General features: G+C 53.1%; 94 protein-coding genes and 1 pseudogene (2 of these 95 running past the window's edge). 52 read left to right on the top strand and 43 right to left on the bottom strand.

The window, feature by feature from the left end; translation table 11 throughout:
* The 5 genes from BJJ97_RS03370 to glpD form a co-directional block, all read right to left on the bottom strand.
* Positions 1 to 36, bottom strand: the beginning of a protein-coding gene (locus BJJ97_RS03370) for a type VI secretion system PAAR protein (protein ID WP_095993065.1). The gene continues 231 nt to the left of window position 1, outside the view; the window shows 36 of its 267 coding nt (coding positions 1-36); its start codon is at positions 34 to 36; its stop codon lies off the left edge, out of view.
* A gap of 89 nt (positions 37 to 125) precedes the next feature.
* Positions 126 to 1016, bottom strand: coding sequence for a hypothetical protein (locus BJJ97_RS03365; RefSeq protein WP_095993064.1), 891 nt, complete (start codon positions 1014 to 1016; stop codon positions 126 to 128).
* A gap of 701 nt (positions 1017 to 1717) precedes the next feature.
* Positions 1718 to 2584, bottom strand: coding sequence for a DUF4123 domain-containing protein (locus tag BJJ97_RS03355; protein WP_095993062.1), 867 nt, complete (start codon positions 2582 to 2584; stop codon positions 1718 to 1720).
* Positions 2577 to 4547, bottom strand: a complete 1971-nt coding sequence (gene tssI / locus BJJ97_RS03350) for a type VI secretion system Vgr family protein (RefSeq protein WP_095993061.1) — start codon at positions 4545 to 4547, stop codon at positions 2577 to 2579. Before tssI ends, BJJ97_RS03355 begins: the two co-directional genes overlap by 8 nt.
* 593 nt (positions 4548 to 5140) lie before the next feature.
* The gene (gene glpD, locus BJJ97_RS03345; protein WP_010277863.1) at positions 5141 to 6640 is read right to left on the bottom strand and encodes a glycerol-3-phosphate dehydrogenase; all 1500 of its coding nucleotides are present in this window, start codon (positions 6638 to 6640) and stop codon (positions 5141 to 5143) included.
* A 338-nt stretch (positions 6641 to 6978) separates the two neighbouring features.
* Between glpD and glpE the strand changes: the two genes are divergently transcribed.
* Entirely contained in the window at positions 6979 to 7302 is a 324-nt protein-coding gene (gene glpE / locus BJJ97_RS03340; RefSeq protein WP_095993060.1) for a thiosulfate sulfurtransferase GlpE, read from the top strand.
* 84 nt (positions 7303 to 7386) lie between these two features.
* Here the strand turns inward: glpE and agp are convergent, their stop codons facing one another.
* Positions 7387 to 8640 (bottom strand): bifunctional glucose-1-phosphatase/inositol phosphatase, encoded by a 1254-nt coding sequence (gene agp, locus BJJ97_RS03335; RefSeq protein WP_095993059.1) that lies wholly within the window; start codon positions 8638 to 8640, stop codon positions 7387 to 7389.
* 221 nt (positions 8641 to 8861) lie between these two features.
* Here agp and glpG point away from each other — a divergent pair, with 221 nt between their 5' ends.
* From glpG to malQ, 4 genes are read left to right on the top strand one after another with little or no spacing between them, the layout of a single operon-like run.
* Positions 8862 to 9695 carry a rhomboid family intramembrane serine protease GlpG gene (gene glpG, locus BJJ97_RS03330; protein ID WP_039484738.1) on the top strand — a complete coding sequence of 278 codons (834 nt, stop codon included), beginning with the start codon at positions 8862 to 8864 and terminating at the stop codon, positions 9693 to 9695.
* A gap of 24 nt (positions 9696 to 9719) precedes the next feature.
* Positions 9720 to 10478: a DeoR/GlpR family transcriptional regulator gene (locus tag BJJ97_RS03325; RefSeq protein ID WP_010299419.1), complete on the top strand. Its 759-nt coding sequence runs from the start codon at positions 9720 to 9722 to the stop codon at positions 10476 to 10478.
* 42 nt (positions 10479 to 10520) lie between these two features.
* On the top strand, positions 10521 to 13049 hold the full coding sequence (gene malP, locus BJJ97_RS03320; RefSeq protein ID WP_095993058.1) for a maltodextrin phosphorylase: 2529 nt from the start codon (positions 10521 to 10523) through the stop codon (positions 13047 to 13049).
* 12 nt (positions 13050 to 13061) lie between these two features.
* Positions 13062 to 15146 (top strand): 4-alpha-glucanotransferase, encoded by a 2085-nt coding sequence (gene malQ, locus BJJ97_RS03315; protein WP_095993057.1) that lies wholly within the window; start codon positions 13062 to 13064, stop codon positions 15144 to 15146.
* A 71-nt stretch (positions 15147 to 15217) separates the two neighbouring features.
* Here the strand turns inward: malQ and nfuA are convergent, their stop codons facing one another.
* Both nfuA and gntX read right to left on the bottom strand, forming a co-directional pair.
* Positions 15218 to 15793 (bottom strand): Fe-S biogenesis protein NfuA, encoded by a 576-nt coding sequence (gene nfuA / locus BJJ97_RS03310; RefSeq protein ID WP_039484731.1) that lies wholly within the window; start codon positions 15791 to 15793, stop codon positions 15218 to 15220.
* A 59-nt stretch (positions 15794 to 15852) separates the two neighbouring features.
* The gene (gene gntX / locus BJJ97_RS03305) at positions 15853 to 16554 is read right to left on the bottom strand and encodes a DNA utilization protein GntX (RefSeq protein WP_095993056.1); all 702 of its coding nucleotides are present in this window, start codon (positions 16552 to 16554) and stop codon (positions 15853 to 15855) included.
* Positions 16555 to 16654: 100 nt separating this feature from the next.
* On the opposite strand from gntX, the gene bioH reads away from it, so the two are divergent.
* The 6 genes from bioH (at position 16655) to BJJ97_RS03275 (ending at position 25167) form a co-directional block, all read left to right on the top strand.
* Positions 16655 to 17422: a pimeloyl-ACP methyl ester esterase BioH gene (gene bioH / locus BJJ97_RS03300; RefSeq protein ID WP_095993055.1), complete on the top strand. Its 768-nt coding sequence runs from the start codon at positions 16655 to 16657 to the stop codon at positions 17420 to 17422.
* A 183-nt stretch (positions 17423 to 17605) separates the two neighbouring features.
* Positions 17606 to 20728 carry a multidrug efflux RND transporter permease AcrD gene (gene acrD / locus BJJ97_RS03295; RefSeq protein WP_095700816.1) on the top strand — a complete coding sequence of 1041 codons (3123 nt, stop codon included), beginning with the start codon at positions 17606 to 17608 and terminating at the stop codon, positions 20726 to 20728.
* A 94-nt stretch (positions 20729 to 20822) separates the two neighbouring features.
* Complete coding sequence (locus tag BJJ97_RS03290) at positions 20823 to 22568, top strand: alkaline phosphatase (protein ID WP_095993054.1); 1746 nt, start codon at positions 20823 to 20825, stop codon at positions 22566 to 22568.
* A gap of 12 nt (positions 22569 to 22580) precedes the next feature.
* Positions 22581 to 23060: a hypothetical protein gene (locus BJJ97_RS03285; protein ID WP_095993053.1), complete on the top strand. Its 480-nt coding sequence runs from the start codon at positions 22581 to 22583 to the stop codon at positions 23058 to 23060.
* 8 nt (positions 23061 to 23068) lie between these two features.
* Positions 23069 to 23761 (top strand): ABC transporter ATP-binding protein, encoded by a 693-nt coding sequence (locus tag BJJ97_RS03280; protein ID WP_095993052.1) that lies wholly within the window; start codon positions 23069 to 23071, stop codon positions 23759 to 23761.
* On the top strand, positions 23758 to 25167 hold the full coding sequence (locus BJJ97_RS03275; RefSeq protein ID WP_095993051.1) for an FtsX-like permease family protein: 1410 nt from the start codon (positions 23758 to 23760) through the stop codon (positions 25165 to 25167). Before BJJ97_RS03280 ends, BJJ97_RS03275 begins: the two co-directional genes overlap by 4 nt.
* A gap of 174 nt (positions 25168 to 25341) precedes the next feature.
* Here BJJ97_RS03275 and kduI read toward each other — a convergent pair whose 3' ends face one another.
* The 4 genes from kduI to BJJ97_RS03255 form a co-directional block, all read right to left on the bottom strand.
* Positions 25342 to 26178: a 5-dehydro-4-deoxy-D-glucuronate isomerase gene (gene kduI / locus BJJ97_RS03270; protein WP_095993050.1), complete on the bottom strand. Its 837-nt coding sequence runs from the start codon at positions 26176 to 26178 to the stop codon at positions 25342 to 25344.
* Between the two features lie 12 nt (positions 26179 to 26190).
* Positions 26191 to 27147, bottom strand: a complete 957-nt coding sequence (gene kdgT, locus BJJ97_RS03265) for a 2-keto-3-deoxygluconate transporter (RefSeq protein ID WP_039484683.1) — start codon at positions 27145 to 27147, stop codon at positions 26191 to 26193.
* 351 nt (positions 27148 to 27498) lie between these two features.
* Entirely contained in the window at positions 27499 to 28287 is a 789-nt protein-coding gene (locus tag BJJ97_RS03260) for an IclR family transcriptional regulator (protein WP_039484681.1), read from the bottom strand.
* A gap of 225 nt (positions 28288 to 28512) precedes the next feature.
* On the bottom strand, positions 28513 to 30846 hold the full coding sequence (locus tag BJJ97_RS03255) for a Tex family protein (RefSeq protein WP_095993049.1): 2334 nt from the start codon (positions 30844 to 30846) through the stop codon (positions 28513 to 28515).
* Between the two features lie 343 nt (positions 30847 to 31189).
* Here BJJ97_RS03255 and BJJ97_RS03250 point away from each other — a divergent pair, with 343 nt between their 5' ends.
* Complete coding sequence (locus BJJ97_RS03250) at positions 31190 to 32476, top strand: citrate synthase (RefSeq protein WP_095993048.1); 1287 nt, start codon at positions 31190 to 31192, stop codon at positions 32474 to 32476.
* 65 nt (positions 32477 to 32541) lie between these two features.
* Here the strand turns inward: BJJ97_RS03250 and BJJ97_RS03245 are convergent, their stop codons facing one another.
* Together BJJ97_RS03245 and BJJ97_RS03240 are read right to left on the bottom strand one after the other, a co-directional pair.
* A complete protein-coding gene (locus tag BJJ97_RS03245) occupies positions 32542 to 34209 on the bottom strand; it encodes a methyl-accepting chemotaxis protein (RefSeq protein ID WP_095993047.1) in 1668 nt (555 codons plus the stop codon).
* 335 nt (positions 34210 to 34544) lie between these two features.
* Entirely contained in the window at positions 34545 to 36260 is a 1716-nt protein-coding gene (locus tag BJJ97_RS03240) for a lysophospholipid acyltransferase family protein (protein WP_095993046.1), read from the bottom strand.
* A gap of 173 nt (positions 36261 to 36433) precedes the next feature.
* On the opposite strand from BJJ97_RS03240, the gene greB reads away from it, so the two are divergent.
* From greB to envZ, 10 genes are all read left to right on the top strand, one after another.
* The gene (gene greB, locus BJJ97_RS03235) at positions 36434 to 36910 is read left to right on the top strand and encodes a transcription elongation factor GreB (protein WP_095993045.1); all 477 of its coding nucleotides are present in this window, start codon (positions 36434 to 36436) and stop codon (positions 36908 to 36910) included.
* A gap of 869 nt (positions 36911 to 37779) precedes the next feature.
* Positions 37780 to 39681: an IucA/IucC family protein gene (locus BJJ97_RS03225; protein WP_095993044.1), complete on the top strand. Its 1902-nt coding sequence runs from the start codon at positions 37780 to 37782 to the stop codon at positions 39679 to 39681.
* An 81-nt stretch (positions 39682 to 39762) separates the two neighbouring features.
* Positions 39763 to 41958: a TonB-dependent receptor gene (locus tag BJJ97_RS03220; RefSeq protein WP_095993043.1), complete on the top strand. Its 2196-nt coding sequence runs from the start codon at positions 39763 to 39765 to the stop codon at positions 41956 to 41958.
* 41 nt (positions 41959 to 41999) lie between these two features.
* Complete coding sequence (locus BJJ97_RS03215; protein ID WP_095993042.1) at positions 42000 to 43403, top strand: Y4yA family PLP-dependent enzyme; 1404 nt, start codon at positions 42000 to 42002, stop codon at positions 43401 to 43403.
* Positions 43404 to 43416: 13 nt separating this feature from the next.
* The gene (locus BJJ97_RS03210) at positions 43417 to 44433 is read left to right on the top strand and encodes a PLP-dependent cysteine synthase family protein (protein WP_095700802.1); all 1017 of its coding nucleotides are present in this window, start codon (positions 43417 to 43419) and stop codon (positions 44431 to 44433) included.
* 10 nt (positions 44434 to 44443) lie between these two features.
* Entirely contained in the window at positions 44444 to 45613 is a 1170-nt protein-coding gene (locus BJJ97_RS03205; protein WP_095993041.1) for an NAD/NADP octopine/nopaline dehydrogenase family protein, read from the top strand.
* A gap of 60 nt (positions 45614 to 45673) precedes the next feature.
* A complete protein-coding gene (locus BJJ97_RS03200; protein WP_095993040.1) occupies positions 45674 to 46924 on the top strand; it encodes an MFS transporter in 1251 nt (416 codons plus the stop codon).
* Entirely contained in the window at positions 46917 to 48077 is a 1161-nt protein-coding gene (locus BJJ97_RS03195) for an ABC transporter substrate-binding protein (protein ID WP_095993039.1), read from the top strand. The genes BJJ97_RS03200 and BJJ97_RS03195 overlap by 8 nt, the downstream gene beginning before the upstream one ends.
* Before the next feature lie 446 nt (positions 48078 to 48523).
* The gene (ompR, locus tag BJJ97_RS03190) at positions 48524 to 49243 is read left to right on the top strand and encodes an osmolarity response regulator transcription factor OmpR (protein WP_005969424.1); all 720 of its coding nucleotides are present in this window, start codon (positions 48524 to 48526) and stop codon (positions 49241 to 49243) included.
* The gene (gene envZ / locus BJJ97_RS03185) at positions 49240 to 50601 is read left to right on the top strand and encodes a two-component system sensor histidine kinase EnvZ (RefSeq protein ID WP_095993038.1); all 1362 of its coding nucleotides are present in this window, start codon (positions 49240 to 49242) and stop codon (positions 50599 to 50601) included. Before ompR ends, envZ begins: the two co-directional genes overlap by 4 nt.
* Before the next feature lie 75 nt (positions 50602 to 50676).
* Here the strand turns inward: envZ and pckA are convergent, their stop codons facing one another.
* From pckA to BJJ97_RS03160, 5 genes are all read right to left on the bottom strand, one after another.
* Positions 50677 to 52296, bottom strand: a complete 1620-nt coding sequence (gene pckA, locus BJJ97_RS03180; RefSeq protein WP_095700797.1) for a phosphoenolpyruvate carboxykinase (ATP) — start codon at positions 52294 to 52296, stop codon at positions 50677 to 50679.
* Between the two features lie 197 nt (positions 52297 to 52493).
* Positions 52494 to 53363, bottom strand: a complete 870-nt coding sequence (hslO, locus tag BJJ97_RS03175) for an Hsp33 family molecular chaperone HslO (RefSeq protein ID WP_095993037.1) — start codon at positions 53361 to 53363, stop codon at positions 52494 to 52496.
* Positions 53364 to 53478: 115 nt separating this feature from the next.
* The gene (gene hslR / locus BJJ97_RS03170) at positions 53479 to 53889 is read right to left on the bottom strand and encodes a ribosome-associated heat shock protein Hsp15 (protein WP_095993036.1); all 411 of its coding nucleotides are present in this window, start codon (positions 53887 to 53889) and stop codon (positions 53479 to 53481) included.
* Positions 53890 to 53901: 12 nt separating this feature from the next.
* The gene (yrfG, locus tag BJJ97_RS03165; protein ID WP_095993035.1) at positions 53902 to 54588 is read right to left on the bottom strand and encodes a GMP/IMP nucleotidase; all 687 of its coding nucleotides are present in this window, start codon (positions 54586 to 54588) and stop codon (positions 53902 to 53904) included.
* A gap of 127 nt (positions 54589 to 54715) precedes the next feature.
* Positions 54716 to 56863 carry an intracellular growth attenuator family protein gene (locus BJJ97_RS03160; RefSeq protein ID WP_095993034.1) on the bottom strand — a complete coding sequence of 716 codons (2148 nt, stop codon included), beginning with the start codon at positions 56861 to 56863 and terminating at the stop codon, positions 54716 to 54718.
* Positions 56864 to 57300: 437 nt separating this feature from the next.
* Here BJJ97_RS03160 and nudE point away from each other — a divergent pair, with 437 nt between their 5' ends.
* On the top strand, positions 57301 to 57858 hold the full coding sequence (nudE, locus tag BJJ97_RS03150; protein WP_014916864.1) for an ADP compounds hydrolase NudE: 558 nt from the start codon (positions 57301 to 57303) through the stop codon (positions 57856 to 57858).
* A 100-nt stretch (positions 57859 to 57958) separates the two neighbouring features.
* Here nudE and mrcA read toward each other — a convergent pair whose 3' ends face one another.
* The gene (mrcA, locus tag BJJ97_RS03145; protein WP_095700791.1) at positions 57959 to 60514 is read right to left on the bottom strand and encodes a peptidoglycan glycosyltransferase/peptidoglycan DD-transpeptidase MrcA; all 2556 of its coding nucleotides are present in this window, start codon (positions 60512 to 60514) and stop codon (positions 57959 to 57961) included.
* 115 nt (positions 60515 to 60629) lie between these two features.
* Between mrcA and pilM the strand changes: the two genes are divergently transcribed.
* From pilM to trpS, 12 genes are all read left to right on the top strand, one after another.
* The gene (pilM, locus tag BJJ97_RS03140; RefSeq protein WP_095993033.1) at positions 60630 to 61481 is read left to right on the top strand and encodes a type IV pilus biogenesis protein PilM; all 852 of its coding nucleotides are present in this window, start codon (positions 60630 to 60632) and stop codon (positions 61479 to 61481) included.
* Positions 61482 to 61483: 2 nt separating this feature from the next.
* On the top strand, positions 61484 to 62053 hold the full coding sequence (locus tag BJJ97_RS03135) for a PilN domain-containing protein (RefSeq protein ID WP_095993032.1): 570 nt from the start codon (positions 61484 to 61486) through the stop codon (positions 62051 to 62053).
* On the top strand, positions 62046 to 62633 hold the full coding sequence (locus BJJ97_RS03130; protein WP_095993031.1) for a hypothetical protein: 588 nt from the start codon (positions 62046 to 62048) through the stop codon (positions 62631 to 62633). Before BJJ97_RS03135 ends, BJJ97_RS03130 begins: the two co-directional genes overlap by 8 nt.
* Positions 62630 to 63007, top strand: coding sequence for a HofP DNA utilization family protein (locus BJJ97_RS03125; RefSeq protein ID WP_095993030.1), 378 nt, complete (start codon positions 62630 to 62632; stop codon positions 63005 to 63007). The genes BJJ97_RS03130 and BJJ97_RS03125 overlap by 4 nt, the downstream gene beginning before the upstream one ends.
* 100 nt (positions 63008 to 63107) lie before the next feature.
* Positions 63108 to 64382 (top strand): DNA uptake porin HofQ, encoded by a 1275-nt coding sequence (hofQ, locus tag BJJ97_RS03120; protein WP_095993029.1) that lies wholly within the window; start codon positions 63108 to 63110, stop codon positions 64380 to 64382.
* A 351-nt stretch (positions 64383 to 64733) separates the two neighbouring features.
* Positions 64734 to 65255, top strand: coding sequence for a shikimate kinase AroK (gene aroK, locus BJJ97_RS03115; protein WP_005969451.1), 522 nt, complete (start codon positions 64734 to 64736; stop codon positions 65253 to 65255).
* Positions 65256 to 65307: 52 nt separating this feature from the next.
* Positions 65308 to 66393 (top strand): 3-dehydroquinate synthase, encoded by a 1086-nt coding sequence (aroB, locus tag BJJ97_RS03110; protein ID WP_095993028.1) that lies wholly within the window; start codon positions 65308 to 65310, stop codon positions 66391 to 66393.
* A gap of 183 nt (positions 66394 to 66576) precedes the next feature.
* Positions 66577 to 67593 carry an SPOR domain-containing protein gene (locus tag BJJ97_RS03105; protein WP_095993027.1) on the top strand — a complete coding sequence of 339 codons (1017 nt, stop codon included), beginning with the start codon at positions 66577 to 66579 and terminating at the stop codon, positions 67591 to 67593.
* Positions 67594 to 67672: 79 nt separating this feature from the next.
* Positions 67673 to 68485: an adenine-specific DNA-methyltransferase gene (dam, locus tag BJJ97_RS03100; protein ID WP_039484628.1), complete on the top strand. Its 813-nt coding sequence runs from the start codon at positions 67673 to 67675 to the stop codon at positions 68483 to 68485.
* A 112-nt stretch (positions 68486 to 68597) separates the two neighbouring features.
* Positions 68598 to 69275, top strand: a complete 678-nt coding sequence (gene rpe / locus BJJ97_RS03095; RefSeq protein ID WP_039484625.1) for a ribulose-phosphate 3-epimerase — start codon at positions 68598 to 68600, stop codon at positions 69273 to 69275.
* Positions 69268 to 69972 (top strand): phosphoglycolate phosphatase, encoded by a 705-nt coding sequence (locus tag BJJ97_RS03090; RefSeq protein WP_095993026.1) that lies wholly within the window; start codon positions 69268 to 69270, stop codon positions 69970 to 69972. The genes rpe and BJJ97_RS03090 overlap by 8 nt, the downstream gene beginning before the upstream one ends.
* Positions 69969 to 70973 carry a tryptophan--tRNA ligase gene (gene trpS / locus BJJ97_RS03085; RefSeq protein WP_095993025.1) on the top strand — a complete coding sequence of 335 codons (1005 nt, stop codon included), beginning with the start codon at positions 69969 to 69971 and terminating at the stop codon, positions 70971 to 70973. Before BJJ97_RS03090 ends, trpS begins: the two co-directional genes overlap by 4 nt.
* 75 nt (positions 70974 to 71048) lie before the next feature.
* Here trpS and BJJ97_RS03080 read toward each other — a convergent pair whose 3' ends face one another.
* From BJJ97_RS03080 to nirB, 8 genes are all read right to left on the bottom strand, one after another.
* Complete coding sequence (locus BJJ97_RS03080; RefSeq protein WP_095993024.1) at positions 71049 to 72506, bottom strand: M20 family metallopeptidase; 1458 nt, start codon at positions 72504 to 72506, stop codon at positions 71049 to 71051.
* A gap of 94 nt (positions 72507 to 72600) precedes the next feature.
* Positions 72601 to 73470, bottom strand: coding sequence for a transporter substrate-binding domain-containing protein (locus tag BJJ97_RS03075; RefSeq protein WP_014701663.1), 870 nt, complete (start codon positions 73468 to 73470; stop codon positions 72601 to 72603).
* A 76-nt stretch (positions 73471 to 73546) separates the two neighbouring features.
* Positions 73547 to 74311 (bottom strand): ABC transporter ATP-binding protein, encoded by a 765-nt coding sequence (locus tag BJJ97_RS03070; protein WP_095993023.1) that lies wholly within the window; start codon positions 74309 to 74311, stop codon positions 73547 to 73549.
* The gene (locus BJJ97_RS03065) at positions 74308 to 75042 is read right to left on the bottom strand and encodes an ABC transporter permease (RefSeq protein WP_010277633.1); all 735 of its coding nucleotides are present in this window, start codon (positions 75040 to 75042) and stop codon (positions 74308 to 74310) included. Before BJJ97_RS03065 ends, BJJ97_RS03070 begins: the two co-directional genes overlap by 4 nt.
* A complete protein-coding gene (locus BJJ97_RS03060) occupies positions 75042 to 75758 on the bottom strand; it encodes an ABC transporter permease (protein ID WP_039484611.1) in 717 nt (238 codons plus the stop codon). Before BJJ97_RS03060 ends, BJJ97_RS03065 begins: the two co-directional genes overlap by 1 nt.
* A 533-nt stretch (positions 75759 to 76291) precedes the next feature.
* Positions 76292 to 77671 (bottom strand): siroheme synthase CysG, encoded by a 1380-nt coding sequence (gene cysG / locus BJJ97_RS03055; RefSeq protein ID WP_095993022.1) that lies wholly within the window; start codon positions 77669 to 77671, stop codon positions 76292 to 76294.
* Positions 77672 to 77697: 26 nt separating this feature from the next.
* Positions 77698 to 78066: a nitrite reductase small subunit NirD gene (gene nirD / locus BJJ97_RS03050; RefSeq protein WP_039484605.1), complete on the bottom strand. Its 369-nt coding sequence runs from the start codon at positions 78064 to 78066 to the stop codon at positions 77698 to 77700.
* On the bottom strand, positions 78063 to 80615 hold the full coding sequence (gene nirB, locus BJJ97_RS03045) for a nitrite reductase large subunit NirB (RefSeq protein ID WP_095993021.1): 2553 nt from the start codon (positions 80613 to 80615) through the stop codon (positions 78063 to 78065). The genes nirD and nirB overlap by 4 nt, the downstream gene beginning before the upstream one ends.
* 636 nt (positions 80616 to 81251) lie before the next feature.
* Between nirB and BJJ97_RS03040 the strand changes: the two genes are divergently transcribed.
* The 7 genes and pseudogenes from BJJ97_RS03040 to ppiA all read left to right on the top strand — a co-directional run bounded on the left by BJJ97_RS03040 (position 81252) and on the right by ppiA (position 88715).
* Positions 81252 to 82406: a mandelate racemase family protein gene (locus BJJ97_RS03040; RefSeq protein WP_095701978.1), complete on the top strand. Its 1155-nt coding sequence runs from the start codon at positions 81252 to 81254 to the stop codon at positions 82404 to 82406.
* Positions 82407 to 82505: 99 nt separating this feature from the next.
* Complete coding sequence (locus tag BJJ97_RS03035) at positions 82506 to 84116, top strand: ABC transporter substrate-binding protein (protein ID WP_039484600.1); 1611 nt, start codon at positions 82506 to 82508, stop codon at positions 84114 to 84116.
* A gap of 132 nt (positions 84117 to 84248) precedes the next feature.
* Positions 84249 to 85289, top strand: coding sequence for an ABC transporter permease (locus BJJ97_RS03030; RefSeq protein ID WP_039484597.1), 1041 nt, complete (start codon positions 84249 to 84251; stop codon positions 85287 to 85289).
* A gap of 38 nt (positions 85290 to 85327) precedes the next feature.
* Complete coding sequence (locus BJJ97_RS03025; protein WP_095701977.1) at positions 85328 to 86209, top strand: ABC transporter permease; 882 nt, start codon at positions 85328 to 85330, stop codon at positions 86207 to 86209.
* A complete protein-coding gene (locus tag BJJ97_RS03020; RefSeq protein WP_080728066.1) occupies positions 86181 to 87068 on the top strand; it encodes an ABC transporter ATP-binding protein in 888 nt (295 codons plus the stop codon). Before BJJ97_RS03025 ends, BJJ97_RS03020 begins: the two co-directional genes overlap by 29 nt.
* Before the next feature lie 44 nt (positions 87069 to 87112).
* Positions 87113 to 87888 (top strand): annotated as a pseudogene (locus BJJ97_RS03015) (ABC transporter ATP-binding protein).
* Between the two features lie 254 nt (positions 87889 to 88142).
* Positions 88143 to 88715, top strand: a complete 573-nt coding sequence (ppiA, locus tag BJJ97_RS03010; protein ID WP_039484588.1) for a peptidylprolyl isomerase A — start codon at positions 88143 to 88145, stop codon at positions 88713 to 88715.
* A gap of 86 nt (positions 88716 to 88801) precedes the next feature.
* Here the strand turns inward: ppiA and pelZ are convergent, their stop codons facing one another.
* From pelZ to pelA, 4 genes are all read right to left on the bottom strand, one after another.
* Positions 88802 to 90079 carry a pectate lyase PelZ gene (pelZ, locus tag BJJ97_RS03005; protein ID WP_095993020.1) on the bottom strand — a complete coding sequence of 426 codons (1278 nt, stop codon included), beginning with the start codon at positions 90077 to 90079 and terminating at the stop codon, positions 88802 to 88804.
* A 169-nt stretch (positions 90080 to 90248) separates the two neighbouring features.
* Positions 90249 to 91373 (bottom strand): pectate lyase PelC, encoded by a 1125-nt coding sequence (pelC, locus tag BJJ97_RS03000; RefSeq protein ID WP_095993019.1) that lies wholly within the window; start codon positions 91371 to 91373, stop codon positions 90249 to 90251.
* 710 nt (positions 91374 to 92083) lie between these two features.
* Positions 92084 to 93211 (bottom strand): pectate lyase PelB, encoded by a 1128-nt coding sequence (gene pelB / locus BJJ97_RS02995; protein WP_095993018.1) that lies wholly within the window; start codon positions 93209 to 93211, stop codon positions 92084 to 92086.
* A gap of 668 nt (positions 93212 to 93879) precedes the next feature.
* On the bottom strand, positions 93880 to 95004 hold the full coding sequence (gene pelA, locus BJJ97_RS02990; RefSeq protein WP_039484581.1) for a pectate lyase PelA: 1125 nt from the start codon (positions 95002 to 95004) through the stop codon (positions 93880 to 93882).
* Positions 95005 to 95686: 682 nt separating this feature from the next.
* Here pelA and BJJ97_RS02985 point away from each other — a divergent pair.
* Entirely contained in the window at positions 95687 to 96262 is a 576-nt protein-coding gene (locus BJJ97_RS02985; RefSeq protein WP_095995312.1) for an aminodeoxychorismate synthase component II, read from the top strand.
* 119 nt (positions 96263 to 96381) lie between these two features.
* A complete protein-coding gene (gene argD, locus BJJ97_RS02980) occupies positions 96382 to 97608 on the top strand; it encodes a bifunctional acetylornithine/succinyldiaminopimelate transaminase (protein WP_095993017.1) in 1227 nt (408 codons plus the stop codon).
* A gap of 156 nt (positions 97609 to 97764) precedes the next feature.
* On the opposite strand, the gene crp is transcribed toward argD, so the two are convergent.
* A complete protein-coding gene (crp, locus tag BJJ97_RS02975) occupies positions 97765 to 98397 on the bottom strand; it encodes a cAMP-activated global transcriptional regulator CRP (protein WP_004090925.1) in 633 nt (210 codons plus the stop codon).
* A gap of 375 nt (positions 98398 to 98772) precedes the next feature.
* Between crp and BJJ97_RS02970 the strand changes: the two genes are divergently transcribed.
* The gene (locus BJJ97_RS02970; RefSeq protein WP_005969525.1) at positions 98773 to 99180 is read left to right on the top strand and encodes an OsmC family protein; all 408 of its coding nucleotides are present in this window, start codon (positions 98773 to 98775) and stop codon (positions 99178 to 99180) included.
* A 113-nt stretch (positions 99181 to 99293) separates the two neighbouring features.
* On the opposite strand, the gene BJJ97_RS02965 is transcribed toward BJJ97_RS02970, so the two are convergent.
* The 3 genes from BJJ97_RS02965 to BJJ97_RS02955 all read right to left on the bottom strand — a co-directional run bounded on the left by BJJ97_RS02965 (position 99294) and on the right by BJJ97_RS02955 (position 101561).
* The gene (locus BJJ97_RS02965; protein WP_010297039.1) at positions 99294 to 100163 is read right to left on the bottom strand and encodes a phosphoribulokinase; all 870 of its coding nucleotides are present in this window, start codon (positions 100161 to 100163) and stop codon (positions 99294 to 99296) included.
* A 124-nt stretch (positions 100164 to 100287) separates the two neighbouring features.
* A complete protein-coding gene (locus tag BJJ97_RS02960) occupies positions 100288 to 100524 on the bottom strand; it encodes a YheU family protein (protein WP_010277524.1) in 237 nt (78 codons plus the stop codon).
* Positions 100521 to 101561, bottom strand: a complete 1041-nt coding sequence (locus BJJ97_RS02955; protein WP_095993016.1) for a hydrolase — start codon at positions 101559 to 101561, stop codon at positions 100521 to 100523. Before BJJ97_RS02955 ends, BJJ97_RS02960 begins: the two co-directional genes overlap by 4 nt.
* Before the next feature lie 106 nt (positions 101562 to 101667).
* On the opposite strand from BJJ97_RS02955, the gene BJJ97_RS02950 reads away from it, so the two are divergent.
* Positions 101668 to 102270: a LysE family translocator gene (locus BJJ97_RS02950; RefSeq protein ID WP_095993015.1), complete on the top strand. Its 603-nt coding sequence runs from the start codon at positions 101668 to 101670 to the stop codon at positions 102268 to 102270.
* 79 nt (positions 102271 to 102349) lie between these two features.
* On the opposite strand, the gene BJJ97_RS02945 is transcribed toward BJJ97_RS02950, so the two are convergent.
* From BJJ97_RS02945 to BJJ97_RS02935, 3 genes are all read right to left on the bottom strand, one after another.
* Positions 102350 to 103363 carry a 5-bromo-4-chloroindolyl phosphate hydrolysis family protein gene (locus BJJ97_RS02945; RefSeq protein ID WP_095993014.1) on the bottom strand — a complete coding sequence of 338 codons (1014 nt, stop codon included), beginning with the start codon at positions 103361 to 103363 and terminating at the stop codon, positions 102350 to 102352.
* A gap of 34 nt (positions 103364 to 103397) precedes the next feature.
* Positions 103398 to 104582, bottom strand: coding sequence for a toxic anion resistance protein (locus BJJ97_RS02940; RefSeq protein WP_095993013.1), 1185 nt, complete (start codon positions 104580 to 104582; stop codon positions 103398 to 103400).
* A gap of 226 nt (positions 104583 to 104808) precedes the next feature.
* Positions 104809 to 106716: an ABC transporter ATP-binding protein gene (locus BJJ97_RS02935; protein WP_095993012.1), complete on the bottom strand. Its 1908-nt coding sequence runs from the start codon at positions 106714 to 106716 to the stop codon at positions 104809 to 104811.
* Between the two features lie 125 nt (positions 106717 to 106841).
* On the opposite strand from BJJ97_RS02935, the gene kefG reads away from it, so the two are divergent.
* From kefG to slyD, 4 genes are all read left to right on the top strand, one after another.
* Positions 106842 to 107393, top strand: a complete 552-nt coding sequence (gene kefG / locus BJJ97_RS02930; protein ID WP_161973267.1) for a glutathione-regulated potassium-efflux system ancillary protein KefG — start codon at positions 106842 to 106844, stop codon at positions 107391 to 107393.
* 1 nt (position 107394) lies between these two features.
* Positions 107395 to 109206, top strand: coding sequence for a glutathione-regulated potassium-efflux system protein KefB (gene kefB / locus BJJ97_RS02925; RefSeq protein WP_095993011.1), 1812 nt, complete (start codon positions 107395 to 107397; stop codon positions 109204 to 109206).
* A gap of 62 nt (positions 109207 to 109268) precedes the next feature.
* On the top strand, positions 109269 to 109463 hold the full coding sequence (locus BJJ97_RS02920; protein ID WP_167385187.1) for a YheV family putative zinc ribbon protein: 195 nt from the start codon (positions 109269 to 109271) through the stop codon (positions 109461 to 109463).
* 120 nt (positions 109464 to 109583) lie between these two features.
* On the top strand, positions 109584 to 110168 hold the full coding sequence (gene slyD, locus BJJ97_RS02915; RefSeq protein ID WP_095700759.1) for a peptidylprolyl isomerase: 585 nt from the start codon (positions 109584 to 109586) through the stop codon (positions 110166 to 110168).
* Positions 110169 to 110288: 120 nt separating this feature from the next.
* Here the strand turns inward: slyD and BJJ97_RS02910 are convergent, their stop codons facing one another.
* Entirely contained in the window at positions 110289 to 110507 is a 219-nt protein-coding gene (locus BJJ97_RS02910; RefSeq protein ID WP_095993009.1) for a protein SlyX, read from the bottom strand.
* Between the two features lie 282 nt (positions 110508 to 110789).
* Between BJJ97_RS02910 and fkpA the strand changes: the two genes are divergently transcribed.
* Positions 110790 to 111608, top strand: coding sequence for an FKBP-type peptidyl-prolyl cis-trans isomerase (fkpA, locus tag BJJ97_RS02905; protein WP_039484793.1), 819 nt, complete (start codon positions 110790 to 110792; stop codon positions 111606 to 111608).
* 139 nt (positions 111609 to 111747) lie between these two features.
* On the opposite strand, the gene pdxR is transcribed toward fkpA, so the two are convergent.
* A complete protein-coding gene (gene pdxR, locus BJJ97_RS02900) occupies positions 111748 to 113241 on the bottom strand; it encodes a MocR-like pyridoxine biosynthesis transcription factor PdxR (RefSeq protein ID WP_095993008.1) in 1494 nt (497 codons plus the stop codon).
* Positions 113242 to 113344: 103 nt separating this feature from the next.
* On the opposite strand from pdxR, the gene BJJ97_RS02895 reads away from it, so the two are divergent.
* Complete coding sequence (locus tag BJJ97_RS02895) at positions 113345 to 114148, top strand: YggS family pyridoxal phosphate-dependent enzyme (RefSeq protein ID WP_095993007.1); 804 nt, start codon at positions 113345 to 113347, stop codon at positions 114146 to 114148.
* 74 nt (positions 114149 to 114222) lie between these two features.
* Here the strand turns inward: BJJ97_RS02895 and pmrB are convergent, their stop codons facing one another.
* Both pmrB and pmrA read right to left on the bottom strand, forming a co-directional pair.
* Positions 114223 to 115317, bottom strand: a complete 1095-nt coding sequence (pmrB, locus tag BJJ97_RS02890) for a two-component system sensor histidine kinase PmrB (RefSeq protein WP_095993006.1) — start codon at positions 115315 to 115317, stop codon at positions 114223 to 114225.
* On the bottom strand, positions 115314 to 115343 hold the final stretch of the coding sequence (gene pmrA, locus BJJ97_RS02885; protein WP_095993005.1) for a two-component system response regulator PmrA. It continues 639 nt past the right edge of the window; the window shows 30 of its 669 coding nt (coding positions 640-669); its start codon lies off the right edge, out of view; the stop codon is at positions 115314 to 115316. Before pmrA ends, pmrB begins: the two co-directional genes overlap by 4 nt.

Here is a 115343-nt window from a genome sequence, read left to right as displayed (position 1 = left end):
CGTGTCGCTATCGCCGAATTTTACTGCGTTACCCACATTGCGTTCCTTTTCGTAGGGTACTTTCCGTTGCAAATACGATTTGCCCATTCAGACTCAGCGTTGTTTTTTCAGCTTATCTATAGCTGTCAAACATGGTTGATTGCGCAGTCATTTTGCCTGCTTGCTATTCCTATATTTTCACTGTTTTTAACGTCATCATTTTGAGACAAAATCCATTGCAGCATTGTTCTATCTGGTTTTTTGTTATATTTCTCCGAGTTTAATTCACTATCAGGAAATGGTGTTGGAATAGATTTTATATGTGGAATGTTATTAATGACCTTAAGATCGCCGTCAAATTTTCCTGCTTTTTTCTTCTCCTTATTATAACGACTAAAATCATTCCATGTACTTTCTGGAATTAACCCTGCGTGGCGTAATGCTTGCCATGTGAAATCGATACAACTATTTGTTGCTCCGTTATAATAAAGATCGAAATATTTTTCAGATTTATTGCTTGCGGTGTCTCCAAATTCTTTTAATTTATTGTATTGGTCTTTTTTTATTTCTATTTTTCTTCTGTAATAAGGGTTTTCATAATGATGAGTATCTTTGTTTGTGACTGAACCATCACCTGTAACTCCTGATTTTTTTGGTGCAAAGCCATAAGATTTTGAAGTGTTAATATTATTTTTTTGAAGTTTAGAGATCTCTAGCCACATATGACCAGCTTCAGATACGACTCTTTTTCCCTCTTTAAACTCTGGTTTTCCATCGTTATCATTTAACGGCGTTCCTGGATAAGCGGTATAAATAGTGACAGCATATCTAGATTCTAAAGAGTTAATAAGCTCATCTACAAACTCTTTTCTGGCATGGGATGGCGGGCATGTGGCGCAAGCTTGACCAGCATTATAATTCGAAGTTTTATCAGGGTGTGAAAACTTTTCAATTTCTTGTTTTTTTTGTTCTACAGTTAGAGAATCTTTTTTTGAAATATACTCGAGTAATTCTTCAGTTTTATTTTCAGGCTGCATATTAAAATTCCTTTTTATTTCAACTTGTCTAACATGAAATTATCCTGGTAAAATAGCTATAAGTAATAACATTTTTTAACGACGCTATATCTAAAAATAACAAATGAGAACTATAATTAGTTGAGTTCGATGTAAAATACTTACTTTAAGATTTTCTAATGAACGGCATTAATGTTCATTGTCCTCATCGCTAGTCTACTTATAATGAACCTGTTTATTACGCAGATACCGTAAGGTCAATGAACCAAAGAGTGGAATGCTTAACATAATAATGAAAAATAAAGACGAATATATGTAATCAAAATCTGTTACTGTAATAGAAAATATAAAAATAATGATTATCATCGTAACGATATAATACTTTTTCATTATTAAGAAAAAAAAGATAGAAACAACACTGCAAATTATTGTGTAGCTTGCGAAAATAATCCATGCGACAAAATCCCAGCTATTAAAAAAATATGTATCCACATCCCTATCACCGCAAAAAAAAACATATGCCAATGCTATCGATAACCAAATAAATGTGGGTATTAAAAAGATGCCAATAGTAGATGATTTATTCATTACATATCCCTATATGATAGAATGAGAGAAAAAAGTCCTTTCGCTAAATTTAGCACGCCCACTCAACCGTGGGTAAGTACGATGCTCCAGTCATGCCTATCCCTCTCAGGCAGAATATTCACCTAGAACATCTTTTAATAAATCACTAACGCGATAGTAACCCGGTAGTTCTTCACGGAGCAAAGAATTTCTCCAAAACTCAGGGCTTGTTCTAATGAATAGTAATCTTTTTCTATTAATAAATGAATTAACTCACGAATTGAGTGGTCATCATTGATGTTATGCTCTTTACAAAAATAATAACACTCACTGACAATATGTTTTACTGAGAAAGTTGTCGAGTTTTCCTGAGAGTCTTTGTAGAAATAAAAGTCCTGTTCAGGATCAATTTGGTTACTATTGTGAGAAATGTGATGTATTTTTTCTTTATATTTAACAAGTGTTTTAGAAAAAATATCATCAATATATCTAGCTTCTGAATGGTTGTTTAGAATGTCAAGTTGTGATTGATTGAATTTTAGAAGTTTCATCCTGCTCTTGGCCGTGAGAGGATACTGAGCACGAACTGAATTAAAAGTCTCTTCTCGTACTGCTCCATCATAAATGGTCATGATTTTTTCCATTGGCCCCATGAAGCAGAACAGTTCCCACTCTGTCATCACATCGCAAAAAGACCAAATATTTCGCGGATCATAAAAACGGAAAAATACAGGTTTTGCTTCATTGGGGATCTGTACATGTAGATATTTACGCAAGTGTTGCCGCAATACTTTCATTTCAGACGTTGTTTCCAACAAGATACCCCAAGGTGTTTTCCTTTGATTCAGCCAGTGAAAGACCCTGTCATCTACCTGCACCAGGTGCGGTGCCAATCGCCCAATATCTTCCGGTACCGGCTCCGCGTATAAACTGGCATGGGGTGGGTCTAATTGTTCCAGCATCGAAAATAATTCGGGTTCTACCGCTGCATCCACTATTGCCCAGCGTGTTATCTCACTCACTGTTTTCTTTCTCCTTTGCTGGACAGTGCGCCACAAACATCGTCCCTGCGGCGGCGGCCGCTTTCAATATCGCCGGATCGGCGGGGAGTGCCACATCACCCGGGCTGCCGCCTGAATTCAGATTGATAGCCGGCCCTTTGATGTCCACCCCACCGGCGTGGATAACGACAAAGCTGCTTCCGACCCTGAGTGTTAATTTGCTGCCGCTTTGCAATGTCAGATCGCCGTTGCTGTCCACGCTGAATACGCCGCTGATTTTCTGCGTCAGATCGCCCTTAACCTGTATGCCCCGATCGCCTTCGGTCAACGACAAATGATTGCCTGTGGTTTTGTGATCCTGATTACCTTCCACCGTGACTTTACGATCGTTGGCGACCACCAGTTCTTCATCATTCCCGATGCTCGTTGTGCGGTTATAGTCCACGCGCTCATCTTTAGAATTGAGCACCCGCACTGCCATATTTTTCTGGGCATGGAGGAAGATCTCTTCGTTATCGGTCGCATCCTCAAAACTGAGTTCGTTAAATCCTTTGCCTTTATGGGTTTTGGAACGAAGCGTGGTACGCGTTTTGTTGACAGGCAGCGGGTAGGGCGATGGATTAGTGACGTGGAAGGTTCGCCCGGTCACAATCGGCTGATCCGGATCGCCTTCGAGAAAACTGACGATCACTTCATGGCCGATACGCGGGATGGCGATCATGCCGTACTGGCCGCCTGCCCAGCCCTGACTGACACGCACCCAGCAGGAACTCTGGTCATTGCTCGCACCGTAGCGATCCCACGGGAATTGCAGTTTTACCCGACCATACTGGTCGCAGTAAATTTCTTCCCCCGTCGGGCCGACGACGGTAGCGATTTGCGGGCCGTCCACCATCGGTTTGTATGGCATGGCAGCACGCCATGTCGTCGTGCCTTTCACCACGGCAAAGCTGTTGCTCATGGTCGTCGGGTCGCCGCCACTTTCCTCTTCCAGCGCTTGCGGCTGTTGCCCGACGTGCGTCACGCTCACCGTCTGCCACACTGCATTCAGCGTCGTATTCGGGTGCTCCGTCAAGGTGAAGGTGTTGCCCGGCATCAGCCCCGCGCAGTTGGATTCCCCTTCGCTCGTCACCGCCCCTGAGCGCAGCGCATCCAGCCGGTAGCCGCTGAACGCCTTGCCGCTCGGGTCTTGTTTATAGCGACCCGGATAGTCGTAATGCTGATAGCTTTCGCGCTGGTGCTCCAGCTCGCCGCTCATTTTCTTGTGCAACAGCCCGTAAGCCGGCGTTTTGAAGCTGTAGTCCTTCAACTCGACTTCGGCCGTACTCACCCGCTCCGCGTAGTGGAAGCGTCGGACATATTCGCCCTCACTCAGCCCCTGCGTCGCCAGATTGAAGAACAGCTCAGGGCCTTTGGTCAGCGCACCGGCATCGTCGGCAAATACCACCCGGTGTTTGCCCTCTTCGTATTCGTGGAAGAAATACATTCCCTCCTCAGCGGCCAGCCGGGTGATAAAGGCTAAATCGCTTTCCCTGTACTGCACGCAATATTCGCGCACTGCGTGCTCGTGGCGCAGCGCAAAGGCGTAGTCGGTGATACCGGCTTCTTCCAGCAGTGCACCGATAATCGCTTCCGGCTTCTGCGCCTGAAAGATACGGGCGTTGGTGCGTAATCCCAGTCGCCACAGGGCTGGACGGACTTCCACCTGATAGCGCGTGCGGCGGAATCCGGTGTCGCCCTGCGTGAAGCCACTGACAATCCCGCTGACCCGACGTTTCAGTTCGCCTTCATACCAAATCATCAGCTCGCACGGCTGGTCCAGCACCGCGCCGAAGTCAACATCCGGCAACGCGCTCGCCAGACTCAGCGACAGGCTAAAAGGCCGGTTCAGCCCTTCATCCAGCCTGAAATCCACCACCGCGAAAGTGCCTGCCTCCAAGGCACCGACCTTTACGGTGAACTGTAATCCTGTACCGTTTGCCACCCGTCCTCTCCTTCTTCCTTCGCCGTTGCCATGGCTACCGCACGCCTCGGGTTCCCCCGGAGCGGCACGTCGCTATCCTGATTAAAATAAAAACCTGAGCTGTGGTCTGAGTCTGCTCACGCCACAGTTCATGTTGATAAAGCATCACGTTGAGAAAATAAGACGTTATAAAAACGCTATATTGGTTGAAAACGCAGCATGGGTGAAAAGCGCAGAAAGTTTACGTTGAGCAGAGATGCTGTGTGTTCACGTCGTGGGAGACAAGAAGGTCGCAGGGTTGAAACGGTGTGAAGAGTAATGAAAACGTTCCATGTGGCATCTTTGACGCTATTCCTTTTAAGAAAGTACGCGTAAAGGATAACAAGATTTTTTCAGAGTCAATAGCACAAAAAAAGGACTAAAACTAAGCAAGCCCATTGATTAATATTGAAATAATATCACTGAGAATAAATTAGAGGGCGAATCAAAAAAGCTCAATCATCATCGGAGAACCGAGTACGATAAGAGTATGTTGCGGATGTTAGACGTCTGCTATTTATAGTAGGAAGGCTTCTCGATCAGGAGGCCTGATCGAGAAGTAGAGGCTGGAGCAATTAGCCCGCTTTTGCTATCTGCTGGTAATGGTTTGCCAGCCAGTCGCTGATGCGTTGTTTCTGTGCGTCATCGAAGCGCATGCCCAGTTTGGTGCGGCGCCAGATGACATCATCAAGCATAACGGCCCATTCTTTTTCGACCAGATAGCGCAGTTCCGCTTCATACAGGTCATGACCGAAATCTTCACCCAGGTCGCTAAGGCCTTTCACGTTTGCCAGAATCAGTTCGCTGTTTGAACCGTAGGTGCGGCTGTAACGGCGCGTCAGTGATTCAGGCAGATTGAAGCGGCGACGCAGCGCGGCGGCGTAGTCATCACGTGTGCCCGCGATATCACCACCCGGCAGTACTGCACCTTTCGTCCAGGCTTTACCCGCTTGCGGGTAGTATTTGTGCAGCTTGTCCAGCGCGTGCTCTGCCAGCTTACGGTATGTCGTCAGCTTGCCACCAAACACAGAAAGCAGCGGGGCCTGACCGTTATCATCATCGACTGACAGCGTGTAGTCACGGGTAATCGCCTGAGGAGAATCGGACTCGTCATCACACAGCGGACGCACACCAGAGTAAGTCCAGACGATATCGTCACGCGTAAGCTGCTGTTTGAAATGGTCGTTATACACGTCCAGCAGGTAGGCGACTTCGTTGTCATCAATCTTCACATCGTGCGGATTGCCTTTGTACTCCACGTCGGTCGTGCCGATGATTGAGTAGTCATCCTGCCACGGGATCACGAACACAATACGGTGATCTTTGTTTTGCAGAATATACGCCTGTGGCTGGTTATGGACTTTTGGCACCACAATGTGGCTGCCTTTGATCAAACGGATGCCGTAAGGCGATTTGAGTTGCAGGCCGTCATCAAAGAATTCTTTCACCCACGGGCCAGTGGCGTTCACCAGACCTTTGGCGCGCCAGGTGAAGGTTTCTCCGGTCAGTGAATCAACGGCATCCACAATCCACACGCCTTGCTCACGGCGGGCGCGGGTCACTTTGGTGCGGGTACGGACTTCTCCGCCGCGTTTTGTCACTTCCTGCGCGTTTAACACCACCAGACGCGCATCGTCCACCCAGCAGTCAGAATATTCAAAGCCCTGCTTCAATTCAGGCTTAAGCACAGAATCTGCGCCGAATTTCAATCCCTTACTGGCTGGCAGGCTGACGCGTTTGCCGATATTGTCGTACATGAACAGGCCGATACGAATCATCCAGGCCGGACGCAGGTGCGGCTGATGGGGCAAACGAAAGCGCATGGGGAAAATAATGTGCGGGGCCATTTTTAGCAGCGTTTCGCGCTCAGACAGCGCTTCGCTGACCAAACGAAACTCATAGTGCTCAAGGTAACGCAGGCCACCGTGAATCAGCTTGGAACTGGCGGAGGACGTGGCACAGGCAAGATCCTGCGCTTCCAACAACAGGACTGATAACCCTCGCCCAGCCGCATCTGCGGCGATGCCTGCACCGTTAATTCCGCCGCCGATAACGATTAGATCTTTGGTTTCCACGTTTCTTCCTCCACCCTCGAATAAATCAAAATGTTCGTTTTCGAGCATTATGATAATCGAAAACAAACAAATCAGCCAACGGTTAACCAAATAAAAACATTTATGCGTGACGAACCTAACAATATGATGATAATTGTCACATTAAAAACAGGGATATTGGGCTGGAATTGTGCTGTTTTATCGTCACTCTCCACATTAGTGAAGCACTGTTTTTATAAATAACCTTATAATCATATGGGTTTTATGCCGTTGAAGGCGGGTTACAATGACGCCTCGGGTTGCCATGACGTCAGTGGTTACTAACATCCTGTCCATTATTAACAAGGTTGTCACTTTCGATGGAACAATTTGAAGCTATCAGTATTGAGCAAGCCCATTCCCGCTGGCAGGAAGGGGGCGTTGTTGTTGATATTCGCGACCCACAGAGCTTTGCTGCAGCCCATGTTCCCAGCGCGACGCACCTGACGAACGAGACGCTGTCTGACTTTGTGCGCGGCGCTGACCTCGAAGCGCCGGTCATGGTGATTTGCTACCACGGCATTAGCAGCCGCAATGCTGCGCAGTACCTGATTAGCCTGGGATTTGATTCGGTGTACAGTATCGATGGTGGCTTTGAGGCCTGGCAACACCGTTACCCGCAAGATGTGCTGTCAGCGGTATGAGAGGTGAGGGCTTCGTAAACACGAAACCCTCACAGCAATAACTTAAGCGCTATCAGAAAGATCGCAAAGATTCTCTGTTTATGGCTATGGCATCAACGCCTTCGTTATCTTTTCAAAGTCCTCAAATGAGCAGAATCCTTCCTCGTCAGCAGGACAAGCATTGAGCGCCAGCGTGACGCGTTGCGGCGGATTGGTGCGGTTAAGCGGTGCCAGCGAAGCGAGCTGCTCGGTAGACTGGTACACATACTCTACTTTCAGCAGCTCCTTGTTATGAAGGCTGTCGCGCCAGCGCTGGAACACCACTTTGCCGCCTATCGGTGTGGTTTCCAATTGATGTGGCAGATGGTATGGCTTCACGCCCAACGCAGAGAACAGCGATGCGACGTTTGAGTCATGGCCGACCAAAAAAGTGAATTTGGGTTGCTGTGTGCCAAACGATCCCGCTAGTGCGCCGACCAGATTGGCAGAGACAGCTTTGGCCACAACCGGCGCGCTAAACACGACGCTGTTGTAGTACTCTTTGATCGACACCAAATCGGCAAGCTGCTTCTCATTTTTAATGCGCCCCCAGCCGATCTTGTTAATCGGTGTACCCTCGTAGTACTGCAAAATAAAGGCATCAGCAATGGCGGTACCCGTTCTCAGTGGGCCAACCACGCTCGGCTCTTTTCCTGCCTCAATCTGTACGTTTGTTTCCTGTGCCATCAGGTCGCACTGTTTATCCTGTTTGCAGTTAGCTGAATCCGTATAGCGGATAATCTCAGCCATCTGCTGATACACGGGTTTCAATCGCTCATTGAGCCCTTTTACCCCGCCATCGCCTGCTTTTTGGTTGATCGAATCGATGGCCTGCTGCTTAAACGTCACGCTGTTGTCACGGATGATAGGGTTAAAGGTGGCATCCATTGTGCCCAGCTTCTCTTTGTGTAATACCGGCACCAGGCATCCGGGAAACGCGCCCGCTGAGAAATATTGTGCGGTAGCGATAGTGCGTTGCAGGCTGTTGGCATAGAACGAGACGTCTTTCTCTGTGGGGCAGGTATCGGCAGCCAGCAGGTGGTTATCCACCAACCATTCGCTAAAATAGTGACCGAAGTAGGCCTCCAACACGCCGCCGCGTGTGGTCAGGTAGCTGCTGGGAGTATCCCACTGCGGCCAGGTATCGGGTGTGACCTTGCCGAGTGCGCTGCTTGGGCTGGCTAAGGGCGCGCGCAACCCGTGGCGGCTAAACACCACAACTTGTTCGAGCGTATAGCCCTCTTTGGCAACGGCCTGGAAAGAGAGGGTGGCTGGCAAGAGTAAAGGGAGGCAAAACAGCGCTTTTCGTTGTAAAGACATGGTCATGCTCCTGGTCAGTGAGTGGCACGTATAGCGAATGCGTAGAAGTACAAGATTTCACATCATGCTTCTTTTTTGTGAACCGAAAAATGTTTTGTGACGGAAATGTGACGATTGACTGACTCCACCGAGATAGCACTGCCTATTCAATAGTCCTGCCTATTCAGTAGAATCTTTATTATCATGCTCCTAACTCAACTTACTCACCGGCGCTTCCCGCTATGATGATTCGTGTTATTGCTCTCTCCAACCCGCGTCTGGCTCAGGCATTTGTTGATTACATGCGTACACAGCAGGTCCATCTGGAAATGCGGCCTCAGGGGCATGAAGCTGAACTGTGGCTGGAGGATGAAACCCAACTGAGCAAGGTTCAGGGAGAGCTCGAGGTTTTTCTGCGCGACCCGACAAACCCGCGCTATCTGGCGGCCAGTTGGCAAACGGGATCGATGGATACCGGCATTCAATACCAACGCTACTCTTACCTGCAAACGCTGAAGCAAAAGGCAGGCCCGCTGACGCTATCCCTGATGGTCGTGACGATCGCGGTGTTCATCCTGATGCAAATTTCGGGTTATGAGAGCGTGATGGTGTGGCTGGCGTTCCCGGCTGAGGGGCAACAGATAGAGGTGTGGCGCTGGTTCAGTCATGTTTTGTTGCACTTTTCCCTGCTGCACATTTTGTTCAATCTCATGTGGTGGTGGTATCTGGGCGGCCCGGTTGAGAAAGTGCTGGGAACCGGAAAATTGCTGGTCATCACGCTGGTTTCCGCGCTGGTGAGTGGCTGGGCGCAGTCCTGGTTTAGCGGCACCCACTTTGGTGGCCTGTCTGGCGTGGTTTATGCCCTGATGGGCTATGTCTGGCTGCGAGGGGAACGAGAGCCTGACGGTTATTTATCTATGCCGCGCAGTTTGATGGCCTTTGCTTTACTGTGGCTGGTCGCCGGATATTTCGATATTTTAGGCATGTCGATCGCGAATGCGGCGCATGTGGCTGGTCTGGTTGTCGGGCTATTGATGGCCTTTTGGGACACGTATAATAAAACAAACCCTCGGTAAATCGGGGCGTCTTAGGGGATAAATGTGAAGCAGACACAACGGCATGACGCCATTATTGAGCTGGTGCGCCAGCAGGGCTATGTCAGTACTGAAGAGCTAGTGGAGCATTTTGCGGTGAGCCCGCAGACCATTCGTCGCGATCTGAACGAGTTGGCCGAGCAGAATAAAATCCATCGCCACCACGGCGGCGCGGCACTGCCGTCCAGCTCGGTTAACACGGCCTATCATGACCGTAAAATGATGTGGTCGGATGAAAAAGCGCGCATTGCCCGTCGGGTGGCGAGCCAGATTCCAGATGGCGCCACGTTGTTTATCGATATCGGCACCACGCCTGAAGCGGTGGCCTATGCGCTGATGCAGCATAAGGATCTGCGCGTGGTCACCAATAACCTGAATGTGGCAACGCTGCTGACGGCAAAAGAGGATTTTCGCCTGATCTTGGCCGGTGGCGAAGTGCGTACCCGCGACGGCGGTATCATGGGTGAGGCGACGCTGGATTTTATCTCTCAGTTCCGTCTGGATTTCGGCATTTTGGGCATCAGTGGTATTGACATGGATGGGTCATTACTGGAGTTTGATTACCATGAAGTGCGCACAAAACGGGCGATTATTGAAAATTCTCGCTGCGTCATGCTGGTGACGGACCATTCCAAGTTTGGCCGCAATGCAATGGTGAATTTGGGCAACATGGATTTGATCGACTATCTTTTTACCGATCAGTCACCACCACCCAGCGTACTGAAAATCATTGAACAACATAAGGTACAGTTGGAGTTGTGTTGAACCCGATGTGCCTTTTCCATGATGGACAAAGGAGGAGGCACGATGTCAGATTCTTCAAGAAAGTCGGATTCTGCAAAAGTATCAGGATCGTCAAAACGTTCAGCGGCTGCAAAAAAGCCAGAAGCTTTAACGCAGCCCGTTTCCTCCGCTCATCCCTCCATCGCCTTTGATGCATCAGAATTTACCGCCGCGCTGTGCCGCCAACAGCGGCTCTGTGGCGTCGCGTCCCTGAAAGCGATGACGCCAGTGCAGTGCTGGCGTGCCGTCAGCCTTGCGCTGTCTGAACAACTGCTGATGCACTCCGCTTCGCCAATGTCTCCTGTTGCCCATACCAATACGCCTCAGCGCCATGTGAACTACCTGTCGATGGAGTTTCTGCCCGGTCGTCTGACGGGCAACAACCTGCTGAATCTGGGCTGGTATGATGCGGTAGCCGCCGTGCTGGCCGAGCAAGGCCTGAACCTGAGCGATATTCTGGAGCAGGAAACCGATCCGGGGTTAGGAAATGGCGGATTAGGTCGGCTGGCGTCCTGCTTTCTGGATTCGATGGCAACGGTGGGGCAGCCTGCAACGGGTTACGGCCTCAACTACCAATACGGTCTTTTCCGTCAGCATTTTGCGCAGGAAAAGCAGCAGGAAACGGCCGATGACTGGCAGCGCGATACCTATCCGTGGTTTTTACCGCGCGCGGAGCTGGCGGTGGAGGTCGGGTTTGGCGGGCGTCTACAACCCCAAACTGACGGAACCTTGCGCTGGTTGCCGGATACCGTTTTCAGAGGTGAAGCCTGTGACCTGCCGGTGATTGGCTATCACAACGGTGCGGCGCAGCCGCTGCGTTTGTGGCGTGCGACGCATCGCGATCCGTTTGATCTGACGCTATTCAACGAAGGGCACTATCTGCGTGCGGCACAGGCGGGGATTTCCGCCGCCAGCCTGACTAGCGTGCTGTATCCGAATGACAATCACGCGGCAGGCAAACGCTTGCGCCTGATGCAGCAGTATTTCCACTGCGCCTGTTCGGTAGCCGACATTCTGCGTCGCCATCTTAAGGCGGGGCGCGCGTTGTCCACATTGCCAGATTACGAAGTCATCCAGCTTAATGATACTCACCCGACGCTGGCGATCCCCGAACTGATGCACCTGCTGATGGATGAGCATCAGATACCGTGGGATGAAGCCTGGTCGATAACCGGACGCACTTTTGCCTATACCAACCACACGCTGATGCCGGAAGCGCTTGAGCGCTGGGACGAACGGCTGTTGGGCCGCCTGCTTCCGCGCCACCTGTCTATCATCCGGCAAATTGATGCGCAGTTTAAGGTGCAGGTCGAACAGCAATGGCCCGGCGATCGGCAGGTATGGGCGAAGCTCGCGATTCGCCACCAGCGCCAGATTCGCATGGCAAACCTGTGCGTCGTGAGCTGCTTTGCGGTCAACGGCGTGGCGGCGCTGCATTCGGAACTGGTGGTGAAAGATCTGTTCCCGGAATATCACCAGCTGTGGCCGACCAAATTCCATAATGTCACCAACGGCATTACGCCACGCCGCTGGCTAAAGCAGTGTAACCCGGCGTTGTCCGCGCTGATCGACGACACGCTGCACACGCCGTGGGTGAATGATTTGCCCGCGCTGCAAGGGCTGGAGCCTTATGCTGACGATGCTGGTTTTCGTGAGCGTTATCGACAAATCAAGGCTGATAATAAAACGCAGTTGGCGACCTATCTCCGCCAGCAGTACGACATCGTGATCGATCCGCACGCGCTGTTTGATGTGCAAATCAAGCGATTGCATGAATACAAACGTCAACACTTAAATTTGCTTCATATCCTCGCGCTATATCGTCAATTGCGTGACAATCCGCATCTGGATATAGTGCCGCACGTCTTTTTGTTCGGTGCCAAAGCGGCGCCGGGCTATGTATTAGCGAAAAACATCATTTATGCCATTAACCGGGTCGCTGCGGTTATTAATCAGGATCGCCGCGTTAACGATCGCCTGAAGGTTGTCTTCCCGCCGGATTATCGCGTCTCGCTGGCTGAACGGATGATTCCTGCCGCAGATGTGTCTGAACAGATTTCGACGGCAGGTAAAGAAGCATCCGGCACGGGCAATATGAAGCTGGCGCTGAACGGCGCGCTGACCGTCGGCACGCTGGACGGGGCGAATGTCGAAATGGCGCAGCAGGTCGGTGAAGACAATCTGTTCATTTTCGGTCACACCGTCGAACAGGTAAAAGCGCTACAGGCGCAAGGCTATGAGCCGTCTGACTATCTTGCTGTGACACCGCTGCTGCGTGAAGTGCTGAACGAGCTAGCGAGCGGTGCGTTCAGTCAGGGGGATAAAAATGCGTTTGCCCCGCTGTTGGATAGCCTGCTGAAGCTGGGCGATCCCTATATGTTAATGGCCGATTTTGCACCGTATTGTGAGGTGCAGCAGCGTGTTGATGCGCTTTACCGTGAGCCGGATGAATGGACGCGCCGCTGTGTGCTGAATACCGCCAGAATGGGGATGTTCAGTTCAGACCGGGCGATTCATGATTACCAGACGCGCATTTGGCAGGCGCATCGTTAGGAAAAGGAGAGGGTGTTCAAGGTGGATAAACTGGCAAGCCAGCAGACAGGCATCGCGGAAAGCTATACCGATGCGTATGGCAAAGAGCACATTGTTGCGGCCGCAATCAGAAACCAGATTCAGGCAATGATGGACGTTTCTGATAGCGATAATGCACCCTTGCCACCTGTTCGGGTCTTTTTGCAAGGCCGGGATGCGGTCATCGAGCTTGCTGGTCACGGTGAATACCTCTGGACGCTGATGTATGAAAATGGCGGTCAAATTCAAGGTCAGATAACGGGCGGCTCAACGCTGGCTCTGCCGGGCGTGCTACCGCTGGGTTATCACTACCTGACGCTGACGCAGGCCGATCAGCGCTGGAGCTGCCGGATTATTGTCGCGCCGCACCGCTGCTATGAACCCGAATCCTTACTACAGGGAAAACGCTGGTGGGGTGTGACCGTCCAGCTTTACACCTTGCGCTCGCAGAACAACTGGGGCGTCGGGGATTTTGGCGATCTTCGCCAGCTGATTGAGCAAATCGCCCGACGCGGCGGTGCCTTTGTGGGGCTGAACCCGCTGCATTCGCTGTATCCCGCGCTACCAGAGGCCGCCAGTCCTTACAGCCCTTCCTCCCGACACTGGCTGAACATTATTTATATCGATGTGAATCGGATCGATGATTTCCAGCAGAGCGGTGAAGCGCAGGAATGGTGGCACCGTGAGGATACGCAAAGTGCGGTTACTTCGCTGCGTGCAGGCCGCTGGGTCGATTATGAACCGGTGACGGCGCTTAAACTGACGGCCTTGCGGCTGGCTTTTCGCTACTTTACGACGCGCAGTGCGCTGGACCCGCGTATTAGCGCCTTTCGCCAGTTTGTCGTGAGCGGTGGGCAGAGTCTGCAACTTCAGGCGACGTTTGATGCATTGCAGGCTTACCTGAAAAAACAGGGTGAGAATTACGCGGACTGGCACCAATGGCCTGCCAGCTACCATGATGTACACAGCGAAACCGTGAAGTCATTCCGCCGTGAAAACAGCGATGAGATTACATTCTACAGCTGGCTGCAATGGGTGGCGCACGAGCAATTAGCGGAGTGCTACGCGCACAGTAAACAGCTTGGTCTGCCGCTCGGTCTGTATCGTGATTTAGCCGTTGGCGTTGCACAGGGCGGCGCGGAAACCTGGGATGAACGGCAGCTCTATTGCCTTGATGCCTCTATCGGTGCACCGCCGGATCCGCTCGGGCCGCAGGGACAAGACTGGCAGCTTGCACCGATGAACCCTACCATGCTTCAGCTTCGTGGCTATCAACCGTTTATCGACGTCCTGCGCAGCAACATGGCGCACTGTGGCGCGCTGCGTATCGATCACGTGATGGCGCTTTTGCGCCTGTGGTGGATACCTAAGGCGGAGTCGGCGGGCAACGGGGCTTACGTGCATTATCCGGTCGACGATCTGCTGGCGGTGCTGGCGCTGGAAAGCCAGCGCCATCGCTGCCTGATTATCGGTGAGGATTTAGGCACGGTGCCGCCGGAAATTGTCAGCAAGCTGCATGATTACGGTATCTATTCTTACAAGGTGCTGTTCTTTGAAAAGGACGAAGAAAACCACTTCCGCGCACCGGAAGACTATCCGCGTCAGGCCATGACAACTATCACGACGCACGATCTGCCAACGCTGCGCGGCTACTGGCAAACCGTGGATTTATCGCTGGGGCGGGAATTGGGGCTGTACCCGACGGAGGCGCTACTGCAAGAACAAATGCAACAGCGTGAGAAAGCGAAACAGGGGTTGCTCAACGCGTTGCATGAATTCGGACTCTTGCCGCAGCGGGTTGGCCGCAACTCGGCGCTGACGACGATGGGCGCACCGCTAAGCCGTGGCGTTCACCGCTATGTCGCCGATAGCGCAAGCGCACTGGTGGGATTCCAACTGGAAGACTGGCTAGACATGGCGACACCGGTCAATGTGCCGGGCACCAACCGCGAATACCCCAACTGGCGGCGCAAGCTCACACGTCCGCTGGAGTCGATCTTCGCTGATCGCTGCCTTGAACGACTGGTTCGGGATATGGATTTACGTCGGGGCGCGCCGACGAAAGCGCAGAAAGCCTAACAGCAGAACGAATACTCTTCCTCCCCTGAATCGGGGGAGGAAAAGCAAAGAAAAATCAGCAAGGGAGAGGATTAATAGTAGGAGTGCTCGCCGCGCTGGTGTTCGGTGAGATCTCTCACGCCTTTCAGCTCAGGGAATGTTTGCAGCAGCTCTTTCTCGATCCCTTCTTTCAGCGTGACGTCAACCATAGAACAACCGTTACAGCCGCCGCCAAATTGCAGAATCGCCAGACCGTCATCGGTAATTTCCATCAGCGTCACGCGGCCGCCGTGGCCCGCCAGCTGTGGGTTGATCTGCGATTGCAGTACATACTCGACGCGTTCCATCAGCGGGGCGTTGTCGTCCACTTTACGCATTTTGGCGTTCGGTGCTTTCAGCGTCAGCTGAGAACCTAACTGGTCGGTCACGAAGTCGATTTCAGCGTCTTCCAGATAAGGGGCGCTGAGTTCGTCCACGTAAGCGGAAATCTTTTCAAACTTCAGTACGGTATCGCTGGCTTCTACGGCATCCGGCGGGCAATACGAGACGCCGCACTCGGCGTTTGGCGTACCTGGATTGATAACAAATACGCGAATCTCTGTGCCTTCTTCCTGTTTTGCCAACAGTTTCAGGAAATGCTCCTGAGCAGCATCGGTAATACGAATCATAAGAGTAAGCTCGATAGTTGACTGCACTTATCGGTTATAATACGCCCATCCTCCCCCGACTACAAGGTTCGGCACAAACACCAGACCTGAACGCCCGCTGCACCTTGAGCCAGCAGCAGCCTGCTGATTTCAGCGGCGGTACTGCCCGTCGTGACCACATCATCCAGTAAAACCACCTGCTGCCCAGACAGCGAGACATCACAGGAAAATGCACCCCGCAGATTTCGCCGTCGCGCGCTGGCGCTGAGCGTTTGCTGTAGCGGCGTGCGTCGGGAGCGCTGCAATTCTCGTGGCTCGTAAGCACAGTTCAGCCAGCGGGCGAGAGGCCGAGCGAGCAGCTCGGTCTGGTTGAAGCCACGTCGCCACTGGCGGTTCCGGTGCAGGGGAACGGTGAACAGACGGTCAGGACGGAACAGGGGAACCCGCCCAGTGAGCTTTCGCTCGCGGTAGGCCATCTGCCAGCGCAGTAACAGCTGTCGGGCGAGCACCGCTGCCAGCTCGGTTTTATCGTGGAACTTAAAATGCTTCAGCAGCGTGTTGAACGGCGGCGCGTAGTCGCTGATGAAGGTCATCGATTGCCAGGGCGGCGGGTTTTGCAGGCAGCGTCCGCACGGATGCGTGGTGTCGCCGGAGGGCAAGCCACAACGTGGGCAGCAGAGGGGTAAACGCGGCAAATGGCGCTGGCAGTACGAGCAAATTCCCTGCTGGCTGTGATGAAGTGGCAATAAGCATAGCCAGCAGCGTGCGGAGATGGTTAACATTGTTTTCCTTAACGATCGTTTTCCCTAAATACGGGTTTTCCCTGAAATATATTGACCCCATGCAAGCGTGAAGGGGTTTCCTGAGGAAGGAAGATAACTGATGGCAGCGTTGTATTGGCAGACCGAAGGCGCAGGAAACACGGATCTTGTGTTGCTGCACGGGTGGGGATTGAATGCGCAGGTATGGCAAAGCATTATTGCGCGACTCACCCCGCATTTTCGTCTGCATTTAGTCGATCTGCCGGGCTATGGCAGAAGTCAGGGATTCGGGCCGATGTCGTTGAGTGACATGGCGGACTACGTGCTGGCGCAGGCACCGGAACGCGCCGTCTGGCTAGGGTGGTCGCTGGGTGGACTGGTTGCCAGCCAGATTGCGTTGAGCGCCCCTGCGCGGGTGGAAAAGCTGATTACCGTGGCGTCATCTCCCTGTTTCAGCGCACAGGACGGCTGGCCGGGAATTAAGCCAGATATCTTACTGGGGTTTCAACAGCAGCTTAGTGAGGATTTTCAGCGTACGGTCGAGCGCTTTCTGGCGCTGCAAACACTGGGAACGGAGAGCGCACGGCAGGATGCCCGGCTGTTAAAAAGCGTGGTGCTGGAACAGCCGATGCCATCAGTCGAGGTATTAAACGGCGGGCTGGCGATTTTGCGTGAAGCGGATTTACGCCAACCGTTAGCCGACTTGGCCGTGCCATTCCTGCGGCTTTATGGTGCGTTGGACGGGCTGGTACCGCGCAAGGTTGCCGGATTGCTGGATGACCCGTGGCCGAACTCAACCTCGGTGGTGATTCCAAAGGCTGCGCATGCACCATTTATCTCGCACCCTGATGCTTTTACCGAGCAGGTGATCGCGTTCGCTCAGGCCTAGCCGACGATAATTTACATTTTCTCCTCAATTTCTCCACGATTTAGCCGACGTCGACAGTTAAGGTAATTCGGCACTCTGTGCGCAGGGTTTTTCTCTGGGTTAAATGAATCCGATTTCGATCGAATATAAGTAGGCTGCTCGTGAAGCAGCCACGTCAAAATATGGCTGAGGAGTGTTGGAGAGATGGCGAACTTTTTTGTCGACCGTCCCATTTTTGCGTGGGTGCTGGCTATCCTTCTCAGCCTGTGCGGTATGTTGGCTATCAAGTCATTGCCGCTGGAACAGTATCCCGATCTGGCACCGCCCAGCGTGCGAATCACCGCGAGCTACCCCGGCGCGTCGGCGCAGACGCTGGAAAATACCGTTACACAGGTTATCGAGCAGAGCATGACCGGGCTGGATAACCTGATGTACATGTCCTCGGACAGCAGCAATACCGGGCAAGCCAGAGTCATGCTGACCTTCGAGGCAGGCACTGACCCCGATGAAGCCCGTCAGCAGGTGCAAAACCAGCTGCAATCCGCTATCCGCAAGCTGCCACAGGATGTCCAGCAGCAGGGCGTCACCGTGAGTAAAACGGGCGATACCAATATCCTGATGGTCGCGTTTGTCTCTACCGATGGCAGCATGGACAAGCAGGATATCGCTGATTATGTCGCGACGAATATTCAGGAACCGATCAGCCGCATCAGTGGCGTGGGCGAGGTTTCTGCCTATGGGTCGCAGTATGCGATGCGCATTTGGCTGGATCCGGCCAAACTGATGGATTATGCGCTGACCACCAGCGACGTGGTACGGGCCATCGAATCGCAGAACAGTCAGGTCTCGGTAGGACAGGTCGGCGGTGTACCGTCGGTGGATAATCAGGCGCTGAACGCGACGATCAACGCACAATCGTTGTTAGAGACGCCGCAGCAGTTTCGCGATATCACGCTGCGCGTCAATCAAGACGGCTCTGCCGTGACGCTCGGCAATGTCGCAGAAGTCGAGCTTGGTGCCGAACGCTACGATTTTCTCAGTCGTTTCAACGGCCAGTCCGCCTCCGGTCTGGGGGTGACGCTGGCGTCCGGTGCGAATGAGCTGGAAACGGATAAGCGCGTCAGAGAACGTATCGAAGAGCTGTCGCAATACTTCCCGCACGGGCTAGAAGCCAAAATCGCCTTCGAAACTTCCCCCTTTGTTAAAGCCTCGATCACCGATGTGGTGAAAACTCTGTTTGAAGCGGTGCTGCTGGTCTTTTTAGTTATGTACCTGTTCTTGCAAAATTTCCGCGCCACGCTGATTCCCACGATTGCGGTGCCGGTGGTGTTACTCGGTACGTTTGCCGTGCTGTATGCCTTCGGTTTTAGCCTGAATACGTTGACGATGTTCGCGATGGTGCTGGCGATTGGCCTGCTGGTCGACGATGCCATTGTGGTGGTGGAAAACGTAGAACGGGTGATGAGCGAGGAAGGGCTCTCGCCACGCGAGGCGACACGGAAATCGATGGGTCAGGTGCAAGGGGCGCTGGTCGGGATCGCGCTGGTGCTGTCCGCCGTGTTTGTACCAATGGCCTTCTTTGGTGGCACCACGGGCGCGATCTACCGTCAGTTCTCCATCACGATTGTGACCTCAATGATCTTGTCGGTGCTGGTGGCGATGACGCTGACGCCCGCGCTGTGTGCGACGCTGCTCAAGCCGCTCGCCAAGGGTCAACATCACGGCCGCAAAGGGTTCTTCGGCTGGTTTAACCGGAATTTTACCCGCACGTCGCTGAAGTATGAGCGCGGCGTCGGCAAGATACTAATCAGCAGCGGGCGCTGGCTGCTGCTGTATATGGGCATCATCGGGATTATGGCCTTCCTGTTTTTCCGGCTGCCGACCTCGTTTCTGCCGCAGGAAGATCGCGGTGTATTCACGACACAAGTGCAGCTCCCGCCAGGCTCGACGCAGCAGCAGACCTTGCAGGTGGTCAATAAGATTGAGCAGTACTATCTCACGCAGGAAAAAGACACCGTGACGTCCGTGTTTTCCACCATTGGCTCGGGGCCGGGCGGAAACGGGCAGAACGTAGCGCGGCTGTTCGTGCGCCTAAAAGACTGGGATGAACGCACTACGCCGGAGAGCAGTTCATTTGCCGTTATTGAACGCGCGACCAAAGCGTTTCGCAAGATTCAGGAAGCGCGCGTGTTCGCCAGCAGCCCGCCATCGATTAACGGGCTGGGGAGTGCTGCGGGTTTCGGTATGCAGCTACAGGATCGCGGTGGACTGGGTCACGATGCGCTGATGGCGGCGCGGGATCGGCTGTTAAACATGGCCGACAGCAATCCCGAACTGACGCGCGTGCGCCACAACGGTCTGGATGACAGCTCGCAGCTGCGGATTCATATCGATCAGCGCAAAGCGCAGGCGCTGGGCGTATCGGTGGACGATATTAACAGCACGCTGAAAACGGGCTGGGGCTCGACCTATGTGAATGACTTCCTTGACCGTGGCAGGGTGAAGAAAGTCTACGTTCAGGCGGCGGCGAAGTTCCGCATGCTGCCGGACGATGTCAGCAAATGGTATGTGCGCAACAACCGCGGCGGCATGGTGCCGTTCAGCGCGTTTGCGCAAACCGTCTGGGAAACCGGATCGCCGCGCCTTGAGCGTTACAACGGTTATTCCTCGCTGGAGATTGTCGGTGAAGCGACGCCAGGCGTCAGTACGGGTACGGCGATGAATATTATGGAATCGCTGGTGGCGCAACTGCCGGAAGGCTTTGGGGTGCAGTGGACGGGCATGTCGTTGCAGGAGCGATTGAGCGGGGCGCAGGCACCCGCGCTGTATGCCATTTCGCTGCTGGTGGTGTTCCTGTGTCTGGCCGCGCTGTATGAAAGTTGGACGGTGCCGTTCTCCGTCATGCTGGTGGTGCCGATGGGCGTGCTGGGGGCGCTGGTGGCAACCTGGGCGCGCGGTCTGGAAAACGATGTCTATTTTCAGGTTGGGCTACTGACGGTGGTCGGGCTATCGGCGAAGAACGCCATTCTGATAGTGGAATTCGCCAACGAAATGAACCAGAAAGGGAAGGACTTGGTTGAGGCCACGCTGGAAGCTTCCCGTCAGCGACTACGGCCGATCTTGATGACGTCGCTGGCGTTTATTTTCGGCGTCTTACCGATGGCGACCAGCAGCGGTGCGGGCTCAGCCAGTCAGCATGCGGTGGGAACAGGCGTGATCGGCGGCATGTTGGCCGCCACCTTCCTCGCCATCTTCTTCGTACCGCTGTTCTTTGTCGTCGTGCGCCGCCGTTTCCCGCTGAAGGAGAAGGCACCGCAACAGGATTAGATACAGATGCAATAATTTATGGGGAAATTCATCAAACTGTAAAAAAAGGTAACTACGTTATGTCCAGCTCAATGACGCAACCAAGGACATAACAATGAAAGCTCGCTGGTTACTGCCTTTACTGATTTCTGCTGCTCTGCCGGGAATGGTGCAGGCTCAGGCCATTTATCCCATTGACCGCGCCACCATGCTGGCAGGCGGAAAATTCGATTTTAAAGTCGAGTTTGATGAAGTACTTAAGCCGGAAGATATTCGCATTCTGATCAATGGCAAGGATTACCAGCAGGTGCTGGGCAAAACCGCCTCGTTTGTTGAGCGTGAAGACGGCGGTAACGCGTCCACGATCTGGCTGCGAGACGTGAACTTGCCGGAAGCCGGCAAGTATGTGGTAGAAGCGGAAGCCAAAGGCAAGAAGACGCTGGTGAACTGGGAAGTTTATTCAGCGGCTGGCACGCGTAAAGCCAAAAACGTGATTCTGTTCATCGGCGATGGCCTGTCCGTTGCGCACCGTACTGGCGCGCGCATCCTGTCTAAAGGGGTGACGGAAGGGAAAGCCGACGGTCGTCTGGCGATTGATGACCTGCAATACATGGCGTTTGCCGGTACGTCCAGTACCGACTCTATCGCAGCCGACAGCGCCAACACCATGAGCGCCTACATGACCGGTCACAAATCCGGTGTGAACGCGCTGGGTGTGTACGTCAGCCGTAGCAAAAGTTCACTGGATCACCCGAAGCAGGAAACGCTGGGTGAGCTGTTAACCCGTTCTACCAAGATGTCTGTCGGCGTCGTCAGCGATGCTGAACTTCAGGACGCGACGCCAGCGGCAGTCGTCTCTCACACGCGTCGTCGTGCGGATAAAGCTGAAATCGTTGAGATGTTCTACAACGTGCAGCCTACGGTCATGCTGGGCGGCGGTTCTGCCTACTTCCTGCCGAAAAGCACGCCGGGTTCTAAGCGTAAAGACGAAACCAACTACGTTGAGAAATTCCAGCAGGCGGGCTATTCACTGGTCACCGATGCAGATTCACTGAAGAAAAATGCTGCGCAGGCTACCAAACTGCTGGGGCTGTTCCACACTGGTAACATGGATGGCGTGATGGATCGTCGCTTCCTGAAAAATGACGTTGCCAAGAAATTCCCGAACCAGCCTGACCTGACCGACATGACGCAGGCGGCGCTGGATGTGCTGTCCAAAAACCAGGACGGCTTCTTCCTGATGGTGGAATCCGCGCTGATCGACAAAGCGTCTCACCCGCTGGATTGGGAACGCGCCTTCACTAACACCATCATGCTGGATCAGTCTGTCGCTATCGCCAAGAAATTTGCCGAGAAAAACCCAGACACGATGATCATCGTGACGGGCGACCATACACATGGCCTGTCTATCATCGGTACCATTGATGACAGCAAACCGGGTACCGAGATGCGTGAGAAAGTCGGCGTGTATGAAGATGCGGGCTATCCGAACTATAAGGATGCCAACAAAGACGGCTACCCGGATGACCTGAACGTCTCCAAACGTTTGGCCGTGTTCTTCAACAACTACCCAGACTATTACGAAACGTTCCGTCCGAAGCTGGATGGCCAGTTCGTTCCTGCTATCAAGAACGAAAAAGATGAATACGTTGCCAACAAAGCCTACGAGAAAGTGCCGGGTGCGGTATTCCGTGAAGGGATCCTGCCACGCTCTTCCGATACGGGTGTTCATGCCGTTGACGACATGGTGATTCAGGCGAGCGGCCCAGGTGCAGAGCGTATCCGTGGTTACATGGAAAACACCGATCTGTTCCGGGTGATTGTTGATGCACTGGCGGTGAAACCGCAGGACAAAAAGTAATCCTACGACGCTATGAATAATGCGAAATGCAGCAAAGCGGGGGCGACCCCGCTTTTATTCTCTTGGCTGCGCGCGGTGCTGGTGATCTTCCTCCTCGGAAGTATCGCCCCGGTGAAAGCCGCGCAGTCTGAACTCTCCTTCGACAAGCTGTACGCCTCTTACGGCGTGCTGGGTCTGGAATTCTCCAATGAAGTCAAAACGCTCTCCGGTAAACGGGTCAAGATGCGCGGCTTCATGGCACCGCCACTCAAGGCGGAGTCACAATTCTTTGTCTTAACCAAAATGCCAATGGCGCTGTGCCCTTTCTGTTCGTCTGATGCGGACTGGCCTGAAGATATCCTCGTCGTTTACCTCGCCAAACGTCAGACCTTCGTACAGAACAACACCATGATTGAGGTGGAAGGCGTGCTGGAACACGGATCGTGGACCGACCCTGAAACGGGTTTTGTCAGCCTGCTGCGACTGCGTGAAGCCACGTTCGATACCCTTTAGGAGCGCTGATGGCTGAGTTATTGATTCAACACCTGAGTGTGACTTTCCCCGATACGTCCGAGGCCGTGCTGGCTATTCCTGCGCTGTCTATTTGTTCTGGCGAACGGGTCGCGGTGATGGGGCCTTCCGGCTCCGGTAAGACCACGCTGGTGAATGCCATCACCGGCATGGATCACAGCGGAACGGGCTGTGTGCAGTGGGAAAAGCAGGACATCTGGCAGATGAACGAAGCGGAACGTGACCGCTGGCGGGCGCAGCATATCGGGTTGGTGATGCAGGATTTCCACCTGTTCCCCGGCCTGAGTGCGATAGAGAACGTCTTACTGCCTGCGCAGTTTCACCACTGGCGGATCCCCGCGTCGCTCAGAGAGCGGGCGGCGGATTTGCTGGCACAGGTAGGGCTGAATACCGCGAAACGTCCGATTGAAGTGCTATCACGCGGCGAGAAGCAGCGGGTGGCGGTCGCAAGAGCGTTGCTCAGCAAGCCTGACATCATCATCGCCGATGAGCCAACGGCCAGTTTGGATGCGCAGAGCGGCGAGCAGATCGCCGACCTGCTGGTGACGCTGGCGCGCGATAGTCGCGCGACGCTTATCGCGATTACGCACGATGCGCGTCTGGCTTCACAGATGTCGCGCTGTATTCAACTGGAAAAAGGACGCCTTGTGGCGGACACGCTGTATCAGGAGGATCGCGCATGATTCCTTGGCGTCTTATCTGGGTCGACTGGCGTCGGCTCTGGCCGGGTGTGCTGGTCGTGGTGTTGCTGATCGCCGTGGCGACAGCGTTAAGTATTTCGGTGAGTTTGCAGGAAAGAGCGCTGCGCATGGGCAGTGCCAAAGCGGCTGACCGTTTCGATCTGGTGATCGGCGCGCCGGGGAGCGAAACCCAACTGGTGCTGTCGTCCGTTTTCCTGCAACCGTCGGCACTGACGCTGATTCCTGCGCAGGTGCTGACCGATCTGGAGAAGAACCCGCTGGTTGCCTGGGCGGCACCGGTTGCGTTTGGTGATTTCTATCAGGGGATGCCGATTATCGGCACCACACCGCCGCTGGTCACGGATAACGGCAAGCGACAACTCACCGCCGGGCGCGTGTTCAACGACGGCTTTGAAGCCGTGGTAGGGGCGCAAACGGGGCTGACGGTGGGGAGTACATTTAGCCCGATTCACGGTCAGGTGGGGACGGAAGGGGCGCACGCGCACGATGACGTCATCTATACCGTTGTCGGTGTTTTGCCTGCTGACGGCAGCGCGTGGGATAAAGCGATTCTGGTTCCGGTGAACGCGGTGTGGCGAGTACATGGCATCCATCCACCGCATGCTGCGGACGATGCGCACCACGATGATCACGACCATGATGAACATGAGCACGAAGGTGAACATGACGGCCATTCGCATGATGAAACCACGCAGGCGGAAGGTGAGCCGCATGCCGATGAGCATCACAATGACGCGCATCCAGCGGAAGGCGCGGAAAGCGGTGACCATCATGCGGATGCCGCTCAGCCAGTAACGGCGTCACACGCTGATGAACACGGCGAAGCCGAAGCACACGGACACGCACATCAGGCTGGTTTGCCCGCTATTGTCGTTAAACCGAAAACGATCGCGGGTGCTTATCAACTGCGTTCGCTGTACCGCAGCAACACGACACTGGCAGTGTTCCCCGGCGAAGTGCTGGTGAAGCTCTACTCGATGCTGGGCGATATTCGTGAGCTGTTGACCTATATCTCGCTGGGCACGCAGGGATTAGTCGGCGTCGCGGTGGCGATGGTAGCGGTTATCCACCTGCGGCAGCGGCAGAAACAGATCGGCGCACTGCGTGCCTTTGGCGCACCGCGCTACGGTATTTTCACGCTGATTTGGAGCGGGCTGATGTCGCTGGTGAGCGTCGGCGTACTGCTGGGTGTCGGTCTGGGCTACCTTGCCGCACGTGCGATTGCGGTGGTCATGAGTGAGAAAAGCGGCTTTGTCCTGCCGGTGACGCTGGAATGGGAAGACATCCACTTCGTCTTGCTCCTGTTGCTGGTCGCCGCCGTAGTACTCACCATCCCCGCGATGTTGTCTTATCGCCAATCTCCCGCCACGGCGCTACGCGGCGACTAAGTGTGGTGAATGAGTGTGGTGAGTAAGCCGCTGAGCTAGGCTGTATTAGCATCGGGCGCGTGGTTTCTGTGCTTGGTGCTGTCCTTCGCTGTCTTACCGTCGTGACATAAAAAAGCAGGGTGAACGTGGTTCACCCTGCTGCATTTTACTCTCTTGGCGTAACGCCTGAGGGGATTAGCGTAAATCCAACATCGCGATATGGTCCATATCGTCAAACGTCAGGTTTTCGCCGATCATGCCCCAAATAAAGGCGTAGTTTTTGGTGCCGACGCCGGTGTGAATCGACCAGCTTGGGGAGATCACCGCCTGTTCGTTATGCATCACCAGATGGCGCGTTTCATGCGGTTCACCCATCATATGGAAAACAATGGTGTCTTCCGCCATGTCAAAATAGAAGTACACTTCCATTCTGCGCTCATGGGTATGCGTCGGCATTGAATTCCAGTTGCTGCCTTCCGCCAGACGCGTTAATCCCATGCTCAGCTGGCAAGTTTCCACCACTTCCGGCACCAGATATTTGCAAATCGTCCGCTTGTTACAGGTTTTGACATCACCTAGTGGTGCCTTGACCGCCTGATCCTGCGTAATAATGCGTGTCGGGAAAACGGCATGTGCAGGTGCGCTGTTATAATACAGTTTCGCTGGCTTGGTGCTATCCAAGCTGCTGAACGCTAAGGCTTTCGTGCCCTTTCCGACATAGAGCGCTTCCTCATTACCAACTTCGTAACTTGTGCCGTCGATAACGATTTTTGCCGGGCCGCCGATATTAATCAGCCCCAACTCGCGACGCTCAAGAAAATAGTTCACGCCAAATTGTTTGCCGATGCCGTCATCAAACGTTATCTCGCCATCCACCGGCATGATCCCGCCCACCACGATACGGTCGATGTGGCTGTAGGTCATGGTGTATTGGTTTGGCGTAAATATCTGCTCAATAAGAAATTTCTTTCTCAGCTCAGTGGTATCAAGCGTTTTCGCATGTTCACTGTGTACACTTTGTCGTACGTCCATTTTGCTACCTTCTTATGCGGTTTTAGGTGAAAAGCGTTTTGCCCATACTGCCGTAAGGATGGGTACCAGTACTGATGTCACGATCACACTGGTGGCGACTAACGCTGTTGCCTGTTGAGCGACCGGAGCGAATTCCGGAGCCATATTCGCGATCAACAGAGGAGTGGCGACGGCGGCACCCGCGCTGCTGGATGCGGCCACGCCTGCGGTTCCATTACCACCGCCGATAAATTTATCCGCCAGAATCAACGGGATACCTGTAACAACAATCACCAACAGGCCGAGGAAGATACCTGCGAAGCCCGTCTGGAGGATCACGGATAAATTAATGGTGTTACCTAACGCAAAGGCAAAGAAAGGAATCAGCGTTTGTACTGAATTACCGAACAGCTTTCTCAAGTCCGGGTCCAGGTTGCCCAATGCAAAACCAATCAGGAAAGGCAGGACGGCACCGACAAATAACTGAGGTTCAAAGGTCGCGATACCGCTGGCACCCAGAATGACCATGGTCATCAACGGGCCGGATTCCAGAGACATCAGTACGAACGCGCCCGCTTCTTCTTTCGAACCGTATTGGTTCATCAGGGCAGCGTACAAACCGCCGTTAGTCATGTCCATTGCCGCGACCAGCGCCAGCACGGAGATCCCAGCCAGCATCCCGTTTTGGATGCCGTCACCCGGTAAGAATGTGCCCGCGATCAGCGCCACAATCCAGGCGGTGGCGATTTTGGTAACCACCAGAACGCCTGATTTTCTCAGCATCGTTCCTGTTGCTTTAAATTCAATGGACGCGCCCATGCAGAAAAACCAGACTGCCAGAATAGGGATTGTGCCAGTAATCAGACCGTTACTGAAAGAACCTAAGAATTTCCCGGCTCCTGGCGTAAAGGTATTACATAACGCGCCCAAAAAGAGCGGCACCAGCATTAATCCCCCAGGGATTTTATCAATAGCTTGTTTGATTTTCATAAAAGACCTCATTAAAAGATAAAAGCATGTTCAGCCCGCTTTCAGTGAAAGCAGATGGAGTATTGGTATAAAGTAATAAATAGGGGGGAATAAAACCCAAGGGGTTATTACCCGATTTCATTAACTATTGAAGATGGTTGTCCCCATTATAAAATTGATAATTAATAATTTTCGTCATCTTAATGATGACTTCTTTAATGTTTTTTTAGTTATAGTTGGCCTTCCCGTAATGCTTAATTAGCGTTTACAGGTCATTATGTCGTGACATATCCGTCACGCTATTTACGCGACTATGATGAATTTCAATAAATCACAAAGTGAAATCCACTAGGATTATTTTCACTAAATATATTATCTAATATCAATATTCCGGCTGTTAATATGCGCGGTAATCGCTTTGCTGGTTTTAATCAGGCTTGCCAGATGCTTTTCTTTTTTTCCATTAGCATATTGCGACTGCATACCGTTAACGCCAATAGCGGCGATGACTTCACCATTTTGGTTAAAGATCGGCGCGGCCATGCAGCAAATCTCTTCTATATCTTCGCCGTCGTCTATTGCCCAGCCCTGTTCCTTGACGGTTTTCAGGTGCTGTAGAAAATCTTCTTTGTTGGTAATTGTCCGAGGGGTCAAATACTCAAAGGTGCAATCGGCAATCAGTGATTCAATTCTTTCCTGCGGCAGCCAGGCGACGAGCACTTTTCCCAGAGACATACGGTTAAATACAATTTTCTTACCTTCCCAGGATGTTTTTACGATGGCCTTGGGCGATTCAACTTTACTCAGGAAGAAACCATTATCGCCGTCCATAATACCAAGATGGCAGGTCAGCTCTGTCTCTTTGACTAATTCATGCATAAAGTTAATCGTGTCTTTACGCAGATCAATATTCTTTATTACCAGACCGCCAAGCTCAAACAGTCTCAACCCCAAAACGTAACGACCGTCAGCGCGCTGACGTAACAATTGCGTAACCACCAGCACTTCCAGTAGATGATGTACGCTGCTTTTGGGTATAGACAAATCAGTGCAAATCTCAGTGAAGCTGGCTTCGTCATGTTTGGCGATGTAGTCAATAATCATCACTAAACGGACGGCTGCTGGCGCTTTACTGTGTTCGAGCTGTTGGAATATATTCATGACTGTTCTATATATAAAACTATGGTTTCCTATATAGAACAATAATAACGCAACGGTAATTTATTTACCTAGATGCAGATCACAAAATAATCGTGAAGTGGTTGAATATTTCAATATAAATGAAACGTAGTTTTATTAGGGAAACAAAATGGCGGTATTTTGGCAGGAAAGATGCCTGACCTTATGAAAACGAGGTCAGGCATGATTTAAATGACAGAACGCCGGTTAGCGCTTTTTAAAGGCAGCGGCTAGGGCATCGCCCATCGCGCTGTTGCCGGCGACAGGGGCGCTAGCGGGACGAGGACGTGATTTACCGGCTGGCTGACGCGAGGAAGTATTGCTATCGCTACGCGCATTGCCACCGCCACGGCGTGATGCCGTCTCGCCCGGCTGTTCATCAAGGCGCATGGTCAGCGCAATACGCTTACGTTGCAGATCCACTTCCATCACTTTCACTTTGACGATATCGCCCGCTTTCACGACCTTGTGCGGATCGTCGACGAAATGGTCGGCCAGTGATGAGATGTGTACTAAACCGTCCTGATGGACGCCGATATCCACAAACGCACCAAAGTTGGTGACGTTGGTGACCGCGCCTTCCAGAATCATGCCCGGCAGGAGATCGTTTAAGGTTTCCACGCCGTCGGCGAAGCTGGCGGTTTTGAACTCAGGACGTGGATCGCGACCCGGTTTTTCCAGTTCTTTGATGATGTCGGTTACTGTCGGCACGCCGAAACGCTCATCGGTGAAATCTGAGGGCTTCAGGTTACGCAGCGCGTTGGGGTTCCCCATTAGCTCCTGCAACGCCTGTTCGGTCGCGGCCAGAATGCGCTCTACGATCGGATAGGCTTCTGGGTGAACGGTAGAAGCATCCAGCGGGTTGTTGCCGTGGTTGATGCGCAGGAAACCCGCACACTGCTCAAAGGCTTTTGGCCCCAAACGACTGACTTTCAGCAGCTGTTCGCGGTTATGGAAGCGGCCATTCTCATCACGCCAGGTCACAATATTTTGCGCCATCATGCGCGTCAGCCCGGCGACACGGGTTAACAGCGCCACGGACGCGGTATTCAGGTCAACGCCGACGGCGTTTACGCAGTCTTCGACCACCGCATCCAGTTTCTTCGCCAGCAGACTTTGGCTTACGTCATGCTGATATTGACCCACGCCGATGGATTTCGGGTCGATCTTCACCAGCTCCGCCAGCGGATCCTGCAAACGACGGGCGATAGAGACTGCGCCGCGCAGCGAGACATCCAGATCGGGGAATTCCAGCGCTGCCAGCTCGGAGGCGGAATACACCGACGCGCCTGCTTCGCTGACGATCACTTTCTGCGCGTTGATCGCCGGGAACTGTTTCTGCGTGTCGAGGAAGAAACGTTCGGTCTCACGTGAGGCAGTACCGTTGCCAATCGCTACCAGCTCAACCTGATATTTGAGGCATAGTGCGGCAACAATTGGAGCGGCTTTCGCTGCCTGACCGGTATGCGGATAAATCGTATCGGTCGCGACCAGCTTGCCGGTGGCATCCACCACCGCGACTTTTACGCCAGTACGCAAGCCGGGATCGAGACCCATTGTGGCACGCATGCCCGCAGGCGCGGCCATCAGCAGGTCGTGCATGTTGCGGGCGAAGACGTTGATCGCTTCGTCTTCCGCTTTCTCACGCACGCTGCCCATCAGCTCGGTTTCAAGGTGCAGCAGCACTTTAATGCGCCACGTCCAGCTAATGACGGCGCGCCGCCAGCTGTCTGCCGCAGCATTCCCCAAACGCAGGTTCAGGTGGTCGATAATAATCTGTTCGCAGTAGCTTTCACGCGGCGCTTCTTCGTGCTGTGGATCGGCGTTCAGTGCCAGTTGCAGTACGCCTTCGTTACGGCCACGGAACATCGCCAGTGCGCGGTGTGAAGGCACCTGAGCAATCGGTTCGTGATGATCGAAATAATCGCGGAACTTCGCGCCTTCTTCCTCTTTCCCTTCTACGACGCGGGAAACCAGATGGGCGTTTTTCCACAGGTAGTTACGCACTTTTGCCAGCAGCGTGGCGTCTTCGGCAAAGCGCTCCATCAGGATGTAACGTGCGCCGTCCAATGCGGCTTTCACGTCCGCTACGCCTTTCTCGGCATCGACATAAGCCTGTGCCGTCAGCTCCGGCTCCTGGCTTGGGTCTTGCCACAGGCCATCGGCCAGCGGTTCCAGACCCGCTTCAATCGCGATCTGCCCGCGCGTGCGGCGCTTAGGTTTGTACGGCAGGTAGAGATCTTCCAGCTCGGTTTTGCTCAGCGTGCCTTTTATGGCGGTGGCGAGCTGTGGGGTTAATTTCCCCTGATCGTCGATGGATTTCAGAATAGTCTGGCGTCGGTCTTCCAGTTCACGCAGGTAACCGAGGCGCGTTTCGAGCTGGCGCAGTTGGGTGTCATCCAGCCCGCCGGTCACTTCTTTACGGTAACGGGCGATAAAAGGGACGGTGTTTCCTTCGTCCAGCAGGCGGACTGCGGCGTCTACCTGCTCCGTACGCGCCTGCAATTCGCTGGCGATAAGTTGGCTTAATGAATCATTCATAGGTCTGATATCAGTCGTCGTCAAATTAGTGGAATAAAAGGTAGTGGAATTAAGTAGTGAGTGAAACCAGTGAGGACAGTTATACGGATTGAGCGTGCAAAATGCCAGCCGCTGCCGTCTGGAAAACGCGGATGATCTCGCGTCGTTCAGTGCAACAAAATTTACCTACATCAATATTCCTTCAGATTCTTGCAACCCACTCACGAATTTAGCGTATGACATACGTTGGCTTTGTGTTGCTTTAAATTGAGCGCTGTAAATTGAGTGCCGCACGGGATGTCCTATCCAGAAGCCCGTAAGAGCGGACGAGAACAACATCATTATTCGGGCAGGAGAAAGGTTCATGACAGTCAGAACGTCCACGTTGACGGCAGAAGGGCAGGCGGATATCACGCTGGATATGCGTTCCGGCGTACTGGGGAAAACGGCGGTGGATATTCGCCCACTCGCTGAGCACGGGCTGTGCAGCTATGACCCCGGTTTTGCCAATACGGCAGGGTGCGAGTCGGCGATTACCTATATTGATGCGGTGAATAGCGTGTTGCTGCATCGGGGCTTCCCTGTCGAACAGCTCGCCGAACAGTGTGACTTTACTGAGGTCTGTTACATCCTGCTGCATGGCGAAGCGCCTTCGGCGGAAGCGTATGCGAAATTTGCCGACAACATCACCCGCCATACGCTGGTTCATGAGCAAATTTCCCGCATGTTCAGTGGTTTTCGTCGCGATTCCCACCCGATGGCGCTGATGTGCGCGGTGGTCGGTGCGCTAGCCGCGTTCTATCACGATGTATTGGATATTCATAACGCGGAGCACCGCGAGCTGGCGGCCGTGCGGCTGTTGTCGAAAATGCCGACGCTGGCGGCGATGTGCTACAAATATTCCATCGAACAGCCGTCCGTGTATCCCCGTAATTCGCTCTCCTATACCGGTAACTTCCTGCACATGCTGTTTTCGATTCCGGCGGAGAAATATGAAGTGAATCCGGTGCTGGAACGAGCGATGAACCGCATCCTGATTCTGCATGCCGATCATGGTCAGTGCCCGTCTACGATGGCGGTCAGAGCATCAGGTTCCTCCGGCGCGAACCCGTTTGCCTGCATTGCTGCTGGGCTGGCATCGATGTGGGGGCCGCTGCACGGTGGGGCGAACGAAGCCTGTATGCGCATGCTGGAAGAGATTAAAACGGTCGATCGCGTCCCTGAATTTGTACGACGCGCGAAAGACCGCTGCGATTCATTCCGCCTGATGGGATTCGGTAACTCGGTCTACCAGCATTTCGACCCACGCGCGGCGATTCTTCGTAAAACCTGTTATGAAGTGCTCAATGAACTCGGCACGGAAGATAGTCTATTGCAGGTGGCGATGGAGCTGGAACACATCGCCATGACTGACGCCTATTTTCTGGAGAATAAACTCTACCCAAGCGTCGATTTCTATACATCGGTCATTCTCAAAGCGATGGGGCTGCCGCCGTCAATGTTTACGGTTATTTCCACCGTCGGCAGAACGATCGGCTGGATTGCGCATTGGGATGAGATGCATAAGCAGGATGAAATCAGCATCTACCGTCCGCGCCAGGTTTATACCGGACAGCCGCGTCGGGACTATGTTTCCGCGCTGAAAGACTGAGGCGATTGTCACCATGATGCCTATGTCTCGGCATAGGCATCATGGTGATCGTGGGCAGGACAAGCCTAGAATTTTTCCCAGTTATCCTGTGCGTTGCCGACCGGCGCAAGCGCCAAACGAGTTGGTTGGGCTTTTTTCGCCATCGGCGCTGGGCGGACGGTTGGCGTACCGCGCAGGTGGAAATGGTTCATGAGCGTAACCAGATGAGAGGACTGTTCGCGCAAGCTGGTTGCCGCATTGGCAGATTCTTCCACCAGCGTCGCGTTCTGCTGGGTGACCTGATCGAGCTGGTTCACGGCATCATGAATTTGCGAAATACCGGATTCCTGCTCCTGCGTTGTTGTCCCGATTTCACTGATTAAATCTGCCACGCTGCGCGCCTGACGCACCAGCTCATCAATGGTGCTGCCCGTGTCTTCAACCAGACGATTCCCCGCTTCCACTTTTTCGACGCTGGTGTTGATCAATACTGCGATTTCTTTCGCGGCGGAGGCGGAGCGCTGTGCCAGCGAGCGTACTTCCCCTGCCACCACGGCGAAACCGCGGCCTTGCTCGCCCGCGCGTGCGGCTTCGACCGCCGCATTCAGCGCCAGAATATTGGTCTGGAAGGCGATGCCATCAATAACGCTGATGATGTCGCGGATTTTGTGTGAACTGGTGGAGATCTCTTTCATCGTAATGACCATATCGCTGATGGCATCACCGCCCTTGGTCGCCGTTTCGCTGGCCTGGCTGGCAAGTTGAGTGGCGCTACGCACGGTATGCGCATTCTGACGAATCGCCTGGCTCATCTGCTCCATTGACGCAGCCGTTTGTTGCAGGCTGGCGGCCTGCTCTTCCGTACGCTGGCTCAGGTTTTCGCTGCCTGCGGCGATTTGGCTGGAGCCGGAAGCGATGGCTTCGCTGCTCTGCCGCACCTGCTCGACGATATCGCCCAGGTTATGGCTCATATGACGCATGGTGGCTAACAGGCTGCTGTGGTCGTTCGGCTTGATATCGATATCGACGGCCAGATCGCCATCGGCCACCTGCCGGGCAACGTGGGTGGCGTAGAGTGGTTCTCCTCCCAGCTGGTTTTTCAGCGTGCGGGTAATCAGCCAGGCCACGGCAGCGGCCATGACGGCGGCGGCAAGCGCGAGAATCAGCATGATAACGCTGCCGGACTGTGCATCCTGCTGTGCACCGCTGACAATCTCGTTGGTATCCTGCTGCTGCGAGGCCATCATCGCGTCCAGCACTTTGAACAGTGCGTTTTGTGCCGTCTGCATCTCATTGAGAATAATGGCGTTACCCTGCAGACGCTGCTGTGGATCGGTGGATTGCACCAGCTCCATCGCTTTCAAAAAGGCGGCAAGGTAGGGCGGACGGGTGTCCTGAAACTGTTTCAGCAGCGCGCTGGTGCCTTCGGTATCGAGCTGTTGCCCCAGCTTTTTCAGGTTGGCGGTATTGCGGGCAATTTGCTCGTCGACGAACTGCTTTTCCTGCTTGATTTGTGCAGGGTCGGTGCTGAGTGCCATGTTACGGATCAGGCGAGCATTGGCGTCAAAGCCGGCTTTAACTTCCTGAATCAATAACATATTCGCCAACGTGGTGCCGGAAAGCCGGTTGATGTCGTTACCCAGCCCAACCAGTTGGAGTCGTCCGAAGAATGCCACCATCAGGCTGATGATAATAACCAGAGAAAATCCCATACCCAGCATCTTGCCGAGTTTGATTCTGTTCAGCATATTCATAAACATCCTTAATTTTTTGACATGCTATGAAGGCACAGCGGAGGGGGCTTGCTATCGTAATCGATGCAAGTAATGACGAGGCATTATAGCTATGTTTCGCATTTTCGGGATACACCGGTAACTCCCGCGTTCAAAAACATATTGATAAGAATATCTGTAATATCGGCAAGAAAAGCGTTCAGTTGATCACGTAAATTACGGCGAATGGGATTTCGTATGAAATGTGTGATCTGAGAGACAAAATGCGTGCGGGTATGGCGTTGGCTAATGGGAATAATGAGAAAAACGTGGGAGAGTGGTGCGTTAACCCCTTTAGAAGTTAACGCACCGATCAATCAGGATGCTTTATCGCTGACAAAAGGGGCGATATAGCGCTGATAGCGTGATTCTTTCAGCTGTTTCAGGTCGACCAGCACCAGACCGTCGATGCAGTTATTGAAATCGGGATCGATACCGAAGTCGATAAACCGCACGCCTCCCGGCTCACACAACTCCGAATACTGCTTGTAGAGCGTGGGGATCGCACAACCCATGTTGCTGAGCATGCTTTTCAACCGCGTGAGATCTTGCTGGTAGTCCGTTCCTTCAAACTGTTTCAGCACGTCAGGCAGCGAGGCCGGATAAGGGCGACGCGACGTAGCCAGCGGCTGATCGGGCGTGAAGTGCAGGCGATAAAACGCAACCAGCAAATCACGAGCATGCGGCGGCAAGGTGCCGGAAAGCGACACCGGACCGAACAGGTAGCGGTGTTCTGGATAGCGCGCCAGATAGGCACCAATGCCCAGCCAGAGATAATCCAGTCCGCGTTTACCCCAGTATTTAGGCTGAATAAAACTGCGTCCCAGCTCAATGCCGGATGCCAGTATCGGATCCATTTCGTCGCCGTACTGGAACAGACTGTGGCTGTAGAGGCCGCTTTTTCCTTTTTCTGCGATCAAACTGGCCGTCGAGACAAAGCGATAGGCACCGACAATCTCCAGTTCTCGGTCATCCCACAGGATCAGGTGCAGATAGTCATCGTCATAGCTGTCCAGATCGCGGCGTTGGCCGGAGCCTTCGCCCACGGCCCGGAAGGCGATTTCGCGCAGGCGTCCGAGTTCGCGCAACAGCGGCACGTAATCTTCTTCACCGCGACGATACAGATAGACAATCTTGCCATCCGGCGTGGTACCCAGCGTTTCACACTCTGACAGCGCGCGCTTCAGCAGCACGCGATCTTCGGCCAGCGCAATGGGTTTTTCACCGGTAAAACAGCCGGGCTTTCCTTGCCCTAGTCGATAAACGTGACGCCGGAAACGAGCCGCCAGATCGTTGGCGTTCCATTCGCCCTGACTCCAGGACGCATAGGGAATTCTGGCACCGATACGCAGCTTGAGGGTTTGGTCGCGCTGACCAAACATTTCTCTCACCAGTAGGAGGGTGGAGAGTGGGCGATAAACCATGGAAGAGAGATAGAACAGCGCACTGTTGCGTCCGCCGATATGAATCGGAACCACGGGCGCGCGGGCTTTGCTCGCCATGCGGATAAAACCGTTGTGCCAGTGACCGTCGCGAATACCTTGCAGGCTGGCGCGTGAAACTTCACCCGCGGGGAAGACGATGATCGCGCCGTCGCCTTCCAGATGCTGCTGGATGGCGCTGATTTGCTGGCGTTTGGTGCGGTTATTGAAGTTATCGACGGAAAAAAACAGATTTTTGAGCGGGGCGACATAAGAGAGTAGCTGGCTGGCGACGATGCGGACGTCGGGCCTGACGCTGGCGACGGTGCGCAATAGCGCCAGACCGTCCAGTGAACCAATGGGGTGGTTGGCAACCAACACCACCGGTCCCTGACTGGGGATATTTTCTAAATCCCCTTCGACCATTTCACAATTAAAGTTGAAGTAGTCAAGAATCTGTTCGACCAGATCCAATCCCTTCAAATGCGGGTAACGCCGCGCAAATTGCTGCATTTCATTTTCAAATAGCAGAGAACGCAAAACCGTTTTCTGCCAGGGTGGCGTATGGCGATGCGGGACAAGATCTTGCAGAATGGCGTCTAAGCTAAACATAAATCGTTCTCCGTAGCTCTCCGTGGCTAAAAGTACGGGATAGAAATGACATATTTATGTCTGTTGATAGATTATTAGCCAAAACTGTAAATCTGTGTAATGAACGCGCGATTTTTTCGTGTGGGAATATCGAAGCATGTTGTATGCACTAAGAGCCTAACGGGGTTACTGACTTGAAAACCAATCTGATTACCCGCGAGGGGTATGACAAACTGCGTGCAGAGCATGAGCATCTCTGGAATGTAAAGCGCCCTGAAATTACGAAAATTGTCTCCTGGGCAGCTAGTCTGGGGGATCGCTCAGAAAATGCGGACTACACCTATAACAAGCGTTTATTGCGCCAGATCGATCGTCGTGTGCGCTACCTGAGAAAATGCCTGACGGAATTGAAAATCGTTGATTACTCGCCGCAGCAGGATGGCAGCGTATTTTTTGGCGCCTGGGTTGAGATCGAGAATGAACAAGGGGAGACGAAGCGTTTGCGGATTGTCGGCCCGGACGAGATCTACGGCGACAATAAAGACTATATTTCGATCGATTCCCCGATGGCGCGCGCCATGCTGAAAAAAGCGGTTGATGAGGAATTCACCGTGAATACGCCAGACGGCCCGCGTGAGTGGTTCGTCAATTCGATTGAGTACGTTAAGTAAAAAGCGGCCCGGTAGTGACATGTAGATGAAATTTGCATGTGTGCGACATACCGGGCAGGCGCACTTTTATTGAGGAATAATATCCCTCTTTTGCGAGCTATCGGCGCAACGGGCTTAGTCATTTCTATTTTGCTAAGGTCCGTCGCGAATGCCTGCTGCACAAATCTCTTCCGCATGATGCAACCCCGCGCGGTTTCAATAATCGCAATAATGTTCACGTTTTCTAATCTATTACGATTTATCATCTCCCGCGTGTCATTCAGCATTTCTTTGGATTCTATTTTAGGTAATACAATTCCCCATGTGACTATTTTATGTTTGTATTTTTCGCTATTTCTTAATTTATCTTTATTATTGAGTCTATTCAGAAACTCAATATCTTCACTGAATTCCATTTAACCAAGTTTGTTTAAATGTATATATCTTTTGCAATTTATTTCAGAGACGGGCGTGTCATTTTTATTCCACTGGATAATATTCTCTCTGGCCTGGTTTTTTCATCAGGATGAACAGCATCTTCTCAATCAACTATCACGGCATCGGAACCCCAGCAGACGGCTTGTTGAAAGCGGTGGGGCGCATTACCAGGCATAAAGAGATAGGTTTTAGCGTGTCCCATGCTGCTTTGTTTCTGTTAGTTAATTGATTAATTGAGATTTTATTAAAATGTAACTAATTGGTTGCGAATAGGAATGATATCTATTTACATTTCTATGGTTGATATGCTAGTTTTCCGTTCATTATTTTTAAATCCATCTATCACGACATTTTTATTAAGTCTCGGGACGTGTTAACCCGAGACCTAATGACGCCCTTTTATACGTTACTGCAATCGGTTTTTACTTGTTTTATCGGTATGAGGAGTGGTTATGAATATCAAGGCTGACGATGTTAAACACAGGGATATACATCAGGATGTAGATGATTTTCTCTCTGATTATTCAAATAAAAATGCGCTAAGGCGATTGGTTCGCTGCTTTTTCGCTGAAGGGATTTTGAATAAAAATGACCTGAGGTTTATTAAGGGTAATTCCAGAGAAGCAACGCTAATTTTGCAGGGTGGCAAAGGTATATTGAAATTTGATGATATTTCCCCCGCACCAGCAAACACCTATATTAATAATGGAAATATTTATCTCATTCATTCAGATGGGACGTCTTTTCCCGTCACCAGCCACGAGCGATTGATTGATTTACTTCGCGACAATTTCGATTTTCAGCCTGACGAGAGCGGCATCAGTGGCCTGAAAAAAGACGTCGGTAACAGCATTCGTAATGATACCAACGCCCGGCGCTATCGGTGCCAGTGGCGTGCTGAAGTGGCTGATGCCATGCAGCAAGATGGGCAGGACGCTTTCACGCCGTGGCTGCGTCGGCAGCTAAGCATTCGCGATGCCGCCATGTTTCTCGACCAGTGGGGATCGCTGGAAGGCCACCCTTATTATCCGACCTGGAAATCCCGCCCCGGCCTGAGTGACCAAGACGTCCAGCAGCTGTCACCCGAATTTAACGCCCGCGTGCCGCTGCGTATTACCGCACTGCGCCGCGACATGGCGTATGTAGAATCCATGCCGCACGTCGATGATTTTCATGCGTGGTTTGCTCAGGCATTCCCCGCGCTCTGGCAGGACTGGAAGCAGCGCCTGAATCAACAAGGGCTGGATGAGAAGCAGTGGCTCCCGCTGCCCATTCACAGCTGGCATCTGGAAAACTGGGTGAAATCCCACTACGCGGATGAAATTGCCGAAGGGATTCTGCTTACCGATGGCCCCGATCTCATCACGCTGCCGGGTATGTCGTTCCGTACCGTTTTGCCCGTTGAACCACCTTCTTCCCCTTTCATCAAACTGCCCGTCGCCATCTGGATGACCAGCGAAATGCGCAGCCTACAGGCGAAATCCATCCACATGGGGCCACGTATCAGCACCATTATCGCAGCGATTCTGGCGCAGGAAGGTGGGTTTGAGCAGCGGCTGGAGTTTTTCCGCGAAGAGACGGCGTTCCACTACAAGCACGCGATTCATCAGGATGACGCGCCGGGAAAACACCTCTCCGTCGTGTTCCGCGATGCTCGAATTTATGAACGCACCGACGGCGCGCTGCCCGTGACCGTCGCGACGCTGTTTACGGCGCTGCCTCACCGCAACCAGCCGCTGTTCTCCGAGCTGGTGACGCTGTCCGGGCTTGGCCCCGAAGCGTGGTTCCGTCAATACGTCCGCGCTGTAACCCGACCTGTTATCGCTATCTATCTGCTGTATGGCATCGGGCTGGAAGCGCATCAGCAGAACAGCCAGATCCTCTTTTCACTGGAAGGTGTCGCGCAGGGATTATTAATCCGTGATTTCGGCGACGGGCGCACCTATGCACCGCTGCTGCGTCAGCGTGGTCATCATCTGCAACCCTACGTCTGGCCCGGCATTCTGCCCACGGTATTTGAAGACGACATCGAGCCGGTGCGGATGTTTGTCGTCGATGCCTGCTTTGTCAGCCACCTGCACGAACTGGCGCTGGCGCTCAGCGCGGAATACGGCTTTGCCGATGCCCGGCTGTGGCAGGTGATGAAAGAAGAAACTGCCGCGGCGTTTGACGCGGTGAAGCCGCGCGTTGATGGCGAGCTGTGGCAGACCGAACGCGACATGTTTTTGACCCAGCCCTGGTATACGCGTTCGCTGCTGCGCATGCACATCCAGGAATATCGCGACTACCGGATTCAGCACGGTCTGAGCAATCCCTTCCTCACGGAAGGGGGAGAAACCCGCATCGGATCGTGATGTATGGCGATGCTCCCGCCTCACAGGCTGAAAACGGGAGCATCTTTTTCACTCCTCATTTTGAGATGGATAACTTTGTTGATGAACGCCAGGAAGAACTTCACTCCACCTACCGGGAAGACTCGTTTTCCTATTCCCTCCGTGTTGGCCGTCGCCGTCACGGCTGTGCTAAGCGGCATCGCGATACCCGCGCAGGCGGCAACGGGCGAGCGCGATGATTCCACGATCGTGGTGGAAGCTAAAGACGCGGAAGCCGTGCAGGGGCTGGTCGCGGGCGGCATGTCGGCGCGGTCGTCCAGCACCGGGCTGCTGGGCAAAAAAGACGTGATGGATACGCCGTTTAACGTCAGCAACATGACCTCATCGTTTATTGAAAATAAACAGGCCCAGACGCTGGGGCAGGTGGTTGCGCATGACGCATCGGTGCGGGTGAGCAGTTCTCAGGGCGGTCTGCTGGATTCCTACTACATTCGCGGTTTTCCACTCAATGAAGGAAACCTGAGCGACATCGCCATGAACGGCGTCTACGGTGTTGCGCCCAACTACCAGCTGATGACTGACTACATCGAGCGGGTGGAAGTGCTGAAAGGGCCGTCGGCTCTGCTGTATGGGCTGTCGCCTAACAGCAGCGTGGGGGGCGTGATTAACGCCGTCACCAAACGCCCGACCACCGTCGGCAATCTGACCCGCCTCACGACCAGCTGGCAGTCTGATTCTCAACTCACACAGCATGCGGATATTTCCCGCGTCTATGCACTGGACAATAACAATCTGCTCGGCGTGCGTTTTAACGGCAATTACGGCTACGGCGACACGGTGTGGGATGGCAGCGACAAACGTACACAGGTCGGTGCGCTCGGGCTGGATTTCTCGTCAGAACGCTTCCGTGCCACGCTGGATCTCATCACTCAGCACCTGAAAACGCGTGCGCCATCGCGGCCCTATTCGTTTGCGCCTGGTGTGACTGTGCCTGACGCACCGGATGGCAATAACAATATTTCCCAGCCGTGGGGATTCTGGCATTCCAAAGACCAGTCGGTGCTGCTGCATACCGAATACGATCTGGCGGATAACGTCACCTGGTTTACCGATTTGGGCGGTTCCAGCGCACACGTAAGCCGACTGTCGGAGCAGGTGCCGCAGGTCACGAATAACAATGGCGATGTGAGTTCCGCCGTGGGGAATTATCGCTTTACTACCAGCCGCTACACGCTGGCGACCGGTGTTCGCGCGGATGTGGAAACGGGTTCGGTGACGCACAAGCTGTCGGCACAGACCAGCTACTATCGCGATCGTCAGGCGACCGGTATCGGCAACGGAACAGCAATTAACTCAAATATTTACAATCCGGTTTCTTCACCTGCCCAGAATGTCGCTGCACCGCCAAGCGTGTATAAACGCTCTTCCACTGCGCTGTCAGGTATCGCATTGGCGGATACGCTCGGCTTCTGGAACGATGCGCTGCAAGTCACGGGCGGGCTACGTTATCAACAGATCAAGTCGGATAACTTTGTTCCCGGCAATAGTGCGCCATCATCGTCCTACGACAAAAATGCGATAACGCCGATGGTGGGTGTCGTAGTTAAGCCCTGGCAGCACGTCTCACTCTATGCCAACTACATTGAGGGGCTGAGCAAAGGCGATATTGCGCCTGCGAATGCGAGTAATCCGGGTCAGGTGCTTGCGCCGTATAAGAGCAAGCAGTACGAAGCTGGGGTGAAAGTGGACGCGCTGGGGACGATCTCCACGCTGAGCATTTTCCAAATTACCAAGCCGAGCGGCGCACTGGTTAACGGTACGGGTAGTGAGTTCGTTACCGCTAACGAGCAGCGCAATCGGGGTATCGAGCTGGATGTGGTCGGTTCACCGCTGGAGGATCTGCGCCTGACCGGCGGCGTGATGCTGCTGGATGCCGAGCTGACCAAAAGCGTGACGCCGGGGGCGCAGGGCAAGCGCGCGCCGGGCACGTCGCGTTTTCAGGCGAATGCCGGAGTGGAATATGATCTGCCGTTCCTGCGCGATCTGACGCTGAACGCCAACGTTACTCATAACGGGAAGCAGAACGTCAACACCATCAATACCCAGTCAATTCCTTCCTGGACCACCGTTGATTTCGGCGCGCGTTACAAGACACGAATCTATAACGCGCCCACCACGTTCCGTGCCGATGTACTCAACGCCTTTGACCGCAATTACTGGTCTGGCGTGACATCGTTCAGCACGGTATCGCAAGGAACGCCGCGGACGCTGATGCTGTCCGTCGCGGTTGATTTCTAAGGATATGTGTTTTTCAGGAACCGAACGTTAAGGAGATAGCGATGAGCAACCTGTTTAGCTTTGCCGCAGTGTCTTCCCTCCCTGTCGCGCAGGCCCACTGGCCTGAGAGACTGACGCCTTATCTGGATAGTGAGATTGAGCAGTTTGTTTTCAACTCGCCGCAAAGGTTGTCATGGTTGGTTGAGCAGTATGGGTCACCGCTGAATATTGTCTGGCCGCACACCGTGGCCAACAATATTGCGGCATTGCGGACAGTGTTGCAGCGTCACGACGTGGACTGCCGCCTGTACTACGGCGCGAAGGTGAACAAGTCGCCGGGTTTAGTTCAGGCGGCGGTTAACGCGGGCGTCGGCGTGGATGTTTCCAGCTTACAGGAGCTGAAAGATGCGCTGCGGGCAGGCTGTGACGGCGCGCGGCTGTGCGCCACAGGCCCGGCCAAAACGCGCGAGTTCCTGACGGCGCTGGTTCATCATCGCGCCCTTATCGTGCTGGATTCGCCGGAAGAGTTCGATGAGGTGCTCGCGCTGGCGGATTTGCTGCGCGTAACGGAGCCCGTGCGGGTTCTGCTGCGCTATCGCCCGTCGTTCGCTCAGGCCAGCCGGTTTGGCATGCTTGCTGATGAGGTCGCACGCTGTCTGGAAACGTTGAGTACCAGACAGGATGCACTTCATCTGGAAGGTTTCCATTTCCATCTAGGCGGCTATGAGCCCGATACCCGCGTGGCGGCATTCGCTGAGGTGCTGCCGTTGCTGGAGCGGGCAAGGTCAAAGGGATTAGAGCCCGCGATTATGGATATCGGCGGGGGATTGCCGATTCAATATCTTCCGGCTTCACGCTATCAGGATTATTTAGCGCAGCAGAATGGGGCGGATTACCGCCACGGTCAGGTACCGACCTCGTTTTACCCGTATGGCGGTGAGCGCTCGGCAGCTGACTATCTTGAGGCATTCCTGTCCGCCTCAATTGGACAGGATCGCGTAGCGGACGTGCTCAAGCAGTACGGCCTGATTCTGGCGATTGAGCCGGGACGCAGCCTCGCTGACCAAAGTGCGATTACCGTGTTTCGCGTCACGCGTACGCGCCGCCAGCCGGATGGCAACCACGTCGTGTTTGTGGAAGGCAGCAGCTTCAGTGCGTGCGAAACCTGGTTTAACTCTGAGTTTTTGATTGATCCTCTGCATGTTTTTTCCGTCAAAAAAGACACGCCTCTGGTGCCGGGCAAAGCCTGGATCGCCGGACACAGCTGTCTGGACGACGATGTCATTACGAACCGATTGATTCATTTTCGAACCGTGCCGCAGCCTGGCGACTTACTGATTTACGCGAATACGGCGGGATACCAGATGGACCTGCTGGAAAACGCGTTTCATCGGCATCCGCTGCCTGCGCGCCTGTGTGCGTTTAAAGGTAAGAAAGGTGAGCTGATTTTTTCCAGTGATAACTGAATGGAGCAGAACCATGATCCTGAATAAAGTAACTGATTTGATTGGTAATACGCCCGTTATACAAATCCCGGTTCCCTATGGGGATACGCGTTTATTTTTAAAAGTGGAGAAGAACAACCCCGGCGGCAGCATGAAGGATCGCATGGCGCGAAATATGATTGTCGCCGGGCTGAAGTCAGGCAAAATCCGCCCCGGCGGCACCATTGTCGAGTCGTCATCGGGGAATACCGGTATCGGGCTGGCGCTAGCGTCGATTGAATACGGCCTGCGCTTTATCGCCGTGGTCGATCACCACGCGGCACAGGACAAAATTGCCATCATGCGCGCGCTCGGCGCGGAAATTCGCTATGTCTCCGGCGACTACGGCGAAGATGAGGTGGCGGTGGTGGAACGCCAGCGTATGGCGGCACAGCTGGCGCAGGAAATACCCGGCGCGGTGTTTATGAACCAGTCGGACAACGCGGCGAATGCGGGCGGCTATGCCGATTTTGTCCGCGAGCTGTTCAGCCAGATTGGCAAGATCGACGCGTTTGTTGGCTGCGTGGGCACCGGCGGATCGATGACCGGTATTTCGCACGGTCTGAAAGTCCATAACCCAGATATCACGACCATTGCCGTTGAACCGGTGGGCTCTATCGTCTTTGGCCACCCCGGCAAGCCTTACTATCAGTCCGGCACGGGGACACCAGCGGGGGATACCGTAGGGCTGGTGCTGGATTACAGCTGCATCGACTGTGGCGAGCAGGTTTCGGATACGCAGGCATTTGAAACGGCACGCTATATCGCACGGCACTACGGTCTGCTGGTCGGCGGCTCGACGGGCGGGGTGATCTATAAGGCACTGGAGCTGATCTATCAGGATCGTATCGGCGGCAACGTTGTGCTGGCGATTGCCGACGGCGGGGAGAAATACCTGCACACGGTGTTTAACGAAGAGTGGCTGGCGGCGCGTAACCTGATAGATAGCGGCGTGTGGCACGATCTGGATCGCTGGCTGGGTAACGCGATCTCTCTGGAGCAGGCAAGCTAAGGAGTCAAGGATGATCGAAACGCTAAGCGGGCAGCCGCTTAACGTGGTGATTTGCGGGGCCGGTAAGACCGGCCATCTCACCACGGTGCTGTTTAAACAACGGCCGGACGTCAAGGTGACGCTGCTGGGCAGCCATCCTCGTCTGCCGGAAACCTATCAGCAGCACGGTAAACGGCTACACGCATTGCTGCCGGATGGCGAGACGCTGACGGCCACGCCGGACTGCGTGACCTGTGATCCGGCGGAAGCCTGCCGCGATGCGGATGTCGTTATCATCACCGTTCCCGCCAACTTCCGCGCCGACCTTCTGGCGCGGATCGTTCCCCATCTGCCTGCCGATAAACCGGTTTATGTCGGTGCAATTCCCGGTTTTTGCGGTTTTGACTGGTTGGCTGAACGTGAATTAGCCGCTCGCCCAAACGCGGTGATTTGGGGAATGAAGGACGTCGCGCACATTGCGTTTGATTTGCTACCGGGCCAGTCGATCAAAATGGGCGGCGAAAAGGCCATGCTGTATGTCGCCACGCACCGGCGTGAAACGGCTGCGAGCCAGCAGGCGCTGATGGCATTGCTGCAACGGCTCTATTCTGCGCCCGTGGTGCTATTGCCGGATTATCTGGAAATCACACTTACGCCGGGTAACCCGATTATGCACAGTGCGGTGATTTATGGCCTGATCGGTCCCTACGGGCAGTGGCATGCCCGACCACTCTCGCAGCCGCTATGCTGGTGGAATGATTGTCCGGAACTCGGTGCCTATTATCTGGAACGCATGGATGAAGAGAACCAGCAGCTGTGCGCGGCGCTGGAGACGCGGCTTGGCGTGCGGCTGGATTCCGTGCTGCCGCTCAAGCAGGAGATTATCGATGCCTATGGCGATCAGATTGCTGATGCGCACACGATGCTCTCCGTGCTGCGCACCAATCAGGCTTATCACGGCATCGGTTTGCCGTTGCAAAAGCATGACGCTGGCGGGTACGTGTTTGATACGCAGCATCGGGTGTTTCAGGAGGATATTGCCTACGGCCTGAGCCTGCTGGTGACGATTGCGGAGAATCTGGCCGTTAGCGTGCCGTACATTGAGGAAGTCTACCGGTGGTGCAGCGATTACATGGGAACCTCCACGCAGGATCGCCCCGACTACTTCCCGCCGTACTGGCTGACGGATGAGATGAATTGACGTGATGACCGTAGCGGGAATGAGGCCGGGTGACGCCGTGGAATCAGAAGGAGCTGACGCATGCGCTTGAGCGGACAGGTCGCGTTCATCATCCACTTTATGTTTGTCGTACAGCTGGTCGCGATGGGCGCGATGGAGATGAGCGGGCCGTTTTGGCCGCTGCATCTGGAAAGTATGTCATCTGGTGCGGAACTGAGTATCGCGGGGATTGCCGTGTACGTCGGGCCGATGCTGGGTATTATGCTGACCAGCGCCTTCTGGGGACGGATGGGCGATCGGCTGGGCAACAAAGCCATGATGATCCGCGCGCTGTTTGGGCTGGCGTTAACCCAGCTTGGGCTGGCGTGGGCAAACGACATCTGGACGATAGTCGTGCTGCGTTTTATTCAGGGTGCCTGTGCGGGCTATATTGCGCCCGCGCAGGCGTATGGCGTCGCGGTGGTCAGTCCGCTACAGCGCACACGGCTGTTCGCCTGGCTTCAGGTATCTACCAATGTGGGATCGCTGCTGGGAGCGATTGTCGGCGGGCTGATCCTAGATTACCTGAACTTCTTCTGGATCAACCTGAGTGCGGCGATCCTCTGCGCGCTGTGCGGCATTACCGTGGCGCTGTTTCTGCCGCATGTCGCCCCCGAGGTTCCCGTTGCTCCGCCTGCGGACGCGCAGGCGAAAGCAATTCCCCGCCGGCGGCTCTGGGCGCTGTCGCCGATTCCCGGTTTGCTGCTGATTTCTGGCCTGCTGCTGAGCAGCCGCATGATCCCGCAGACGCCGTTTTCCCTCTATCTGGACGGCGTCTTTCAGGTGGATAAGTGGGTTATCGGGCTGTGTTATGGCTTGCAGGCGACCGGCGTGATTGTCTCTGCGTCGCTGTGGGCGCGCTATTTTGAAAACCTCTCGTTGTCGCAAACGCTGAGCCGCCTGTGTGTGGTGATGCTGGCCTGCGCCATCGTGACATTGACGGCCGCCACAATCCTGAATATTGCGATTTTCATTCCGCTTTATTTCCTGTGGGGCGTGCTGCTGGGGGCGACAACGCCCGTTCTGATGGCGCTGATTTCCCGTGCGGCGGGGGCTGGGCAGCAGGGTTACATACTCGGCGTGGCGCAAAGCGTCAGCCAGTTTGCCTCTATTCTGGGCATTTCTTTGGGGGGATGGGTTCTCTACTCCCCTGGACTACGTTCGCTGTTCTTCTGCGTTGGTGCCGCGTATCTGGTGACCTTTCTGGTCTCGCTGATGCTGCTACGACGCCTGCGGATACAGGCGGAAAAACATGACTCTCTCTCGACGAAGGGAAATATTGAAAATGTGTAATCGTTGGACGCGGCAACATTGCCGTCGGTTATTGCTGAGTGCGCTGTTGATGGTCGGCCTGTCGCCGCTGGTGGGGCAGGCTGAGCAAACCGCGCAAACCTCCACTGTCATCAAGGACGTGTTGGGGCGCGAGGTGAGAGTCAACACGCCAGTGCAGCGCGTCATGTTGGGAGAGGGGCGTCAGCTGTATCTGGTTGCGATGCTCGATCGCGAAGATCCGGCGAAAAGGATTGTCGCCTGGAAGCGCGATCTGATTCAGTCGGATCCGGCAACGTGGCACCAGTATCGCGATCGTTTTCCTCAACTGACGAAAATCCCGACGTTTGACGGCACGGAAAAGGGCACGTTTGACGTGGAGCAGGCGGTGTCGCTGAAGCCGGACGTCATCATCATGAACATTGAGGCGCAGCGGTCGATTGTCGATGCGGGCTACGACCGGATACTGGACAGCGTCGGCATTCCGATTGTGTATGTCGATTTTCGCTATCACCCGCTGGAAAACACTGCGCCGACGATGCGTCTGTTCGGCAAGCTTTTTAATCAGGAAGCACGTGCCGAAGCGTTTCTCGCATTCCGTGAGGCGCAGCTAAAGCGCGTTTCCGATGTGCTGGCGGCAAAAAAAACGCGTTCACCACGTGTGTTCATTGAACGATTGGGTGGCTATACCGATGAATGCTGTCTGACGTTCGGCCCGGATAACTTCGGGAAATTTGTGCAACTGGCCGGTGGCGATAATGTCGCGGCGAAGAATGCGCCGAGCACTTTTATGCAGATGCACCCTGAACAGGTGATTGTGGAAAACCCAGAAATTGTGGTGATCACCAGCGGCAACTTTGAGGCCTTCGTGCCCGGCGGACGCTGGATTGGTCTGGGGCCGGGGCAGGATATGACGGAAGGGCGCAAGCGTCTCGAATGGTTTCTGGGGCGTCCGGCCTACACCAACAGCATCGCCAAGCAGCAGCGTGCATTTCATGCCATCTGGCATCAGTTTTACAACGGCCCGTATGACTTTATCGCCATTCAGCAACTGGCCGAGTGGTTCCACCCGGACTTATTCCGCGATCTCAACGCGGATGACACCTTCCGCCAGCTTCACCAGCAGTTCCTGCCGGTTGATTACCAGCCGGGTTATTTCGTCAGTCTTGCGCAGTAAGTCACTCACCGTCGGCTCCGGTACCTATGCCGGAGCGACACGAGACCGTTACGTCAGGAGTAGGAGGTAGAACGTGTTTGAAGTATGACCTACCAGATTGCTCTTACGCCCTTTCCTGCTTCCCTCTGAAAATGTCGATATGTCGAACGTGAAATGCCGGCGGCAACGTCTTCTCTGCTCGCTTTTCTCCCGCTTTTGCTGCCAGCGCGCCTTTTTATTGGCGGCGGCGTTACTATAATCTTCGTAAACGACAATTCTCGCTAACCGCAATCGCCATTAATCGCCGATCATTTCATGCCTGAGAGCACAGGAAATGATTGATTACACGAATTTTAATATGCTTTGTAACAATTTTGCCTAGAATGTATACCAGAAACGACTGTCAGTAATTCGTATGTTTCTGAACAATAGCATCGTCGGCGCTATTACGCCTTTGGAGAAAGAGAATGCAAGAAAACTATAAAATTCTGGTTGTAGATGACGACATGCGCTTACGTGCACTGTTAGAACGTTATCTGACTGAGCAGGGTTTTCAGGTACGTAGCGTAGCCAATGCTGAACAGATGGACCGTTTACTGACCCGTGAATCCTTTCACCTTATGGTGCTGGATCTGATGCTGCCCGGCGAAGATGGGCTGTCCATCTGCCGTCGCTTGCGCAGCCAGAGCAATCCGATGCCGATCATTATGGTGACGGCAAAAGGGGAAGAAGTTGATCGTATCGTCGGGCTGGAAATCGGCGCGGACGATTATATTCCTAAACCTTTCAACCCGCGTGAACTGCTGGCTCGCATCCGTGCGGTGCTGCGTCGTCAGGCGAATGAACTGCCGGGCGCGCCATCGCAGGAAGAAGCCATTATCGCGTTTGGCAAATTCAAGCTGAATCTGGGCACGCGCGAAATGTTCCGTGATGATGAACCGATGCCGTTAACCAGCGGCGAGTTTGCCGTACTTAAGGCGCTGGTGAGCCACCCGCGTGAACCGCTGTCCCGCGATAAGTTGATGAATCTGGCCCGTGGTCGTGAATACAGCGCGATGGAGCGTTCCATCGACGTACAAATTTCTCGTCTGCGCCGCATGGTGGAAGAGGATCCGGCGCACCCGCGCTATATCCAGACCGTGTGGGGTCTTGGCTACGTGTTTGTCCCGGACGGCAGTAAGGCATGATGCAATGGCGCTTTTCTCCGCGCAGCTCATTTGCACGGACGTTGCTACTGATTGTCACGTTGTTGTTTGTCAGTTTGGTCACCACCTATCTGGTGGTGCTCAACTTCGCTATTCTGCCGAGTTTGCAGCAGTTCAATAAAGTGCTGGCATACGAAGTAAGAATGCTGATGACGGACAGTCTGCAACTGGAAGATGGCTCCACGCTTGAGGTGCCGCCTGCGTTCCGACGTGAGATTTACCGCGAATTGGGTATATCGCTGTACACCAATGCAGCGGCGGAGGAAAGCGGCCTGCGTTGGGCCCAGCACTACAAGTTTTTGAGTGACCAGATGGCGCAACAGCTGGGCGGCCCGACGGATGTACGGGTTGAAGTCAGTAAAAACACGCCGGTGGTGTGGCTGAAAACCTGGCTGTCACCGGATATCTGGGTGCGCGTTCCTCTCACCGAAATCCATCAGGGCGATTTCTCGCCGCTCTTCCGTTATACGCTGGCGATTATGTTGCTGGTGATTGGCGGCGCGTGGCTATTTATTCGGGTGCAGAACCGACCCTTGGTTGAGCTGGAGCATGCGGCTTTGCAGGTCGGGAAGGGCATTATTCCGCCGCCGCTGCGTGAATACGGTGCTTCCGAAGTGCGTTCTGTGACGCGCGCCTTTAACCAGATGGCTTCCGGCGTGAAGCTGCTGGCCGATGACCGCACGCTGCTGATGGCGGGCGTCAGCCACGATCTGCGTACGCCGCTGACGCGAATTCGTCTGGCGACCGAAATGATGGGCAAGGAAGATGACTATCTGGCGGAGTCGATCAATAAGGACATTGAAGAGTGTAATGCGATTATTGAGCAGTTCCTCGACTACCTGCGTACCGGTCAGGAAATGCAGACGGAAGTGGCCGACCTGAACGCGATTATGGGCGAAGTCGTGGCATCGGAAAGCGGTTATGAACGCCAGATCGACAGCGATTTTGCTACCGGCGAACTGCTGGTGCGCATTAGCTCGCTTTCGATCAAACGTGCGGCGCTGAATCTGGTCGTGAATGCTGAGCGTTACGGTAACGGCTGGATAAAAGTCAGTACCGGGCGTGAGCTACAGCGCGTCTGGTTTCAGGTAGAAGATGACGGAGAAGGCATCGCGCCCGATCAGTTACAGCATCTGTTCCAGCCGTTTGTGCGTGGCGATAGCGCGCGAACCACGAGCGGTACAGGGCTGGGGCTGGCGATTGTGCAGCGTATTATCGATGCACACAATGGTGTGCTGGATGTCGGCAGCAGCGAACGCGGTGGGCTCTGCGTCCGCGCGTATCTGCCGCTGCTATCGGACATCGCGGTAGCGGATGCGGGCATCGCGAAAGAGTCATAAGCATTTTGGGCTGCACTGGCATGAATAAGAAAGGCGCGATTCCGCGCCTTTTTCGTGATAGTTTTTCTTCAGCGTTTACCGCTTCGGCCCTGCTTTCACCAGTGCTGCGCCTGCCGGAGCATCGGTATATTTATCGAAGTTGGTGATAAAGCGCTGTGCCAAATCGTCCGCTTTTTCCTGCCATTGTTCGACGCTCGCATAGGTATCACGTGGGTCGAGAATGTCAGGATTGACGCCAGGTAGCGAGGTCGGGATGGCCAAATCGAAGACAGGCAGCGTCTGCATTTCTGCATCATCAATACTGCCGTTCAGAATGGCGTCAATAATCCCGCGCGTATCCTTAATGGAAATACGTTTGCCGCTGCCGTTCCAGCCGGTGTTCACCAGATAGGCCTGTGCGCCAGCCGCCTTCATGCGTTTCACCAGCACTTCAGCGTACTGTGTCGGGTGCAGCATTAGGAACGCTGCGCCGAAGCAGGCGGAGAAGGTCGGCGTCGGTTCCGTCACGCCGCGCTCGGTTCCCGCCAGTTTGGCGGTAAAGCCGGACAGGAAGTGATACTGCGTCTGATCGGACGTCAGGCGAGAAACCGGTGGCAACACGCCGAACGCGTCCGCCGTCAGGAAGATCACTTTCGTTGCATGGCCCGCTTTAGAGACTGGCTTAACGATATTCTGAATGTGGTAGATCGGATAAGAGACGCGGGTGTTCTCGGTTTTGGAGCCGTCGTTGAAGTCCACGGTGCCGTCTGCCAGCACGGTGACGTTCTCCAGCAGGGCATCGCGTTTGATGGCGCCGTAGATATCCGGTTCTGCTTCCTTAGACAGCTTGATGGTTTTGGCATAGCAGCCGCCTTCAAAGTTGAAGACGCCGTCGTCGTCCCAGCCGTGCTCGTCATCGCCAATCAGCTGGCGTTTCGGATCGGTGGATAACGTGGTTTTGCCCGTACCGGACAGGCCAAAGAAGACCGCCACATCGCCTTTTTCACCGACGTTTGCCGAGCAGTGCATGGAAGCGATGCCTTTCAGCGGCAGCAGGTAGTTCATGATGGAGAACATGCCTTTCTTCATTTCGCCGCCGTACCAGGTGCCGCCAATCAGTTGGATGCGCTCCGTCAGGTTGAACGCGACAAAGTTCTCGGAGTTCAGCCCCTGTTCCTGCCAGTTTGGGTTGGTGCATTTTGCGCCGTTCATCACGATGAAATCTGGCTCAAAGCCTTCCAGTTCTTCATCGCTCGGGCGGATAAACATGTTTTTGACGAAATGCGCCTGCCAGGCCACTTCCGTCACGAAACGTACGCTGAGGCGGCTGTCTGGGTTAGCACCGCAGAAGGCATCAATGATGAACAACCGCTTGCCGGACAGCTGCGTGGTAACGAGCTGCTTCAGGTGCGTCCAGGTTTCCTGACTCAAGGGCTGGTTATCGTTCTTACCTTTACCTTGATCGGACCACCACACGGTGTCGCGGGTTACGTCATCGCGCACGATGTATTTATCTTTCGGGGAACGGCCAGTAAAAATGCCGGTATCGACGGCTACTGCACCCAGTTGGGTTTCGATGCCGCGTTCATAGCCTTGTAGGGTAGGGGAGCGTTCTTCTTCAAAAAGCAGTTCATAGCTGGGATTGTAGACAATATCGCGGACATCATGGATTCCATAAGCCGTCAGGGCTTGCGGGGTAATACCGTTGATCTGCATGTTGCTACTCCTCAAGTTATAGTCGTACTACTAAACATTGTAGGGAGTGAGCTTATTTTAACCGCGATAGCAATCATAAAATTAAATAAATTCATTAATAACTTTGCTTATTTAGGGTGTGTGAAAAATAATCACGGCGGTTTATAAGTGGGAAAATAAGCAAAAGAAAACGGGTACTGTCGTACCCGTTAGAAAGATTAATGCAACAGATTTCCTGATGAATCGTGCCGTATGGCGCGGATGTCCAGCGAATTAAACAGGTAGTGCGTGCCGCAATAATCACAGTGCATATCGATTTCACCGTCCTGCTCGATCATCTCATTCACTTCCTGATCGGACAGCGTCATTAATGCATCTGCGCAACGATCGCGCGAACAGTGACAGCGGAATTCGACATTCTGCGGCTCATACACGGTTACCTCTTCCTGATGGTAAAGGCGGTACAGCACCTCGGTGGCAGGCAGGGTAAACAGCTCGTCGGCTTTGACCGTCGTGGTGAGCTGTGCCAGATGATCAAAATCATTACGATCGGCGTCTTGTGCGGGCAATACCTGGAGCAGCATACCAGCGGCTGCCTGTTTCCCGTCGTGTTGACCCGTACGGATAAACAACCGCGTCGGCAACTGTTCGGACTGCTGGAAATAGCTCTCCAGACATTCGGCAACGGTTTCACCTTCTAAGCCGACGACGCCCTGATAACGCTCGCCGTCAGTCGGCGTAATGGTAATGACCAGATAGCCATTGCCGACCATCTCTTTCAGCGAACTCCCCGGTGCGATATCCCCTTGCAGACGGGCAACGCCGCGCATCTGCTGCTGGTGGTTACCGTTAATCACCGCCAGTTTCAGTGGGCCATCGCCCTGAAGCTGAACGGTAATATCGCCGCTGAATTTCAGCGTGGCCGTCAACAGGCTGGTGGCAACCAGCATTTCACCCAGCAGCGTTTGCACCGCAGCTGGGTAGTCGTGGTTGGTCAAAATACGTTGATACGTTTCGTTAACTGTCACCAACTCGCCACGAACGGCATAATTTTCAAACAGATAACGATGTAGTTGGTCGTGAGCCATAATATTTTCTCGTCGTTGTGCAGAGATGAGTTGTATTGCGATGAGTGGTGCGGCAATCGCTGAGCCTTCTCTCTATTGTCAGCAGTTTGATGACCAACAAATGAAGGGCGGAGCGTTATTCCTGATCGCTGTATTTAAATTTAATCAGATCGCGTCGCTCTTTTTTGTCAGGGCGGCGATCGGGGTGTGGCATCGTTAGCGCATTCATTTTCCGCGCCTGCGACAGCTTTTCTCGTTTCTCAATGCTTGCGGCCGTTTCCTGATACAGCGCCTGCGCCTCTGTTGCGCTTCTGCGCTGGCCGCTGACGGCCAAAATTATAACGGTGCGTTCATCATTGCCCTGACGCAGTTTGATCTCGGCATTCAGTTCGACCTGTTTGCTCGGTTTACCGCGTTGCCCGTTATAGTGCACTTTGCCGCCGTCGATCATCTCGCGAGCCATCGCCCGGGTTTTATAGAAACGGGCGGCCCAAAGCCATTTGTCCAGACGAACGGCATCGTCGGCCTGCTCGGTAGCTTTCACCATAAATCCCCCTGATTACCCTGCGTTAACGGAGTGACGCAGAGCCGGTAGCAGCGCAAGGTAGTCGTTCATTGACGGATGTTGCAGGAATGCCTTTTCCTGCTGGCTGGAATCGGGATTACGCACGCCCAGACAGTAATGGATACCGAATGTTTTCGCGGCATCCAGAATCGGTTCGCTGTCATCCACGAATAACGTTCTGGCGGGGTCGAAGCCAATCTGCTGCTGTACGGCCTGCCACAAGCGCTGATTCTCTTTCGGATACCCATAAGTATGGGTGGAAAGTAATAAATCAAGGTGCTGATCCAGCCCGGTGTGTTCGATTTTTACCGCCAGACTGTGTGGATGGGCGTTGGTCAGCAGAATCGTCTCTTTACCGCATTCGCGCAGCGCCGCTAAAAACGGCGTTGTGTCATCGCGCAATCGGGCTTGCGTGCCGATATCCGTCGTCATTTGATAGATATCCAGATCGAGACGTTCTGACCAGTAATCGAAACAGTACCAGTTTAGCGTGTGCTGAACGGCCTGGTACTCCTGTTCGATAAGCTGCTGCGCCTGTTCAAGGCTGATGCGACGTTTTTCACTGAGCGACTGCGGCACCAGTTGAAGCCAGAAATAGCTGTCAAACGCCAGATCGAGCAGCGTGCCATCCATATCCAGTATCACGGTGTCAATGTCGTGCCAGTTAACGTGGGGATTCATAACGACTCCAGATGTCGCGCCGTGCTATAGGGATGATGCAGCAGAAGGCGCGCAATGCAATTGTGACAGTAGTGACGGGAAACTGATGCCACTAGGTTAGCATAACCGCAGAGCGGGCACGATGCCGTTAGCGGGGGAGCTGTGGGCGATTGTCTGGGAACAAATTCGTCATCATATTGAACCGTGAGGCGTAATAGCGCTGAATATCGGTCACTCGCTTCTGGCTTTTACGCATCTTAATCCCAGTCAAAACCGCATTAACGATAAACGTTACGGAAAAGAGCAGCAGCAGCAGACAACTGCCGAGATAGCGCCAGACGGTAATGACGTCAGGCTCGCTGTGTAGGCTGATGTGCTGGGTTCCGTTGGCATCCGTATTGAGCTGTGTGATAACGCCCGTGGCGTTAAACGGTGTATGCAATAGCATCGCGGAAAGCCGTTGGAGTTCCTGCCACTGATCTGATGGACGATATTCACTCAGCGGCTTCGGAGGGAGCGGATGGTTAACGAACTGTCGGCCTTCGTCGCTGCGAATCAGGAATCCACCGGGCGGTGGGCTGTTCAACGAATCTGCCGCGTTATTGATTTCCTGATAGAAGAATTGATCGGTAGAACTGTTGACCAAGGATTCCAGCGTTTCTGCACTGACGGCAGGCAGCACCACATTCATGCCTTTCAGCGTGCCGGAATTGGCGTCTTTTACCAGCGTATTCCAGTTCTTGACGTCACTTAGATTCACCAGCGCATTTTTCAGGCGGGAGCAATCGTTTTCCTGCCGACACAAATCTTGTGTTCTCAGGACAACTTCAGCGAAGTTTTTCATCAGAATCAGCCCTGATTTCTGGATCGTAGACGCTAACTGAGAGTTAACCTGACCTTCTTTTTCCGCTTGCGGATGAAGTTGGCTGTTGACGGATTTCAGTAGGGCAGAAGCTTTTTCTATTGTCTCGGATTCCGGCAATGGCAGCGGCGCGGCTTTATTCCAGTAAATGGCGGAACAGTCAAAAGGGCTGAACGCATACGACGACGGTGCGGAGACGGGATGAATGCCTGCGGGCACGTAGCACATGCCGTTGCCACGGACAGCCAGCGAATCGCCAATACGGAGCTGAGCGGTTTCCAGATCGCTGACCTGCGTGACCTGAATGCGCTGCGCGCCCTGAAGCCAGGCCAGACTGAGTTTTAGCGGTAGTTCAAGCGGCACGTTAGTGACGAGCAAAATCAGGCTGAGTAGTGAACCAGCTGCCAGCAGTAGATTCCTGCCCCAGCGCTGTAGCGGGAAATATTTCACTTCATCATGCAGCGATAGGTGCTCTCCCTGACGGATCACCTGTCGGTTGAGATAGATATCGACATCCGTTTTTCGCCCGAGATCCTGCGTGATATAGGGCTGCCAGTGCGGTGGGTAAATCAGATCGATATTACCGAGCGAGATATTGCCGAGCGGCCCCTGATTGGATTCGCCAAACAGCCCCAGCCCTTGCGGCGTGCCGTGAAGGCAGTGTACATCCCGCAGTTCCTGAGCGGATGGTGAGCGGAAAAGCTGCCACAGACTCCAGCCTGCTAATAATGATGCAGTCCCGATCAGCCAGGGGAGCAGGGCGATAGGGCTATTCAGGCTGATGAACAAAAGCAGAAAAGACACGCAGAGCACGGCCGTTTCCTTCAAGCCTCCAGAGTGGTGCATGGCGTGCTCTTCACGTGTTTCCTTACGGATGGTGACGAGCTCGGCATGCTCACTGCCTTCCTGACGGATGGAGGCGTTCGGAACAGGGACTTCGCTCGGCAGTGGAGCGAGTGGACGATCGTCGAGACACTCGGTTAGCGAGTGTCCATTCAAGGAAATGACCAGCGGGATCGAGCGCGTCTTAATCAGTTCGACGGTGTTATTTTCGGTAATGAACGGTTCCCAACTGGGCGGCAAATGAACTTCTTGCGTATCGATATAGTAGCGCCACTTATTCTGAGCATCAGTGCTCAGGCCGTAGCGTGTAATCGTATGGGTGATGGGGTAAACCCGATTACTTTCCAGGGAACGCGGCAGTTTGGGCTGCTCATTGGGGGTATCAAGCGGCGTGGTTTGTTGACTGTTTTCCTGAGCCAGATAACGCTCAATGGCGATCCGTTCATCTTCAGTCAACCGTCGCGGAAGCGATTGCGAAACGGGTAACGGCGGAGCGGATAAGAAACGGTGACGCATACGGTAGGCAACAAGACCTCCGACAACGATCAGACAGGCAAGCAATATCGCCAATAGGGTAAATATTGTGCTCATGTCATCTCCATTCCAAAACTCGATGCTCCTTGTTCTCGTCGGAGTTTAACAAAATTATACAATCGATGATAACCCGTATGGCATTGTTTTCTTAGATTAATAACGTAATTGTGAATGGAATTAATCGCATAAGGTGATGATAGTAACAAGCAAAAAATGCCGCTTGAATGAGGATATTCCTATTTTTTTTAAGTTATTGACTTTTTCTGGTGGTTTCTCATACAGGATGTATCCTTCATGTTGCCCACACGTAAATTCATCGTCACGATAGTTGCAGCGGAGGCGGCTGTTAACGCACAATGTGAACAGAATCAAAAAAGAATATTTACGATCTCTTCTTATTCAACAGCATGCCATGTTCAGGTTGCGATAAACGCCGTCTTTCATGCACGTTGGGCTAAGGTGCCGTTCTGGTCGTAACTCTCTGGGGGGCATCAATGAGTCATAACCTGAAAAAACCTAAAATCCTCAAGGTAGAAACGGTAGCGCATTCGCGCCTGTTCAATGTGGAATCCGTCGATCTTGAATTTAGCAACGGGGTACGGCGGGTTTATGAACGGATGCGCCCAAGCGGCCGACAAGCGGTGATGATTGTCCCGATCATTGATGATGAACTGCTGTTGATCCGCGAATACGCTGTCGGTATCGAAGAATACGAGCTGGGCTTTCCCAAAGGGCTGATCGATCCCGGTGAAACGGTCTTTGAAGCCGCTAACCGCGAGCTGATGGAAGAAGTCGGTTTTGGGGCGGAAAAGCTGGAGTTGCTGGCGACGTTAACGATGGCGCCCTCCTATTTTTCCAGCCAGATGAATATCGTGGTGGCGCGTGGGCTGTATCCGCAGAGTTTGGAAGGCGATGAGCCGGAGCCGATGCCGCAAGTCCGCTGGCCGATAGATAACATGATGTCGCTGCTGCAAGAGCCTGATTTCCGCGAAGCGCGTAACGTCAGCGCGCTGTTTCTGGCCCACGACTGGCTGCGTCGTACACCCCGCTAATTTTTAATAAACCAACCTGTTTTTCATAAGCCAACATAGCAAAAAAGAAGGCGCAGTTTCCTGCGCCTTCTTTGCCTTGTCTGATGCTGTCGAACGCTGGCTAGAATAATTCTTCGCTTTGTCCGTTATCCATCAGCGTAGTGCCGACTTCATGCACTTCGTATTCTTTCGGCTGCGTTCCGTCAATGAAGTACTCAGAACGACTATTACCACCACCGTTGGACAGCTTGCCGCTGCTGCGGTCAATCACCACACTGACGATGCCTGCTGGCGGCGTCAGCGGTTGTTCCGGTACGCCATCCAGCGCGGCTTTCATGAAATCATCCCACGCAGGCTGCGCTGATTTCGCACCGCCTTCATAACCAGAGATCTGATCTTTGATAGCGCCAGATGCGCTGCTGGCACCCAGATCGCGACGGTGATCGTCGAAGCCGATCCAGACTGACGTCACCAAATTCGGGCCATAGCCGGAGAACCAGGCATCTTTGGAACTGTTCGTTGTACCGGTTTTACCGCCGATATCACGACGTTTCAAGTCACGACCTGCACGCCAGCCCGTACCCATCCAGCCCGGCTCACCGAAGACGTTGCTGTTCAGCGCGTCTTTAATCAGGAACGCCAACGGCGTGTTGATAACATGCGGTGCGTAAGGCTGAGCGGCGTTTTGCTGTGCGGCCTCTGGCGTAACAGGTTCCAGTTCTGGCTGTGGCAGGCCTACCGGCGGTGCTTCGTTTGACGTGGCAACATCTTCAACGTTAGTGGTCGCTAACACTGGAGAACGCGGCGTTTCACCGTAGACCAGCGGGAGATTACAGGTATCGCAGACCACTTTTGGCGTTGCGGTAAACACCGTACCGCCCGCCTCGCTCTCTATCTTGCTAATCAGATAAGGATCGACCAGATAGCCGCCGTTTGCCATGACGGCATAGCCACGTACGACCTGTAGCGGCGTAAACGAGGCGGCACCCAGCGCCAGCGATTCGGTATGGACGATATTCTGCGCCGGGAAACCGAAGCGTTGCAGGTAATCCGCCGCATAGTCCACGCCCATCGCACGCATGGCACGCACCATCACCACGTTTTTGGATTGACCCAGCCCCTGACGCAAACGGATTGGACCATCGTAGGTTGCCGGTGAGTTTTTCGGCCGCCAGTCAGATCCTGCACCAGCATCCCAACGGGTGATCGGTACGTCGTTCAGAATCGTTGCCAGCGTTAAACCTTTGTCCATTGCAGCGGTATACAGGAACGGTTTGATGTTGGAACCAATCTGACGCAGTGCCTGCGTCGCACGGTTGAATTTGCTTTGGTTAAAGTCAAAACCGCCAACCAGCGCTTCTATCGCACCGTTTTTCGGGTTAAGCGAGACGATGGCCGAGTTGACGTCCGGCACCTGTGCCAGCCACCAGTCATCGTTCACTTTACGCACCCAGACCTGCTGGCCTGCCTGTACCACGTCCGTGACGCGCTTCGGTGTTGGCCCTTGCTGCGTATCGGAACGGTATGCACGTGCCCAGCGCATGCCCGCCATTGGTAGAGCAATATTGCTGCCGTCAGACATGAGCGCAATCGCGTTGTCAGCCGTGGTGCTGGTAACGATGGCCGGAGAGAGCGGGCCGTAGACCGGCAACGCTTTCAGAGCGGCAATCATCTTCGCCTGATCCCAGACGCCTTCGCCGACTTTCCACAGCACTTTGCTCGGGCCGCGGTAACCGTGGCGCATGTCATAGGCGAGGATATTATTACGCAGCGCATCCTGTGCGGCGGTTTGCAATTTTTTGGTCACCGTCGTGTAGACCTTATAACCGTCGTTATAAGCATCTTCGCCGTAGCGTTTGAACATCTCCTGTCGCGCCATTTCTGCGACATACGGTGCGGAGAACGAAATATCCGGTGCGTGGTAATTCGCGACCAGCTTTTCGTTACGCGCTGCATCGTATTGCGACTGCGTGATGTAGTTTTCATCCTTCATACGTGCAAGGACGACGTTGCGACGGGCAACGGCACGGTCGTAGGAATAGAGCGGGTTGAACGTCGATGGTGCCTTCGGCAGACCGGCGATCATCGCCATTTCGCTCAGCGTCAACTGGTCAACAGGGCGGCCAAAGTAAACCTGTGCCGCCGCGCCAACGCCATAAGCGCGATAGCCGAGGTAAATCTTGTTCATATAGAGCTCAAGGATTTCATCCTTGGTCAGCAACTGCTCAATACGGATAGCCAAAAACACTTCCTTGATCTTACGAATCAGGGTGCGTTCCGGGCTCAGGAAGAAGTTCCTGGCGAGCTGTTGCGTAATGGTACTCGCCCCTTGAGAGGCGTGACCAGAGGTGAGCGCGATAGACGCGGCGCGGATGATCCCGACGGGATCGACACCGTGGTGATCATAGAAGCGGCTGTCTTCGGTCGCGATAAAAGCGTGTACCAACTCAGGGGGAACCTGGTCCAGCTTGACCGGGATACGGCGTTTTTCACCAAACTGAGCGATCAGTTCGCCATCGGCGCTGTAGACCTGCATAGGCGTTTGCAGCCGAACATCTTTCAGCGCGGCGACATCGGGCAGTTGGGGTTCGATATAACGGTACAAACCGTATATCGAGGCAGCTCCCAGCAGAATGCAAGAGACTGCAAGGATGAATAGATACTTTACGAACTTCACCTGGGATTTTCCATTCAGTAGCGTTTGGACAGTTTATAAACAATCGGGCGCTAGTATAAAGGTAAGCCAGCACTGTGGATACGTTCTTTTAAGGGATAAGGAAATCGGGTTGAACATGGCTTATCACATCTGGCGGGTTGGAGTAGATATACAAAACGGCTTCATGCGCGCGCTGGCGGTTCAGCGCCGCCGCGATGGCTGGCAGCTTCGTCACTGGTGGCAATATCCGCTACCAGACGACACCTTGCGCACGGGTAGTCTACACCATACTGAGGCGCTTTGTGAGACCTTGCGAACATGGCGACGTTTACTGCCTGGACACATTTCGCTACGGGTGGGGTTTCCTGCTCAGTTGATTTTACAGCAGCATTTACCGATGCCTGACCAGCGTTTACAGGAGCCAGAGCGTAGCCTCTACATCGAAACTATGGCGGCTCGTAAGCTGCCGATCAGTAGCGAATCGCTGGCGATAGACTATCGGGAAGACCCGCAGATGCAGGGCTTGCTGCTGGTGACGGCCGCGCGCCGACAGGAGATTGATAAATGGCTGGCATGCCTGAATAGTGCAGGGTTGCACCCCGATGTGCTTGAGGTTTCAACCTGTGCGCTTCGGACGATGGCGCAGCGGGCTGGGCTTGAAGCTAACCGTCTGCTTTTGCATCGGCTGTTGGATGGCTGGCTGTGGGTTGCCCCGTTGAACCACGCTTTTCACTCGGGAGTGATACATCTTGATGAGCTGAATGACGAGGCTGATATCTTATCGGTTGTAAGCACTCGCTATCAGCATGATGTCGATGGCATAGCCTATTATTCTAGCGTCTCGCCCGATTTACCCCGCCAGCAGACTGATGTATTACAGCCGTGGTCGCCGTTAACGGTGTTTAACCATATGCAGCCGCCGTTGCCGAGTTTCCCCTCGGCTTTTGCGATTGCGGGTGGGTTGGCATTGCGTCCTGAGGATGCCTGACTATGCTGCTGATTAATCTTTTACCCTGGCGCAAAACCCTGATGCGCCAGCGGGCTCGTCGTTGGTTAGGGCTGCTGTGGCTACAGATGGGGTTGATGCTATGCCTTATCGCCGCGAGCTATCTGTTTTGGCAGCACAGGCAGCAACGTGCGCAGGATGAACTCAATGCGGTGCTGGCCCAACAGCAGCAACTGACGGCACGGTATCAACAAACGCATCAGGCGCGAGAAGCGCTGCGTCGCTATCTGGAACAGGAAAGCGCCGAGGCGATAGTCCAGCATGACAATCGTCGTAATCTCCATCTGTTAGATCAGATTGCTGGCATGATGCCCGCGCGTCTGTGGCTGACGGAGATCGCCGACCGCGGCTCGCATCTGCTGCTGTCCGGCGTGAGTGAAAACTATCACGATATCATTACGTTACAGCACGCGTTATTGCGCCATGTTTCCGTTGAGCGTGTACAGCTGCTGCATACGTCCCGAGAGCGCGGTGTGAATACCCAGTTGCGCTTTTCCTTTCAGGCCAACTGGCGTGATACGGGTGTTTCCTCACCGGGGGAAGACCATGATTAATCAAGCGATCGTGGCTCACGTTGTACTAAATCGACCTGGGCTAGTGAATAAACCGCTTTGGCAGCAGCTAGCGCTTCAATTGGCGTTTGTCGCTGCTGCTGGACTGTTAGCAGGCTGGTTCCTCATCGGTGAAGTACGGCAGGTTGTGATTGGCATAGAAGCGCAAACCGTTCAGGCGCGTCTGGATGTCGGGGAACTCCAGCAAAAACTGGATGCGATGCCGCTGCTCTCTTTGCTAAGCACGCAATTAGCGGAGAAAACTGCGCAAGACGATCCCTTCCAGCCTGACCGACTGGCACAGCTTATCGTTGAGCCTCTGTCGCAGGCGGGGGCTTCGCTGCTGTCCTGGCAGCCCGCTCCGCCTCATGCGGGAGCACCCCATCAGGAACGTTGGCAATTGGCATTTAGCGCGAATTACACGGGCGTATTGCAGGTGCTTCGTGCGCTGACGGCATTACCTTATGTGCTGCGAATAACACAACTGACCGTAAAGCCAGATGGCGCTCCAACGGCGCAGTCAACAGAAATACCACGGTTGCAGGTTGAGCTATCGCTAATCATGCCGGAGGCGGTGCCATGAGCCACATAACACGTTGTATCGCATTGATGCTGCCCTTCGTACCCCATAGCGTGCAGGCAGAAAAACTCGCAGAACGTATCGACCCTTTTCAGCCTCTGGCTGCGGCGCGTTGCCTGCCCTCAGCGACACTGCCAGCGTGGCAGCTAAAAGGCGTGATTGGCTCTGGTGACCGTTGGACTGGTTGGCTCACGCAGCCGGAGGTTGGCTGGATCAGGCTGACACGCGGCGAAACGATTCCCCCAGGGAATTGGCTAGTCAGTCAACTGGATAAATCAGGGGCCAAACTTGTCCCGACAGCGCATGAGGCAGGCTGTGACGGCCTGCCAGAGAACCTGCTGCTGGCTTCTCCGTTTATCACTAAGCCAGTGGAATAGGTGAAGTCTGCCTGACGACAGGTATTTTGAACGCAGTCGTTAGACAATTGTTCTTTGAAAACAACGTTGGCAACAGCGTATCTCGATAACAAGGAAGGTTATGAATATGAGGATGTTATGTCGGGTCGTGGCGTGGAGTGGGTTGCTTCTTCTCGCCGCGCCGTTTCAGGCCAGTGCGGAAAGTTCGGTATCGATGGCGTTTGAAGATTCACCGATACCTCGGGTGCTACAGGCGTTAGCCGATCACCAACAGCTCAATGTGGTGATCGCACCGGGCGTGACGGGGAATCTTAGCCTGAGGCTGGCAGATATTCCCTGGCAGCAGGCACTGGATATTGTTCTACGCATGGGGAAGCTTAGCGTCGAGCGTAACGGCAACGTGCTGATGGTTTTCCCTGCTGGGCACCTTGAGTCCTTGCAGAAAGAACGGGACGAACATGCAGCGGAACAGGCGCAGAAATTGCCGCTGCACAACCTTTCTGTCGCGTTGCAGTATGCTGATGTGACGGAAGTGGCGGCCAGCGTTCAGGCTCAGCGTGGGACATTGCTGTCTACGCGCGGCAGCGTAACCGTGGATAAACGGACGAACACCTTACTGATTCGCGATACGGAAGAGGCTCTGGCACAGCTCGAACCGTGGGTGAAAGAACTTGATCTGCCGTTAGCGCAGGTACAGCTGGCGGCGCATATCGTCACCATCAGCAGCGAGCACCTGCAGGCGCTGGGCGTGAACTGGGGACTGGGGGAAGGGGGCGCGGCGAACAAGGCACTCAGGCTGAATAATTTTAACGTTAGCCTGCCGGTGGATACGCCCACGATCAATGCCGGATTCCATTTGGCACGCTTGAATGGCCGCCTGCTGGATCTGGAATTAATGGCGCTGGAACAGGAAAGCCAGGTCGAAATTATCGCCAGCCCTCGTTTGTTTACCGCTCACCAGCAGACCGCCAGTATTAAACAAGGTACGGAAATTCCGTATCAGGTCTCCAGCGGAGCAAGCGGATCGACGTCTATCGAGTTTAAAGAGGCGGTATTAGGGATGGAAGTCACACCGGACATTCTGCGAGCCGGACGGATTACGCTGAACCTGAAAATCAGCCAAAACATGCCGGGGCAGACGATTAAGCAGGGCGATAATGGCGAAGCATTAGCGATCGATAAACAGGAAATCCAAACCCAAGTGACGGTCGCTGATGGAGAAACCATCGTTTTAGGCGGCATTTTCCAGCAGCAAAAAAAGAATAGTGACAGACAGGTACCAATATTGGGTGAGGTTCCCGTATTTGGTCATCTGTTCAGAAACCATACTCAGCAGCATACGCGACGAGAATTGGTCATTTTCATTACGCCGACGCTGATACCCGCGTCATCGTGAGTAAACCCAGGCGGGCTCTGACGTCGTACGGTATTTTTTTTTCGGATCGGGTGCAATATTTTGTCACGTTCGGCGCTTATGAGTTTGACGCTGCGGCGGATTTAGCTTACAAGGGTTAGCGAATTGAGCACTGAAGTGTTGTTCCACCGAAAATGTCGATAAAACATACTACATTGACCACCTGTGGTCGGTGTGACATTTTATTCGGTTGCCAAACTACCCTGAGTCTTGAGATAATTTTTTGTCTGATTCTCGCACTATCGCTCATGAGGTTTCAGTTTAGGTCCCGCCGCTGGGTTGATTGGCGGGGCGGGTTATCATTAACGAATTGTCTTAGTAATACCAAAAAACATGGCAGAGAAACGCAATATCTTTCTGGTTGGGCCTATGGGTGCCGGCAAAAGCACTATTGGCCGTCAGTTAGCTCAGCAACTCAATATGGAGTTTTTCGACTCCGATCAAGAAATTGAGCGACGCACTGGGGCTGATGTGGGCTGGGTATTCGATGTGGAAGGCGAAGAAGGCTTCCGCGATCGTGAAGAGAAAGTCATTAATGAATTGACGGAAAAGCAAGGCATCGTACTGGCGACAGGCGGTGGCTCAGTCAAATCACGTGAGACGCGCAATCGTCTTTCCGCGCGCGGCGTTGTCGTTTATTTGGAAACGACAATCGAGAAACAGCTGGCCCGCACGCAGCGTGATAAGAAGCGTCCGTTACTTCAGGTTGAAACCCCTCCACGTGAAGTATTGGAAGCGTTGGCGAAAGAGCGGAACCCGCTTTATGAAGAAATCGCTGACGTTACCATTCGGACTGACGAGCAAAGTGCCAAGGTCGTTGCTAACCAGATTATCAATATGCTGGAAAGTAACTAAGAGCATACCTTAATCCGCATTGAGCGGATCCTGAACGGGTTGTTTAACGAGCATGGAAAGAATTACCGTAACACTAGGGGAACGTAGTTACCCCATTACGATAGCCGCTGGATTATTTGATGATTCGGCTTCTTTTATGCCGTTGAAAGCGGGGGAGCAGGCCATGCTGGTGACGAACCAGACGTTGGCTCCTCTGTACCTTGACCGCGTTCGTGGTGTGTTGGAAAACAGTGGCGTGCATGTCGATCAGGTTATCTTACCTGACGGCGAGCAGCACAAATCGTTGACCGTATTGGATCAGGTTTTTACCGCGCTGTTGGCGAAACCGCATGGTCGTGATACGACGATTGTTGCCTTGGGTGGCGGTGTCATCGGCGATTTAGCCGGTTTTGCCGCGGCCAGTTATCAGCGTGGCGTCCGGTTTATTCAGGTGCCGACAACGCTGTTATCGCAAGTAGATTCCTCCGTCGGTGGTAAAACCGCCGTCAACCACCCGTTGGGTAAAAACATGATCGGGGCGTTCTACCAGCCCGTATCGGTCGTGATCGATCTGGACTGCCTGAAATCTTTACCTGCACGGGAATTGTCATCCGGGCTGGCGGAAGTGATCAAGTACGGCATTATTCTGGATCGCGATTTCTTTATTTGGCTCGAAGAAAACATTGAAGCCGTGCGTGCGCTAGAACATGACGCGCTGGCTTACTGCATTCGTCGCTGCTGTGAGATTAAAGCGGCGGTGGTTGCAGCAGATGAACGTGAAAGTGGTATGCGTGCGCTGCTCAACTTGGGCCATACTTACGGGCATGCCATTGAAGCAGAAATGGGCTACGGTAACTGGCTTCACGGCGAAGCGGTTGCAGCAGGCATGGTGATGGCTGCGCATACGGCACGTCGTCTCGGGCGGTTCTCCGCTGAGGATGTCGAGCGAGTCAAGTCTCTGCTGATTCGCGCTGGCCTGCCGGTGAACGGCCCGACGCAAATGACACCTGAATCCTATCTTCCTCATATGATGCGCGATAAGAAAGTGCTGGCGGGTGAGTTACGCTTGGTGCTGCCAACGGCGATTGGTCAATCAGAAGTTCGTGGCGGCGTCGCGCATGACATGGTGTTGGCTTCGATAGCTGATTGTCTTGCCTGATGCGTAATGCTATCGGGTTATGAAAGACAATCCGCTATGAAAGACTATCCATTATGAAATATAAGTATTAACGACAGACACGCCCTGATGGGTTATGGTTAATAAAATACAATGCGTTACGATTCAATGATTCGCCTTGGCGACTGCGTGGCGAATTCGAGCTTTTTAGTGGGGAGATGTTAAATGGATGAGTTCAAGCCGGAAGATGAGCTGAAGCCTGATACCAGTGACCGTCGACCTACTCGTCAGCAGAAAAGCAGCAACTTCGCGGTACCTAAGATCGCGCTTTCCAGACAGCACCTGATGATTGGCATCGGGATCGTGGTGCTGGTGTTGCTGATCGTGGGTATTGGATCGGCTTTGCAGGCACCTTCTCAGCCACAGACATCACAGACGCAGAATCAAGCGGGTGGTGAGCGAAATATCGATCTCTCTTCCTCGTCTGCAATGACCCAGAACGCGCAGCCTTCCTCACAGAGTGAAAGCCCTGCGGCCGTTTCCGGCGAGGCCAGTCATGGTCAAATGCCAGGGCAGGCGTCTTCTCAAACGCCGACGTCGCCTCAGACATTAAGTGCTCCACCGATTTCCGGTACGCCGACGGATGCACAGATTCAACCGCCGGTGGCAGGCCAGCAGCGTATTGAGCTGCCGGGAAATATCACCGATGCGCTGTCGCAACAGCAAGGGCGCGTTAGCGAATTCTCTCAGGGTGCGGCAGGAAACTCGACGCTGCCAACGGCGCCTGCGACGGTTGCTCCAACGGGGAAAACGCCTGCGGCGATATCCGCTAAAAATACGCACAATACGACGCCTGCACACGCTAGCAACGCTAAGCCTGCTGCGAACAGCGCGCCAAAAGCTCCAGTAGCAAGTAAACCTGCGACTAACGCAAAAGCAGCGCCTGCGGCGGCCGGACAGAACGTCTCCGTACAGAATGCGCCTGCCAGCAGTTTTACGTTGCAATTGAGCAGCGCGTCACGCTCGGATACGCTGAAAGCCTACGCAAAACAACATAATCTCGCCCATTCGTGGGTGTATGAAACGAAACGAGACGGAAAATCCTGGTATGTGTTAGTGACCGGAGTCTATGCTTCTTCTGCGGAAGCGAAACAGGCGATTGCCGCGTTGCCCGCAGAGGTACAAGCGAAAAAACCATGGGTTAAGCCGATCCGCCAGGTGAAGCAGGACTTGAATAAGTAACACCAATTTTAGCCCTGATGTGCTGTCTGACACAGAGTACAATCCGCGGCTCTGAAACGTATGAGTAACTAACGACGGCATGAAGAAGAACCGCGCTTTTTTAAAATGGGCTGGTGGTAAATATCCGCTGGTAGAAGAAATTCGTCGCTATTTACCCGCAGGAGACTGTCTCATTGAGCCCTTTGTTGGCGCGGGTTCCGTGTTTCTGAATACGGAGTACGACCGCTACATACTGGCTGATATTAATAGCGACCTGATTAATCTCTACAATATCGTTAAATCGAATACAGATGAGTTTGTTGCCGACGCCCGTAAACTTTTTACGGATGAGGTCAACACGTCAGAGACGTTTTATCTGCTGCGTGAAGAATTTAACCTTTGCAGCGATGCCTATCGGCGCGCGCTGCTGTTTCTCTATTTGAATCGCCACTGCTATAACGGCCTGTGCCGTTACAACATGCGCGGTGAATTCAATGTTCCTTTTGGGCGCTACAAGAAGCCCTATTTTCCTGAAGAAGAAATTCGCTGGTTCGCTTTCAAAGCGAAAAATGCCACTTTCGTCTGTGAGCATTATCAGGACACGCTGGAAAAAGCAGAGAAGGGATCGGTCATTTATTGCGATCCGCCTTATGCGCCGCTGTCTGCGACCGCGAATTTTACGGCCTATCACACCAATAATTTCAGTCGTGCCGACCAGCAGAGTTTGGCGCAATTGGCGCGCCGTTTGTCAGCAGAAAGCCAGATTCCGGTACTGATTTCCAATCATGACACGTTGTTGACCCGTGAGTGGTATCAGGAAGCTGTGCTGTATGTTGTTAAAGCGCGCAGAACGATTAGCCGTAATATTTTAGGGCGTAGTAAAGTAAACGAGTTATTAGCCCTATATCGGTAATACCGTTTGGGGTACACAGAGCGCGGTGAATCGGTTAATGCCGTCTGAGAAGCGTCATTAGCCGGGAATAGGTTACCCGCAGGCATTCAGACTTTATCGTTTGGAGAAATGAATGAAACCGTTTTTAATCGCGCCGTCCATTCTGTCGGCTGATTTTGCCCGTCTTGGTGAAGATACCGCTAACGTATTGGCTGCCGGGGCTGATGTGGTCCATTTTGATGTCATGGATAACCACTATGTGCCAAATTTGACGATTGGCCCGCTGGTCCTGAAATCCCTGCGCGATTACGGCATTACCGCGCCGATTGACGTTCACCTGATGGTGAAACCGGTCGATCGTATCATCCCGGATTTCGCCAACGCGGGAGCCAGTTTCATTACCTTTCATCCCGAAGCCACGGATCATCTCGATCGTTCACTGCAACTGATCAAAGATCACGGCTGCAAAGCCGGTCTGGTGTTTAACCCGGCGACACCGCTGAGCTATCTCGATTACGTCATGGATAAGCTGGATATCATTCTGCTGATGTCAGTTAACCCTGGATTTGGCGGCCAATCCTTTATTCCTAGCACGCTGGATAAGCTGCGTCAGGTTCGTCGTTTGATCGACGACAGCGGTTACGACATTCGACTGGAAGTTGATGGCGGCGTAAAAGTAGAAAATATCGGCGCAATTGCTGAAGCGGGCGCAGATATGTTTGTGGCGGGATCGGCTATTTTTGGTCATCCAGATTACCGTGCCGTCATTGATCAAATGCGTAGTGAAATTTCAAGGACGATACATGACTGAATTAACCGCAGTTCGCGGATTAGCTTTTGATTTGGACGGGACGCTGATTCACAGCGCTCCGGGTCTGGCGGCGGCTATCGATCAGGCCTTAGTAGCGCAGTCGTTGCCTGCTGCGGGTGAAGCGCGTGTCGCAACCTGGATCGGTAACGGTGCGGACGTGATGGTTGAGCGGGCGCTGCGCTGGGCTGGCGTTGAGCCAACTGCCGCACGCTTGCAAGAAACCCGTGAGCGATTCGATAGCTATTATGCGCAGACGGTGGATAGCGGCAGTACGCTGTTTCCACAGGTAAAAGAGACGCTGGCGCAGTTGGCGCAGCAGGGCATTCCGATGGCGGTGGTGACCAATAAACCCACGCCGTTCGTTGCTCCGCTCTTGGCAGGATTAGGGATTGGCGACTATTTTTCGCTGATCATCGGTGGCGATGACGTCATTGTGAAAAAGCCGCATCCTGCGCCGCTCTATCTGGTGCTCGGTAAGCTGGGGCTGCGTGCCAGCGAACTCCTGTTCGTCGGCGATTCCCGCAATGATATTCAGGCGGCACAGGCGGCAAGCTGCCGCAGTGTCGGCATGACGTATGGTTATAACTATGGTGAAGCGATCGAGCTGAGTCAGCCGGATGTCGTTCTGGATCGTTTTGCCGATATTTTGCCCCTGATCGGGCATTCTTCTTCACACAATCAGGAACCCTTAGTATGAGCAAGCCCATTGTATTTAGCGGTGCGCAGCCGTCTGGTGAATTGACCATTGGTAACTACATGGGGGCGTTACGTCAGTGGGTCAACATGCAGGACGATTACGACTGCATCTATTGCATTGTGGATTTGCATGCCATCACGGTACGTCAGGATCCGCAGGCGCTGAGGAAAGCGACGCTGGATACGCTGGCGCTGTATCTGGCCTGTGGCATCGATCCGAAAAAGAGCACCATTTTTGTTCAGTCGCACGTGCCTGAGCACAGCCAACTGAGCTGGATACTGAACTGCTACGCGTATTTCGGCGAACTGAGCCGCATGACGCAGTTCAAGGATAAATCCGCGCGTTATGAAGAGAATATCAACGCCGGTCTGTTTAGTTATCCGGTGCTGATGGCGGCGGATATCCTGCTGTACCAAACGAATCAGGTGCCGGTGGGTGAAGATCAGAAGCAGCATCTGGAGCTGAGCCGTGACGTCGGGCAGCGTTTCAACAGCCTGTATGGCGACATTTTCAAAGTGCCAGAACCGTTCATTCCGAAATCGGGTGCCCGCGTGATGTCTCTGCTGGAACCGACCAAGAAGATGTCCAAGTCTGACGATAACCGCAATAACGTTATCGGGCTGCTGGAAGATCCGAAAGCGGTGGTGAAGAAGATCAAACGCGCGATGACGGATTCCGACGAGCCACCTGTCATTCGCTATGACGTGGCGAATAAAGCTGGGGTATCCAACCTGTTGGATATCCTGTCCGGCGTGACGGGAAAACCCATCCCTGAGCTGGAGCAGGAATTTAACGGCCAGATGTATGGTCACCTGAAAGGCGCGGTGGCGGATGCCGTATCCGGTATGCTGTCTGAGCTGCAAGAACGTTATCATCGCTACCGTAACGATGAGGCTTTCCTGCAACAGATCATGCGTGAAGGGGCTGATAAAGCGAGTGCTCGCGCACAGGAAACGCTGAAGAAAGTCTACGACGCTATCGGTTTTGTTACCCGCCCGTAAGGCTTAATTACCGTCAGGAGGCTCTCTCCTGACGGTGTCCTGCTACTGCTTATCTAGTCCCTTCGAATCGACCTCTTATCCCTGTGGGATAGGTGCAAACACGTCGTCTGGAATCGGGTTCTCAAACGGTGTCTGCTGCAATCTTTCCTGATGGTCGGCTTTCGCCTGTGCAATTAGTTCGGGCGTGGCCAGCAGATCGATAGCCAGTGAGGCCATTGCTTTCGCTGCGTATTCCGTGCCTTTGTGTGCGGCCCCGGTTTTCCCCTGTGCGACCAACTGCCATGAATGCGCTGGCGTGCCGATGGCGTAAGTGGCGCTGCGAATCTGCACGGTTGGCACAACCCAGCTGACCGTTCCCACGTCGGTAGAGCCGATGAAAGCGTCATTCGGGCTATACAGCGGATAAATTCCGTCGTGCAGCGTTAAACCCGGCTGCGGTTTAACGCCGAAGCGTGCGTAGGATTCGGCGATGTCTTCGGCGCTCAGCGCGGTCTGGAACATTGCAGCCATTTTGCGGTCTTCGTCATCGAACGGTATCGGGCCGAGCGCCAGCAGATGTTCGTGCATACGCGCTTCCAGCGGCGGGTTTGCCAGCAGATTGGCATCACCGCTAATTACTTCGCTGCTGACTTCGGTTTCCGTCATCAGCGCCGCGCCTTCGGCAATTTTCTTGACGCGTTTGACCAACTGGTGCAGTTCCGGCAATTGACGTGCCCGTACGAGGTAACGCACGGTGGCGTTGGCCTGAACGACGTTCGGAGCGTGGCCGCCGCTGTCGGTAATCGCATAGTGGATGCGGGCGGAGGACGGCATGTGTTCGCGCATGTAGTTCACGCCGACGTTCATCAGTTCCACGGCATCCAGCGCGCTGCGTCCCAGATGTGGGCTGCTGGCGGCATGAGCTGCGCGACCTTTGAAGTAAAAATTCAGTTCGTTACAGGCCAGCGATACTGGGCTGTTAACGCCGGTGAAAGTCGCCGGGTGCCAGCAGAGGGCGATATCAACGTCGTTAAAAACGCCTTCCTTGACCATAAAACCTTTGGACGATCCGCCTTCTTCCGCAGGGCAGCCGTAAAAGCGCACGGTTCCAGCCAGTGCGTGCTTTTGCAGATAATCTTTCACTGCCGTCGCTGCTTGTAGCGCTGCGGTACCGAGCAGGTTATGTCCGCAGCCGTGGCCATTGCCACCGTTTTCCAGCGGTTTTGGTTCAGCGACATTCGCCTGCTGACTCAGACCCGGTAGCGCATCGTATTCACCCAGAATGGCGATAATCGGCAGACCTTCGCCGAATTCACCCAGCAGCGCGGTCGGCATGTCGGCGATGCCTTTCGTCAGCCGGAAGCCTTCTGCTTTCAGGATGGCTTCGTGCTGTGCCGCCGAACGATGCTCTTCGTAGTTCAGCTCCGGTGTATCCCAGATGCCGTCGCTCAGCGTACAGAACTGCTGCCGCTTGGCGGCAATCAGATCGCAGATCTCTTCCACGTTCTGGCGATTAACGGCCGGCAGCGTTCCTTCATTGTGTGTTGCATTCATGCGTGGTGTGCTCGTTTGATTTTTCTGATGGCATTGGCGAGGGGCGTGTCACAGCCAGTTAGCCATGACACGCGATTCAGCGATTGGGTAACGCTTAGAGCGGCGTGGTGTCCATGCCGAACCATTTTTCGCTCAGCTTTCTGATGGTACCGTCTTGTTTAGCCTGATCGATTGCCTTGTCGAACATGGCTTTCAGCTCAGGATCGCTTTTACGCAGGCCAACGGAAGAACCGCTGCCCAGAATGCCGCCGATGAACTGTGGCCCAGGCATCACGATGTTGTCATTGCCCGGTTTGTCCGTTGTGCTTTTCAGGTAAGGCGCGGAAGCGATAACCAGATCCACACGGCCTGCTTTCAGATCCAGATCGTGTTCCTGTGTGGTTTTATATTCGCGTACTTTCATCACGCCTTTCATGTATTTATCCAAAAAGGCGCTGGCGATAGAGGCGGACTGCACGCCGATGGTTTTGCCTTCCAGCAGCGGTTTCAGTTTCTCAACTTCTGCCAGCGCTTTCGCTTCATCGGCGGGTTCAATGGAGAAACGCACGCCCGCGTCTGGGAAATCTTTGGCGAGTGAGCTGGATTTCAGCACGGCGAAGGTCTGTCCTGCCTGCGTGTACGGCTGGCTGAAATCGATCACTTCACGGCGTTTTGCCGTGGCGGACATACCTGCAATGATCGCGTCATATTTACCCGCGTTCAGCGCAGGAATGGCACTGGCGAAGGGCTGAACCATGATCTCGCATTTCACCTGCATGTTGTTACACAGCACTTTGTACAGCTCGATCTCCATACCATCCAGAGTACCGTCTGGTTTGGTGAAGTTATACGGGTGGTAAGCGCCTTCGGTCGCGATGCGGACGGTCGTCCATTTTTTCTCTTCCGCTGAGGCGGTGAATGAGGCGGCCAGCGTGCCTGCCATACACAGCGAGCAAGCGAGCAGAGTGAGTTTTGATTTGATCATTGGTGTTCTCCCGGCGTGTTATATCGTTATATTTTGTTTATTTCCCACCACTGTCACGAGAGTGGTGGGGTTGTGTTTACCAACTGGCAATAAATTGCCGGAAGCGAGCCGACTGGCTGGCAGTGAAAACTTGCTCCGGCGTTCCCTGTTCTTCAATTTCCCCCTGATGGAGGAAGACGATGCGATTGGAGACTTCGCGGGCAAAATCCATTTCGTGGGTCACGACCAGCATGGTCATCCCTTCGTCCGCCAGCGTGCGCATGACGCGCAGCACTTCGCCGACCAGCTCTGGGTCGAGCGCGGAGGTCGGCTCATCAAACAGCATCACTTTCGGTTCCATCGCGAGCGCACGGGCAATTGCGGCGCGCTGCTGCTGACCACCGGACAAATGCGCGGGATAGTAGTGACGCTTATCCGCCAGACCGACTTTCTCTAACAGCTGCTCGGCGTGCTCCACGCACTCCGCCTGTGGACGCTTTAAGACGTGCACGGGCGCTTCGATGATGTTTTCCAGCACGGTCTTGTGTGACCAGAGGTTAAAATTCTGGAACACCATGCCCAACTGAGTACGAATTCTGTCGATCTGTTTGAGGTTCGACGGGCGGTTCTGCCCTTTGCGGTTCGGCTTCATTTCAATCGCTTCTCCGCCGACGATAATCTCGCCCTGATCGGGAAGCTCAAGCAGGTTGCTACAGCGCAGCAGCGTCGATTTACCGGAACCGGACGATCCCAGAATGGAGATGACTTCCCCCTGATTGGCCTCAATTGAAATCCCTTTCAGGACGTCCAGAGAGCCGAAGCTTTTATGAATGTTGCGCAGGCTAATGGCGGGTGTCGTCATTGCAGATCTCCCAATTTCTTAATTTTTTTCGCTGCCGGTTGCGCACCCGGCGCACGGAGATGAGGGGTAAGCGTAAATTCTGTCCACATCAGTAAACGTGTCAGAATAAGGTTAATAAACAGATAAATAGCACCGGCGACCAGGAACACTTCGAGCGCCCGGTAGGTTTCCGCAATGAGGCGTGCGGCGATGCCGGTGATTTCCATCAGCGTGATGATGGACGCCAGCGAGGTCGATTTGACCATCGAGATCAGCTCGTTGCCGTAAGCGGGGAGTGCCTGACGTATTGCCAGTGGAAAAACGATACGCTTGAAAATCATGAATGACGGCATGCCGCAGGCGCGTGCCGATTCAATCTGACCAACCGGAACGGACTGCAATCCGCCACGGATAATTTCACTGGCATAGGCACCGGTACACAGGCTGAGCGACAGCAGGGCGCACCAGTGCGGTTCCCGCAGGAATGGCCAAAGCATACTTTCCCGAACCCAGGTGAATTGCCCCAGCCCGTAGTAAATCAGGAACAGCTGAACCAGCAGCGGCGTACCGCGGAAAAACAGCACGTAGGTCCGGGCAATGGAGCGCAGTACGGCAAAGGATGACAGCTGCATCAACGCCAAGCCTAGCGCCAGAAAGAAGCCCAGAAAGACCGAGCTGACCGCCAGTTGCAGGGTTAACGGGATACCGGGAATAATCTCCAGAAACGTTTCGTACAGAAAAGGAAAATCCATCAGCGTTTCACACCCCGGGAATAATGAGACTCAGCACGGCGCATAATCCAGCCGGAACAGATTGAGATAACCAGATACAGCAGCGCGGCCGCCATGAAGAAATCAAACGGTTTGCCGGTAGAGCCTGCACCGGTTTGCGCCTGCGTCAATAGTTCAGCGACGCCAGTAACGGAAACCAGCGCGGAGGTTTTCAACACCAGCTGCCACACGTTGCCGAGTGGGGGGATCGCGTGGCGCAGCAGGAGCGGTATGATGATGCGGCGCAGGCGCAGTAGCGTTGGCATACCGCAGGCTTTGGCGGCCTCAATTTCCCCTTTGGACACGGCGTAGAACGCACCGCGGTAGACTTCCGTCTGCTGCGCGCCGGAGGAAATGCCGACGGCGATTACCCCGGCGAGGAAGCCAGGAAAGCCAAAGAACTCATTGCTGCCAAACAGTTTGGCGAGCAGGGTTAACGCAGAGCTGCCGCCGAAATACAGCAGGTAGATGATGAGTAGATCGGGGACGCCACGGATAAGCGTCGTGTAGCCATCAGCCAGATAGCGCACGGGGCGATTGCCGCAAATTTTGGACCAGGCACCGATCGTGCCGATCACCGCCCCCAGCAGGAAGCCGCCGATCGCCAGTGCGAGCGTCATTCCTGCCCCGATGAGTAATAATTTCCCCCAGCCCTGTTCACCAAAACTGATGAGCTGCCAGAAAGTAACGTCTTCCACAAGTGACTCCAAACTGCTTGCTTATTGTTCTGCTGAACAGAACTGTTTTTGTGATGAGAGGACTACATACTCCGTTCAGGAACGAGAGTAGAAATACGTCATGACGCGATGTATCACCTTTCAATATGGACTCATTCGATGAGGCACTAATTTCGATAACCCGCGTTTCGATAACCCGCGTTTCGATAAACCATGTTTCGATAAACCACGATGGCTTGACGATGAAATCGGTTCGATAGGAACGATTCAGAGGTCGTGCCGCGAATCTATTAGAAAGCTAAGCAATAGTCGGGCCACGTTTTACGTAAACGATTATTGATTATTTATTCATATAGTCTGCTTATTAATGGGTTTTGTTTTAGTCAAAATAAGGCAGATGTGGCCTGCGGTAAAGCATTAAAGTGACATTTTGTAAGGGAGTATGTTCAAAATAGTGCATTGTTATGCTATTTGGCGGGGCATTGCATTATGATGGTGCAATAACCGCTATCCGGCAGAACGGATAGCGGGTGAGTGGGGTGGTAGGGAGAGGATTATGCTGTCTGGTCAGAGAACCAGCTCAATTTTTCCCGCAGCCCGACAACGTTACCGATGATGATCAAACTCGGGCTGCTGGCCTTCTGTGCTAATTCGCCCAACTGGGAGAGCTGTCCACTCAGCACGCGCTGTTTGGTTGAGGTGCCGTTTTCGATAATCGCGACAGGCACGGTTTCCGGTAACCGCTGCTCGATGAGCTTACTTTGAATGTGCTCAGCCTGCTGAAGACCCATGTAAAACACCAGCGTTTGTTTTTCCGCTGCGAGGCTGGACCAGTCCAGATCGGTGTCGTGCTTGACGTGTCCGGTGATCAGCCTGACGCCCTGTGAGTGATCGCGATGGGTGAGCGGAATACCGCTGTAGGCTGAACAGCCCGACGCGGCCGTAATTCCGGGGACGACGGAGAACGGGACGCCTGCCTGTTGCAGGTGCTCCAGCTCTTCGGCACCACGGCCGAAGATAAAGGGATCGCCGCCTTTCAGCCTGACGACCCGATGCCCAGCGCGTGCCTTTTCTTCCAGCAGCTGATTGATTTGATCCTGAGGAACGCTGTGATAGCCAGACTCTTTACCTACAAAGATTCGCTCGGCGTCGCGGCGTGACAGGTTGAGGATCTCTTTCGATACCAGTCGATCGTAAACGACGATGTCGGCCTGCTGGAGATGCTGTAGGCCTTTTAACGTCAGTAATCCTGCGTCGCCCGGCCCGGCGCCGACTAACGTCACCTCACCCCGGTCATCGAGCGGCGCGGAGAAAAGCAGTTCGGTCAGTTGGTTAACGCTCTGACTATTGTCGTTTGCCAGCGCCTGCGCCAGCCGATCGTGTACGAAGAGTTTTTCCCAGAAGCGACGGCGCGCGCTCATATTGCGGAACCGGCTTTTGACCCGACTGCGCAACTCGCCTGCGTATGTCGCTAGCTTACCGAGATTTTGCGGCAGAATACTTTCCAGTTTTTCCCGCAGTAGCCGAGCCAATACCGGTGCAGCGCCGCCAGAAGACACCGCGACCATCAGCGGTGAACGGTCGATGATCGACGGCATAATGAAGCTGGCGCGTTCTGGTGAATCCACCACGTTACAGAAAATCCGGCGCTCGCTGGCGCTGGCATAGACATGGTTATTAACGTCCTGATCGTCGGTAGCGGCAATCACCAGCCACACCGCGTCCAGTAACGTGGGATCGAAAGTGCCGTGTACCAGCGTTAATTGAGCATCCTGCTCCCACGCCCGAAATTGATCGTTAAAATCGAGTGCATTGACGGTAATCACTGCGCCAGCATCCAGCAATAGCCGGGCTTTACGCTCGGCTATTTCACCCCCTCCTACCAATAGACAAGGTTTATCGTGCAACTGACAGAATATTGGTAGGTAATCCATGTAACGCCTCTTAAAAACTCAGGTTATTAGGGTAATGGTTGGCTATTATCAACCGCGATGTCACGGTCTGCGATGGATATTTGCACATTACCGTTTGTTACCTGAGTATCATAAGCTGCAACAGAATAGGCTCCATCCTCCAGACAGAAGCCATCATAAAGGCGGAAATGCTGTTTTTTCAATGGGCTTGCGACCCAAAGATCGTCCTGATGCTCGCCCACTATCCCGCGACTTAATACGCTAGCCTGCGCGAATGGGTCGATATTACTGATGGCGTAAACCTGCTCATCGTTACGTGGGCGGAACACGGCAACCTGTTGCTGCTCGACGAGGGCGCAAACGCCAGTGCCGGGCAGGATGTCGTCTAACTTACATACGGTCGTCCACTGGCTCATGCGTTTTCCTCCTCTAACTCAATCTGTTTCACCGGAATGCGCTCGGCAGGGCGCGCCGGACGGTGTTGTTGACGTTCACCCACCATCTGCACATTCGGGTCACGCTCTGGGCTGTTAATGAAGTGGGCAAAGCGTTTCTGTGCATCTGGATCTTCCAGCGTCGCCTGCCATTCGCAGAGGTAACCTTCCCGCAGACGTGCGATATCGGCTTCAAGCTGATCGTTAATGCTCAGTTTGTCTTTCACAATCACATTACGCAGATAGTCGATACCGCCTTCGAGATTATCCAGCCAGACGGACGTACGCTGGAGCTTATCGGCTGTGCGGATGTAGAACATCATGAAGCGGTCCAGATAGCGGATGACCGTTTCGCGGTCTAAGTCGGCTGCCAGCAGGTCGGCGTGGCGCGGCTTCATCCCGCCGTTGCCGCATACATAGAGGTTCCAGCCTTTTTCGGTGGCGATAATCCCCACGTCTTTACCCTGTGCTTCTGCACATTCCCGCGTACAGCCGGAGACGCCAAATTTCATTTTGTGCGGGGTGCGGATGCCTTTGTAGCGGTTTTCCAGCTCGACGCCAAAGCCCACGCTGTCGCCGACGCCAAAGCGGCACCAGGTGCTGCCGACGCAGGTTTTTGCCATACGTAACGCCTTGGCGTAAGCATGACCGGTTTCAAATCCGGCTTCGATGAGCTGAGCCCACACGTCAGGCAGGTCGCCTTTCTGTACGCCGAATAGCGCCATGCGCTGAGAGCCGGTCATTTTGGTGTACAAGTTATATTGCTTCGCGATGCGACCAATGGCGATCAGGCCATCTGGCGTGATTTCCCCGCCTGCGGAGCGTGGGATCACAGAGTAGGTGCCGTCTTTCTGGATATTGCCGAGGAAGTTATCATTGGAATCCTGCAATGGCGTGTGCTGCGGTTTGAGCACGTACTCGTTCCAGCAGGAAGCCAGCAGGGACGCGGCGGTCGGTTTACAGACCTCACAGCCGTAGCCTGAACCGTGTTTCTCCAGCAGTTGATCGAACGTTTTGATTTTTTCGATTTGGATCAGGTGGTACAGCTCCTGACGCGAATAGGCGAAGTGCTCACACAGGTGATTATTGACTTCGATCCCCTGCTTGCTGAGTTCTGAATTTAACACCTGCGTCAGCAGCGGGATACAGCCACCGCAGCCCGTACCGGCTTTGGTGGTTTCCTTAAGCGCCGCGACGGTATGACAGCCGCCGTTAATTGCTTTGATGATGTCGCCTTTGGACACGTCGAAGCAGGAGCAGATTTGCGCACTTTCCGGCAGAGCATCGACACCCAGCGTCGGTTTCGCACTGCCAGCGGACGCAGGAAGAATCAGCGCTTCAGGAGAATCCGGCAGCGGGATTTTGTTCAGCATGAATTGCAGCAGGTTGCCGTAATCCCGCGTGTCGCCGACCAGTACGGCACCGAGCAGCGTTTTATTGTCGGCGCTGACGATCAGGCGTTTGTAGGTTTCTTTATTTTCATCCAGCCACATGTAGCTGCGAGAGCCCGGCGTATGGCCGTGTGCATCACCAATCCCGCCGACATCGACGCCCATCAGCTTGAGCTTGGCGCTCATGTCGGCACCCTGGAAGCGGTTTTCATGTCCTAACAGGTGGTCGACGGCAACCTGCGCCATCTTGTAGCCGGGTGCGACCAGACCAAATGGTCGGCCATGCCAGGCGGCACATTCACCGATAGCATAGACGTCCGGGTCGGAGGTTTGGCACCAGTCGTTAATCGCGATACCGCCGCGTGGGCCGATTTCCAACGCACACTGACGCGCCAGTTTGTCCTGTGCGCGGATACCGGTAGAGAACACGATAAAGTCGACTTCCAGCGTGCTGCCGTCGGCAAACACCATCGTTTTGCGGTTTTCCAGACCGGAATGCTGAATGGCCTGCGTATTCTTGCTGGTGTGCACACGCACACCCATGTTTTCAATCTTGCGTTGCAGCAGGGCGCCGCCCTGTGCATCCAGCTGTTCGGCCATGAGCACCGGCGCGAACTCAATAACGTGCGTTTCCACGCCAAGGTGTTTCAGTGCGCCAGCCGCTTCCAGACCTAATAAACCTCCGCCGATCACCGCGCCGCGTTTGCTACGGCGTGCACAGCTTTCGATGGCGTTCAGATCTTCAATGGTGCGGTAGACGAAACAGTCTTGCCCGTTTGATCCTTTGATTGACGGGATCCACGGATAGGAGCCGGTTGCCATGATTAACTTGTCGTAATACACGGTACGGCCGGAATTGGAGTGAATGGCTTTTTCACTGCGGTTGATGGTGATGGCGCGTTCACCGAGCAGGACTTTAACACCATTTTTTTCGTAGTAGCCTTCGCGTACTAAAGAGAGCTCTTCTACCGTGTGGTGCGCGAAGTAAGAAGAGAGGTGGACACGATCGTAGGCGACGCGGGGTTCTTCACAAAAAACGGTAATATCGTAGGTGGACGTTGGGGCCTTATCCAGCAACTCTTCGATAAAACGGTGGCCAACCATCCCGTTACCGATAACAGCGAGTCTGACTTTGTTCATTTTTGCCTCAAAATTGCTTCTTCTGAGGTTACCTTATCGCTCCACAGTGGGCGCTTATTGATGTACATCAAATAGTCTTTTATATACTACTTTATGAGTATGTTGATGATTTTACTTATTTTTTCTTAAGCCTTGGTTTTTGTTGGGGTTTTAGCGATTAGCAAAAATGAGACCTATAGCACGCTTTTGGTCAGAAGCCGACTGATTAGCGGCCAATCCGCTATCAGAGTAATCGTCCCCCTCGTCAATCATTCACGTTCCTGAGCGCTTAAAAATAAAACTAAGGGATTATCCATTTGTTTAATAAGGATATGAAATGTTCTGGTGATAATGCTCACAAGGTTGTGTGCAATTGCACAGTTATCGGCGACATAATTTCGTCATATGGAAGAAATTGCCTAATGACTAACGGCGTCGCAACCTTAATAATTGAAAATAAAACAGCATTTTTTTTTAATTAGCACGCTATTTCTTTTTCTGTGACGTTGATCGACTTATGAGGCCGTACCAGAAAAATAGCGATGTTTTTTATCGACAGGACCAACACAGTTAGTGAAGTTATTCTTTAATTATTTATGTGGCTTACATTCGTCATCGTGTACATGAGTTGTGTTAAACATCAAGGCAGGTAACAACGTGAAAATAGAATCAATTGATGTCACCGTCTTCACTTATCCCACACGCCGGGTTTCCGACAGTGCGGGTCATTCACACCCGGGACCTGAAAATCAGGCCAAGATGGCGCTGTTAACCATCACGGCAGATGATGGGCAAAAAGGCTACGCTTTCGCTCCGCCGGAAGTGATTCGTCCTCATATCGTTAATGCTTTCTTCCGCAAAGTGCTGATCGGGCAAAACCCGTTCGACCGTGAGCGCCTGTGGCAAGATCTGGTGCACTGGCAACGCGGTAGCGCCAACCAGCTGACCGACCGAGCGCTGTCGATTGTGGAATCCGCACTGTGGGATCTGCAAGGTCGCGTGCTGAATATGCCGGTGCATAAACTGCTCGGCGGCTATCGTGAAAAAGTCCCTGCTTACGGCAGCACCATGTGTGGTGATGAGCTGGAAGGCGGTTTATCTACGCCGGATGAGTTTGGTCAGTTTGCAGAAAAACTGGTACAGCGTGGCTATAAAGCCATCAAGTTGCATACCTGGATGCCGCCGGTGTCATTCGCGCCTAGCCCGAAGATTGACGTACAAGCCTGTGCGGCAGTCCGTGAAGCGGTCGGCCCGGACATCTGTCTGATGCTGGATGGTTATCACTGGTACAGTCGTAGCGATGCGCTGTACATCGGCCGTGAACTGCAAAAGCTCGATTTCACCTGGTTTGAAGAGCCGATGGAAGAACAGAGCATGGCGTCTTACAGCTGGCTGACCAAGAGCCTGGATATCGATGTTATCGGGCCGGAAAGTCTGTCAGGCAAATACTTCAGCCGTGCTGACTGGGTTAAAGAAGGTGCATGCGACATTTTACGTGCGGGCGTGCAAGGCGTGGGCGGTCTCTGGCCGTGTATGAAAGTCGCGAGCCTGGCAGAATCCTTCGGTATGGACTGCGAAATTCACGGTAACGGTGCACCAAACCTCAACGTCGTTGGCGCTATCAAAAACTGCCGCTGGTATGAGCGCGGACTGCTGCATCCTTTCCTCGATTACGACGAACCTGCTGCTTATCTGAATTCGATTGTCGATCCAATGGACGACGAGGGCTTTGTGCATCTGCCGCAACGTCCAGGGTTGGGAGAAGATATTAATTTTGACTGGATTGAGGAGCATACCCTAAGTAAAGAATAACGTTTTGTTCTAATGGTTTTTTGTTCTACCTGAAAGATAGCCTTACCTAAAAAATAAAAAGTTGTCGTCTTCCATGCTCCCACACCTTGGAGAATAATGATGAAAGCACGAGCAATACTCCGTACCCTGCTGTTAGGTTCACTCTGCATGGCCGCCACGCCGGCCATTCTATCGGCAAAAACCCCTGACGATCAGCTGATCGTGGGGATGAACATGAACAACATGCTCTCACTCGATCCGGCCGCCATGACCGGTAACGAAGTGGTGGGCATTATCGTCAACCTCTATGACTCACTGGTGGTGCTGGATCCCGCCAACCTGAGTAACATCCAGCCTTCTCTGGCGAAAAGCTGGAGCGTCAGTGATGATGGGAACGTCATTACCTTCAATCTGGTGGATAACGCCAAATTCCATTCCGGTAACCCCGTAACGGCGCAAGACTTCGCCTGGTCGATGAAGCGTCTGCTTAACCTCAACATGGCACAGGCCACGACGTGGAAATCCTACGGCTTCACCGCGGAAAACGTGGAGAAAATGATCCGCGCCAAAGATGCTCACACCGTTGAAATCGAACTGCCAAAACCGAACGATCCAAAACTGGTGCTCTACTCGCTGGCGACGCTGGGTAGCGGCTCGGTGCTGGATAGCAAAACGGTGATGCAGCATGAGAAAAACGGCGACTGGGGTAACGGCTGGCTGACCACGAACGAAGCCGGTTCCGGCCCGTTCAAGCTGGACGTGTGGCAGGCGAAAGACGTGCTGCGTATCAGCAAGGTTGAGAACAACTGGCAGGGCGACGCGAAAATGCGCCGCGTGATTTTCCGTCACATGACTGAATCACAGGCGCTGCGCCTGATGATTGAAAAAGGCGATATTGACGTTGCTTCTGGCATGTCGGTGCCGGATATCAATGCATTGAAACAAGATAAAGACGTTGTGGTTGATGAGGTGAAAAAAGGCACGTTGTACTACGTTGCAATGAGCCTGAAAAACGAATACTTCGCTAAACCGAAAGTGCGCGAAGCGGTTCGTTACCTGATTGATTACGATGGCGTCAATAAGACGGTAATGCCTGGCTATGGTTTCTATCATCAGCGCCCTATCCAGAAAGGGATGGATGCGACGCTGCCGGATCCTGGCTACAAGCTGGACGTGCCACGCGCCAAGGCACTGCTGGCCGAAGCGGGCTACCCGAATGGATTTGAAACCACGCTGCGTGTCCTGTCCGATCAGCCATTCCTGAATCTGGCGACGTCGGTACAGTCCACGCTGGCACAGGCGGGCATCAAAGCCAAAATCATCTCCGGCACCGGTAATCAGGTTTACGGCGCAATGCGCGATCGTAACTTCGATATGCTGGTTGGCCGCGGCGGTGGCGGCGTCGATCCGCATCCTCACTCCAGCCTGCGTTCTGTTGTCTATAACCCGGATAACAGCGACGAAGCCAAACTGACCAACTTCCAGGGCTGGCGCACGTCTTTCTACGACAAGCCTCTGAACGACATGATCGATCAGGCGCTGTTGGAGAAAGACCCTCAGAAACAGAAGCAGATGTATATCAACGTGCAGAATCGTTATGAAGAACTGTTCCCGGCCATCATTCCGGTGTCGCAGATGATCGATTCTGTGGTGTTGCGTAAGGACGTGAAAGGCTATGTGCCGCATCCGTCTTCTACGACGCATCTGCGTGAGGTGTATAAGCAGCGCTAGTGTCCACACGTTAAACCGGATGATTAGCCGATACGTTCCCGGCTAATCATCCCGATCAGATACGTTAAAAAGAGATGACCGCGTGAGTGGTGGTTTGCTGTCGCCGCTCACCGGGATATCAGGAGAAAGAACATGGTTTTCTCTGATTGGATCAAGCCGGGTGGAGTACTGCGTCGTTTGGCAAAACGTCTGTTTCAGGTCGTCGTTACGCTGTTCGGGTTATTAATCCTGACCTTCGTGATCGGCCGCGTGATGCCAATCGATCCAGTCCTGGCTATTGTCGGACAGGATGCCGACCAAAGTACCTATCAACAGGTTTACCAACAGCTGGGGTTGGATAAGCCGCTGTATGTGCAGTTCTTTATTTACTTCAATTCACTGATGCATGGAGATTTGGGCAATGCCCTCCTGACCGGGCGACCGGTAATGGATGACATTATTCGCGTTTTCCCTGCCACCATCGAACTTGCCACCATGGCGATTATCGTCGGTGCGGGTCTAGGCATACCACTCGGCGTGCTGGCTGCGGCGCGACGCGGCAAGTGGGCGGATTATGTGGTGCGTTTTATCAGTCTGGCCGGTTATTCCACGCCAATATTCTGGGTCGGGATGATGGGGCTGCTGGTGTTCTATGCCTGGCTGAACTGGGTTGGCGGTGCCGGACGGGTTGATATGGCCTACGACGGCCTGGTGGAGAACCGTACCGGTCTGCTGCTGGTGGATTCACTACTCGCAGGCGAGTGGGATGTATTCCGCAGCGCGCTGAACCATCTGGTGTTGCCAGCCACGATTCTTGGTTTCCACTCGCTGGCTTATATCAGCCGTATGACGCGTAGCTTCATGCTGGCGCAGCTTTCGCAGGAATACATCATTACCGCGCGAGTGAAAGGGCTGTCTGAGTTCCGCGTTGTCTGGGCGCACGCGTTTCGCAATATTCTGGTTCAGCTTCTGACGGTGGTGGCGCTGGCGTATGGCTCGCTGCTGGAAGGGGCGGTACTGATCGAAACGGTCTTCTCATGGCCTGGCTTTGGCTCCTATCTGACAGGCAGCCTGCTGCTGGGGGATATGAACGCGGTTATGGGATGTGTGCTGCTAGTCGGGTTGATCTTCGTGACGCTTAACCTGCTGTCGGACATGTTGTATCAAATCTTTGATCCGAGGACGAACGCATGAATATTTCCTCTGAGCCGCCGGTCAGCCGTGAATCGGTAATGCGGACACCGCCGGAAAAACGTGTGAGCCGCCTGCGGCTACGCGGTGCGCGAATCGGCGGGTTTCTCTTGACGATGATGCGCAATCCGCTGACCGCGATTGGTTCTGCGATTGTGCTGGTTTTGATTCTGGTCGCTATTTTCGCCCCGTGGATCGCCACGCACGATCCGCTGGTACAGGATTTGGCTAACGCGCTACAGGCCCCGAGTGCGGCGCATTACTTTGGCACCGATGAGTTTGGGCGCGATGTGTTTAGTCGTCTGGTCTATGGTTCACGCATCACGCTGTATATCGTTGCGCTGGTGTCGGTAACCGTGGGGCCCATCGGGCTGGCACTGGGCGTGGTGGCAGGGTATTACGGCGGCATCGTCGATACCATCCTGATGCGTATCACCGATATCTTCATTTCGTTCCCTAGTCTGGTGTTGGCGTTGGCGTTCGTTGCGGCACTTGGCCCAGGTCTGGAGCATGTGGTGATTGCGATTACGCTGACGGCCTGGCCGCCGATTGCCCGTCTGGCAAGGGCGGAGACGCTGTCGCTGCGTCACGCCGACTTTGTGTCTGCCGTGAAGCTGCAAGGCGCATCCTCTATCCGCATCCTGCTGCACCACATTGTGCCGCTGTGTCTGCCGTCGGTGATTATTCGTATTACCATGAATATGGCGGGCATCATTCTGACAGCAGCGGGTCTGGGCTTTCTGGGATTGGGGGCACAGCCGCCCGATCCTGAATGGGGCGCGATGATCTCTGCGGGTCGTCGTTACATGATGGAGTGTTGGTGGTTAGTAACTATTCCGGGGCTGGCGATTTTGATTAACAGCCTGGCGTTCAACTTCCTTGGAGACGGCCTACGTGACATCCTCGATCCCAGAACTGAATAAGTCTTCTCAACCTGCGCCGGGAAGCTCGCCCCTGATGGAAGTGGAAAATCTGCGGGTAAGCTTCGTGAACCGTGGTGCTGTGACGGATGCCGTGCGCGGCGTCTCCTTCACGCTGGGCTGTGAAAAGCTGGCCATTGTCGGTGAATCCGGCTCCGGTAAATCGACGGTCGGCCGTGCGCTGCTGCAACTGCATCCGCACAGTGCGCGGATTACGGCAGACAAACTGCGCTTCGGCGATACCGACCTGCTGAAAGCGGATGAGGCGCGGATGCGTCAGATTCGCGGCAAGCGCATTTCCATGATTATGCAGGACCCAAAATATTCGCTGAACCCAGTGGTATGCGTTGGCGATCAGATTGCCGAAGCCTATCTGGCGCACCATAGGGTGTCGCACCGCGAGGCAAAGGCAAAGGTCATGGCTATGCTGGACGTGGTGCGTATTCGTCAGCCAGAGCGCGTATACAATCTGTACCCTCATGAAATATCGGGCGGGCAGGGGCAGCGCATCATGATTGCGATGATGCTGATTACTGAACCCGAAATCGTGATTGCCGATGAACCGACCTCCGCGCTGGATGTGTCCGTACGTCTGCAGGTGCTGGCGATGCTGGACGATCTGGTCAGCGAGCGCGGTCTGGGGCTGATTTTCATCAGCCACGATATCAATCTGGTACGTAGCTTCTGCGATCGGGTGTTGGTGATGTATGCCGGACGTGTCGTGGAATCCATTGCTGCCGCCGATCTGGACAACGCGCAGCATCCTTACACGCGTGGGTTGCTGAATTCGCTGCCGGATATCGACCACCGACGCCCGCGTTTGCCGGTGATGAATCGCGATCCAGCCTGGATCAATGGATAAAGGGGATAATCATGGCAACTGAAGCAATGAGTCAGCGCAAGCCGATGATCGAAGTGAATAACCTGAATCTCTATTTTGGGCAGGGTAGCACGGCGAATCAGGTATTGTACGATGTGAACCTTACCGTCAACGATGGCGATATCTTTGGTCTGGTAGGGGAATCGGGTTCCGGTAAAACCACCGTGCTGAAGTGTCTGGCCGGGCTGTTTAATCACTGGGAAGGCACGCTGCATATTGACGGGAAGAAACTGGCACACCGAATCGATCAGGCGCGCTGTCGCCGGGTGCAGATGGTGTTTCAGGATCCGTACGGATCGCTGCATCCCCGTCATACCGTGGAATCGATTCTGGAAGAGCCGCTGTCGATCCACCGCTTTGACGATCGTGATGATCGTATCGATACCTTGCTGGAGAAAGTGGGGCTGGGAACGCACTTCCGCCGCCGTTATCCGCACCAGCTTTCGGGGGGCAGCGTCAGCGTGTGGCGATTGCCCGAGCGCTGATTCTGGAGCCGAGAGTGCTGCTGCTGGATGAGCCGACGTCGGCGCTGGATGTGTCGGTGCAGGCGGAAATTCTCAACCTGCTGACGGAGTTACAACAGCAGGAAAAGCTGACCTACCTGATGGTGACACATGACCTGGGCGTGATTTCCCATCTGTGTCATAAAGTGGCGGTGATGCAATACGGTAAAATACTGGAAACGTTGGAAACCGACGACCTGACCAGCGATATGCCGAAGGACGCCTATACCTCCATGCTGGTGGACGCCAGCCGTCAGTACAGCCGCGATCTGGCGGTGCGTTCGGAGCGTATGGGCTAGGTACGTATGGACTAAGTACGTATGGAATAAGTACGTATGGAATAAGTACGTATGGACTCGTCGCGCTGCGCGATAATCATCATCATTAGGGCCGATCAATCGGCCCTTTTTTTATCTTACGCACAGGTTTTCGCTCACAGTTGGTTACGAACAGACTTTTATACGTAAAAAAAGGTAAATGGGTAGCGTTGAAGAGTGCGGATACTTACAATCATTACGCTTTCTGTAGTCGGCCTCTTCAAAAAGGAATTCTCATGTTCAAACGTACTCTGGTTGCTGCGGCAGCCCTTATTTCACTGACGGCATTTTCTCCCGCTTTTGCGGCTTCCGACGCCACTACGCGTGTGCTGTTGACGACGTCTGCGGGCAATATCGAACTGTCTTTAGATAATCAAAAGGCACCAGTTTCGGTAAAAAATTTCGTCGAGTACGTTAACAACGGTTTTTATAACGGGACGACATTTCACCGTGTGATCCCTGGCTTTATGGTGCAGGGCGGCGGCTTTTCTGGCGAAATGAGCCAAAAAGCGACGAACGCACCGATTAAGAATGAAGCCGATAATGGTTTACGTAACCAGCGCGGCACGATTGCGATGGCACGCACGTCTGATAAAGACAGTGCGACCAGCCAGTTCTTTATCAACATCGCGGACAACGCGTTCCTCGATCACGGCCAGCGTGATTTTGGCTACGCCGTGTTCGGTAAAGTCGTGAAGGGCATGGACGTCGTGGATAAGATCTCTCAGGTGCCAACGAAGAATGTCGGGCCTTACCAGAATGTGCCGACCGCACCCATCGTGATTCAGTCTGCGAAAGTGCTGCCCTGATTGACGAGATAGATAAGCAAAGAACCGAGAATACGAAAAAGGCCACTGATGTGGCCTTTTTCGATCTTAACGTACCAACGGCTGCATTATTCCAGCGCTTTAGCCATCTGCTGTAGCCAGGCATCCACGCCGGTGCTCGGCACATTCAACTGACGGTAGGTCGCGGTTGCAACGGGATAGCCGCCGACGTCTTCCTGACTATTCACGAAGCCACCTTTACGCTGTTTGAAATTCTCCACGATACGTTTATCAACGGCATCACGATCTTTAGGGCGTGCACCTGCACTTTGCAGTACCTGATTGGTGACGGCGCTGGCCGGTGATGCCGTTAAGCCCGCAGGCCAAATAGGGGACACTTTGAGTAAATTAATCCCGCTGCCTGACGTTTGCGGTGCGGCTTTGCCCTTGGCATCGTACGCGAGGTTATCTGACATCCAGACATCGCCGGAGGTGTTGCTTCCTACCAGTCCTAAACCTGCTTTGGTATTGGCACCGTAGTGCATCACGTTACCCGCAACGGAGACGCGTGGGCTGGCGGGCATGGTTTTCCCTTCCCACTCTTTCGCTACTCCACCAACGCGAAGACCCCAGATGCCGGGGTTATAGATCAGGTTATTGACCATGACGCCCGTAGAGCCAGCCTTGAACCAGGCGTTGCGCTCGTTGTTGTGCGCATAGAGGCTACCCACGATCGATACGTCAGTCACGTTATCGTGAACCAGCGTCCCCATCGAGTGAATACCTTTGGTGTGAGCCGAATCGTATAGGCCTTCAGCAACGATATTATTCGAGAGTGTGATGCGGTGTGCGGTGCCCTGAGGCCCGTCATAGCGTGGGCCGGAAATAGACAGGTTTTCGTCTGTACCCCAGGCGAAACTAGAATGGTCGATCACGACGTTGTAGGCATCTTTGCCGTTGATGGAAACATCGCGTTCAAAGCCACTTTTTTTACCCGTACCGGCATCGCCGATGCGGAAACGAATATGCTGCATCAGCACATCGTGTGTGCTGATCCCCATTCCGCCGCGAATAATGGTGATACCGGGAGAAGGAGCGGTCTGACCGGCGATGGTGACAAACGGCTCTGCTAACCGGAGGTCACTTTTATTCAGGTCGATAATGCCGCCAACCTCAAAAACGATAATGCGCGGCCCTTTGGCGGCCAGCGCTTCCCTGAGTGAGCCTGCACCGGAAGAAGCCAGCGTTGTGACGCGAATAATGCGCCCACCGCTGCCTGCAACGGTATCCGTTCCGAATCCTTTCAACTCTGGTGCTGCCGGTGTGGCGGCGCTAGCCATCGGTATGCCGACACTGAATACTAATCCAGTGCTGAACAGTGCGGCGAACAGAAGAGAACGTTTCATTTCATTTCCTTGAATATTAACGATAAAAATGAGCGAGCCCTTAGGACTCGCTCAAGTGCAGCCCGAACGATAAACCGACGGGCGTTAAGCTTGTTTGCAGGCTCCGGTTAGCACAGGACAATGAGGGACGGAGCCTGCAATTCGCTTATTTACCTTTCACGCTTTGCAACTAGTTGCAATTTGCTGCTGTCAGCACGGCAAGGTTTTTGTTCACGCCAGCATAGTTCGCCAGTTTGTCCTTCACGCACTGTGGAGAAACTGGAGAGTAGCTGTAAGGAACAGAAGCGAATGTGCCAGTGCTTTTCCAGTCTTCCGCATTCACGTAGGGCTTGGAATCTTTATCCCAGGTGATGTTGTATTTAGCGAAGTCGGCTGGGCTCATAACGTTGTTATTACGCAGTTCCCAGGTACCGAAGTTGGAACCGTCATAACGTGAGGTCACTGGGTTTTTCGCATTCTCGAACCAGTTACGTTCGATCAGCGCAATCCCTTTCTGACGCACGTTCAGGCCAGAACTGGTGATGCCAGTATACAGGTTGTTGTACGCGTGAACCTGGCCGCCACGTTGCAGCGGAAGGCGAGCGTTAACGTCGTCGTAAATATTGTGATGGTAAGTCAGGTCACGGCCCGTATCGCTGCTGCTGAAGCCGCTCAGCCCCACTTTTTTGATGCCATGAATGTAGTTGTACGAAATGGTCACGTTGGTCGACGCTTTCTTAATATCAATCGCGGATTCGAATGTCGTGTCACCGTCTTTTGTACCTGCGCATTCAAAGTTTTTCGCGAAGATCTCGTTGTGGTCAATCCAGACGTTCGGCGTGTTATCGATACGAATGGCATCACCATCCTGCGCGCCGCCCGGCATGTAACCAAAACGCATGTTGCGTATGACGATATCGGATGATTTTGTCAGCCAGATCCCGAAGTTGGCGGACGATCCGTTAGTTCCGAGGATGGTAATCCCTTTGGTGAACTCTTTGATTTCTACACCTCGGGCATCCTTACTCCACTGGCCGCAGATGTTGGCCTCAGCGGCTTTGATCAGCGCGTCTTCATTACCGTTATAGGTGATGACGAGCGGGTAAGCACCGCCTTTGACTTTCTTACCGTTTGCGTCCTTTTTCGCTTCTTCGATGATATCAATAATATCTTGCATGGAGCGCGCTGTTTTTTTCACGGCACCGGCAACGTCACCACCGTCAGTGGTGGCATAACCCCCCGTATTTGCCGCCATCGTTGGTTGGGCCGCAAGCAATAACAGCCCAGCGGCTGCAGAAGGCAGTAGGTATTTCATTAGGGTACTCTCCTTGGAATTGAATTTTTGTTTGGGCATTTATGATCCACATAGCCCAGATTATATTATTTGGTGTTTCAATAAAAATGAAATCAAGGTTTATTGAAATCCCAATTAATTCTTACCATAAAAGTAAAAGAATTCAATATTTCGATATTAAATATATAGGGTGAATAACGTCGTAAATCCCAAAGACTAATAAGTGCCTATTTTAAATGATAATATTTTTTTCATTTTTTCTAAAATCAGGTCGTTGAGAGTTTTATGAAAAATAAAATTATATTTCGTTTTATTACTCGTTGTTGGATGCGATTTGATAGAGGTGATAACTGTGAGCGACATCAATAAATAAGTAAAATTTCCTCGTTGAGAGGATGGCGTCAGAAATAGTTGATGCCGATCAAATTATTAATTAATCACGTGTTGATGGGCTATTGTTATTTCTATCGATTAATCCTTAATTAAAGGATGGTTTTCTTCATTAATAAATCAAACTATTAATTTATTATATAAATAATTAGCTTGATATTTAATTTGTGCATGCGCTTTAGGAATACATATCCATTCTCATGCGTGGGTTCCATAAAAAAACAAGCGAGCTCTTAGAGCTCGCTTGGGGAGAACCATGCTTCCGTATGAAGAGTCACGGCCGCGGGATATTCAGGCTTATTGCTTCCTGTCTTGCTGCGACGGAGAAAGCCTGACCGCATTTATTTGCAGTTAGCGGCTGTCAGTACTGCCAGGTTTTTACCGACGCCAGCATAGTTTGCCAGTTTATCCTTCACACACTGCGCAGAAACGGGAGTGTACTTATAGGAGACGGTAGGGAATTTTCCTGTGGTCTTCCAGTCATCCGCATTGATGTGAGGGGAGGACGGTTTGCCCCAGGTGATTTTGTATTTAGCAAAATCAGATGGGCTGGTAATGTTGTTGTTACGCAGATCCCAAGTACCGAAGTTGGAACTGTCGTTACGTGCCGTCACTGGGTTCAGCGCATTTTCGAACCAGTTGCTTTCGATGAGGGCTTTCCCTTTCTGACGGACGTTAAAGCCTGAACCGGTGATGCCGTCATACAGGTTGTTGTACGCATGAACCAGACCACCACGCTGTAGTGGCAGGCGTGAGTTAACATCGCGGTAGATATTGTGATGGTAAGTCAGGTTACGCGCTGTCGTATCCGAGCTACTTGAACCGCTCAGGCCGACTTTCTTGATGCCGTGGATGTAGTTGTAAGACACCGTGACGTTCGTTGACCCTTTCTTGATATCAACCGCTGATTCAAAGGTGGTGTCATCGTCTGGCGTGCCTTTACACTCAAAGTTCTTGGCAAAGATCTCGTTGTGGTCGATCCAGACGTTCGGTGAGTTATCAATACGAATGGCATCGCCGTCTTGCGCGCCGCCCGGCATATAGCCAAAGCGCATGTTACGTACCACGACGTTAGAAGAATTCACGATCCAAACACCGAAGTTGGCGGATGAGCCATTGGTGCCCTGAATCGTAATGCCTTTGGTGAACTCTTTGATTTGTACGCCGCGAGCGTCTTTACTCCACTGGCCGCAGATATTCTTTTCAGCCGCTTTGATTAATGAATCTTCATTACCGTTATAGGTGATGATGAGCGGATAAGCACCGCCTTTGACTTTCTTGCCTTTTGAATCCACTTGCGCGGCTTCAATAATATCCACAATCTCTTTCATAGAGCGTGCCGTTTTTTTCACAGCACCGGATACTTCCCCACCATCCGTGGTGGCATAGCCGCCCGTATTTGCGGCCATCGCGGGTTGAGCAGCGAGTAATAACAACCCAGCGGCTGCCGTAGGCAATAGATATTTCATTATGACTGTCTCCTTGGAATAGAATTTTCATGGGCATTTATCGATCCCTATGCCCGATGTAACAGGTACACATTTTTCAACAAAAATGAATGTCAATTTTGGTGAAAAACCAAGGGGAGTGTGGTCAAAAAATAAGTTCAGTTCAAGGGTGAAATGTTAAATGTATCAGGGATGAAACATTTTGTAATACTGATGATTGGATAATTTGGATTTTATAAGAAACGATTTTCTTTTAAAGTAACCGAAAATCATAAGGTTATTTTTTTGGTGGGGAATAAATGCACTCAGGTTTCTTTATTGATTGGTTTTTAATTTTTTATTTTTCCTGTAGTAATCGCTGCCGCTAACGTAAGAAAGCCATCTTAAGTCAAAATATACTATCACAGGCATATTCAATATTGTTTACGTGATGAATCAATTTTATCGTGAATTTTAGTTTGTTAAAAAATAATTATTATTAGTCGCTATATGGCATTTCTTTATGTGATAAGCAAAAAAATAGACCTCATTATTCATTGCGGTTTATTAGCTAAATGATCATTAGCATGACGTCTATTTTCATGAAGGCCACGCTGACAATCTTGTGTGGATCTCTTAAAAATGAGCGAGGCTGAAGCACTCGCTCAGGAAGAACCCGACGCAGAATGAATGCGTCGGGCTTAGCGCGTTTATTTACAGTTGGCTTCTGTCAGTACTGCCAGGTTTTTACTTACGCCTGCGTAGCTTGCCAGTTTATCCTTCACGCACTGTGCAGAAACTGGGGTGTATTTGTACGGAACGGCCGGGAATTTACCGGTGCTCTTCCAGTCATCCGCATTGATGTGCGGGGTGGATGGTTTACCCCAGGTGATCTTGTATTTAGCAAAATCAGATGGGCTGGTAATGTTGTTGTTACGGAGTTCCCAGGTACCGAAGTTGGAATCGTCGTTACGTGCGGTCACTGGGTTGAGTGCATTTTCGAACCAGTTACTTTCGATCAATGCGATCCCTTTCTGACGGACGTTAAACCCTGAACCTTTGATACCGTCATACAAGTTGTTATAAGCATGCACTTGGCCACCACGTTGCAGCGGCAGACGTGAGTTAACATCGCTGTAAATATTGTGATGGTAAGTCAGGTTACGACCGGTATCCGTGTTGCTTGAGCCGCTCAACCCTACCTTTTTCACGCCATGGATATAGTTGTACGACACGGTGACGTTGGTTGAGGCTTTCTTGATATCAACCGCTGATTCAAAGGTGGTGTCGTTGTCTGGCGTACCAGCACATTCGAAGTTTTTGGCGAAGATCTCGTTATGATCGACCCAAACGTTCGGTGTGTTATCGATACGGATGGCATCACCATCTTTTGCACCGCCAGGCATATAGCCGAAACGCATGTTACGTACGACAACGTTGGAAGAGTTAACCATCCAGATACCGAAGTTAGCGGAAGAACCGTTGGTACCGAGGATGGTGATCCCTTTGGTGAACTCTTTGATTTCTACACCGCGCGGATCTTTGCTCCATTGGCCGCAGATGTTAGCTTCAGCAGCTTTGATTAGCGCATCTTCATTACCGTTATAGGTAATGACGAGCGGGTAGGCGCCACCTTTGACCGCTTTACCGCTTGAGTCCTTTTTCGCGGCCTCAATGATATCGACGATCTCTTGCAGAGAGCGTGCGGTTTTTTTCACAGCGCCGGAAACGTCGCCGCCGTCAGTGGTGGCATAACCTCCCGTATTTGCCGCCATTGTCGGTTGGGCAGCGATCAGCAACAGCCCAGCGGCTGCAGAAGGCAGTAGGTATTTCATTATGTACTCTCCTTGACATAGAATTTTTTTGGGTATTTACCACTACACACCCTGTGTAATAAAAAGGCTGTTTCAACAAAAATGAAATTAAGGTTTGTCTATAAAGCCGAGCTAAGTGTTAACAGAAAAAATAAACAATACAAGATGGGGCGTTAAATATATTAATTAAATAACAGAGGACAGCTGAGAGGATTTGTGTCTATTACTTTTAAATAGAAACCAATTTCCACTTAAATCATTTAAAATCAACATATTATGTTTTTTAATATTTATTGTTTCAATCTGGATTCTTTATTTTTTATCCATTTTACATGCGTGGTTTATTCGCTGTATTAGCAATTGTGATCGTCATCAAAAATATCACTTTAAAGCTAACCTTCTTAGCTCTTCTGTCTTTTTTTAAAAATATGAATTAATTCATAGGCGATTTTTGTTTATTATTATTTTTTGTTAAAAATAATTTCAAGGTAATCGTTTTCTGTGAATAGGGATAATAAATAAGGCCTATTAATAAAGATGTTTACTGATGAAATAAATGATTTGTGATCGATATAATTATTATCATGCTAATTTCTTAAACGATGAGAGCGACCCCTTTGTCTTTGATGGTAACGAGGGGTGGGTACCTGACGCGGATTTCATGTATGTTAGTACGGCTTTTCCGACTAACAGTGCAATGACTATGCTGCTAATTATCGATAACTACGACTCCTTTACCTACAACCTTTACCAATACTTTTGTGAGCTCGGTGCACAGGTTGTGGTGAAGCGTAATGATGAACTGACGCTGCGTGAGATTGAACAGCTTGCGCCTAAGCGATTGGTCATTTCACCGGGCCCTTGTACGCCGGACGAGGCGGGGATTTCACTGGCTGCCATTCGTCACTTTGCCGATAAATTGCCTATTCTGGGCGTGTGTCTTGGTCATCAGGCGATGGGGCAGGCGTTCGGCGCGCGCGTGGTGCGTGCACGACAGGTCATGCACGGGAAAACCTCAGCGATTGCGCATAGCGATACGGGGGTTTTCACCGGGTTGGCTCAGCCTTTGACGGTCACCCGTTATCATTCACTCATTATTGATTCCGCCTCGCTACCCGATTGCTTTGAAGTCACGGCCTGGAGCGAGTATGAAGGAAAGCGTGACGAGATTATGGGGATCCGCCATCGCTCACTGCCGCTGGAAGGGGTACAGTTTCACCCAGAGAGTATTCTTAGCCAGCAAGGGCATCAGCTTTTGGATAATTTCCTTAAAATTTAACTATATAGAAAGTTATTCTCCTCAGTAGCCGATTTAATATTGCCTGCAATTGATTTTTTATGCATATTTATTGACTATATTTTCATTTCGACATGATGGACAGCAGAGTGAGGCAGCAAATGGCAGCAGAGCAGAAAGCAGTGACACGGGATACTCACGATAAAGTGATTTTGCCAGTTTATGCACCCGCGAAGTTTGTACCCGTGAAAGGTAAAGGGAGCCGCGTCTGGGATCAGGACGGCCGCGAGTATATCGATTTCTCCGGTGGTATTGCGGTCACGGCGCTGGGTCACTGCCATCCTGCATTGGTGAACGCGTTGCAGCAGCAGGGTGAAACGCTGTGGCACACCAGCAATATTTTCACTAATGAGCCTGCGTTACGCCTCGCCAGCAAATTGATTGATGCTACTTTTGCCGACCGCGTGTTCTTTGTTAACTCGGGTGCTGAGGCTAACGAAGCTGCCTTTAAGCTGGCGCGTCACTATGCGGTTAAACGCCATAGTCCGTATAAAACCAAGATCATCGCCTTCTACAATGCATTCCATGGTCGGACGCTGTTCACCGTCTCGGTCGGCGGGCAGCCTAAATATGCCGATGGTTTCGGGCCTAAGCCTGCGGATATTGTTCATGTTCCCTTCAACGATCTGGCGGCTGTTAAAGCGGTGATGGACGATCACACCTGTGCAGTTGTGCTGGAGCCGATTCAGGGTGAAGGGGGGATTACGCCTGCTACGCCTGAGTTTTTACAAGGCGTTCGCGATCTGTGCGATCAGCACAAGGCGCTGCTGGTGTTTGATGAAGTGCAGAGCGGAATGGGGCGTACTGGCAAGCTATTCAGCTACATGCACTACGGTATTACGCCAGATATCCTCACAACCGCTAAAGCGTTGGGCGGTGGCTTCCCGATTAGCGCGATGCTGACAACGGAAGAGATCGCATCGGCCATGACGGTTGGGGTACACGGCACCACCTATGGCGGCAACCCGCTGGCCTGTGCGGTGGCGGAAGCCGCGCTGGATATTATCAACACGCCAGAAGTGCTGTCAGGTGTGGCGGATCGTCACGATCGCTTTGTTAGTGAGCTTGAGAAAATCAATCAGCAGTACGGTGTATTCGAGCAGGTTCGCGGTATGGGGTTGCTGCTGGGCGCAGAACTGAAACCGCAATGGCATGGTCGTGCGGGCGAGTTTCTGGCGGCGGCAACGTCTCAGGGGCTTATGGTGCTGATGGCTGGGCCGAATGTGATCCGCTTTGTACCGTCGTTGATCATTGATGAAGACGATATTGCGCAGGGGATGGCGAAATTCGCTAAAGCCGTTGCGCAGGTTGTTAACGCAGCAAACTGACTATGCTCTCAAAAGATCAGCCATAAAAAAACGTAGGGAACGTTTTTCAACGTCGCTTTGCGGCGGCCCGTAGGGGGCGAGCAGGAAGCTCGCCATAAAAAAAGCGTGAGGCCGAGGCTTCACGCTTTTTTATTGGTAGGGTACCGCGACAGGGGTTTAGCGAGTGCCGTAAACGACAATCGTTTTACCGTGTGCAGAGATCAGGTTCTGGTCTTCTAACATTTTCAGAATGCGGCCCACGGTTTCACGCGAGCAGCCAACGATTTGCCCAATTTCCTGACGGGTAATTTTTATTTGCATGCCATCTGGATGCGTCATGGCATCAGGTTGTTTGGCCAGGTTGAGTAGGGTTTGGGCAATACGGCCGGTTACATCAAGGAAGGCGAGGTTGCCGACTTTTTCAGAGGTAACCTGAAGTCTGCTTGCCATTTGCGCAGACAGACGCATGAGGATATCCGGGTTAACCTGGATGAGCTGGCGGAATTTTTTATAGGAAATTTCAGCCACTTCACAGGCGGTTTTTGCCCGAACCCAGGCGCTGCGTTCCTGACCTTCTTCAAACAGGCCGAGCTCGCCGATAAAATCGCCCTGATTGAGGTAGGAGAGAATCATTTCCTTGCCTTCTTCATCTTTGATTAGCACTGCGACAGAGCCTTTCACGATGTAGTAAAGCGTTTCTGCTTTTTCACCTTGGTGAATCAGCGTGCTCTTCGATGGATACTTGTGGATATGACAATGGGAAAGGAACCATTCGAGAGTTGGATCTGTTTGCGGTTTGCCGAGAACCATTCGCTATCATCCTCTGTTGTAATTCACTGCGCAAATTACAGGGGTCAGAGTTCCCTGTACGGCGTGTTTAACTGCTAAAAAAATAAAATTCAGTCTAGGCAGAATGACGTCAGGGAATATACTGAAACCTCTGTACCCTTTATTTTCCGGTTGCTGCCTTGCCGCACCGTAAACGTGGCTGGGGTATGTCTGGCCAGGTCATCATCTTCTTCGTTTCTGGGTTTGTCCAGAAAAGGTCTATTCTATTTTCGTTTTAACACAGCTTTAAGGACGTGTCTTGTGTTGTCTCGCTTCAGCATGACAAAGCGCTGATTAACGCTGGTTTTTGTACAGTAACGGTATAAATTTTCAAAAAATTTTTAGTGGAGAGGCATCATGCAGGCACGGGTAAAATGGGTTGAAGGCTTAACGTTTTTGGGCGAATCCGCATCAGGACATCAGATATTGATGGACGGCAATTCCGGTGATAAAGCGCCGAGTCCGATGGAAATGGTGTTGATGTCCGTAGGGGGATGCAGTGCGATTGATGTGGTGTCGATTCTGCAAAAAGGCCGCAACGATGTAGCGGACTGTGAAGTGAAATTAACGTCAGAACGTCGGTCAGAAGCGCCGCGTTTATTCACCCACATCAATCTGCATTTTATCGTGACGGGAAAAGGATTGACCGACAAAGTTGTCGAGCGAGCCGTCGCACTGTCGGCGGAGAAATACTGCTCAGTAGCACTGATGCTGGGCAAAGCCGTTGAGGTGACGCACAGCCACGAAATTAGGGTGCTGGCATAACCCCTGTCTCTGGGCACTAATTCTGGTCACTTAAGCCTGTTATTAGGGGAAACACAGGGGGAGGTTCCCGTAGGGAGGCCTCACCCCTGTGGTCGCCCCGTGTATCTCGATGCTTATTCGATCGTTTTCCCTTCAATTAACCGCTGCACCAGCGGTGCCATGATTAATTCCATCGCCAATCCCATCTTCCCACCGGGAACGACCAGCGTATTGATGTGGGAGATAAACGACCCCTGCAACATAGCGAGCAGATAGGGGTAATCAATATTATCCAACCCCTGAAAATGAATCACGACGAAGCTTTCGTCCAATGAGGGAATCGATTTGGCGGCGAACGGGTTGGAGGTGTCCACGGTAGGCACGCGCTGGAAGTTGATGTGTGTGCGAGAGAACTGTGGCGTGATATAGGTGATGTAGTCTTCCATTGAGCGGACGACGGAATCCATCACCGCTTCACGCGAATGGCCGCGCTCATTAACGTCACGAATCAGCTTTTGAATCCATTCCAGGTTGACGATCGGCACCACGCCGACGAGTAAATCGACATGCTGTGCCACGTCATTTTGCTCGGTGACCACGCCGCCGTGCAATCCTTCATAGAACAGGATATCGGTGGGTTCCGGCATCGGCTCCCACGGCGTGAATGTCCCAGGAACCTGATTATAGGGAATGGCTTCATCGTAGGTATGAAGGTATTTACGCGTCTGGCCACGCCCGTGCAGGCCATATTCGATAAACGACTGTTCCAGCAGGCTGAAGTCATTCGCTTCCGGGCCGAAGTAGCTGATGTGGCGTCCTGAATCACGCGCTTTACGTATCGCCATATCCATTTCCGGGCGGGTATAGCGGTGAAAGCTATCGCCTTCCAACTGGGCCGCGCGCAGATCAAACTGCTGGAAAATCTTACGGAAGGCCAGACTGGTTGTCGTGGTTCCCGCTCCGCTGGAGCCGGTAACCGCAATAATCGGATGCTGATGTGACATAAGGTGCGTGACTCCGTGATCGCGATGCCCGCATAGCCAGAAGGCCTGCGCGCATCCTCAAAAAAGACGTAATTATCATCATTGTTAGCATGTTTGGCGCGTTCTTTCACGACTTTCGGCGTGCTCAATAAGGGGCATGTCCTCCGGAATTGAGCTGATTGCGCGGCATGATATTGAGGGTTTCATGTAACTCAGACCACACCAACACCACCTCGCCAGATTGGAGTTGGCCGCGGATATCTTCCACTTTCTGCGCCAACGAACGCTCCTGTTCGCCATAATCGGTGCCTTCCCGCAGGACGAAAGATTCGATGATGTTATCCAGCGTTTCTGGATCGAGCTGTTGCCAGGGAATAATCACGCTATGTTTCCTGATTCAAAGGGTTCCTGAGTAAAAACGGTTCCTGAAGAAAAAGAGTCGCTGGCCTGGTCCAAAAATGGGCTAAGCCAGTTGGGAATGCGCTGTTCCAGCCACATTTCCGGTTTCAGCAACGTTCCGCCGACGAAGCCGACATGCCCGCCATGTTCCGTTAGCTGATACTCAATATTAGACGGTAACTGCGACAGATCGGGAATCACCTCTGATGTCATGAAAGGATCGTCCTTCGCATGGATGATGAGCAGCGGTTTACGAATCTGGGGCAACAGCGGCAGAGCGCTGCAACGTCGATAGTAGTCGGCCGCATCGCGGAAGCCGTGGATACGTGAGGTAATGACGTCATCAAACTCTCGCAGCTGGCGGATTCGCTTCAACTGCGGCAACTGAATCGGCAGCGTGTCCGGGTAAGCCGCCAGCTTGCGACTGGCGTTTTGTTTCAACAGGCGTAGTAGGTAGTGCTGATAGACGCGGGAGAAGCCTTGTTCCATCCGACGGCTACAGGGTTCGAGCATCAGTGGTGCGGAAACAATGACAGCCGCGGACAGGGAGCAGGCTTCGCCTTGCTGCGCGAGCAGGTAGGCCAGCATGTTACCGCCGAGAGACACGCCGATGGCTGCGGTAGGCGCATCGCCCAGCGTTTCCTGCATCCAGCGCAGGAAATAGCTGGCATCGCTGGTTTCGCCGGAGTGATAAATGCGCTTCATCCGGTTGGGCTTGCCGCTGCATCCGCGGAAATGCATGATGACGGCCAGCCAGCCGCGCTGCTTACAGGCATGTAGCAGGCCGTGAGCGTACGGGCTATGAAAGCTGCCTTCCAGCCCGTGGAACAGTACCACGCGCGGTTTGTGCCGCGCCTGTTCAGGGGCTTCGCTCCAGGCCAGATCGACGAAATCGCCGTCCGGCAATTCCAGTGACTGCCAGACTGGCGAGAATTGCGCATGACGGCGGATCAGACGCGGTAATAGCGTTTGCAGATGCGGATTATGAGCGCCGCTCAGCGGACGAAAATGGTCATACATAAAGGATAGATAAATCTTGTTGTCGGCTCTTGTACGATCAATATCACACTGTTAGCTTCAATGCTGCCAGTTGGTACGACATTTGGGTCAGGAGCGCCCACAAATAATGGAACTGAGTTTATTTCTTTCGATGTTGGGGTTTTTGTGGGTAGCGGCCATCACACCGGGGCCGAACAATATGCTGTTGACTACCTCGGGCGCGAATTTTGGCTTCATGCGTTCACTGTGGCTGATGGTTGGCATCATGCTGGGCATGCAGAGCATTTTGCTGCTGGTGGCATTCGGTGTCGGTGGTTTGATTCTGATTTATCCTTCGCTGCATTTTATCCTGAAAGTCCTCGGCAGTGCCTATCTGCTCTGGCTAGCGTGGAAAATCGCCACGGCGGCTTATGAACGACTGGAAACGTCTGTTGCACCGCCCCAGCCGATCCGGCTTTATCAAGGGTGGTTGCTGCAATTCCTGAACCCGAAAGCGTGGCTCATGGCACTGGGGGCGGTTGCCAGCTTTAGTCTGGCGGGGGAAGGCTATAACCAGTCTGTGATCGCGATAAGCGTCGGGATTGTGCTCGTCAATCTGGTGTCCGGTGTCATCTGGCTCGGATTTGGCACGATGATTGGACGACTACTGCGCAGTAAGAAAGCGTGGATTATCTTTAATGTGTCAATGGGGCTGCTGACCGCCGCCTGCGTGCTGTTGATTTGGCATTAAGGCTTCGTTGATAACGTCGCGAGCGGTTTTTCGCTCGCGACTTAGGAACCATTCTTCCAGCAGAGTATTATCGGCGGATTTACTTGTAGCCGTCTGTTTTTAATAGGTTATTAACCAGATTGAGTTCAGTGTCGAAATCCAACGTATCGTTCTCCAGCAGCCGTGCGTGTTGCTGTTGAAAGGCGGAACCGAGTGCTTTCAGGGCAGTAACATTCTTCAGCAGAAAATCATCTGATTTGCCGTGTTTTTCCAATTGGGTGGAGAGCCTGGCAAACTCACCAGCCATTTTCTCTACGGCAGGAAGATAACGATTAAGAAACGCCGTACCCGGCTCCACATCCTTGGGATCTTCTTTCATACAGGTGACAATAAGCTGTGCATACTCAACGATAATTTTCAGCTCGTCGAGAAGCTCGGTGGGGAGCTTCTGTAAGTTTTGCAACCGGGCAATACGGCTTTCAAACGTAACCACTTCCTGAACGGACGGTGTGATGACGGAAGGGGAAGGCTGTGGCGATCTTGGTGTGAGTACAGCAACCTGTCCCTTTGGTTGATTTTTCCTTGTTTTGAAAGCCGTTTTCCCTTGGTAATGCCACATTGCACCTAGCACAATGCACGTGGCGAAGGCCGTATTATAGAAAGGGTGTTCACCAAACTTATGTGAGTCGGTGTAGCCCATTATGATGATGAAAACTAAAAGAAACTGGATAATTGTGCCGAGACGAGGATGAGAAATCTCGGAGCATGCTTTGATTATCCACCACGCTACTGCAATCCACCCCAGAACGAATAGGGCATCATGCGCAATGAACCAAATCACGCCAGCCACAAGTGGCCAAATCATATCAACCTGAGACCGGGTAAAGGCGTACCACAGCAGAATTAAGCTGAAACAGGTTACGATGACGGCGCTGTTATACACTTCTTCGCTTGCCATGAGGTCGGGATATAGTTTTTTTAGCAGAACCTCAATAATGAGTGCACTGGTTATCAGCCAGATGCAGCCTAAGCCCCAGAGCTTAAGGAGTGTCAGACAAAGACGACCTAGTTTCTTTTGCCATCCCTCATTTTGAGGGGAAGATGCATTTTGCATATTCAACGAAGACCACTTATCAAAACGAAATTATTTATGCAGAACGCTGCTGCATCGCGTGTTGTTGGTTTGCAGCAATCTCGGCAAGACGCGTTCTTAGTTCCGTTTCCATCGTGCCAAGTTCTTTTTCTACATCAGCCCGACGGGTTCTGGCGTCATTCGCAATCGTGACGGTTTCTTCGATGGTGTTCAGGAGGCGGCTTTGCACTTCGCGTAAGGTTTCGATGTCCACAATCGAGCGTTCGACTTCCCGCGCGGTTTCAACCGTGCCGAGCTGGAGCATTTCTGCATTTCTTCTCAGCATCGCATTGGTGGTATCAGAAACTTCTTTTTGCAGTTTTGCCGATTTGCGCTGTGAATGCAGCGTTATCGCCATCACGATCTGGCTCTTCCACAACGGGATCGTGGAGAGAATGCTGCTCTGAATTTTCTCGGCGAGCGACTGGCTATTATTTTGCATCAAACGAATTTGAGGCGCGGTCTGGATCGCGATGGTGCGGGACATCATCAGGTCGTGCAAGCGTCTTTCAAAGCGCTGTATGTTGCTCACTAAATCACGAACGTACTGCATATCCATCGGGTCGTTGGTGCGCTGGGCTTTTTCCTGTGCGGCGGTCAGCTCGCCAGACTGAATCGCTGCCAATTTCTGTTTACCGGCAATGATATGCAGCGTGATTTGTTCAAAATACTCGCGGTTGCGTATGAAAAGCTGTTCCAGCGTGGAGATATTGCGCAAGAGCTCCATCATGGCGCTTTCGAGTTTTTTAGAAACGGTATCAACCTGCTGTGCCAGCGTTTGATACTCCAGCAGCGTACGTTGAATGGTGTTGAACAGTTTTCCTATCAATGGGAATGAGGCGAGAAAGCTTTGCTTAGTGTCAAAAACGGTGAGGTCGACCGACTTTACCTTCATCAGAAGGTCTGTCAGCTGTTCACCAATCACGCCCGCATCTTTTGCTCTGACTTCCTGCATTAAGGATTCTGAAAAGCGCGAAATATTGCCCATGGTGTTTGCTGCGTAAGAGATGGACAGCATAGGGTCAGTAATATCAATTTTATTGACCAGTACCGATACTTCGTTTTTTTCCTGCTCGCTAAGCCGCGACATGTTGAGTTCAGATAAGGCATCGCTTGCTGTCGTGGTGACGGCGTTGTTGGTAGAAACGGTGAACGTAGCAGAGCGGGAATCTGTAGAAACAGACGGCGTATTTTCCATCATAAATATTGTCCTTGCCTTATTGTTCGGCCGTTTTATTGCCTTGCGGCCTTCAATATCAGTGAATAGGTCAGTGTGTAGAAATCAGTAGATTAATTGCTAAATATTACCTTGGGGAAATATTGCGCTCAATGCGCATTATCATCACTTCTTAAGATAATGTCGTGATAGAGAAAGAAAAGAATGGAAGAGTGAGCGGGGAGAACCCGCTCGGGTGGGGAAAAGCAATTTACTCGCTCTGCATCATCTGCTCTAGCTGTTCCTGCGCATCCAGCCAGGATAGCTCCGTTTCTTCCAGCTCGATTTTGACTTTGGTTTGCTGTTGCAGGCAGTCGGTGAGTTCGGCTTTACGGCTGATGTCGTAGATGGCACTGTCCGCCAGCCGAGCTTCCAGCGCTGCCAGCGTTTCTCCCAGCTTTTCCATTTGCTGTTCAAGCTTGGTTATCTGTTTGCGCAGCGGCTGCGTTTGCGTTCTCAACTCGGCTTCGCGGCGTTTCTGATCTTTTCTGCCCTGGGCGCTGTTGGCGATATTCTCTTTTGGCGTTTCATCGGCCCGCATTTCCTGACGTTGCAGGCCGACCAGCCACTGCTGGTAGTCTTCCAAATCGCCGTCGAACGGTTCTACTTTCTGGTCGTGTACCAGATAGAGATCGTCCGTAGTAGAACGGATCAGGTGTCGATCGTGCGAGACGACAACCAGCGCGCCTTCAAAATCGATTAATGCTTCGGTCAATGCCTGACGCATATCCAGATCGAGGTGGTTAGTCGGTTCATCGAGCAGCAGGAGGTTCGGGCGCTGCCAGACGATCAGTGCCAGTACCAGACGGGCTTTCTCGCCACCGGAGAAGCGCTCGGTGATCTCGGTGACTTTGTCGCCCTGAAAACCGAAGCCGCCGAGGTAGTCGCGCAGCTGCTGTTCCGTTTCCCGCTCTGCCAGACGCACCAAATGCTGTAATGGCGATTCGTCCGCACGTAGAAACTCTAACTGGTGCTGGGCGAAATAACCGAGCTTCACACCTTTCGCCAGCCCTATTTCCCCTTTCAGTGGGGCGAGCGTGCCAGCAAGCAGTTTGATCAGCGTGGATTTACCCGCGCCGTTATGGCCGAGCAGCCCGATACGGGAACCCGGCACTAAATTGAGTTTGATGGATTCCAGAATCAGCTTGTCGTTATAGCCTGCGCTGACCTTTTCCATCTTCATGAGTGGATTGGGCAACGATTCCGGAGCGCGAAAGCTGAAGCGGAAAGGGTTATCGACATGCGCTGGTGCAATCATTTCCATGCGTTCCAGCATTTTTATCCGGCTTTGCGCCTGCTTGGCTTTGGTTGCTTGTGCGCGGAAACGGTCGATGTAGTGTTGCAGATGCGCGACGCGCTCCTGCTGATGTTCATAGAGCGATTGCTGCTGTGCAAGACGGGTGGCGCGCTGGCGTTCAAACGAGGAGTAGTTACCGGTGTACTCATTGAGCGACTGCTGCTCGATGTGCAGAATCTTGGTTACCACCGGATCGAGGAAATCACGGTCGTGCGAGATCAGGACCAGCGTGCCGGCGTAGTTTTTCAGCCACTTTTCCAGCCAGATGACCGCATCCAGATCGAGGTGGTTGGTCGGTTCATCCAGTAACAGCAGGTCTGAACGACAGATCAGCGCCTGTGCCAGATTCAAACGCATCCGCCAGCCACCGGAAAAGGCGCTGACGGGCTGTTGCAACTGTGGCTGAGAAAACCCTAGCCCATTGAGTAGGCTTGATGCTCTGGCCTGAATCGTCCAGGCCTGAATCGCATCCAGCTTGCCGTGCAGCGTGGCAATGGCGTTGCCATCGTTTTCTTCGTTGGCGGTCTGCAACGCGGCTTCCAACTGGCGAAACTCACGGTCGCCGTCAATCACGTAGTCCAGCGCGGGTTTATCCAACGCAGGCGTTTCCTGATTGACCCAGGCCAGTGACCAGTTTTGCGGGAATGTGGCGGTGCCACCGTCGGCGCTGATTTCGCCTTTCAGTAATGACAGCAGCGTAGATTTACCACAGCCGTTTTTGCCAACCAGACCGACTTTCTGGCCGGGATTAACCGTTGCTGTCGCGTTGTCGATCAGAACGCGTACACCACGTCGAATTTGCAGCGAAGAGAAAACAATCATAAAGCGCCGTATGTTCAGAGTATGTTAAATTATGGACATATCAGGACACGCGGTGTCCCGTTTTTAGTCGTTGCGCTGCATGGTAACGGAAAACGATTATTATGACGACGCTTTGGAGGGGAATGATGTCGCAGCCACCGAAGATTTTGCTGCTGTATGCCCATCCGGAACCACAGGACTCGGTAGCGAACCGGATCTTATTGCAACCGGCGCAGCAGTTGGCGAATGTAACCGTGCACGATCTTTACGCACACTATCCTGACTTTTTTATCGATATTCATCATGAACAACAGCTGCTGCGTGAGCATCAGGTCATTGTTTTCCAACATCCGTTTTATACCTACAGCTGTCCGGCGCTGCTGAAAGAGTGGCTCGATAGGGTGTTATCTCGCGGCTTCGCGAATGGGATTGGCGGGAATGCGTTGGCGGGGAAATACTGGCGCTCGGTGATTACGACCGGTGAGCCGGAAGATGCCTACCACGCTGATGGGAGCAATCGCTACCCGATGGACGATTTACTACGCCCGTTTGAGCTGACGGCAGCAATGTGCCGTATGCATTGGATGCACCCCATGATTATTTACTGGGCGCGTCGGTTACAGCCCGATGTGTTGTTGAGTCAAGCCAAAGCTTACGGTGAATGGCTATCCTCCCCTTTACCTGAAGAGGAACGCTAGTATGGAGAGTTCTTCGCTCCTGACCGCCGGAGTCTTATTTTTGTTTGTGGCGGTAGTCGCCGTACCGATCGCTGCCCGAATAGGGATTGGCGCCGTATTGGGCTATTTGATCGCTGGGATCGCCATTGGCCCTTGGGGCCTTGGCTTTATCCGTGATGTGGAAGCCATTCTGCACTTCTCGGAGCTGGGTGTCGTTTTTCTGATGTTCATCATCGGCCTGGAGTTGAATCCCTCCAAGCTCTGGACGCTGCGCCGCTCGATCTTTGGCGTTGGGGCGGCTCAGGTCGGACTGAGTGCGCTGATTTTAGGCGGAGCCCTGTATCTGACGGATTTCTCGTGGCAGTCCGCGCTGATTGGTGGCGTGGGGCTGGCGATGTCGTCAACGGCCATGGCGCTGCAACTGATGCGCGAAAAGGGCATGAACCGCAATGAATCGGGGCAATTAGGTTTCTCCGTTCTGCTGTTTCAGGATTTGGCCGTTATCCCTGCGCTGGCGCTGATTCCGATTCTGGCCGGTGTGCAGGGGGATTTCGGCGATTGGGAGCGTATTGGGCTGAAGGTCGCCGCGTTTCTCGGCATGCTAATCGGTGGTCGCTATCTGGTGCGTCCGCTGTTCCGTTTTATTGCGGCATCCGGCGTGCGCGAAGTATTCACCGCCGCCGCGCTGTTGCTGGTACTCGGCTCTGCGCTGTTTATGGAAGCGTTAGGGCTTTCTATGGCGTTAGGCACCTTTATCGCCGGTATTCTGCTGGCTGAAAGCGAATATCGGCATGAATTGGAAATTGCTATTGAGCCGTTCAAAGGCTTGCTGCTTGGGCTGTTCTTTATCTCTGTAGGCATGGCGCTGAATCTCGGGATCCTCTACACCCATATCGTGAAGATTATGTTTGCGGTATTGGTGCTGGTGGCAGTGAAAGCGGCCGTCCTGTATTTCCTTGCGCGAATTAATCGTATGCGTCGCTCCGAGCGCTTGCAGTTTGCTGGGGTGCTGAGCCAGGGCGGTGAGTTCGCTTTCGTCCTGTTTTCCGCTGCGGCTTCATTCAATGTATTGAAAGGTGAGCAACTGCCGCTGTTGCTGGTGACGGTGACGCTATCCATGATGACGACGCCGCTGCTGATGCAGTTGATCGACCGCATTTTGGTGCGTCGTTACAACGTGCAGGATGTGCCGGATGAGAAACCGTATGTCGAGGATGACGAACCGCAGGTGATCGTGGTGGGCTTCGGGCGTTTCGGGCAGGTGATTGGTCGCTTATTAATGGCGAACAAAATGCGGATTACGGTTCTGGAGCGCGATATCAGCGCCGTGAGCCTGATGCGCAGCTATGGTTATAAGGTTTATTATGGCGATGCCACAGAACTGGAGCTGCTGCGCTCGGCGGGCGCGGATAAAGCACGTTCAATCGTGATCACCTGTAATGCGCCAGAAGATACGATGGAGATTGTGCATCTCTGTCAGCAACACTTTCCAAATCTGGAGATTCTGGCGCGGGCACGCGGGCGTGTTGAAGCTCATGAGCTGTTACAGACTGGCGTAAGATATTTCTCGCGCGAAACCTTTTCCAGCGCGCTGGAGCTAGGGCGAAAAACGCTGGTGACACTGGGCATGCACCCGCATCAGGCGATGCGTGCGCAACAGCATTTCCGCCGTCTGGATATGCGCATGCTGCGTGAGCTGATGCCGCAACTGACAGGGGATGTCGCGCAAATCTCTCGTGTGAAAGAGGCACGCCGTGAGTTGGAGGATATTTTCCAACGGGAAATGCTGCGTGAGCGACGTCGGCCCAGTGTATGGGATGAGGACGACGAGTAAGAGCCAATAACGCCTATTGGAGTTCTTTACACATGCTGGAACGGCGAAGAATGGGAGTTATCATGCGTAAACGCTTTATTGCAGGGGCTGTGTGCCCGACGTGTCAGGCTCAGGACACGCTTGCCGTTGGACGGGAAGATGATGTCGAGGTTGTGGTGTGTGTGAAGTGCGGATATCGCCAGAGTCAGGCAGATGAGCCCACGGCGGCACACGCCTCGCAGGCTAGCGATATTATCGGGATCTTCCGGCCAGAATGAGGGATGAGTGTCGTGGTGGCATTGTCACCAACCGTTGACGTTTTTTGATTCCAGACGGTACATAGGGACATTTTTCAGCTACAATTTGCGCCAGTTTGATTTCCAACGGTAGGAGATATCATGAAAGTAGCAAAAGATCTGGTGGTCAGCCTGGCCTATCAGGTACGTACAGAAGACGGTGTGTTGGTTGATGAGTCTCCGGTGAGCGCGCCGTTGGACTATCTGCATGGTCACGGTTCCCTGATTTCTGGTCTGGAAAACGCGTTGGAAGGCCGTGAGGCTGGCGCGAAGTTTGATGTGAACATTGGTTCCAGCGACGCTTACGGCAACTATGATGAGAATCTGGTTCAGCGCGTACCGAAAGATGTCTTTATGGGCGTTGACGAGCTGCAGGTTGGCATGCGTTTCCTGGCTGAGACCGATCAGGGTCCAGTGCCAGTTGAAATCACCGAAGTTGAAGACGACCACGTTGTTGTCGACGGCAACCACATGCTGGCAGGCCAAAACCTGAGCTTCAACGTTGAAGTTGTTGCTATCCGCGAAGCGACGGAAGAAGAGCTGGCGCATGGTCACGTTCACGGCGAGCACGATCATGAACATGGCGACGGCTGCTGTGGCGGTCACGGCCATGATCACGACCACGACCACGGTCACCAGCATGGTAAAGGCGGCTGCGGCGGCAACGGTGGATGCGGCTGCCACTAATTAGTTGTAGCGCATAAAAAAAACCTCAGGTTGATGAAGATCACCTGAGGTTTTTTTATTTATTTACTTTTATATCGGGATCTGGCCTGTATCGAGCGCCGGCATAACGGGTCGCGAATCTCAGTAATGCGGCGGCGGCGTTTCTTCTGCCTGTGATGCGACGAGCGAGGTTTGCTGGCTGCGCAGTCGGTCGGTGAGTAGACGGATATGTTCACGCAGGCGGCTAATTTCCCGCTCGTGTTGAATAACCGTTTGGTTAAGCTCTTCTATGGTTAATTCCTGAAAAGCCTGTCGGCTTTCCAACTGTTCGAGCCGTTCTTCAAGTGCTGATGGTGACATCGGTATCCCCCTTACTTCTTGTTACCCGCGAGTTTGTCAGAAAGCGGAAACTTCTGGTAGTAAAAACGGTCGCAGTAGGGCGCAATGCACTATCCGGAATGGGGCATATCGTTGCCAGAAGGCATTAGGACGACACAAATGATGTCAGAAAAGCTTCCTGACGTTTTTTATCAAAGGATTGTCGCGTGCGTCGTTGTGTTGTCTTCGTCCGCACAGTTATAGTAGGCGCGAATTTATTTTAATGATGGCTGGAGCGCGTCGCTCCAGATGCTGGAGAAATGGATGAAATCACTGTTTAAAGTAACGCTGTTAGCAACAACGATGGCTCTGGCGCTGAACGCAGGCCAGGCTCTGGCGGCAGACAAAGCGCAGGCATCTGACACCACTGCGGCAGCCAAATTCAAGAACGATGAGCAGGCAGCGGCTTATGCGTTAGGTGCATCTTTAGGGCGTTACATGGATAACTCTCTGAAAGAGCAAGAAAAATTAGGTATCAAACTGGATAAAGATCAGCTGATTGCTGGCGTTCAGGATGCCTTTGCTGATAAGAGCAAGCTGACTGACGAAGAAATTGAGAAAACGCTGCAAGGCTTTGAAGGTAAAGTGAAAGCCGCGGCTGAAGCCAAGATGAAGCAAGATGCGAAAGATAACGCTGATAAAGGCACCAAGTATCTTGAGTCCTTCGCCAAAGAAAAAGGCGTGAAGAAAACTGAATCTGGCCTTCTGTATCAGGTTGAGAAAGAAGGTAGCGGCAACGCGCCGAAAGACAGCGATACCGTAGTGGTTAACTACAAAGGTACGCTGGTTGACGGTAGCGAGTTCGACAACTCCTACAAACGTGGCGAGCCACTTTCTTTCCGTCTGGACGGCGTGATCCCTGGTTGGACTGAAGGTCTGAAGCACGTTAAGAAAGGCGGCAAAATCAAGCTGGCTATCCCACCGGCACTGGCCTATGGCGAAAACGGCGTGCCTGGCATTCCGGCTAACTCCACGCTGGTGTTTGACGTTGAACTGCTGGACATTAAATCTGAAGCTGACCTGAAAGCAGCGGATGATGCGAAAGCTGAAAAACCAGCAGCCGAAGCGAAAGCGGCTAAATAAGCATCGCGATAATGGTGATATAACCGCAGGCTTAGACCTGCGGTTTTTTTTGTTTTTCACCATCACTTCCCTGCGATTGAATCCTTTTCCCGTTAATCGTGACGGTACCTACCTGTCATCCACCATCTGCTACCCATCATCAGCACAGCGCGCGTAGTACCTTCGCCAACGTCTTGACCGCCGTTTCCAGTTCATGTGGCGCGTGGGCGGCAAATCCCATGAGGAAACCGGCTTTATGCTGGCCCGACGCATACAGTGCTGTCAGCCCGAGCAGATCGATACCGGCCCGACGCGCGGATTCCACCGCGTCGTGTTCAGAGATGTCACGGATGAAGATACAGGGCATTTGCATACCTCCGGCTGGCACCCGTGGTTCCACGAAGTCAGCCAGATGCTGACGCACCAGCCGTGCCAGCACATCGCGGCGTTCCGCATAAACGGCGCGCATCGTGCGTACATAGGCACCGAAGTGGCCTCCTTCGATAAAACGTGCCAGCGTGAGCTGTGGAATGGGCGCGCTGTGTCCATCCATCAGCGTGCGGGCCACGGTCATTGGGGCAACCAGCTGTGGCGGCAGTACCATGTAGCCGATGCGCAGGCCGGGAAACAGTGATTTGGTGAAGGTGCCGATATAGATCGTTCGATCGTGCGGGTCGAGCCCCTGCACACAGGCGGTAGGTTTGCCTGCATAGTGGAACTCGCTGTCGTAGTCGTCTTCAATAATCCAGCTCTGGTTCTGCCGGGCCCATTCAATCACGGCCAGCCGTCGATCCAACGTCAGCGTTGCACCGGTTGGGAACTGGTGTGAGGGTGTCAGGAATACCGCTTTAGCGGACACGTTGTGGGTGTTGCTTGCCTCAAGCAGGTGATCAATCTGCAAACCATCGGCATCTAACGGGATCGGTACACAGGCAAGTCCGGCGGCTTCGAATGCCTTGCGGGCGCCGTGGTACACGGGATCTTCAAGGAAGATCGGATCGCCAGCATCCAGCAATACCGTCGCACACAGGGTGAGTGCTTGTTGGGAACTGGTCAGCACCAGTACGCGATCGGGTGTAGCACGGGCTCCCCGTTCGAGATTGACATAATCTGCGATGGCACGTCTCAGCACTTCCATGCCCTGTGGCGGGCTGTGTAGCAGCGCCCGCGTGCCATATTCTTTTAGCACCTGTCGCTCTAGCCGTTCCCATGTCTGGAGGGGAAAGTTGCGGGTTTCCGGCACGCCGGGCGCGAACGCACGCGGGATGATGAAGTCGCGAACGCCACCATTCTGAAACATCGCGCTGCCGCGTTGACTGAGGCGCAGTTCTGCTTTGCTATCTCCCGTTTTCCGGGCTTTGCCACGTCCCGGCAGACGTTTTGCCCGCGCCGATACGAAACTGCCGCTGCCGACGCGACGTTCGATAAATCCTTCAGCATGCAGCTGGCTGTAAGCCGATTCGACCGTATCACGCGATACGCCCAGTGATGTAGCCAGCGCACGCGATGCAGGCAAGGGCTTGCCCACATCAAGAACGCCATCGAGGATTAACTGGCGAATCGCTCGTTGGATACGCGCGTGTAAGGGTAAAGCACCTTGTGCGGGGTCGCCAATCCAGGCTTTGACCGATTCAAGCTGGGCGTGTTTGAACAATTGGTCTGCCTCTTATCAAGAAAATGGTGGGGAACATCCTGCTATTTTAAATCTATAAATACGTTTCACAATCCATTCATCTTCTTCGTCAGGAGTGACGCTGATGTCGATATCCTCCGATACACAAACTCGCCACGACAGGCACGGCTGTTATCCCGACGCTGCCACAGTTGACGATTTCCAGCTCAATCTGGCGGCAGTTCAGGCTCGCATCGCAGCAGCTTGTCAGCGAGCCGGTCGCGATCCTGCCACCGTGCGACTGCTGCCTGTCAGCAAGACCAAACCCGAAAGTCGCCTGCGCATGGCCCATGCGGCAGGTTGTCGGATATTGGGCGAAAACAAGGTGCAGGAGGCGTTCCGTAAATGGGAAGCCATGCAGGATTTAACCGATTTACAGTGGTCGGTCATTGGTCACCTGCAAACCAACAAGGCTAAGCTGGTGGCACGCTTCGCTACCGAATTTCAGGCGTTGGACAGCCTGCGGCTGGCTGAAGCGCTGGATCGTCGCTTGCAGATTGAAGGACGTTCGCTGGATGTGTTCGTGCAGGTCAACACCTCCGGTGAGGCCAGCAAGTACGGTCTGTCCCCTGAAGATGTCCCCGCGTTCATTCAGGCACTTCCCGCATTTTCTGCGCTACGCGTGCGTGGATTTATGACGCTAGCGCTGTTCTCCAGCGAGGCCGAATGTGTACGCCAGTGTTTTATACGGCTGCGTCAGTTACGCGATCGGTTGCAGCAAAACCTTCCGGTCGGTATTGAGCTGGATGAATTATCCATGGGGATGTCCGGTGATTTTGAGATCGCGATTGAGGAAGGTGCTACCGTGGTGCGCGTCGGTCAGGCAATCTTTGGCGCTCGCCCTCTGCCGGATAGTTACTACTGGCCTGATAGCGCCATTACAGAATGACCTTCTTAAAAATCATAGGACAATGCCTATGTATGACGCTTCTCTTACTCTTACCGACTTCGACTCGTTGCTCTTCAGGCCTCATCCAGGGATGTGTCAGGGGCGGTGAGCACGACGCGAGCGAGGGCTCCGGAACGTTGCGGCCGGTTGCAGAGGAAAAATTTTCCATCGTGCAACTGAGCAATGCGCGTCACGATACTTAGCCCGAGGCCGATACCGCCATAGCGGCTGTCCATGCGTACAAACGCCTTACTTAATTCACCGACTTTGCTTTCGTCGATCCCTGGCCCTTCATCCTCAACCTGTAGTTCAATATGTGACAGCGTGTTCAGGCTCACGGTGATCTGGCTGGCTTCCGGGCTATAGCGATAGGCGTTTTCTACCAGATTGCGTAGCAGTAGTTGGAGCAACGTCGCATCGCCGCGCAGAGTGATATCTTCTGGTGGCAATATCCATTTCAGCGTCTGCTGACGCTTTTGCAGCATCTCGCTCAGTTCATCCTGCATAGGAAAAATGACGTCTTTCAGGAACGCGACATTTTGGTGATGGCCCGCTGAAAACTCTTGCCCGACACGCGCAAGCAGCAAAAGCTGCTCCACCGTTTTCACCATTTTATCAATGCGTTTGATGAGCGAACTACAGTCAATCTGATGTTGCTGCTGGTGCAGTTCGAGGTGCAGTCGAATACCGGATAGCGGGGTTCGTAATTCATGAGCGACATCCGCAGTAAATTGCCTGTCGCGTTTTAACGTTTCGTCCAGACGTTGAAAAAGTTGGTTGATGGTATGGGTGACAGCAGCGATTTCTTTAATGTCACTCTGCTGTGGCAGCGGCTCCAGGTTTTCCGCCGTGCGATCCTGCAATTCTTCCTGTAGGCGGGAAAGCGGACGAGTGATCCAACTGACCGCCTGAAAGCACATGAGCAATGTCAGGATGACCATCACCAGACTTGGGATACTGAGCGAGGCAATCGCCTCATTGATCTCTTGATCGATCTGCATGTTTTGGGCGCTGGCGCTCAGGGATTTATCAACCAGTAGGCTGATCTGCTCTTCGCTTTCGTGCCAAAGCCAGAATACGCTGATCATCTGACAGACAAGCAGGATGCCGCCCAGTGCCAGCACCAAACGACGGCGCATGCTGGTGACGGTGTCGGCATCGCTCTTCATGGTTGTTCACCTTTAGTCAGCAGATA

It is taken from the genome of Pectobacterium polaris, from assembly GCF_002307355.1.
Taxonomy (GTDB): domain Bacteria; phylum Pseudomonadota; class Gammaproteobacteria; order Enterobacterales; family Enterobacteriaceae; genus Pectobacterium; species Pectobacterium polare.
Note: the sequence above shows the minus strand (reverse complement) of the source record. Positions and strands in the feature narration are given on the sequence as shown.

Coding starts and splice junctions, on each gene's coding strand:
- trpS (WP_095993025.1), top strand. CDS start 69,969: ATGAGCAAGCCCATTGTATTTAGCGGTGCGCAGCCGTCTGGTGAATTG.
- BJJ97_RS02940 (WP_095993013.1), bottom strand. CDS start 104,582: ATGATGGAAAATACGCCGTCTGTTTCTACAGATTCCCGCTCTGCTACG.
- BJJ97_RS02985 (WP_095995312.1), top strand. CDS start 95,687: ATGCTGCTAATTATCGATAACTACGACTCCTTTACCTACAACCTTTAC.
- BJJ97_RS03080 (WP_095993024.1), bottom strand. CDS start 72,506: ATGAATGCAACACACAATGAAGGAACGCTGCCGGCCGTTAATCGCCAG.
- BJJ97_RS03125 (WP_095993030.1), top strand. CDS start 62,630: ATGAGCCACATAACACGTTGTATCGCATTGATGCTGCCCTTCGTACCC.
- BJJ97_RS03210 (WP_095700802.1), top strand. CDS start 43,417: ATGATCCTGAATAAAGTAACTGATTTGATTGGTAATACGCCCGTTATA.
- BJJ97_RS03260 (WP_039484681.1), bottom strand. CDS start 28,287: ATGAATATATTCCAACAGCTCGAACACAGTAAAGCGCCAGCAGCCGTC.
- BJJ97_RS03065 (WP_010277633.1), bottom strand. CDS start 75,042: ATGGATTTTCCTTTTCTGTACGAAACGTTTCTGGAGATTATTCCCGGT.
- BJJ97_RS03025 (WP_095701977.1), top strand. CDS start 85,328: ATGCGGACACCGCCGGAAAAACGTGTGAGCCGCCTGCGGCTACGCGGT.
- BJJ97_RS03030 (WP_039484597.1), top strand. CDS start 84,249: ATGGTTTTCTCTGATTGGATCAAGCCGGGTGGAGTACTGCGTCGTTTG.
- BJJ97_RS03130 (WP_095993031.1), top strand. CDS start 62,046: ATGATTAATCAAGCGATCGTGGCTCACGTTGTACTAAATCGACCTGGG.
- BJJ97_RS02920 (WP_167385187.1), top strand. CDS start 109,269: ATGCGTAAACGCTTTATTGCAGGGGCTGTGTGCCCGACGTGTCAGGCT.
- BJJ97_RS03255 (WP_095993049.1), bottom strand. CDS start 30,846: ATGAATGATTCATTAAGCCAACTTATCGCCAGCGAATTGCAGGCGCGT.
- BJJ97_RS03195 (WP_095993039.1), top strand. CDS start 46,917: ATGTGTAATCGTTGGACGCGGCAACATTGCCGTCGGTTATTGCTGAGT.
- BJJ97_RS02955 (WP_095993016.1), bottom strand. CDS start 101,561: ATGTATGACCATTTTCGTCCGCTGAGCGGCGCTCATAATCCGCATCTG.
- kefB (WP_095993011.1), top strand. CDS start 107,395: ATGGAGAGTTCTTCGCTCCTGACCGCCGGAGTCTTATTTTTGTTTGTG.
- crp (WP_004090925.1), bottom strand. CDS start 98,397: ATGGTTCTCGGCAAACCGCAAACAGATCCAACTCTCGAATGGTTCCTT.
- nirB (WP_095993021.1), bottom strand. CDS start 80,615: ATGAACAAAGTCAGACTCGCTGTTATCGGTAACGGGATGGTTGGCCAC.
- aroB (WP_095993028.1), top strand. CDS start 65,308: ATGGAAAGAATTACCGTAACACTAGGGGAACGTAGTTACCCCATTACG.
- kefG (WP_161973267.1), top strand. CDS start 106,842: ATGTCGCAGCCACCGAAGATTTTGCTGCTGTATGCCCATCCGGAACCA.
- kduI (WP_095993050.1), bottom strand. CDS start 26,178: ATGGACGTACGACAAAGTGTACACAGTGAACATGCGAAAACGCTTGAT.
- pelB (WP_095993018.1), bottom strand. CDS start 93,211: ATGAAATATCTATTGCCTACGGCAGCCGCTGGGTTGTTATTACTCGCT.
- BJJ97_RS03275 (WP_095993051.1), top strand. CDS start 23,758: ATGATTCCTTGGCGTCTTATCTGGGTCGACTGGCGTCGGCTCTGGCCG.
- BJJ97_RS03090 (WP_095993026.1), top strand. CDS start 69,268: ATGACTGAATTAACCGCAGTTCGCGGATTAGCTTTTGATTTGGACGGG.
- nirD (WP_039484605.1), bottom strand. CDS start 78,066: ATGAGCCAGTGGACGACCGTATGTAAGTTAGACGACATCCTGCCCGGC.
- glpE (WP_095993060.1), top strand. CDS start 6,979: ATGGAACAATTTGAAGCTATCAGTATTGAGCAAGCCCATTCCCGCTGG.
- BJJ97_RS03205 (WP_095993041.1), top strand. CDS start 44,444: ATGATCGAAACGCTAAGCGGGCAGCCGCTTAACGTGGTGATTTGCGGG.
- BJJ97_RS03365 (WP_095993064.1), bottom strand. CDS start 1,016: ATGCAGCCTGAAAATAAAACTGAAGAATTACTCGAGTATATTTCAAAA.
- BJJ97_RS03240 (WP_095993046.1), bottom strand. CDS start 36,260: ATGTTTAGCTTAGACGCCATTCTGCAAGATCTTGTCCCGCATCGCCAT.
- BJJ97_RS03290 (WP_095993054.1), top strand. CDS start 20,823: ATGAAAGCTCGCTGGTTACTGCCTTTACTGATTTCTGCTGCTCTGCCG.
- nudE (WP_014916864.1), top strand. CDS start 57,301: ATGAGTCATAACCTGAAAAAACCTAAAATCCTCAAGGTAGAAACGGTA.
- BJJ97_RS02950 (WP_095993015.1), top strand. CDS start 101,668: ATGGAACTGAGTTTATTTCTTTCGATGTTGGGGTTTTTGTGGGTAGCG.
- hofQ (WP_095993029.1), top strand. CDS start 63,108: ATGAATATGAGGATGTTATGTCGGGTCGTGGCGTGGAGTGGGTTGCTT.
- BJJ97_RS03285 (WP_095993053.1), top strand. CDS start 22,581: ATGAATAATGCGAAATGCAGCAAAGCGGGGGCGACCCCGCTTTTATTC.
- BJJ97_RS03075 (WP_014701663.1), bottom strand. CDS start 73,470: ATGATCAAATCAAAACTCACTCTGCTCGCTTGCTCGCTGTGTATGGCA.
- hslO (WP_095993037.1), bottom strand. CDS start 53,363: ATGGCTCACGACCAACTACATCGTTATCTGTTTGAAAATTATGCCGTT.
- aroK (WP_005969451.1), top strand. CDS start 64,734: ATGGCAGAGAAACGCAATATCTTTCTGGTTGGGCCTATGGGTGCCGGC.
- yrfG (WP_095993035.1), bottom strand. CDS start 54,588: ATGAATCCCCACGTTAACTGGCACGACATTGACACCGTGATACTGGAT.
- acrD (WP_095700816.1), top strand. CDS start 17,606: ATGGCGAACTTTTTTGTCGACCGTCCCATTTTTGCGTGGGTGCTGGCT.
- malP (WP_095993058.1), top strand. CDS start 10,521: ATGTCAGATTCTTCAAGAAAGTCGGATTCTGCAAAAGTATCAGGATCG.
- cysG (WP_095993022.1), bottom strand. CDS start 77,671: ATGGATTACCTACCAATATTCTGTCAGTTGCACGATAAACCTTGTCTA.
- pelA (WP_039484581.1), bottom strand. CDS start 95,004: ATGAAATACCTACTGCCTTCTGCAGCCGCTGGGCTGTTGCTGATCGCT.
- BJJ97_RS03135 (WP_095993032.1), top strand. CDS start 61,484: ATGCTGCTGATTAATCTTTTACCCTGGCGCAAAACCCTGATGCGCCAG.
- BJJ97_RS02935 (WP_095993012.1), bottom strand. CDS start 106,716: ATGATTGTTTTCTCTTCGCTGCAAATTCGACGTGGTGTACGCGTTCTG.
- BJJ97_RS03200 (WP_095993040.1), top strand. CDS start 45,674: ATGCGCTTGAGCGGACAGGTCGCGTTCATCATCCACTTTATGTTTGTC.
- BJJ97_RS03280 (WP_095993052.1), top strand. CDS start 23,069: ATGGCTGAGTTATTGATTCAACACCTGAGTGTGACTTTCCCCGATACG.
- bioH (WP_095993055.1), top strand. CDS start 16,655: ATGGCAGCGTTGTATTGGCAGACCGAAGGCGCAGGAAACACGGATCTT.
- hslR (WP_095993036.1), bottom strand. CDS start 53,889: ATGGTGAAAGCTACCGAGCAGGCCGACGATGCCGTTCGTCTGGACAAA.
- BJJ97_RS03105 (WP_095993027.1), top strand. CDS start 66,577: ATGGATGAGTTCAAGCCGGAAGATGAGCTGAAGCCTGATACCAGTGAC.
- BJJ97_RS03225 (WP_095993044.1), top strand. CDS start 37,780: ATGAATATCAAGGCTGACGATGTTAAACACAGGGATATACATCAGGAT.
- kdgT (WP_039484683.1), bottom strand. CDS start 27,147: ATGAAAATCAAACAAGCTATTGATAAAATCCCTGGGGGATTAATGCTG.
- pelC (WP_095993019.1), bottom strand. CDS start 91,373: ATGAAATACCTACTGCCTTCTGCAGCCGCTGGGCTGTTATTGCTTGCG.
- pilM (WP_095993033.1), top strand. CDS start 60,630: ATGGCTTATCACATCTGGCGGGTTGGAGTAGATATACAAAACGGCTTC.
- agp (WP_095993059.1), bottom strand. CDS start 8,640: ATGTCTTTACAACGAAAAGCGCTGTTTTGCCTCCCTTTACTCTTGCCA.
- BJJ97_RS02965 (WP_010297039.1), bottom strand. CDS start 100,163: ATGTCACATCAGCATCCGATTATTGCGGTTACCGGCTCCAGCGGAGCG.
- pelZ (WP_095993020.1), bottom strand. CDS start 90,079: ATGAAACGTTCTCTTCTGTTCGCCGCACTGTTCAGCACTGGATTAGTA.
- BJJ97_RS03160 (WP_095993034.1), bottom strand. CDS start 56,863: ATGAGCACAATATTTACCCTATTGGCGATATTGCTTGCCTGTCTGATC.
- pckA (WP_095700797.1), bottom strand. CDS start 52,296: ATGCAGATCAACGGTATTACCCCGCAAGCCCTGACGGCTTATGGAATC.
- BJJ97_RS03245 (WP_095993047.1), bottom strand. CDS start 34,209: ATGAATATGCTGAACAGAATCAAACTCGGCAAGATGCTGGGTATGGGA.
- BJJ97_RS02945 (WP_095993014.1), bottom strand. CDS start 103,363: ATGCAAAATGCATCTTCCCCTCAAAATGAGGGATGGCAAAAGAAACTA.
- BJJ97_RS02895 (WP_095993007.1), top strand. CDS start 113,345: ATGTCGATATCCTCCGATACACAAACTCGCCACGACAGGCACGGCTGT.
- BJJ97_RS03250 (WP_095993048.1), top strand. CDS start 31,190: ATGACAGTCAGAACGTCCACGTTGACGGCAGAAGGGCAGGCGGATATC.
- pmrB (WP_095993006.1), bottom strand. CDS start 115,317: ATGAAGAGCGATGCCGACACCGTCACCAGCATGCGCCGTCGTTTGGTG.
- fkpA (WP_039484793.1), top strand. CDS start 110,790: ATGAAATCACTGTTTAAAGTAACGCTGTTAGCAACAACGATGGCTCTG.
- ompR (WP_005969424.1), top strand. CDS start 48,524: ATGCAAGAAAACTATAAAATTCTGGTTGTAGATGACGACATGCGCTTA.
- BJJ97_RS03220 (WP_095993043.1), top strand. CDS start 39,763: ATGAACGCCAGGAAGAACTTCACTCCACCTACCGGGAAGACTCGTTTT.
- glpG (WP_039484738.1), top strand. CDS start 8,862: ATGATGATTCGTGTTATTGCTCTCTCCAACCCGCGTCTGGCTCAGGCA.
- BJJ97_RS03070 (WP_095993023.1), bottom strand. CDS start 74,311: ATGACGACACCCGCCATTAGCCTGCGCAACATTCATAAAAGCTTCGGC.
- BJJ97_RS03215 (WP_095993042.1), top strand. CDS start 42,000: ATGAGCAACCTGTTTAGCTTTGCCGCAGTGTCTTCCCTCCCTGTCGCG.
- envZ (WP_095993038.1), top strand. CDS start 49,240: ATGATGCAATGGCGCTTTTCTCCGCGCAGCTCATTTGCACGGACGTTG.
- BJJ97_RS02970 (WP_005969525.1), top strand. CDS start 98,773: ATGCAGGCACGGGTAAAATGGGTTGAAGGCTTAACGTTTTTGGGCGAA.
- gntX (WP_095993056.1), bottom strand. CDS start 16,554: ATGTTAACCATCTCCGCACGCTGCTGGCTATGCTTATTGCCACTTCAT.
- slyD (WP_095700759.1), top strand. CDS start 109,584: ATGAAAGTAGCAAAAGATCTGGTGGTCAGCCTGGCCTATCAGGTACGT.
- rpe (WP_039484625.1), top strand. CDS start 68,598: ATGAAACCGTTTTTAATCGCGCCGTCCATTCTGTCGGCTGATTTTGCC.
- BJJ97_RS02910 (WP_095993009.1), bottom strand. CDS start 110,507: ATGTCACCATCAGCACTTGAAGAACGGCTCGAACAGTTGGAAAGCCGA.
- dam (WP_039484628.1), top strand. CDS start 67,673: ATGAAGAAGAACCGCGCTTTTTTAAAATGGGCTGGTGGTAAATATCCG.
- argD (WP_095993017.1), top strand. CDS start 96,382: ATGGCAGCAGAGCAGAAAGCAGTGACACGGGATACTCACGATAAAGTG.
- nfuA (WP_039484731.1), bottom strand. CDS start 15,793: ATGATTCGTATTACCGATGCTGCTCAGGAGCATTTCCTGAAACTGTTG.
- ppiA (WP_039484588.1), top strand. CDS start 88,143: ATGTTCAAACGTACTCTGGTTGCTGCGGCAGCCCTTATTTCACTGACG.
- BJJ97_RS03035 (WP_039484600.1), top strand. CDS start 82,506: ATGAAAGCACGAGCAATACTCCGTACCCTGCTGTTAGGTTCACTCTGC.